Genomic DNA, 88,335 nt, shown 5'->3' with positions numbered 1-88,335 from the left:
CGTCCTGATTACAGAAAGACGTGAAGCATCGCGTGAAATCGGACGAAAAATGGGCTTGAACGGCTCGCCAGTGGACCATTCGGCACGCTGGCCTTGCCAGGAAAGCGAATAGATCAGCGCTTCCCTAACCCGCCCTACGCAACCTGAACATGTAGGGCGGGTTAGCGCAAAGCGCGTAACCCGCCAAGCGCCGCCAGGAAAAAAAAAAGAGACCACCATGAACATCAAAAAACTATTCACGCAGTACAAGATGCTGGCCCTGCTGATCGCCATCGCGCTGATCTGGGGCTTCTTCAGCATGAAGACCGACGGCGGCTTCATCTCGCCCCGCAACCTGTCCAACCTGATGCGCCAGATGGCCATTACCGGCATCGTCGCCTGCGGCATGTCGCTGGTGATCATCGCCGGCGAAATCGACCTCTCGGTCGGCTCCCTGCTCGGTCTGCTGGGCGGCGTGGCCGCCGTGCTGGACGTGACGCACCACTTGCCGCTGCCCCTCAACCTGCTGCTGGTGCTGGCCTTCGGCCTGCTGGTCGGCCTGTTCAACGGCTACCTCACGGCCTACCTGAGCATCCCCTCCTTCATCGTGGGCCTGGGCGGCATGCTGGCCTATCGCGGCATTGTGCTGGGCGTAACCGGCGGCACCACCGTGGCGCCGGTGTCGGACGACCTGGTCTACCTGGGCCAGGGCTATCTGCCGCCGCAGCTGGGCATATTGCTCGGCCTCGCGCTGTTCGCCATCGCCGTGGCGCTCACCTGGCAGCAGCGCCGCAGCCGCGCCGGGCACGGCATGGACACCGCGCCGCTGTGGCGCGATGGCGTGAAAGTGGCCGCCATCGGCGCCATCGTGGCCGCTTTCGTGGTCACGCTGAATTCTTACGAAGGGATCCCGCTGCCGGTGCTGCTGCTGCTCGCGCTGCTGGGCATCTTCACCTACATGACCACGCAGACAGTGTTCGGCCGCCGCATCTACGCCGTGGGCAGCAATATGGAGGCGACACGCCTGTCCGGCATCAACGTCAAGTCCATCAAGCTCTGGATCTTCGGCATCATGGGCCTGATGTGCGCGCTGGCCGGCGTGATCAACACGGCGCGCCTGGCGGCGGGCTCGCCTTCGGCCGGCACCTCGGGCGAACTGGATGCGATCGCGGCCTGCTTCATCGGCGGCACCTCCATGCGCGGCGGCTCCGGCACCGTGTACGGCGCGCTGATTGGCGCGCTGGTGATGGCCAGCCTCGATAACGGCATGTCCATGCTGGACGTGGACACCTACTGGCAGATGATCGTCAAAGGCTTCATCCTCACGCTGGCCGTGTGGATAGACGTCAGCACGCGCTCGGCCAAGCGTTAAAACTAAAAAACCATAACGGAGACAAAGGCAATGAGCAAAAACCGCAGGCAATTCCTGTCCACCGCAGGAGGCCTGGCGGGTCTGGCCGCCCTTCCCGCGCCCATGGCCTTCGCCGCAGCAGTACCGCCGTACAAAAACCCCGCCGCGCCGGTGGCCAAGCGCGTGCAAGACCTGCTGTCCCGCATGACGCTGGAAGAGAAAATCGAGCAGATGCAGTGCATCTGGCAGGACAAGAAAAACATCGAGGACGGCCAGGGCAATTTCTCCCCCGAGCAGGCCAGCCGCAACTACCCGAACGGCATCGGCATGCTGGGCCGTCCCTCGGATCGCGTGGGCCAGGCCAAGAAGGCCGTGGCTGCGGGCGACGACGGCCGCCGCATCAACCGCAACGCGCTGGAGACGGCCACCTATGTGAACGCCGCGCAGAAATGGGCGATGGAGCAGACCCGCCTCGGCATCCCCATGTTCACGCACGAGGAAGCGCTGCACGGCTACGCAGCGCGCGATGCCACCAGCTTCCCGCAGTCGATTGCGCTGGCTTCTTCTTTTGATCCGGACATGGTGCGCAAGGTGTTCTCCGTGGCGGCGCGCGAGATGCGCGCGCGCGGCGCCAACTTCGCGCTGGCGCCGGTGGTGGACGTGGCGCGCGAACCGCGCTGGGGCCGCATCGAGGAAACCTACGGCGAAGACCCGCACCTGTGCGGCGAAATGGGCAAGGCCGCCGTGCTGGGCTTCCAGGGCGAGGGCAAGCAGCTGGCCAGGGACAAGGTCTACACCACGCTCAAGCACATGACGGGCCACGGCCAGCCGGAAAGCGGCACCAATATCGGCCCGGCCGAAATCACCGAGCGCACGCTGCGCGAGGAATTCTTCCCGCCGTTTGAAAAGCTGGTGAAGGAAACCAATGTGGCGGCCATCATGCCGTCGTATAACGAGATCGGCGGCGTGCCCTCGCACGCCAACCGCTGGCTGCTGAACCAGGTGGCGCGCGTGGAATGGGGCTTCAAGGGCGTGATGGTGTCCGACTACCTGGGCATCAAGGAACTCATCACCCGCCACAAGCTGGCCGCCACGCCCAAGGAAGCGGCGCTGCGCGCCATCAAGGCCGGCGTGGACATCGAAACGCCTGACGGTTTCGGATACAAGGAACTGGCCGCGCTGGTGAAGGAGAAGCACGTGTCGGTGGCGGAAATCGACGCCATCGTGGCCCGTATCCTGGAACTGAAGTTCCAGGCCGGCCTGTTTGAAAACCCGTATGCGGACGTGAAAGCGGCCGACAGCCTGACCGCCACGCCGGACGCGGTGGCGCTGGCGCGCGAGACGGCCTGCCGCTCGGCCGTGCTGCTGAAGAACGACAAGGGCGTGCTGCCGCTGGACCCGAAGAAAGTGGGCAAGCTGCTGCTGCTCGGCACCCACGCCAAGGACACGCCCATCGGCGGCTACTCGGATGTGCCGCGCCACGTGGCCTCCATCTACGAGGGCCTGAAGGCGGAGAGCGAGAAGCACGGCTTCGAACTGGCCTACGCCGAGGCCGTGCGCATCACCGAAAGCCGCGTGTGGGGCGCGGACGAGATCGTGTTCACGCCCAGGGAAAAGAACGCGCGCCTGATCGCCGAAGCGCTGGAAGCGGCCAAGACGGCCGACACCATCGTGATGGTCCTGGGCGACAACGAGCAGACCAGCCGCGAGGCCTGGGCCGACACCCACCTGGGCGACCGCGAAACGCTGGACATGCTGGGCCAGCAGAACGAACTGGCGCAAGCCATCTTCGACCTGGGCAAGCCCACCGTGGTGTTCCTGCTGAACGGCCGCCCGCTGTCGGTCAACCTGCTGGCCGAGCGCGCGCCGGCGCTGATCGAGGGCTGGTACCTGGGCCAGGAAACCGGCCACGCTGCGGCCGACCTGCTGTTCGGCCGCGCCAATCCGGGCGGCAAGCTGCCGGTGTCGATCGCGCGCAGCGTGGGCCAGCTGCCCATCTTTTACAACCACAAGCCATCCGCGCGGCGCGGCTATATCGACGGCTCCACCAAGCCGCTGTATCCCTTCGGCTTTGGCCTCAGCTACACCACCTTTGCGATCTCCGAGCCGCGCTTGTCCAGGGCAAGCATCCGCGCGGGCGAGTCCACCCAGGTCTCGGTCGAGGTGCGCAACACCGGCGCCGTGCAGGGCGACGAAGTGGTGCAGATCTACATCCGCGACGACGTGAGTTCCGTCACGCGGCCGGTGCTGGAGCTGAAGGCCTTCAAGCGCGTGACGCTGGCGCCGGGCGAGGCGAAAACGCTGAGCTTCGACATCAAGCCGTCCGACCTGTGGTTCTTCAATATGGACATGAAGCGCGTGGTCGAGCCGGGATCGTTCACCATTCACGCGGGACCGAACAGCGTGGAGTTGAAGTCCGTGAAACTGATGGTGAGCTGAAGCAAGCCGCCCTTGTGTTCGCCAGCCCACAGACGGCGGCGGCGCAAGGGCGCATCCTCGCGGGACTGTCCCTGACATCCCGCAAGGTGAAGCCATGCTGCCCCCCATTTCCAACGCGGACAATACCGCCGCCACTTCCCCCGTCCTGCCCATCAGTTCCGCGCCTGAAGCCAGCGCGGCGGAAGCCGTCGCGGCGAATGTTCAGCCCCTGGCTGCCACCGTCGAGTTTTCCGACCTGGGGCAATTCCTGTCGACAGTGGCGCTGTCGCGCCGGCAATTGCTTGAGCTGCAAGGCGCGCGTGACGAAGCATTGCCCGGCGAGGCGCAACTGGCGCTGCTCAACGACGCGGCCGAGGCGATACGGCAGGCCTTCAACCAGTTGCCGCCGGTTTCCAGCAGCCTGACGCCCTTGCTGAAAGATGAAAACGGCGCCTCCACGCTGGCCCAACGCCTGGCGGACAGCCTGCGGCAGCAAGGCGCGGCAGCGCGCCCCACTACGCCTTTCAGCGCCACGACACTGGCATCCATCGGCGTGACGCTGGATCCGCTGGCGCCCGAGTCCATCAGCGAATCGCTGAACGTGAACAAACAGGTGCTGGAGGCAGCCTTCCAGCTGGACCGTGACGGCACCCTGAAGCTGCTGACGCAGACGAACGAGCAGTTCAACACGGTGGGTACCACGCTGGCGCGCCAGATTACGGCGGCGGCGCAGGCGGCCCAGCAAGCGGCGCAGGCCACGCAGAGCGCGCAAGCTGCGCTGGCCACTTCGGCGTCGGCAGCGCTCCAGGCGGAAACCGCCTTCTCCCAGCTCCAGATCAACGATCAGGCTTTGCGGGACGCCATCAGCGTCAGCGCTCCAGCACTCACGCCGGCCGAGCAGTTGCGCCAGCAGCAGCTTGAGGTGGCGCGGCGGGTAATCGGCGAGCAGGCCGGCAACGTCCTGCCGGCGACCCAGGCCGATCGCCTTGCCGCCAACCGCGCTGCCGAGGCGCGCCAACTGGCCAGCACCCGCGAGCAGGACCAGGCCGCCAGCGCACTGGCAGACCGTATGGAAGACGAACGGCTGGCGGCGCAGCGCCAGGATGCAGCGACCGCCCGCGCCATCCTCGCGGACCGGCTTGATACACAGCGCGTCCCGGCTCAGGAGCAGCCAGCCCAGTCGGAGGAGATTGACGCAATCCAGGCTGCGGAGGAACGCGCCGCCGACCTCCGTTCCGCGCAAGCCGCCGCCGAGCAACGCGCGGTGGAGCAACGCGCAGACGCCGCGCGCACTGCCGAGGCCCGGCGCCTTGCCGCCGCGCGCGAAGCCAGCGGCAACCCTGTCCCGAATGCCGCCGATCCCGCCCTCGCCGCAGCCATCGCAGCATACAATTCCGCCAACATCGCAGCCGCCGCCGGGGCCCGCGCGCCCATACCCGCACCAGCCGCCGACCGTGTCCGCCCCGCCGCGCCAGTGACGGCAGTCACTCCTGTACAGCCAGCCGACAGCGGTGGCGGCGACACCACAAGGACCACGCGCTGACCAGCCACTGCGCGCCGCAAAGCTGCACCTGCCCGCCGATTTCTGCAATAATCAGCCGTCGACGGAACACACGAGCGTCCCTGCATGGCGAATTTCAGCAAGCGTAATTTTCTGCTAACTGGCGCACTTGCTTGCATCATGCCAGCCAGGATGGCGGTGGCAGACCCCGCCGGGCGGCCGCCGCCGCAGACGGTGACGCTGCTGCTGGGCGACACGCTGGACCTGGCCGGCCGGCAGCAGCCCCTCAAGCCATGGCGCCGCAAGCTGTTCAGCTACCTCGAGCAGGAACTGAACATCAGCTTCGAGATCAAGGCCTATCCCTGGCCGCGCGCCGAGCGCCACGCGCGCGACGGCGACGGCCTGATCTTCGCTCTGCCCAAGAGCGCCGACCGCCTGCGCGAACTGCGCTATTCCGACGCGGCCTCCAGCAACACGCTATGGCTGGTGACGCGCAGCGACGCCACCTTCCCCTTCCGCAGCATGGCCGACCTGCGCGGCAAAACCGTAGGCGCGGTGCGTGGCTACAGCTACAGCGACGAATTCGAAATCGCCCGCAACAACAAGCTGTTCAAGGTGGACGAGGACATCGCCTCGCGCGCCACGCGCCTCCAGCGCCTGCTGCTGAAACGGGTGGACGCGCTGCTGCTCTACCAGCCCTCCGGCGAAAGCCCGGCCGACATCGAGGCGGCGCTGGCGCAGTTCATCCAGCCCTACCTGAAGGAACTGGCGCTGCCGCCCGGCGTGCGCCTGGCCGTGCTGCCCAAGCCTGTGCAGGTGGAAAACGGCATGCATTTCGCCATCGCCCGCAGCCGCGACGACGGCCTGATCGACCGCATCAACACCGCCCTGGCGCGCCAGCGCAGGCTCGCGCAGCGCTGAAACTGCACTAACACCGCGCCAAGTTTCAGTTGCCCTGCCCTGCCCACTTGGCGATAATGCACGCGCATATCGACCCACAAGGAGACACAATGAATTTGCAACTGACCACGGGCGCACTGGCCCTGCTGGGCGCCATCAGCGCCATCGGCACCATGAGCACCGCAGCGGCGCAAGACGCCATCGTCAAAATCGGCCACAGCGGCCCGCTGTCCGGCCCGCAGGCCTTTTCCGGCAAGGACAATGAAAACGGCGCCCGCCTGGCGGTGGAGGAGCTGAATGCCAAGCCCATCACCGTGGCCGGCAAGAAGATCAAGTTCGAGCTGCAGTCCGAGGACGACCAGGGCGACCCGAAAGCGGGCGTGCAGGTGGCGCAGAAATTCATCGACAGCGGCGTGAAATACGTGGTCGGCCCCTACAACTCCGGCGTGGCCATCCCCGCCTCGCGCGCCTACAACGACGCCGGCGTGATCTTCTCCACCGTGGCCACCAATCCGAAAATCACGCAGCAGGGCTACAAGGGCCTGTACCGCGTGAACGCCAGCGACACCCAGCTGGGCTCGAAAATGGCCATGTACGCCGCGCAGGAACTGAAGTTCAAGACCGTGGCCGTGATCGACGACCGCACCGCCTTCGGCCAGGGCGTGGCAGAAGAATTCAAGAAGCAGGCCAAGGCCTCCGGCATGACCGTAGCCGGCCACGAGTTCACCACCGACAAGGCCTTCGACTTCACCGCCATCCTGACCAAGCTGAAACCGAAGAAAGTGGACGCCATTTTCTTCGGCGGCTACGCGCCGCAGGGCGCCCCGATGGCGCGCCAGATGAAACAGCTGGGCATCACCGCCAAGCTGCTGGGCGGCGACACCATCTGCACCGCCGAAATGGGCAAACTGGGCGGCGACGCCGTGGCCGACAACGTGCTGTGCTCGCAGGGCGGCGCCATCCTGGACAAGGCCGCCAGCGGCCCGCAGTTCAAGGCCGCGTTCAAGAAGCGCTACAACCGCGACGCCGACGTCTACGCCGCCTCCTACTACGACGCCACCATGATGTACGCGCAGGCCATGCAGAAAGCGAATTCGCTCGACCCGGCCAAGGTGGGCGCGGTGATCTCGTCCGGTTCCTACAAGGGCGTGGCCGGCACCTATGCCTTCGACGCCAAGGGCGACATGAAGGAATCGCCGGTCACCATCTTCACCTTCAAGAACGGCCAGCCCACGCCGATCAGCAGCTACTGACCCGCATTTCAGCAACACCCGGCCTCCCGGCCGGGCTGCTTTACTTGTGTATTAAGACGATCTAGCCAACAATGGCAAAAATACATGGGGAGAGCAGATGAACACCAGGCTGAAAACCACCGCCCGCGCGGTCCGTGCAACCTTGCTGGCCGGCGCGGCGATCGCCGCCGCCGGCGCAGCCTGGCCCGCGCTGGCGCAGCAAGCGCCCATGGCCACGGTGGAAATCACCGGCTCGGCCATCAAGCGCGTGGAAGCGGAAACCTCGCTGCCGGTGCAGATCATTACGCGCGCCGAGATTGAAAAAGCCGGCGTCACCACCGCCGCCGAACTGATGACGCGCATCGCCGCCAACAGCGGCGGGCTGACCGACGGTGCCAGCATCAACGTGGGCGGCGACCAGCGCGGCTTCAACAGCGCCAACCTGCGCGGCATCGGCACCTCGTCCACCCTGGTGCTGCTGAACGGCCGCCGCATGGCCAATTTCGCCTCGCCCGGCGACGACAGCGGCGTGGACCTGAACAACATCCCCGCCGCCGCGCTGCAGCGCGTGGAAGTGCTGCTGGACGGCGCCTCCTCGCTGTACGGCACCGACGCCATCGGCGGCGTGATCAACTTCATCACCCGCAAGGACTTCCAGGGCCTGGAACTGAACGCCTACGTGCTCGGCACGCGCGAAGGCGGCGCCGGCAAGCGCACCGCCAGCATCGCCGCCGGCACCGGCGACATTGCGCGCGACGGCTACAACGTCTTCGCGGTGCTGGACTACCAGCGCACCAACTCGCTGAGCACCTCGCAGCGCAGCTTTATCCCGGAACTGCAGATCGAGCAGCGCCTGGGCCATTTGCTGTCCAGCTTCACCAGCCCTGCCAATATCCGCCTGACCTCCGCCCAGCGCGACCATCTGCAGGACATCGGCTTCAAGATCAACGGCAAGCCCATTACCAACCGCCAGATCAACCTGTCGGTGCCGGGCTGCGCGCCGCCCGCCAACGTCTACCTGCCGGCCGGCACTGGCGGCGTGGACGCCTGCACCTATAACTACATGGGCGACACCGAGCTGTTTCCCAAGTCCGAAAAAGCCAGTGTGCTGAGCCGGGGCGTGCTGCGCCTGGACGGCGGCCACCAGCTCTACGCGGAAGCGTCGCTGAGCCGCGCCAAGACGCACTACGTGGGCTCGTCCGCGCGCGTGACCGGCTATATCGACTACCGCAAGGTGCCGCAGCTGGCCAACACCGGCCTGGATCAGCTGGACGACGACATTCCCGGCGAGCTGGAAGTGCGCATGCGCCTGAACGAAGCCGGCCGCCGCACCAGCGAACTGACCAGCGACGGCGTGCGCTTCGTGGCCGGCGTTACCGGCGTGCTGGGCGGCTGGGACTACGACGTGGCGCTGAACCACAGCGTGAACACCGTGAAGGACAAGGACACGCACGGCTATGTGCTCTACAACGAGCTGCTGGAAGGCATAGCGGACGGCCGCATCAACCCCTTCGGGCCTTCCAGCCCGGCGGGCGTGGCGCTGCTCAACAGCATCCAGGTGAACGACGACGTGCGCCATGCGCGCGGCACCATGGACTCGGTGGACTTCAAGTTCTCGCGCGCGCTGATGCCCATGGCCGGCGGCGACCTGGCGCTGGCCATAGGCGGCGAGGCGCGGCGCGAACGCACCGACTTCACGCCCTCGGCCCTGCTCCTGAGCGACAACATCAACAACGACGCGGCGCCCGAAGGCGGCAAGCCCACCAGCGACAAGCGCAATATCGCCGGCGTGTACGGCGAACTGCTGATGCCGTTCGCCAAACAGTGGGAAGCCCAGCTCTCCGGCCGCTACGACCACTACCAGGTGGTGGGCGGGGCGGCCAGTCCCAAGGCCGGCGTGAGCTACCGCCCCACCTCCGAACTGCTGCTGCGCGCCTCGGCCGGACGCGGCTTCCGCGCGCCGTCCATGACGGACCTGTTCCGTCCCACCGTCTACAGCCAGACCGCCACGCTGCCCGACCCGGCCTACTGCGCCACGGTCGACAACAACTATTCCGACTGCGCGGACAACTGGGACACGCGCCGCTACAGCAACACCAAGCTGAAGCCCGAGCGCAGCCGCCAGCTCTCGCTGGGCGCCGCCTTCGCGCCCAGCCGCAACTTGAATCTGACGCTGGACTACTGGAACATCAAGCGCACGGATTTGATCAGCGAAATCGGCGACGACGTCATTCTCGGCAACCTGGAAAAGTACGGCAAGCTGGTGCACCGCGACGAGGACGGCCTGATCGACTATATCGAACTGCGCAAGGAGAACCGCGGCGCGCAGCTGGCCAAGGGGCTGGATCTGGCCATCAACCTGAGCGGCGTGAACACGGCGGTGGGCCGCTTCGGCGGGCGCCTGAACGGCACGTATGTGCTGACCTCCAAAATCCAGAACAGCCCGGGCGACGCCTATGTGAGCAATCTGAACAAGTTCGTGACCGACAGCGTGGTGCAGCGCTGGCGGCACACGGTGTCGTTCGACTGGGACCAGGGTCCGCTGTCGGCCAGCCTGTCCAACACCTTCTACAGCGGGTATGACGACCAGAACTCGGCCATCAATATCGACGACGGCAGCGTGGTGGCGGCCAACAAGGTGAAGGCGTATTCGCTGTGGGATATGTCGGCGGCGTATGCGGCGACGTCTTCGCTCAAGCTGCGCGTGGGCGTGCAGAACATGTTCGACAAGAGCCCGCCGTACTCCAACCAGGCCTACTTCTTCATCTCGGGCTACGACCCAAGCTACACCGACCCGCGCGGCCGGCGCTTCTACGCCAACGCGAGCTACGCCTTCCGCTGACGGTTTGGCGGGTTACGGACTGCGTCCTAACCCGCCCTACGCAATCGCCATCCGTCCTTACAGAGCGAAGATTGGCTTGCGCGTGCGCCACTGGCCGTTGGTAAAGTCCGGGAAGTCCAGCGTCTGGAAGTTTTGCGCGATGGACTGCTCGGACAGCGGCGTGATGGCGCTCCACGTCACCGCGTCGTAGATATCGATCGGCATCGGCGCCTCGGCCTTCAGCGCCTCGATGAAGGCGTGGATAACGAAGAAGTCCATGCCGCCGTGGCCCGCGCCTTCCGCGCGCGATGCGTATTTGCGCCACAGCGGATGGTCGTACTTGTCCTGGTAGGCCTGGAAGTCCTCCCACTGGTGCGGCTTGCTCTTGCCCTCGATATGGATGGAGTGGTTCACATCCATCCACAGCCCGTCCGTGCCCTGCACGCGGAAGCCCAGCGAGTAAGGGCGCGGCAGCGAAGTGTCGTGCTGCAGCAAAATGGTTTCGCCGTTCTCGCAGGCCAGCGTGGTGGTGACCACGTCGCCCAGCCTGAATTCCGTCTTCGCGCTCGGATGCTGCGCGCCGCCCGGCTGCTTGGTGATGTAGTCGTGCAGGCCGCGCGCCTTGGTGGCGAAGGCGTTGATGCGCGTGAAGCGGTTGCCCCGGTTGATATTGGTGTACATGGCGCAGGGGCCGATGCCGTGGCTGGGATACAGCTCGCCGTTGCGGCGCACCGAGTGCTCCGTGCGCCAGCGCGCCTCGGACCAGCCCTTGGCGCCGAATTCCAGGCCGCTGCCGTAAGGCTTGGCCGGATCGCCGTTGTTGAACTTCACGGCCCGCAGGTCGTGCTGGTAGCCGCCCTGCAGGTGCACCAGTTCGCCGAACAGGCCGGAACGCACCATCTGCAGCACCGCCATCACGTCGCGGCGGAAGCACACGTTCTCCAGCAGCATATAAGGCGTGCCGGACTTGAGCTGCGCGTTGAGCACGTCCCAGTGGTCCTGCAGCGTGACGCCGGCCACCACTTCGCAGCCAACCGGCACCTTGGCCTGCATGGCCTCGATGGACATCTGCGCGTGCCATTCCCACGGCGTGGCGATGATGACGGCGTCGAGCTTGCCGCCCTTGACCTTGGCGCCGTCCAGCAGGCGGCGGTAGGCGTGCTTGTCGCCGTCCTCGCCGAAGGTGGCGGGACGCGGCTTGCCGAATTTCTCCACCTGCGCCAGCGCCTTGCCCAGCATGATGGGTTCGATGTCGCACAGCGCGGCCACTTCCACGTCGTCGCGGCGCAGCAGTTCCTGCAGCAGCACCTGGCCGCGCATGCCGGTGCCTATCATGCCGACGCGCACGCGTTCACGGCTCGCGCCGAAAGCGCTTGGCGCCAGCAGCGCACTGCCCAGCAGCGCTGCGCCGGCGGTCAGGAAGTCTCGTCGTTTCATTTGATTCATGCTGTTCCTCTTAGAATGCGTATTCTGCGGTAAGGCGCACCGAGCGCGGTGCCGTGCGGCCGGTCACTTGCAGGTAGTTGCGCGCGATGGCGCCGCCGTCTTCACGGGTTTCGTTATAGCGGGTGATGCTCTGGCGGTCAAACACATTGAACACGTCGGCCTTCAGGCTCAGGCCCTTGGCAAAGCGTGGCAGGTAGACCATGTTCAGATCCAGCGTGGCCTGCCACGGCAGCCGGCCCTGGGTGCCGCGCGGCGTGGGCTTGCCGTTGCAGTAGAAGTAGGCCGCTCCGTAGTCGTGGTCGAAGCGCAGCGCGTCCGGCAGCTCTCCTATGCAATTGCGGGGCGCGCCCGACAGCAGCGTCAGATTGGCGCCCACGTTCAACTCAGGCAGCGCCTGCACGAAACCGTAGGCCTTGACGGCGTGGCGATGGTCGCCCGGCAGGTAGCCGTAGGCGTTGTACATCAGCTCCTTGTGGTCGTCGCTGACGGTCAGGCCCACGTCGCCGCCGCCGTTGGTGTCGGTCTGGCCTTCCATATTGCCCTTCAGCCTGGACAGCGTGTAGGTCACTTTGCCGTACCAGCCGCTGCTGAGCGGATGCTCCAGCGACAGGTGCAGCGCGCGGTAGCTGCGGTCCGGCCTCGGATTGCCCCACTCCGCCGCCGTGATGTCCACCCGGCGCAGCCCCTTGCCGTCGGCGAAGTCTATCATCAGGTTGCCGTCGCGGCCGGGGTTGATGATGGCGCACTGGAAGCCGCCCCAGTGCGAGGTGTCCACCTTGTTGCGCGCGGCCCAGGCGTCGATGGGACGCTGGTCGCAGGTATCGTCGTTGGTGTCGTTCAGGCGGCGGTACTGAACGCTGGCGCCGGCCACCCACTGCTGGCTGAAGGCGCGCTCAAAGCCCATGGTGATTTCGTCCTGCGACAGCGGCTTGAGGCCGATGGCCGTGACTTCGCGCGCGTCGCGGCTCTGGCCATAGGCGTTGTTGGCCGAATACGGCTTGCTGATGGCGTGCAGGCCTGTCGGCGCGCCGGTGGCCTGGTCCACGCCGGTGTAGGTGAAAAATTCGCTGGTGGACGTGAACGGCGCGGCCATATTCGACGACAGGTTGGACGGCACCGGCAAGTGGTAGCGGCCCGCGTTCAGCGAGAACTTGAGCGAGCTGTCGCCGTGGTAGTCCCAGGTGGCGCCCAGGCGCGGCGCTATCATGCTGCGCTGGGAGATGAAGGCGTCGCCCGTGCTGGTGTAGTTGGTGAATTGTTCGCGGCGCAGCCCCAGGTCCAGCAGCACCCGGTCGGTCACCTGGTAGTGGTCCTGGATGTATTGCGCCGACTGTTCGCTGGTGGGGCGCGCCAGGTTGCTGTAATAGTCGCGGCTCACGTAGTAGCCCTGCGTGCCGTAGCCACCGCCCTGCGCCGGGGTTTCGAAGGCGCCGTTGATGGCGCGCGTGGGATCGCTGGCTTTGCGGTAGGTCCAGCGGTAGCCGCCGGCCAGCATGAAGCCGACCACGGATTCCACGTCGATGCGGTCGATACCGCCGCGCAGCGAGTGCTTGCCCAGCTTGTATTCCACGTCCAGGCGCTTGGCAGTCTGGCGGTCGCCCGATGCCGGATCCACCAGGTTGCCGGTAACGGACTGCGGGTTCGGGTAGTTCAGGCCTGGGACCTGCACGGTGGTGCCGCCGGCGGTCTGCGCCAGCTTGGGATCGTAGCCGTTCGGCGTGCGGCCGTGGCTGGTGCGCGATTTGCCGTACAGCGCGGTGACGGTCAGGTCGTCGGTGAGGTAGCCGGTGTATTTGAAAATGTCGAGATTGGCGCCCGGCGCAGCCGAGGCGCCGCAGCAGTTGCGCGTGGATTCGCCCGCGTTGCCCGGCACGTTGTCGTGCTGCCCGGTGGCATAGCTGTAGCCGTAGGCGCGGCTGCTGCTGCGGGTGCGGTCGTACAGCTTGGTGTACTCGAAGTGATGGTCCTCGGTCAGGTTGTAATCGAGCTTGGCCAGGTAGCGGTCCACCTTGGATTCGCTGGTGTTCCAGCCGGTGAGCAGCGTTTTGGCGGTGGCGTCGCTGGAGGCCCCTACCGATTCAGAATCGGTCTTGGTGCGCTCCAGCGCGACGAAGGCAAACAGCTTGTTGCGGATCAGCGGACCGCTGCCGTACAGGCCCGCCACCTTGCTGGTGCTGCTGTTGTCGTGATTGCGGAACAGCAGCTTGCCGTCCGTGTCCGGATGGGCGCCGGTGCGGGGATAGTAGGTGTCCTCCGGCGAGCCTTTCAGGCGCCCAGGGACGGTGGCGACTTTGCCGCCGAACTCAAACTTGTTGCCGCCGCTCTTGCTGGTGATGTTGACCACGCCGCCCGTGGAGCGGCCGAACTCCGCGCCGTAGCCGCCGGACAGCACCTGCATATTCGAGATGGCGCCGAAGGGCAGTTCGGACGCGCCCACCTGCGTGAGGATGTTCGTAATCGGGAAGCCGTTCAGATAGAAGGCGTTTTCGGACTGGCCTGAGCCGCCGATCTGCGGCGCGCTTCCGTACTGGCTGTTGGTGCCGCGCGATACGCCGGGCGTGAGCTGCACCACGGCCGCCACGTCGCTGGCCACCGGCAGCGCTTTCAGCTCCTTGGCGGTGAAGACCACGCCGTTATTGGTGTTCGATACGTCGATAGGGTTGCGGCTGGCGCGCACCACCACGGTGGCGGCGTTCTCCACGGCGCCGAAGTTTGCTTCCGCGCCCGAGCCGATCACCGCCTCCACTTCCCGCGACGCCGCCACCGCGCCGCCACGCAGCACGCGGGCGGCATAGCGGCCCGGCGGCATGGAGTTGGCCACGTAGCGGCCGGCCGCGTCGGGAGTCAGCGTGCGCTTGACGCCGGTGTCCAGGTTTTCCAGCACCACGGTGGCGCCGGCGGGAGACGCCACCTCGCCGAAGATGGTGGTGGTGGCGTTGGACTGCGCCCAGGCCGGCGCCGCGCCGCCCACGGCCAGCGCCAGCAATACCGCTGCGGCGCCGTCCTTCAGCTCAAAGCGGTGCATTATGTCTCGTTGTGGATGCATGCTGTTCTCTCCCTTATATGACAGTTGTTGTATCAGCAAATCGAAAGACTTTTCTGTTTCTTGTGAAGCCACTCTAGGAATAAAAACAAACAAGGTCAACAAAAAGAAAGAATAAATGCGAATTTTTATTAAATTATCTTTCGTATTGCGATTTTCATTCGCCACAAACTTTCTATTTCGTAGTAAAAGATCCACATCCCGCTGCCTGATGGGCTGAGATATAGTCAAATTGCGCCACAGGAACTTTCTTTTTATCTTTCGAGTTTGACAGAACGAAAATTAAACCTTACCATTTCCATGACTTCAACCTGAAAAACTTTCGATGACTACCCTACTGCAGCGTGCCAGCCAAGACTGGCGTGACATCGGCGGCCTCGATACCGCCGAAGAAATCGTCCACCAGCCAGCCATGTGGCGCGAACTGGCCGCCGGCCTGGCAGCCGAACAGGCGCGCGTGGCGGCCTTCCTCGGCGCCTGCCTGGACGATCCGCGCCAGCGCGTGATCCTCACCGGCGCGGGCAGTTCGGCCTATGCGGGGGAAATCATTGCGGACGAACTGAACGCCGCCTGGCCTGCGCAAGTGCGCGCCGTGGCCACCACCACCCTGCTCACCCACCCCGAGCTGTATCTGGAAGCGGACGCGCCTACGCTGCTGGTCTCCTTCGCCCGCAGCGGCAACAGCCCTGAAAGCACGGCGGCCGTGAGCCTGCTGCGCGACCTGGTGCCGGGCGCGCGCTTCCTCAACATCACCTGCAATGCGGCCGGGCAGCTGGCGCAGCAAGGCGCGAACGACGCCGCCACCTGCAATCTGCTGATGCCCGCCTCCAGCTGCGACCGTGGTTTCGCCATGACCAGCAGCTTCACCTGCATGCTGCTGGCCGCCTTGTCCGTGCTGGGCCGCGAGCCGCAGCTGGACAAGCTGGAGCAATTGGCCGCGCTTGCCGAACAGGCGCTGCAAACATGGGTGGCGCCGCTGGCCGCGCTGGGTGCGCAGCCGGTGTCGCGCGTGGTCTACCTGGGCAGCGGCCCGCTGGAGGCGCTGGCGAAGGAAGCCGCGCTGAAGATACTGGAGCTGACCGGCGGCCGCGTGCTGGCCGTCGCCAACAGCCCGCTCGGCTTCCGCCACGGCCCGAAAGCCATGCTCGACGCGGAGACGCTGGTGGTGCTGTTCCGCAGCGCCAAGCCGCTGGCGCGCAAATACGAACACGACCTGCTTCTTGAGCTGCGCCGCGACCAGGTGGCGGGCCGCTGCCTGACCGTGGGCTTCGGCGTGGACGGGGGCGAGGCCACCGATATCGCCATCGCCGCGCCGGCATCCTCCGCTGCGGCCTTGACCGACGCCTGGCTGGCGCCACTGTGGCTGCTGATGGCGCAGCAGTACGCGCTGCACCAGTCCGCGCTGCTGCAGCTGCGGCCGGACAATCCATTCACCGGCGGCACGGTCAACCGTGTTGTGCAGGGCGTCACCATTTACCGCCATGATGAATTCTGAACCAGCGCACGAGGGCACAGGCATGGGCTTCCACGGCATCGACATCGGCGGCAGCAAGATAGAGCTGGTGGCGTACAAGGATGACGGCGGCCTGGCCGAAGTCCACCGTGAACGCATCGCCACGCCCGGCACCGACTTCGACGCCTTCGTGCAAGCCGTCGTGGCGCTGGTGCAGCGCGGCGATGCGGCGCTGGGCCGGCGCGCGCCCGCAGGCATAGGCCTGCCCGGCATTATCGACAGCGCCACCGGCCGCCAGCTCAGCTCCAATGTGCCCGCGCTGAACGGCCGCCTGGTGGTGTCCGCGCTGCAGGAGGCTTTGCAGCGCCCCGTCGCCATCGGCAACGACTGCCAGTGCTTCGCGCTGTCCGAAGCGCAAGGCGGCGCGGCGCAGGGTCTGCCCAGCATGTTCGGCGCCATTATCGGCACCGGCGCGGGGGGCGGCTACTGCGTGGAAGGCCGCCTGCTGCGCGGGCTGAACGGCATTGCGGGCGAATGGGGCCACTGGCCCGTGCCCGCAGCGCTGCTGATCCAGCACGCCGTGCCCATACTCGACTGCCCATGCGGCCGCAGCGGCTGCATGGAACGCTACGTGTCCGGCCCCGGCATGAGCAAGCTGCATGCACACTTCGGCGGAGCAGGGGACGCTCCGCTGGCCATCGCCGCGCGCGCGCAGGCCGGCGACAAGATCGCCGAGCAGACCCTGGCCGTGCATCTCGACCTGCTGGGCCATGCGCTCGCCACGCTGGTGATTACGCTGGACCCGCACGCCATCGTGCTGGGTGGCGGCCTGTCCCAGCTGGCCCACCTGTACGAAGGCCTGCCGGGCGCAATGCGCCGCCACCTGTTCGCCGGCGTGCAGGCGCCGCCCATCCTGCCGCCCCGCTTCGGCGACGCGGGCGGCGCGCGCGGCACGGCACTGCTGGCCAGGCAGCTGCTGGAAGACCAGGCACTCAACCAAACTAGGACAGCGTGAGCACCATGACCATATCTGCATCCCCCATCCAGAACGTTGTGGCAGCCCACAGGCGCGGCGAGGCCGCCGGCCTGTACAGCGTGTGCTGCAGCCACCCGCTGGTGCTGCGCGCAGCGATGAAGGTGGCGTCTTCCTACGGCACGCTGCTGCTGGTGGAGGCGACCTCCAACCAGGTGGACCAGTTCGGCGGCTACACCGGCATGACGCCCGCCGTCTTCCACCGCTACGTGATGGAGATGGCGCGCGAAGAAGATTTTCCGCAGGAGATGCTGGTGCTGGGCGGCGACCATCTCGGCCCCAACGCCTGGCAGCACCTGGACGCAAGCACCGCCATGCAGAACGCGGACACGCTGATCGCGGCCTACGCGGCGGCGGGCTTCCACAAGATCCACCTCGATTGCAGCATGCGCTGCGCCGACGACCCGGCAGTGCTCAGCGACGAAACCATCGCCGCGCGCTCGGTGCGCCTGGCCCTGGTGGCGGAAGCGGCCGCCGGACAGGCGGGCCTGCCGCCCCCGGTGTATGTGATCGGCACCGAAGTGCCGATTCCAGGCGGCGAAGCAGAACTCGCCAAGGCCGGCGCCGTCACCTCGCCCGCTGCGGCGGCGCGCACGCTGGAAGTGCACCGCAAAGCCTTCCTGGACGCCGGCCTGAACGCCGCCTGGCGCCGCGTGGTGGCCATGGTGGTGCAGCCCGGCGTGGACTTCGACCATAGCCATATCCAGCACTACGACGCCGCGCAGGCGGCCGCGCTGTCCGCTTTTGTGGCTGGCCAGCCCGGCCTGGTGTTCGAGGCCCACTCCACCGACTACCAGCGCGAAAGCGCGCTGCACGGCATGGTGCGCGACCACTTCGCCATCCTCAAGGTCGGCCCGGCCGCCACCTTCGCTCTGCGCGAGGCCATGCTCTCGCTGTGCCGCATCGAGGAGGAGCTGGTGCCCGCAGGGCAGTGCTCGCGCCTGATGCAGGTGCTGGACGAAGTGATGCTGGCGCAGCCTCGCCACTGGGCCAAGCACTATCCGGGCAGCAGCGCCGAGCAGCGCCTGCTGCGCCGCTACGGCCTGAGCGACCGTTGCCGCTACTACTGGGGCGAAGCGCCGGTGGTGGCCGCCGCCGCAACGCTGTTCGCCAACCTGGACGCGCGCGAGATTCCGCTGTCGCTGCTCAGCCAGCACCTGCCGGAGCAGTACCTGGAAGTGCTGCAAGGGCAGCTGGCCACCAGCGCCGGCGCGCTGGTGCAGCACAAGATCGGCCGCCTGCTGGCGCAATACGCGCGCGCCTGCAACCGCAACGCGGCGGATAACTCGGACTTCGCCGCCACCACCACGGCCGCATCGATCTGTTAAGCTCGACGTTTTTCAAAGTCGACCCAACGCCATCATGCGAAATACCAGCCAACGCCGCGCATCCATCCTGCAAATGCTCACCCAACAAGGCTCCGTCCAGGTGACGCCGCTGGTGGAGCAGTTCGGCGTATCGGCCGTGACCATCCGCAGCGACCTGACGGCGCTCGAGAACCAGGGCGTGGCCACGCGCAGCCACGGCGGCGCCATCCTCACCCGCACGCCGGTGGCCGAGCAAAGCATCCACCAGAAGGACGCGCTGAACCAGCAGCAGAAGGACCGCATCGGCGCGCTGGCCGCCACCCTGGTGCAGCCGGGCGAGAACATCATCATCGACTCCGGCACCACCACCATCTCGCTGGCGCGCCATCTGCGCGAGGCGCAGGAAGTGACCGTGCTGACCAATGGCCTGAACATCGCCTGGGAACTGGCGGACGCGCCGGGTGTGGACCTGATCATGACCGGCGGCCTGCTGCGCAAGCAGTCGCTGTCCATCCAGGGCGCGCAGGCCGAAGCCTGCTTGCAGGCCTACAGCTTCGACAAGCTCTTCCTCGGCGTGGACGGCTTCGACCTGCAGTTCGGCGTGACCACCCACCACGAAGCGGAAGCGAGCCTGAACCAGAAAATGGTGGAGCGCGCGAAAAAAGTCATCGTCCTCACGGACGCCTCCAAGTTTGGGCGCGTCAGCCTGCACCGCATCGTGCAGCTGAACCGCGTCCACACCGTCATCACCGACGCCAGCATCAGCCCGGAATACAGCCAGGGGCTGCGCGAGCTGGGCGTCGAATTACTCATAGCGGAATAGAGCGTGCTACACGGCAGAATACTTACCCCCACCGGTTGGATCACAGGCAGCATAGGCTACGGCCAGCGCATCCAGCAGATACAGGAAGATCCTGCCGCAAGCCATAGCGGCCTGACGATATTGCCCGGCTTCGTGGACCTGCACGTGCACGGCGCCGCCGGCGTCGACATCATGCAGGGCGGCGATGCCGGCGCCACCGTGGCGCGCACGCACGCGCGCCACGGCACCACCTCGCTGCTGGGCACCACCCTCACCGCCAAGGAACCGTCGATACGGCGCGCGCTGGCCGGCCTGGCCGGCGTGATCGCAGAGAGGCCCGCAGGCGGCGCGCGCATGCTGGGCGTGCATCTCGAAGGCCCCTTCCTCAACCTGAACCGCCTGGGCGCGCAGCCCCCGGACGTGATGGTGGCCAGCCTGGAACTGGTGCAAAGCCTGCACGCCGTCGCGCCCATCCGCGTGCTGACGCTGGCGCCGGAAGTGGACGGCCATCTCGCATTGGTCCCGCAGCTGAAGGCCATGGGCATCCGCGTGCAGATCGGCCACAGCGCCGGCAGCTATGAGGACGGCGTGGCCGCGCTTGAAGCGGGCGTGGCGGGCTTTACGCACCTGTTCAACGGCATGACCGGCATGGGCCACTACCAGCCCGGCATGGTGGGCGCCGCGCTGGCGCACGCGGAATATGCCGAAGTGATACCGGACCTGATGCACGTGAGCCCGGGCGCGCTGCAAAGCGCCCTGCGCTGCATTCCCCGCCTGTACGGCGTGACCGACGCCACCAGCGCCACCGGCATGCCGGACGGCGAATACGCGCTCGGCACGCAGCGCGTATTCAAATGCATGGGCTGCGTGCGCCTGGCCACCGGCTCGCTGGCCGGCAGCGTGCTGACCATGGACCAGGCGCTGCGCAACTTCGTCGGCCTGGGACTGGACCTGGCCGACGCATCCAACCGCCTTTCGCTTTACCCGGCCGACTACCTCGGCGAATCCGAACGCGGACGCCTGGCGCCCGGCGCCTGGGCCGACATGGTGGTGCTCAACGCCGAACTGCAGCCGGTCGCCGTCTACGTCGAAGGCGAAGCCATCGACCTTACTTCCAACTAGAACACGGAGCCACCATGTCCAGCATGACCGCCAGCACGCAGCCACACGTCCCCGCCCGCGCCAAGCGCTTCATGCTGTTCATTGCCGGCATGGGGGGCCTGCTGTACGGCATAGACGTGGGCATCATCGCCGGCGCGCTGCCCTACCTGGAATCGACCGCCTCGCTGGCGTGGAAGCTCAGCGCGCAGCAGCTCAGCTTTATCGTGGCGGCGGTGCTGCTGGGCTCCGTGCTGTCCTCGCTGTTCGCCGGCGCGCTGGCGGACCTGATCGGGCGGCGCTGGGCCATGGCCTTGTCCGGCGTGCTGTTCACGCTCAGCATCCCGCTGATCGCGCTGGCCGACGGCTACACGCCGCTGCTGCTCGGCCGCCTGCTGCAGGGCGTGAGCGGCGGCTTGATCGGCGTCGTGGTGCCGCTGTACCTGGCCGAATGCCTGCACGCCTCGCAGCGCGGACGCGGCGCGGCCCTGTTCCAGCTGCTGCTCACCATAGGCCTGGTGGCCGCCGCCGTCATCGGCCTGGCGCAGGCGCACGCGGTGGACGGCGTGACCGCCGCCGCGCAGGCGCTGCCCGAAGCCGAGCGCGCCGCCACCGTGTTCGCCGCCAAGGACCACGCCTGGCGCAGCATCTTCTGGATGTGCCTCACGCCCGGCCTGGTGTTCACCGCCGGCGCGCTGCTGCTGGCCGAATCGCCGCGCTGGCTGGCCCGCCGTGGCCGCGCCGAAGCCGCCCTCGCCTCCCTGCTGCGCACCCGCCCCGCCGACGAAGCGCAGGCCGAACTGCAGGACATCCTGCAAGCGCAATCGGCCACGGCCGCCGACAGCAATGCCTCCGCTGCGCCGTCCGGAGCCAGCGACCCGCTGCTCAGCCGCCGCTACATGCTGCCCTTCCTGCTGGCCTGCCTGGTGCTCGCCCTCACGCAAGCGACCGGTATCAACTCCATCCTGGCCTACGTGGTCAACATCCTGAACCAGGCCGGCCTGCCCGGCGCCACCGCCAACATGGCCGACGTGGGTTTGAAAGTGGTGAACGCGGTGATGACCATGGTGGCCGTGGTGCTGGTCGACCGCAAGGGCCGCAAATTCCTGCTCATGCTGGGCAGCGGCGGCATCGTCCTCGCCCTGCTGGCGGCGGGCCTGCTGTTCCGCAGCGCGGAGGCGGACCAGCGCGACGTGCGCCCCGCCGTTGAAGCCCGCATCCAGTCCAACACGCTGGCCCTGCGCCTCGACAGCGCCACCCTGCATGCGCTGGGCGCAGCGGAGACCGGCGGCGCCGCGCAGCAACTTGTGGTTGCCTACGCCTACGGCCCTTTCACCAACGTGCAGACCCGCCGCAGCGACGACGCCGCCCTGCCCGAGCTGCGCATGAGCCGTGAGGACACCGTGCAGCCGGACAGCGTGATCGGCGCCTTCTTCCGCCGCCTGCACCTGAATCCCTTCGCCGATCCGGCCGACGCCGTCAACGCGCCTCTGCGCATAGAAAAAGCCTACCTGGCGCAAGTGCCGCCCGCCGCGCACGGCTGGCAGGTGGCGCTGGCCATCTTCCTGTTCGTGGCCAGCTTCGCCGTCGGCCCCGGCGTGTGCGTGTGGCTGGCGCTGTCCGAGCTGATGCCCACGCGCATACGCTCGAACGGCATGAGCATCGCCCTGCTGATCAACCAGTTTGTATCGACGGTGATAGCGGCCGTGTTCCTGCCGACCGTGGCCCAGCACGGCTACGCCACCATGTTCTTCTACGGCGCCGGCTGCGCGGTGCTGTACTTCCTCACCGCCGCCTTCCTGCTGCCGGAAACCAAAGGGAAAACGCTGGAGGCGATCGAAGCCCACTTCGACCGCAGGCGCGCCGCCTGACCGCTCAGCGCTGCGCCGGCTGCCCTACGCCCTTGAACAGCAGCCACAGGCAAAACGCGCTTTCGCCGACCAGCGCGGGCAGCAGGATGGCGGGGAACAGCATGCTTGCCAGCGCAGGGCTGAGCACCATGCTGAAGCTGTTGATCAGGTAGCACACGCCCGCCAGCTGCATCAGCACGCCGATGGCCTTGGGGATATAGCCAGACTTCCAGATCACGTAGCCGACGATCAGGATTTCCACGCCGAAGAAAATCAGCGCCAGGCCGAACGCCTGCGCGTGCGACAGCACCGTCAGGTAAGCCATGACGTGCAGCTGCGGCAGGTCGTCCGGCTTCAGATACTTGGCCATGGCCAGCGTATCGAGCATGGACTGCAGCTGCAGCGCGCTCACGCTTTCCACAGCCAGCGAGGTGATCGCAAACAGCACCACCAGCAAGCTCAGATTTTTGCTCACGGGCCGCAGCAGCACGTAGAAGATCCATGTCAGCGCCACCGCGCACACCAGCAGCAGCATCTGCGCCGCCACGCCCAGGCGCCACAGCCATTCCGACTCCTGGATGCGGCGCACGGTGGCGGCAGGGTCGCCGCCCACCACCAGCGTTCCGCGTATCAGCGCCTCGCCCAGCAGGCCGATGACGATAATAATCAGGTACAGCACGCCGCCCAGCCGCGCATAGCTTTGCAGCGCTGCGCGCGGCGGTTGAATCAGACTGCTGCCGTCCATGCTTGCTCCCGGTGAGAGACTGCGGATTATTCGACTTGCTTGAGGATTTTTTCTACCGAGGCCACGCTGCCGGACAGCTTGGCAAGTTCCGCCTGCATGGCCGCCAGCGTGGCCTGGTGCGCAGCCTGCGCCTGCACGGCCTTCTCCGCCAGCGCACTGTAGGCCGCGTCGCTCTCGGCGCGGGCGCGGGCGGCAAAGGCCGCCGAGAAGTACTTCATGCCGAAAATGAGCACGGCCGCGCCGAGCGGCAGGCAGATCGTCAACAAATATATGCTTTCAGACATAACCACCTCTACTGTTCGTTGGGGACTTGAAGCGTCTTCGCCATCTCCGCGATGGAGGCGGGCGAGAGTTCGATTAAAAAGCTGCTGGGCTCAAAATAGTTGAGGGCTTTGCCGTCGTGCGACAGCTCCATCTGGCTGACCACCAGGCCCGCGTCCTCCAGCTTCTGCAAGTGCAGATGCAGCAAGGGACGGCTGATGCCCAGCTCGCGCGCCAGCTGGCTCACGTAATTGCGCCCGCCGCTCACCAGCGCCGCAATAATGCGCAGCCGGTGCGGATTGGCCAGCGCTGCCAGCACCGCCAGCAGTTGGTCGCCATTGAGGGATTGTTTTTTTGCGCTCACATGTCAACAATATCTGACACATGACAGAAGGTCAAGCACATCATGAATTCCGTGCACAACCATCTTGAACAATAGTCGCTTCTGCCCCGGGCGGGCGCGTGGCATGCTGCCGCATTGTCAGACCGCCGGGGAATAGCCATGCTGCGCCATATCTTCAATACCGTCACCACCGCCTTCCTGGCCATGGCCATCGCCATGCGGCTCGGACTCCCCGCGCCGCAGATCGCCATGGTGTGCGTGTTCATCGTGATGCAGCCGCAGGCGCGGCAGGTCTTCGCCAAGGGCTACCACCGGATGCTGGGCACCATCGGCGGCGCGCTCGCCGCGTGGGCAATGGCCGCGATGGCCCCCCAGTCGCCGGCGCACTTCCTGGCTGCGGTTGGCGTGTGGGTCGCACTGTTCACCGCCATCGCCGCCTTCCACAGCCAGCTGACCGCCTATTCCCTTCTGCTGACGGGTTATACGCCGATACTCATCGCCATTCCCATGGCCCTGGACGCGGGCCACATCGCCACCAGCGCCGCCAGCCGCCTGGCCGAGGTGGCGCTGGGCATCGTCTGCGCAAGCGCGGTGGCGTATGCAAGCAGCCGCTGGCCCGGCAAGGGCGCGCCCCAGGCAAGCGCGCCGGCCGTGCGGCCCGCCTCCCCCGCACTGCCCACAAAGGCAGCCAGCGCCTCGCTGGCAGGCCTGCATCCGGCCATCGCCATGGCGGCCATGGGCACGCTGTGGCTGGCCACCTCCTGGCGCGGCGGGCCGATGGCGACGCTGAACGCGACGGTCAATTGCGCGCTGGTGGCGCTGGCCGCGCAGCCGGTGCGTGCATCCCTGCAGATGACCTGGGGCACGCTGCTCGCCGTCGCGGCCGGCCTCGCGCTTCAGCTCAGCTACCCGTACTTGCCGCTGTCTCCTTATCTGCTCTATGCGCCCGCCCTTGCGCTGGGAGCATGGATGACAGGCCGGCCGGAATCGCTGGCGCAAGGCCTGGGCTACAGCATCACGCTGTGCATGCTCGGCTACCCCGGCGGCAGCCTGGTCGGCGGGGACGGCGGCGGTGCGCAATACCTGTACGACGCGGCAGGCCTCTCCCTCTCGGTGCTCGTACAGACCGCAGTCTGTGCGGTACTATGGCCACTACGCCAACGTACCGTGCCAACATGAATATCGATCGCCTCGATCTGAACCTGCTGCGCGTCTTCAACATCGTCTACGAAGAGCGTAACCTGCAGCGCGCGTCGCGGCGGCTGAACCTGAGCCACTCCGCCATCAGCCACGCGCTCGGGCGCCTGCGCGAAGCGCTGGGGGACGAACTGTTTGTGCGCACCGCCGGCGGCATGCAGCCCACGGCCCGCGCCCAGGCCATGGCCGCGCCGCTGCGCAATGCGCTGCTGCAGATCAGCGGCGCGTTGGGCAACGAGCCCTTTGCACCAGCCACCGCGCAACGCGACTTCGTCATTGCCGCCACCGACTACGTCACGCTCCTGCTGCTGGAGCGCCTGAGCGCGCAACTGCAGGAACTGGCCCCGTTGGCGAACCTGGTCATCCGCCCATCCACGCGCATCGACCTGGCGGGCCAGCTGGACCTGGGCCGCATCGACGTGGCCATAGGCGTGTTCGCCGACATCCCGCCCCGCTTCAGCGCCATGACGCTGTGGACCCAGACCGACACCCTGTCCATGCGCCCCGGCCACCCGCTGGCAGGCCGCAAAGTCACTGCCGAAGACCTGGCTACTTATCCGCTGATCGCCGTCTCGCTGGGCGGCGTCGAGGAAGGCGCGGTGGACGGCTTCCTGTCCGAACGCGGCCTGGCGCGCGAGTCCGACATGTTCGACCGCGCCGCGCTGCCCGAAACGGCGCGGCTGCGCATGCTGGTGCCGCACTCGCTGGCCGTGCCCTCCCTGCTGCGCTCCAGCGACATGCTGGCCGTGCTGCCCTCGTCCCTCAGCGAGCTGTTCGCCGAACGCGAAGGCCTGCCCGCCGCGCCGCTCCCCTACCCCGCGCGCAGCCGGCAGATGCAAGCCATCTGGCACAACCGCAGCGACAGCGACCCCGCCCTGACCTGGCTGCGCAGCCAAATAAGCCGATAGCCCGCATTCCGCCCTACCATGCTGTGCAACGCACCGGCCACCGCACGCATCATGGCCTCATTTGAATTTGCATTGTTTTTAATTCAACAAGTAAAATGGATCCATGCTAGTCATTGAAGAACCTCCCGATGCATCGATTCCTTGGCCTGTGCGCCGCCTTCTTGATGTTGTGTGCTGCTCCACTCGTGCATGCGGAGCAGCAGCCTGGGCTTGCCGCAGCAGTGGACGTGCGCCATGTGTCGAGAGACCTCTGGCGCGTGGATTACCGCTTCGCGCAAGCCGTGACGGCGGTCAAACTTCATTCCATCGGCGCGTTCCGCAAGCAGGAGTGGACGGTGCTCACGCCCGGCATGGGCATGACATCCGGACCGGACTTCGATGTCATTGCGTCCAAGGGCAAGCCGTTCAAGGCGGCCAGCGTGCAGATCAGGACTTTCGACGGCTGGTCGCCCAAGGACTATGTCTCGTTCAACCGTTTCAGCGATGGCGGGACATCGGTCTACCTCGGCCACCTGCAAGGCGACGTCGAACAAGGCGATAAGACGCTCGCCATGCGCACCGACTTCAAGTTGGCTGGCCTGGGGCAGGAAAACGTCATCGCGCCGCCAGCCAACCGGCTGCACCCCGGTGGTCCGCGTGGCTATGCCTACTTCGGACCGGCGCAGGCAGTCCTCGCTGGTGCGGTGAAAGTCGTGATCGATCCAAAAGCCCCGCAGTGGCTGCGCGAAACCATACTAGATGTCGGCGCGAAAACGTCCGGGTATTACGAGAAGGCCTATCAGCGCCAGTTAAAGGACGAACTGCTGATCATGGTTGCCGTTGGCAACGTCGAATCGCCGGGCTTTTCGATGAAAGGGGGCGCCATTCTGGGCGCGGGCCAGGTCTCGTATCTGCTGGAAGGCAAGCAAGTGCAGCTCGACCATCCGAAACTGCGCGAGCACGCGACCAAGACCGTGGCGCACGAGATGGCGCATATCTGGCAACTGGCGATTGCACGCGGCGGCGTGGGCGACGACCAGGGTCCGTGGATCCACGAGGGCGGCGCGGAGGCCATGGCACTCGACGCCCTGGCCCAGACTGGCCTGTACAGCGAAGAAGCAGTGAAGGCCTACCGCGCGAAGCAGGCCGCGACCTGCGAGAAGCTTGGCGGCGCCGTCGATACCTTTGACGGCATCTATGCCTGCGGCCTGATGCGCTTCGACAAGCTGGGCGTCGGCATCGTCCCGCTTTGGCGCGCCATGATGGAGGCGACCGAAGCGACGGGCGCTGCCTATTCCCAGCAAATGATCGACACTATCGTTTCTGCGAAATAGCCAAGATCAAAGCGCCCCTGAGATCGGGCGCGCCATCTTCGACCATCTTTGTACCCACTGTCAATTTCCTCAATTATGACGTGAGCAGGAATTCAACGGTTCGTTACAGTTTTCCAAGACATTCATGGCATGACCCTCGCGGTAAGAGTCCATGATACGCCGGCGCCCGGAAATGAAAAAAGGGCTGCATGCTCTCGCATACAACCCTTTTTCTTCCTACTGGTGCCGCTGACCGGAATCGAACTGGTGACCTTCGCATTACGAATGCGCTGCTCTACCGACTGAGCTACAGCGGCGAAACTGTACCTTGGAGCTGTAGCGATACGTGACCAGCTACAGCAAGGAGGCTCGCATTCTAACAATAAACCACCGGAATGCGCTAGTGCTTTTTAAGCACATTGCCAAAATATCATTCCGCGTGATAGCCGGTCACCACGGCCACCTCGTCGCGCGAGCCCAGGAACACCGGCACGCGCTGGTGCAGCTTGTGCGGCTGGATGTCCATGATGCGCTGCTTGCCGTCGGTGGCGGCGCCGCCGGCCTGTTCGACGATGAAGGCCATCGGGTTCGCTTCGTACATCAGGCGCAGCTTGCCGGGCATGGAGGTGTCGCGCGTGTCGGCCGGGTACATGAACACGCCGCCGCGGTTCAGGATGCGGTGCACGTCCGCCACCATGGAGGCGATCCAGCGCATATTGAAGTTCTTGCCGCGCGGGCCGGTGTCGCCGGCCAGCAGTTCGTTCACATAGCGCGTGACCGGCGCGTGCCAGTGGCGCGCGTTGGACATGTTGATGGCGAATTCCTTGGTCGTGGCCGGAATCTGCATGCCGCGCTGGGTCAGCACCCAGGAACCCATCTCGCGGTCCAGCGTGAAGCAGTTCACGCCGTGGCCGGTGGTCAGCACCAGCTGGGTTTGCGGGCCGTACACCGCGTAGCCCGCCGCTACCTGCTGTGCGCCCGGTTGCAGGAAGTCCTGCTCGGACGGCGTGACCATGCCGTCCGGCGCCTTCAGCACGGAGAAGATGGTGCCGATGGAGACGTTCACGTCGATGTTGGAGGAGCCGTCCAGCGGGTCGAACACCAGCAGATATTCGCCCATCGGGTAGCGGTTGGGGATCGGGTGGATGGTTTCCATTTCTTCCGACGCCATGGCCGCCAGGTGGCCGCCCCATTCGTTCGCTTCGAGCAGGATCTCGTTCGAGATGACGTCCAGCTTCTTCTGCACTTCGCCCTGCACGTTCTCGGTCTCCAGCGCGCCCAGCACGTCGCCCAGCGCGCCCTTGCCTACGCTGTGCGAAATGGTTTTGCAGGAGCGCGCCACAACTTCGATCAGCAGGCGCAGTTCGGCCGGGATGGTGTTGTGGAGGCGTTGTTCTTCCACCAGGTACTGGGTCAGGCTGATGCGTTTCATTGTTTTCCTTTGGTTTTACAGATTTCGAATTAGTTGGCCAGGGCTTTGCTGACGACTTCCATCACGTCGTTCGACAGCGGCGCGGCGCGCGCCACGCGCTCCAGCGCGGCGCGCATCTGATCCTGCAGCGCGGGCGCGTAGCGGCGCCAGCGGTCCATGCTGCGCGCCAGGCGCGCGGCCACTTGCGGGTTCAGCGCGTCCAGCGCGATCACATGCTCGGCCCAGAAGTCGTAGGCGCTGCCGTCCTTGGCGTGGAACTGCGATGGGTTGGCGTTGCAGAAGCTGAACAGCAGGCTGCGCGCGCGGTTCGGGTTCTTCAGCGTGAAGGCCGGGTGCTGCATCAGCTTGCGCACGGCAGCCACGTCGGTGTTGGGCGCGGCGCCCTGCATGGCGAACCACTTGTCGACCACCAGCGCTTCGCCGGCGAAGTCGTCGTAGAAGCTTTGCAGGGAGGCGCGCACGTCTTCGCCGCTGTGGATCAGCGCGGACAGCGCGGCGGCGCGGTCGGTCATATTGGTGGCCTGCTCGAACTGGCGCTGCGCCAGCTTCAGCTCCGCGCTGCCCGGGTCGATCAGCAGGTAGGCCAGCGCCAGGTTTTTCAGGCCGCGCTTGCCGGCCGACTGGGCGTCCGGGCTGTAGGGGCCGGGCGTCTGGTTGGCCTGGTATTGCGCCAGCAGCTCGGGCGCGAGTTCGCGCGCGATGGTGCGGCGCATGAACTGGCGCGCGGCGTGGATGGCGTGCGGGTCCACCACTTCCATCTGCTCGGCGATGATGGTTTCGGACGGCAGCACCAGCGCCAGCTCGCGGAAGGCCGCGTCCAGCGTTTCGTCCACCAGCACGGCGCGCTGGGCGGCGATGAAGGTGTCGTCCAGCGCCAGCGTGGCGCCCTGCGCGACGGCGGCGGTGAGCTTGAGCAGGCGCGCCATGGCCAGGCGCTGGCCGGCTTCCCAGCGGTTCACGGCGTCGCTGTCGTAGCGGAACAGGTGCAGCAGTTCGGCGTCCGTGTACGGGTATTCCAGCACCACCGGCGCGGAGAAGTCGCGCAGGATGGACGGCACCGGCTGCTCGCGCACGCTGGTGAAGCGGAAGGTCTGCTCGGCTTCTTTCAGCTCCAGCACGGCGGTGGTCGCACCCACTACCTCGCCGTCCAGCGCCAGCGCCATGTCCTTGCCGTCCGCGCCCAGCAGGCCCACGGCCACCGGAATGTGGAAGGGCAGCTTGCCGGTCTGGCCGGGCGTGTCCGGGCAGCGCTGGCTCAGGGTGATGTCATAGGTCTGCGCGGCGGCGTCGTAGCGCGTGCTGGCGGTGACGACGGGCGTGCCGGCCTGGCTGTACCAGCGCTCGAACTGGGCCAGGTCGCGGCCGTTGGCGTCGGCCATGGCGGCGCGGAAGTCGTCGCACTGCACGGCCTGCTCGTCGTGGCGCTGGAAGTACAGGTCCATGCCTTTGCGGAAGCCTTCGCGGCCCAGCAGGGTCTGGTACATGCGCACCACTTCGGCGCCTTTTTCGTACACGGTGACGGTGTAGAAGTTGTTGATCTCGACGAAGGAGTCGGGACGCACCGGGTGCGCCATCGGGCCGGCGTCTTCCGGGAACTGGGCCTGGCGCAAGGTGCGCACCTGGTCGATGCGCGTGACGGCGCGGCCGCTGGCCGTGCCTATCATGTCGGCGCTGAATTCCTGGTCGCGGAACACGGTCAGGCCTTCCTTCAGCGACAGCTGGAACCAGTCACGGCAGGTCACGCGGTTGCCGGTCCAGTTGTGGAAGTACTCGTGGCCCACCACCGCTTCAATGCCGGCGTAGTCGATGTCGGTCGCCACGCGCGGATTGGCCAGCACGAACTTGGTGTTGAAGATGTTCAGGCCCTTGTTCTCCATGGCGCCCATGTTGAAGTCGCCCACGGCGACGATCATGAAGCGGTCCAGGTCCAGCTCCAGGCCGAAGCGCTCCTCGTCCCAGCGGATGGAGTTTTTCAGCGACTGCATGGCGTAGTCGGTCTTGTCCAGGTTGCCCTCTTCCACCCACACCTGCAGCAGCACTTCGCGGCCGGACTTGAGCGTGTAGGTCTCCTCCTGGCACACCAGGCGCGCGGCCACCAGCGCGAACAGGTAGGACGGTTTCTTGAACGGGTCTTCCCACTTGGCGTAGTGGCGGCCGCCGTCCAGGTCGCCCTGCTCCAGCAGGTTGCCGTTCGACAGCAGCACCGGGTAGCGCTGCTTGTCGGCGCGCAGCATGACGGTGTACTTTGCCATCACGTCCGGCCGGTCCGGGAAGTAGGTGATGCGGCGGAAGCCTTCGGCCTCGCACTGGGTGTAGAAGCTGCCGTTGGACACGTACAGGCCGGACAGCGTGGTGTTCAGCTCGGGCGCGCACAGGGTCTCGATTTCCAGCGTCACCTCGGCCGGCGCCTTCGGGATGGTCAGCGTATGGCTGCCCAGCACGTATTGGCCCGGCGCCAGGGTCTTGCCGTTCATGCGCAGCGCCACCAGGTCGATTTCCTCGCCGTGCAGCACAAGATCCTTGCTCTTGCTGGCCGGGTTGCGGCTCAGCGTGACGCGGTTGGCCACGATGGTGCGGGCCGGGTCCAGGTCGAAGCCCAGTTCCACCGTGTGAACCAGGTAGCTGGGAGGGGTGTAGTCTTTACGGAAGATCGTCTGTGGGCTGTCAGTGCGCATGGGGTATTCGATCGGAACCTAGGGAAAGAGCTATTCTACCAACACCGGCCCCGGGGGAGCGCGGCTGCGTAACATTCTGTAATAGTTAAGCGCAACTTTCGCTGCCGCCGTACACTGTATCAAGCCACAACTGTTTTGTTATTATTGCAGGAGAGCAATATCATGAAATCACTAGCCATCCTGGTAGCCGCGGCCAGTTTGCTGCTGAGCGGTTGCGCCACCACCATCCGTAGCGACGTCACCACCTTCCAGGCCTGGCCCGCCAGCCTGCCGGAAAAATCCTATGTGTTCGACCAGCCGCGCAGCCCGGACGACACGCTGGAACTGCGCACCTACCAGGCCATGGTGGGCCAGGAGCTGGCCAAGCTGGGCTTCACCCCTGCCGCCGACGGCAACAGCGCCAAGCTGAAAGTGGGCGTCTTCGTCAGCACCATAGACCGCCCGGTGCGCGTGCTGGAAGCGTATGACCCGTTCTGGACCGGTCCCTACCTCACCAGCAGCTACTACTACGGCCGCGGATTCTATCGTCCGTACTACTCGCGCTGGGGCGGCTACAGCCCGTTCTACGACCCCTTCTTCTACGGCCCGAGCACGCTGCGGGAAACCATACGCCACAGCTACGAGCGCCAGCTGCGCGTGGCCATCAACACCGTGGCCGGCCAGAAGCTGTATGACGTGACAGTGCAGAACACCAGCCGCAAGCAGTCCACGCCGCAAATCATGCCGGCGCTGGTGCAAAGCGCCTTCACCGGCTTCCCGGCGCAAAACGGCCAGGTGCGGCAAGTGGAGCTGGAACTTAAATAAAAGCCATTTGTATCAGGCAGCTACAATTCTCCGCACGCTGCCGAAGGACACCTTGTTAGAATAAAGACAGCATGCGCGACGGCAACCCCGCTCGCGCATCTTTTTATTCAAAACTACAACAGGTGACCGATGAAGACCAAACTGGCGCTCGCGCTTGCACTCTGCTTTGCGCAGACCCTTCCCTCCACTGCCGCGGAAACGGCCAAGCCGGCCAAGGCCGCGCCAGCCATCGACCTCAAGCCCTACGCCCTGAACTACAAGAAGTTCGTGCTGCAGAACGGCCTCACGCTGATCGTGCATGAAGACCACAACGTGCCCGTGGTGGCCGTGAACATGTGGTACCACGTGGGTTCGCGCAACGAGAAGCGCGGCAAGACCGGCTTTGCCCACCTGTTCGAGCACTTCTTCTTCAACGGTTCCGAGAACTACCCGCACGGCTTCCGCGAAGCGATGGACGACCTGGGCGCCAGCAACCGCAACGGCACCACCAACACCGACCGCACCAACTTCTTTGAAGACGTGCCGGTATCCGCGCTGGAGCGCACGCTGTACCTGGAAGCGGACCGGATGGGCTTCCTGGCCAACTACATTTCCAAGGAAATGCTGGAGCGCGAGCGCGGCGTGGTGCAGAACGAAAAACGCCAGGGCGAGAACCAGCCCTACGGCCGCGTGCGCGTTGAGCAGCCGGCCAAGATGTACCCGTATTCCCACCCGTATTCCTGGACCACCATCGGCAGCATGGACGACCTGAACGCCGCCTCGCTGGACGACATCAAGGAATGGTACAAGACCTACTACGGCCCGAACAACGCCGTCATCTCGCTGGCCGGCGACATCACGCCCGAACGCGCGCTGGAGCTGGTGAAGAAGTACTTCGACGGCATCGCCCCCGGCCCTGCCCTGCCGCGCACCGAGACCTGGATCCCCGCGCTGGACCGCAACATCCGCGATGAGATGGAAGACCAGGTGCCGCAAGTGCGCATCTACCGCGCCTGGCACGCGCCGGCCTGGAAAGACCCGCAGCAGCAGCACCTGGACCTGCTGGCCGACGTGCTGGCCAGCGGCAAGAGCTCGCGCCTGGTGAAGCGCCTGGTGTACGACAAGGGCACGGCCACCGGCGTGAGCGCCTTTGCGCGCGGCGGCGAGATCGCCGGCACCTTCCAGATCGTCGCCACGCTCAAGCCGGGCGCCGACCAGGCCGAAGTGGAACGCGACATCGACGCGGCGGTGAAAGAGCTGCTTGAAAAAGGCCCGACCGCCGAAGAGCTGGCGCGCGTGCGCACCATCAAGCTGGCTTCCCTGTCGCGCGAGATGGAGCGCATCGGCAGCCGCGCCAACCAGCTGGCCGAGAACCAGACCTACGGCGGCACGCCGGACGCCCACATGGCCCAGCTGGACGTGATGACCAAGGCCACCCCGGCCGAAATCAAGGCCACCGCCAACCAGTGGCTGCGCGCCAACCACTACACCATGACGGTCAAGCCCTTCGCCAAGCTGGCCGCCGCCAAGTCCACGCTGAACCGCAAGCTGCTGCCCGCGCTGGGCGAGGCGCCGGACGTGAAGTTCCCCGCCATCGAACGCACCACGCTGTCCAACGGCGTGAACGTGATGCTGCTGGAACGCCACTCCGCGCCCATCGTCAGCGTGGCGCTGGCCATCGACGCCGGCGCCGCCTCGGACAGCAAGGACAAGGCCGGCCTGGCCTCGCTCACCATGGAGTTGCTGGACAAGGGCACGGCCAAGCACAATACCTTCCAGCTGTCCGAAGCGCTGGACTCGCTGGGCAGCCGCCTGCGCAGCGGCACCACGCAGGACCAGTCCATCACCCGCCTGCAAGCGACCACCGCCAACCTGGCGCCGTCGCTGCAGCTGATGGCCGAAGCCGCGCTCACGCCCACCTTCCCGGCCGACCAGTTCACGCTGGCCAAGGAGCGCCGCGTGCAGGAAATCGCACAGGAAAAAGCCCAGCCATCGGCGCTGGTGCAGCGCGTGATGCCGGTGGTGCTGTACGGCGCGGACAGCGCCTACGGCCGTCCGCAAAGCGGCTACGAGCAGACCGTGGCCGCTATCACCCGCGAAGACGTGGTGAAATGGCATGCCAACTGGTTCAAGCCGGGCAGCGCCACCATCGTGGTCGCGGGCGACACCACGCTGGCGCAGCTGAAACCCATGCTGGAAGCCTCGTTCGGCAAATGGAAAGCGGGCAAGGCGCCGGCCAAGGCGCTGGTCACCGCGCCGGTCACGCAAGGCAAGCGCATCTTCCTGATCGACAAGCCGGACGCGCCGCAATCGACCATCATGGCGGCCCATATCTCGCAGACGCAAGGCCAGCCGGAAGACCTGGCGCTGGAGCCGGTGATGACCAACTTCGGCGGCATGGCCACCGCGCGCCTGAACCGCAACCTGCGCCTGGACAAGCACTGGAGCTACGGCACCAGCAGCCAGATCGCGGCCACGCGCGGCCAGCGTCCCTTCTTCGTGGTGGCGCCGGTGCAGACCGACAAGACCAAGGAGTCGATGCAGGAGATCGCCAAGGAGATCAAGGACATCGCCGGCGCGCGTCCGATTACGGGTGAGGAATACACCAGCATCATGCGCACGGTGACGTCGCGCCTGAGCGGGCGTTTCGAGACCATCCAGTCGCTGGAAAGCGCGGCGCTGACCACCTTGAACCTGGGGCTGCCGGACGACCACTGGAGCAGCTACGCCGCCCGCACCCGCGCGCTCAGCGAGCAGCAGTTGGCCAATGCGGCGGCCAAGTTCATCAAGCCGGATGAAGTGGTGTGGATCGTGATTGGCGACCTGCGCAAGATCGAGGCGGGCGTGCGTTCGCTCAATTGGGGCGAAGTCAGCGTGCTCAGCGCCGACGGCGTGCCGGTAGGGCGATAAGCCGGCGTGCACGGCGGGTTACGGCGCTCCGCGCCTAACCCGCCCTACGATGGTCCGGCTTGCTGGATTGCTGCGTAGGGCGGGTTAGCGCGGAACGCGCGTAACCCGCCGGCTCAGCTGAAGTAAGCCTCGGAAGCGAAGGTAATCGCCACCACCAGCAGCACCGCGCTCACCAGCACGGCGAGCAGGCGCCCGAATTTGGGGTTGCCGTCGTCGTCGCTGGTGTGGTCTTCTGAATTCATATCGTTCATGGCAGCAAAATAGAGGAGCCTGTCGTCTTGCGCGACTCCAGGTCGATGTGGGCTTGCCCCACATCCGCCAGATTATAGCGCTGCATGACCGGCACCTTCACCGCGCCGCTGCTGACCACGCCGAACAGCGACTGGGCCATGGCCTCCAGGTCTTCGCGCTTGGCCGCGTACGACATCAGCGTGGGCCGCGTCACGAACAGCGAGCCGCGCGACTGCAGCTCGCTCAGGCTGAACGGCGGCACAGGGCCGGACGCGTTGCCGAAACTGACCATGGTGCCCAGCGGCGCCAGGCAGTCGAGCGAACCAAAGAACGTATCCTTGCCGATCGAATCGTAAACCACCGACACGCCCTGGCCGCCGGTAATCTCGCGCACACGCTCGGTGAAGTTTTCCTTGTTGTAGTTGATCACGTGCGCCGCGCCGTTCTCGATGGCCAGCGCCGCCTTCTCGTCCGAACCCACGGTGCCGATCAGGTTCACGCCCATCACCTTGGCCCACTGGCAGGCGATCAGGCCCACGCCGCCGGCCGCCGCGTGGAACAGCACGGTGTCGCCGGCCTTCAGGGCCACGGTGCGGTGCAGCAGGTACTGCACCGTCAGGCCTTGCAGCATCATGGCCGCGCCGGTTTCAAAATCGATCTTGTCCGGCAGCACCAGCAGTTGCGCCGACGGCATATTGCGCACCTGCGCGTAGGAGCCGTTGGGCCGGCCAGCGTAAGCCACGCGGTCGCCCACTTTCACTTCCGTCACGCCCTCGCCCACCGCCTCCACCACGCCCGCGCCTTCCATGCCCAGGCCGGCCGGCAGCGGCTGCGGATACAGGCCGGTGCGGAAATACACATCGATAAAGTTGACGCCGATGGCCTCGTGCCGCACGGTCGCCTCGCCGGGGGCGGGCGCGCCCACCTCAACGTCCACATACTCCATCACTTCCGGCCCGCCAGTGCGGGTCATGCGTATCGCTTTGCTCATGCCGGCTCCTTACTGTTGCGTCAGTTGCAGTTGGGACAGTACCAGGTGCGCCGTCGATAAATTGGTGGCGCAAGCCACATTGTGCACGTCGCAGGCGCGGACCAGCGCATTGATGTCCGGTTCGTGCGGCTGCGGGGTCATCGGGTCGCGCAGGAAGATCACCGCGTCGATGCCGCCCTCCACCAGCATGGAGCCTATCTGCAGGTCGCCGCCGAAGGGACCGGAGTGCTTGCGGTCCACCGCCAGCCCCAGCTCGTTGGCCAGGCGGCCGCCGGTGGTGCCGGTGGCCGTCAGGGTGCAGGTCTGGAGGAAGCCGAGGTATTCGGCGGCCAGCTTAATCATGTCGTCTTTTTTCTTGTCGTGCGCGATCAGGGCAATGCGGGGCTTCATAAGGCATCCATCGTAAAGGTTGAAGGGCTATTTTTTCGACAGCAAATATATCCCGGCCAGCACGAGCGCGGTGCCGCCCAGCTGCCAGTCGGTGACCGGCTCGCCGAGTATCAGCGCGCCGAGGAACAGGGTGGAGACCGGGCCTATCATGCCGGCCTGCGAGGCCGTGCCCGCGCCAATGCGCTGCACCGCGGTCATGGTCATGAACACCGGCAGCACGGTGCAGAAGATGCCGTTGGCCAGCGACAGCCAGTACACCGGCATGGGCTGGATCAGCAGCCCGGCCGGGCGCAGGACAAAGAACTGGGCGATGCAGGCCACGCTGGACACGCACATGGCGTAGGCCACCAGGCGCAGCGAGCCGAGACGCTTGACCATCTCGCCCGAGAACAGCAGATAGAGCGCATAGGAGCTGGCCGAGCCCAGCACCAGCAGCGAGCCCAGGCCGATGTCCGGCCCGCCGCCCTTCAGGTCGTGCAGGAACACCAGCACAATGCCCGCATAGGACAGGGCCAGCGCCAGCCACTGCTTGCGGCTGATGTGCTGCTTGAGGAACAGGGTGGAAATAATCAGCACGAAGGTGGGCGTGAGGAACAGGATCAGCCGCTCCAGGCCCACCGAGATGTACTGCAGGCCGAGAAAGTCGAGGAAGCTGGACAGGTAGTAGCCGATCAGCCCCAGGCCCACCAGGCGCCAGCGGTCTGCCGGGCTCAGCGGCGCTTCGGTGCGCATCTTCCACAGCGCCACGGCGGCGAACACCGGCAGCGAGAAGATCATGCGGAAGGCGATCAGGGTGACGGCGTCGATATGGTAGCGGTAGAGCAGCTTGGCCACCACGGCCTTGGTGGAGAACAGCACCGCGCCGCCTACGGCGATGGCGAGTCCGCCAAGATATTGCGGACGGGAGAGTGGCGATACATTTGTCATGCGTGGATTGTAAGGCCAAACAACGTATGGCGCTGAGCCCGGCGCTGGACTAAGCGTTAGCAATATGGTAACGTGTATCCTCGAGGAATTATTTCTACATTGCAATGACCATCCATACCTGGCAGCCCGGCGAAACCAAGACCATCACCTTCGCCGCGGGCGACAGCATAGACGCCAGCGGCATCGCCGCCAGCGCGCTGCGGGCACAGACGCTGAACGGCGCCCTGGTGCTGGACGCGGCCGCGCTCGGCGCGCTCACGCTGCGGGGACCGGGCGGCGCGGCGCTGCAGCTGGACCAGCTGAAAGTCACGCTGTCCGGCGGCGGCCGCCTGCTGTACACCGCCTCCGGTTCCGTCCAGGCCGGCAACGGCGGCGACTTCCTGCTGGGCGGCGCGCTGGACAACACCCTGTACGGCGGCGCCGGCAACGACACGCTGGACGGCGGCGACGGCAACGACAAGCTGTATGCCTACGGCGGCAACGACACCGTCTACGGCGGCGCCGGCAACGACACCCTGGACGGCGGCGGCGGCACCGACAAGCTCGACGGCGGCGACGGCGACGACTACCTGCAAAGCGGCCAGCTGTACGACAACGCCACCGGCACCTTCCTGCCCGACCTGCTGGGCGACATCCTGAACGGCGGCGCCGGCAAGGACACCATCTTCGGCAGCGAAGGCAACGACGTGATCGACGGCGGCAGCGGCAACGACAAGCTCTACGCGCGCGGCGGCAACGACACCGTGTCCGGCGGCGACGGCGACGATGAAGTCTTCGGCGAAGCCGGCGACGACGTGATGAGCGGCGGCGCCGGCAACGACAAGCTCTACGCCGGCGCCGGCAAGGACACCATCTACGGCGGCGACGGCGACGACGAGCTGTGGGGCGAGGACGGCGACGACACGCTGGACGGCGGCGCCGGCGCCAACCTGCTGCTGGGCGGCAGCGGCGACGACAGCTATATCATCCGCAGCCGCTTGGACCGCATCCAGGAAAGCAGCGGCCAGGACAAGGGCGTGATCTACGCCGACTGGTACAAGACCAACAGCGCCGTGGAGCAATGGACCTGGGCGCCCGGCGTGCAGAAGCTGCCCTACTGGATCGACGCGCTGACCTACGAATCGGCCTTCACCACGGCCAACACCGTGCAGCACGTGGTGTACTACAGCTTCGCCCAGGCTGCGGCCAGCTTCTTCACCACCACCGACCTGGACGGCTTCCATCCCTTCAACGCGGAACAGAAAAGCTACGCCCTGCAAGCGATGGCCTACGCCAGCTCGCTGCTCAATGTGCGCTTCGTGGAAACCGCCTCCGCCGACACGCCCTACAGCATCGTCTTCGGCTACAACCGCCAGCCCACCTCGGGCGGCTACGCGGCCAGCATCTACGGCGGGCACGCGTCGGTGCTGATGGTCGGCAGCACCAAGTGGACCGAGACGCCCAGCACCGACAACGGCAAGGAAATGTGGCGCATCCTGCTGCACGAACTGGGCCACTCGCTGGGCCTGAAACACCCCTTCGACCTGCCGCCCGCCGTGCTGCCGGCGGCGGAGGACAAGACCAGCGTCACCGTCATGAGCTACACAGAGGACCGCAGCGGCAGCGACAGCTACCACGTCTACGCGCCCTTCGACATCGCCGCCCTGCAGGCCCTGTACGGCGTGGCGCCGCAGGCCCATGCGGGCGACTCGGTGTACGCGCTCGACGCGGGCGCCTCCAGCATGATCTGGGACGGCGGCGGCAGCGACACCATAGATGGCAGCGCCCTGAAGCAGGACCTCACGCTCTACCTGGAAGCGGGCTACTGGAGCCACATCGGCGCCAAGGCCGCCACCATCACGGCGCCGGGCCAGGTCACCATCAATTTCGGCAGCGATATTGAAAACGGCTTCGGCGGCGCAGGCAACGACCGCCTGACCGGCAACGCGCTGGACAACCGCCTGGCCGGCGCGGCAGGCAACGACGTGCTGACCGGCGGCGCAGGCAACGACAGGATGGACGGCGGCGCCGGGCTGGACACCGCCAGCTACGCCGGCGCGCGCGCCGGCTACACGCTGCAGCGCCAGAACGGCGCGGTGGTGCTGAGCGACAAGACCGGCGCCGACGGCGTCGATACGCTGAGCACCATGGAACGGCTTAAATTCAGCGACACCATGGTGGCGCTGGACGTGGGCGCGGGCGAGACCGGCGGCCTGGTCTACCGCCTGTACCAGGCCGCGTTCGACCGCCAGCCCGACCTGGTGGGCCTGGGCTACTGGATCGCCATGGCCGACCAGGGCCTGGCCATGCGCGGCATCGCCTCCAGCTTTATCGGCAGCCAGGAATTCACGGACCGCTACGGCGCCAAGCTCAGCAACGAGACCTTTGTCGCCCAGCTCTACCAGAACGTGCTGCACCGCCCCTACGAACAGGCCGGCTTCGACTACTGGACCGGCGTGCTCAAGCTGGGCGTGACCCGCGAGGACGTGCTGCTGGGCTTCGCCGACAGCGGCGAAAACTACGCCCAGCTCGCCGTCACTATCGGCGACGGCTTCGCCTACACGCCTTACGGCTAGGCCGGCCCGCCAGGCGCGTTTTCAGGGGGGCCTTATGTTAAAATACCGGCCTCACTGGCATACCGTCGAAGGAAGATTGAACATGGCTGGACACAGCAAATGGGCCAATATCAAGCATAAAAAGGCCGCAACGGACGCGAAACGCGGCAAAATCTGGACCCGCCTGATCAAGGAGATCACCGTCGCGGCACGCATGGGCGGCGGCGACATCAACACCAATCCGCGCCTGCGCCTGGCGGTGGACAAGGCGGCCGACGCCAATATGCCCAAGGACAATGTTCAGCGCGCCATCACGCGCGGCACCGGCGGCGAGGACGGCGCCAACTACGAGGAAGTGCGCTACGAAGGCTACGGCATCGGCGGCGCGGCCATCATTGTCGACTGCATGACCGACAACCGCGTGCGCACCGTGGCCGAAGTACGCCACGCCTTCAACAAATACGGCGGCAACATGGGCACCGAAGGCTCGGTGGCCTTCATGTTCAAGCACTGCGGCCAGTTCCTGTTCGCGCCCGGCGCCGACGAGGACAAGCTGATGGAAGCGGCGCTGGAAGCCGGCGCCGAAGACGTGGTGGCCGACGAGGAAGGCGGCTTCGAGGTCATCTGCGGCCCGCACGACTTCTCCGCCGTCAAGGACGCGCTGGAAGCGGCCGGCTTCAAGGCCGAAGTGGCCGAGATCATCATGAAGCCCGCCACCGAAACCGTGTTCACCGGCGACGACGCGCTCAAGATGCAAAAGCTGCTCGACGCGCTGGAGAACCTGGACGACGTGCAGGAAGTCTACTCCAACGCCCTGATCGAAGACTGATCGCGGCCTGCAGCATTTCAAGCGGCCGCAGGGCCGCTTTCCCAGTTTTACATTCGGAAACGGTCTTATGAAAATTTTGGTAGTCGGCTCGGGCGGCCGCGAACACGCCCTGGCCTGGAAACTGGCCCAATCGGAACGCGTGCAGATGGTCTACGTTGCCCCCGGCAACGGCGGCACCGCGCTGGACGCGCGCCTGAAAAACATCAACATCACCGACCTGCACGAGCTGGCCGCCTTTGTTGAAAGCGAACACATCGCCCTGACCGTGGTCGGCCCGGAAACCCCGCTGGCCGGCGGCATCGTCAACCTGTTCCGCGCGCGCGGCCTGAAAGTCTTCGGCCCCACCCGCGAAGCGGCCCAGCTCGAATCGTCGAAGGACTTCGCCAAGGCCTTCATGCAGCGCCACGGCATCCCCACCGCCGAATACCAGACCTTCTCGGACGTGAAACTGGCCCACGCCTACGTGGACGCCAAGGGCGCGCCCATCGTCATCAAGGCCGACGGCCTGGCCGCCGGCAAGGGCGTGGTCGTGGCGCTGACGCTGGAAGAAGCGCACCAGGCGGTGGACCACATGCTGGCCGACAACCGCTTCGGCGACGCCGGCGCGCGCATCGTGATCGAAGAATTCCTGGCCGGCGAAGAAGCGTCCTTCATCGTCATGTGCGACGGCAAGAACATCCTGCCGCTGGCCACCTCGCAGGACCACAAGCGCCTGCAGGACGCCGACCAGGGACCGAACACCGGCGGCATGGGCGCCTACTCGCCGGCCCCCATCGTGACCCCGGCCATGCACGCGCGCGTGATGCGCGAAATCATCAACCCCACCATCGCGGGCATGCACAAGGACGGCATCCCCTTCACCGGCTTCCTGTACGCCGGCCTGATGATAGACGCGGCGGGCAACCCGAAGACGCTGGAATTCAACTGCCGCATGGGCGACCCTGAAACCCAGCCCATCATGGCGCGCCTGAAGACCGACCTGCTGACGGTGATGGAACACGCCGTCAACGGCACGCTGGACGCGGTGGAACTGGAATGGGACCGCCGCACCGCAGTGGGCGTGGTGCTGGCAGCCGCCGGCTACCCGGACAGCCCGGTCAAGGGCGACATCATCGACGGCATTCCGGCCGAGACGCCGGAATCGGTCACCTTCCACGCCGGCACCGCCGACGTGGAAGGCAAGCTGGTCACCAGCGGCGGCCGCGTGCTGTGCGTGGTCGGCCTGGGCGACAGCATCAAGATGGCGCAAAAGCAGGCCTACGAATCGGTCGACAAGATCCACTTCGACGGCATGCAGTACCGCAGCGACATCGGCTGGCGCGGCCTGAAACACTAAGCACCACCACCGGGGTCAGTTCTGTCATCGCGTCATGCTCCAGTGCATGACGCGATGACAGAACTGACCCCATGTTACAATCCCGTCCTTCAATTTCTTTTCCCGCCGCCGAATGTCGTCTTCGCCCTCCCCTGCCGCCGTCAAGGATTACCTGCTCGAGCTGCAGAACCGCATCGTGCAGGCGCTGGAGACGCTGGACGGCACGCCTTTCCTGCGCGACGCGTGGGAGCGTCCGGAAGGCGGCGGCGGTGTTTCGCGCCTGGTGGAAGAGGGCAATGTGCTGGAACGCGGCGGCTGCAATTTTTCCCACGTGATGGGCGCGGCGCTGCCGCCGTCCGCCGCGGCGGCCCGCCCGGAACTGGGCGGCCGCGCCTGGGAGGCGACCGGGGTGTCGCTGGTGCTGCATCCGCGCAATCCCTACGCGCCCACGGTGCATATGAATGTGCGCTTCTTCAGCACCACGGCGGCCGACGGCACGCCGGTGTGGTGGTTCGGCGGCGGCATGGACCTGACGCCCTACTACGGCTTCGAGGAAGATGCGCGCCATTTCCACCAGACCTGCGCCAACGCGCTGGCGCCCTTCGGCGATGATCTGCATCCGCGCTTCAAGCGCTGGTGCGACGACTATTTTTACCTGAAACACCGCAAGGAAGCGCGCGGCGTGGGCGGCATCTTCTTCGATGACTTCAACGCCGCCGGTTTCGAGCAAAGCTTCGCCATGGTGCGCAGCGTGGGCGACGCCTTCCTGGACGCCTACCTGCCTGTGCTGGCGCGCCGCAAGGACACCCCATACGGTGAACGCGAGCGCGACTTCCAGGCTTACCGGCGCGGCCGCTACGTCGAATTCAACCTGGTGTTCGACCGCGGCACCCTGTTCGGCCTGCAGTCGGGCGGACGCACCGAAGCCATCCTGATGTCGATGCCGCCGGTGGTGAAATGGCGCTACGACTGGCACCCCGAGCCCGGTTCGCCGGAAGCGGCGCTGTACACCGACTTCCTGCCGCACCGCGACTGGCTGGCGTAGTGCACACGGTGCCCGATGCCATGCAGCCCGCCCCGGCCCGCCGCATCGCCCTGCTGGGAGGCACATTCGATCCGGTCCACAACGGCCACGTTGCCCTCGGCGCGCATTTCATGCGCCTGCTGCAGGCCGACGAGCTGGTGGTATTGCCCGCCCTGCCCTGGCAGAAGGCGGCGCTGAAAGCCACGCCGGCCCAGCGCGCCGAGATGGTGGCGCTGGCCTTCGCGGGCCAGCCTTTCCCGGTGACGGTGGACCGGCGCGAGCTGGAACGCGGCCAGCCGACCTACACGGTCGACACGCTGCGCGAGCTGCGCGCCGAACTGGGGCCGCAGGCGTCCATCGCTTTCCTGATGGGGGCCGACCAGCTGCAGCGGCTCGACACCTGGCATGACTGGCAGGCGCTGTTCGGGCTGGCCCACCTGTGCGTGGCGGCCCGCCCCGGCTTCCGGCTGGACGCCCTGCCGCCGGCAGTGGCACAAGAATTCGCCCGGCGCGCGGCTGCGCCGGAGCAAATAGGAAAATCGCCGTCTGGACTGACGTGCATGGCGCCCGATCTGGCGCTGGACATCTCAGCCACCGGCATTCGTGCGGCATTACAACGCGGAACGCGGCCGGCTTTGCCAGCCTTACTTATTCCGCCGGTAGTGCTAGACTATATTGAACAACATAATCTTTACAAAGAATAATGGATATTAAAAAACTGCAAACCCTGGTCGTGGACGCCCTGGAAGACGTTAAAGGCCAGGAAATCGCCCTGTTCGACACCACCCACCTGACCAGCCTGTTCGACCGCATCGCGATCGTGTCCGGCACCTCCAACCGCCAGACCAAGGCGCTGGCCGCCTCGGTGCGCGACAAGGTGAAAGCCGCCGGCGGCGACGTCATCGGCATGGAAGGCGAGGACACCGGTGAATGGGTGCTGGTCGACCTGGGCGACATGATCGTCCACATCATGCAGGCGCCTATCCGCGCTTACTACCGCCTGGAAGAGATCTGGGGCGACAAGCCGGTGAAACTGGGCGCGGCCAAGCGCAAGTCCACCACCGAAGGCGCCGAAGCTGCCGCGCCGAAGAAAGTGTCGGGCCATCTGGCCGCCGGCAAGAAAGAGAAAGCCGCCGAGCCTGTCATCGAGAAGAAAGCCGTCCCTGCGCGCAAGCCTGGCGTGACCAAGGCCAAGCCGAAGGCCGCGCCGGTCGACACCGACGCCGTGGTGAAAAAGCCGCGCAAGAAAGCCGAGCCTATCGATCCGGCCATCCCGGAAGGCAAAAAAGTGAAAGTGGGCGCCACCAAGTCGCTGACCGCTTCCACCAAGGCCAACCGCGAAGAAAAAGCCAAGGTCGCCTCCAAGCTCAAGGCCGCTGCCGAAGCGCCGGCCAAGACCGTGATCAAGCGCCTGAAAAAAGCGGCAGCCGAATAAGGCCGGGGACGCAGTGCAGCTGATTATCGCCGCAGTCGGGCACAAGATGCCGGCCTGGATCGAGTCCGGCTACGCCGAATACACGAAGCGCATGCCGCCCGAGCTGCGCATCGTGCTCAAGGAAATCAAGCCGGTCGAGCGTTCCGGCAGCAAGACCGCCGCCACCGCCATGGCGCTCGAACGCGAGCGCATCGAGGCGGCGCTGCCCAAGTCGGTGCGCATCATTGCGCTCGACGAGCGCGGCAAGGACTTGACCAGCGTGGGCCTGTCCCAGCAGCTGGAGCTGTGGCAGCAGGACGGGCGCGACACGGCCTTCCTGATCGGCGGCGCCGACGGGCTGGACCCGGCCCTGAAAGCGCGCGCCGAAGGCTTGATACGCATTTCCAGCATGACGCTGCCGCATGGGATGGTGCGCGTGATGCTGGCCGAGCAGCTGTACCGGGCGTGGACCATTACGCAGAACCACCCTTATCATCGCGTTTAGAACGGTGAAAGCACGACATCATGAAACCGGTCGACAAGAAAATCTACCTGGCGTCTAAAAGCCCGAGGCGGCGCGAACTGCTGCGCCAGATCGGCGTTGATTTCGAGCTGCTGCTGCTGCGCAGCGACGGCCCGCGCGGCGCCGACGTCACCGAGGAGGTGCTGCCCGGCGAAAAGGCCTACGACTACGTGGGCCGCGTGGCGGCTGAAAAAGCGGCCTTCGCCTGGAACCTGGTGCAGCGCCGCCACCTGGTCTCGCGCCCGGTGCTGGCGGCCGACACCACGGTCACCGTGGACGGCGCCATCCTGGGCAAGCCGGCCAACAACGCGGAAGCGGTGGCCATGCTGGAGCAGCTGTCCGGCCGCACCCACCAGGTGATGACGGCCATCGCCGTGCACCACCACAATATCGCGCTGCAGGTCACGCAAGTGTCCGAAGTGCGCTTCGGCACCCTCTCCCCCACCTCCATCCAGGCCTATTGCGCCACCCAGGAGCCTTACGACAAGGCCGGCGGCTATGGCATCCAGGGCCTCGCTTCGCTGTTCGTCGAGCATATCGAAGGCAGCCATTCGGGCATCATGGGCCTGCCGCTGTACGAAACGGCGCAGCTGCTGCGCCAGGCCGGACTGCCGCTGCCCTAGGCGAGTGGGCAGATGAAGCGGCAGCAGCAGGCCAGTCACCGGGCGCGCAGGAAGGCGCTGCGGACACTAGCGGCGTTGCTGCCCATGCCGGCGCTCTGGAGCGCCGCCGCGCCGGCTGCGGCGCAATCCCCTGCCCCCACCATCCTGCTGATCGAAAGCTACCATGCCGGCTTTGAATGGGACGCCGGCTACAAGGCCGCCCTGCAAGCGCGCCTGGAACCGGCCTACCGCGTGGTCAGCGTGGAACTCGACACCAAGCGCCTGCCGCCGGCGCGCCACGCCGCCATGGCCGACAGCGCCTGGGCCAGCTACCTGAAACTGAAACCGGCGCTGGTGATCGTGGGCGACGACGCCGCGCTCAGCCTGCTGGCTGCCCGGCTGGGCGCCACCGCCACGCCGGTGGTCTACCTGGGCATCAACAACAATCCGCGCGCCTATTTCGACCCGGCCAAGGTGCGCAACATCACGGGCGTGCTGGAGCGGCCGCTGGTCAAGCGCAATGTCGCGCAGTTGCGCAAGATCCTGCCTGCGGCGCGGCGCGTGCTGTTCCTGTTCGACACCAGCATGACCTCCACCGTGCTGCTCAGCGAAGTCTTCCAGGGCCGCGCGCGGCAAACCATCGAGGGGCTGGAGGTCGACATCAAGCTGATCGCCGACTGGCCGCTGTGGCAGGCCGAAGTGCTGGCGGCGCGCAGCAAGGGCTACGACGCCATCTACCTCGGCACCTACCAGGCCGTGCGCGAAGAGACCGCCTTTCCGCGCACGGCCATGGCCATGCTGCGCTGGACCTCGGAACACGCCCAGGTGCCTGTGTTCGGGCTGTGGGACTTCTTCGTCGGCCCGGACCTGGCCGTGGGCGGCCTGGTGCTGGACGGCCGCGAGCAGGGCATGGCGGCGGCGGACATCGCGCTGCGCATCCTGTCCGGCGCCGCGCCGAGCAGCATTTACCCCGTGACCGCGCAGCGCGGCCGCTTCGTGTTCAGCCACGCGCAGCTGCTGCGCCACAATATTGTCCTGCCGCCCGAGATTGCCGCGCAAAGCACGCTGGTCGACTGAGTTTGCCGCTCCGCAGTGGCGCGTGTATGATCTTCGTTCAGAACAATAAGGCAACACTCCATGAACGAAGACATCCTCATCAACATCACCCCGCAAGAAACCCGGGTCGCCCTGATACTCCAGGGCGCGGTCCAGGAACTGCACATCGAGCGCACGCTCACGCGCGGCCTGGCGGGCAACGTCTATTCGGGCAAGGTGGTGCGGGTGCTGCCGGGCATGCAGTCGGCCTTTATCGACATCGGCCTGGAGCGGGCCGCCTTCCTGCACGTGGCCGACATCTGGGAAGCGCGCCCGCACGACGGCCAGAACGCCGCCCCCACGCCGATCGAGAAGATCCTGTTCGACGGCCAGGTGCTGACGGTGCAGGTGATCAAGGACCCGATCGGCACCAAGGGCGCGCGCCTGTCGACCCAGATTTCGATCGCCGGGCGCATGCTGGTCTATCTGCCGCAGGACAACCATATCGGCGTGTCGCAGAAGATCGAGAAGGAAAGCGAGCGCGAGTCGCTGCGCACGCGCCTGCAAGGGCTGCTGCCGGCCGAGGAAAAAGGCGGCTACATCGTGCGCACGCAGGCCGAGGACGCGTCGGACTCCGACCTGGCGGCCGACGTGGACTACCTGCGCAAGACCTGGGCCGCCATCACGCACGGCGCGCGCACCCGGCCCGCCACCAGCCTGCTGCACCAGGACTTGAGCCTGGCCCAGCGCGTGCTGCGCGACTTCGTGCACGACGAAACGGCCACCATCCAGGTGGACTCGCGCGAGAACTTTATCGCGCTGACCGAATTCGGCAAGACCTACACCCCCAGTGTGCTGCCGCGCCTGCAGCACTACACCGGCGAGCGGCCGCTGTTCGACCTGTACGGCGTGGAGGAGGAGATCCTGCGCGCGCTGGGCCGGCGCGTGGACCTGAAATCCGGCGGCTACCTGATCGTCGACCAGACCGAGGCCATGACCACCATCGACGTCAACACCGGCGGCTTCGTGGGCGGGCGCAACTTTGCCGACACCATCTTCAAGACCAACCTGGAGGCAGCGCACGCCATCGCGCGCCAGCTGCGGCTGCGTAATTTGGGCGGCATCATCATCCTCGACTTCATCGACATGGAGAACGCCGAGCACCGCAGCGCGGTGCTGCTGGAGCTGAAGAAGACTTTGGCGCGCGACCGCACCAAGGTGTCGGTGAGCGGCTTCTCGGCGCTGGGACTGGTGGAGATGACGCGCAAGCGCACGCGCGAATCGCTGGCCCACATCCTGTGCGAACCCTGCCCGGCCTGCGCCGGCAAGGGCCAGGTCAAGACCTCGCGCACCATCTGCTACGAGATCCTGCGCGAGCTGCTGCGCGAAGCCAAGCAATTCAACCCGCGCGAATTCCGCATCCTCGCCTCGCAGGAAGTGGTGGACCTGTTCCTGGAAGAGGAATCCCAGCACCTGGCCATGCTGGGCGATTTCATCGGCAAGAAGATCTCGCTGCAGGTGGAGAACTCCTACCACCAGGAACAGTACGACGTGATCCTGATGTAAGCCAGCCCGGATCGTTCTGACCAAGACATTCATATGCATTTCGGAATACGGCGGCATCGGACGGCATTCCAATAGGAAGATCACATGCTTAAGAAAGCAAAATTTCACAACCTCACCACCGTTCCCAACGAGGTCTGGACTTTCTCCAAAGGTCTGAATGTAATCGTCGGCGAGAATGCCATGGGCAAATCGCATGTGCTCAAGGCCATCTATGCAATGCTCAAAGTTCAATCCGGCAAAGACTTCGCCAAAACCAACTTCGAACGGGCATATGCGGACAAATTGCTTGGAGTAATGCGTCCAGAATCCATCGGTCGCCTCGTCAAGCGAAAACAGGGCCGTGATCGTTGTGAAATTACCTTGACGATGGACGCTCCCGGTAAAAATTCTTCCATTGCGTTTGCCACCAATGCCAAGTCGCAGGTGGAAGTCATCAAGGCTCCCAAGGAAAATCTGGCCCTGCCGCCGGTTTATCTGCCCACGCGTGAACTGGCTACTTTGTGCCCGTGGTTTGTTCCTCTGTACGACAACTACCATGTCGAATTCGAAGAAGCATGGCGCGATACCGTGTCGCTGCTCGGCGCCCCGTCGATCAAGGGTCCCCGCACCCGCGATGCAGCACGCCTTCTGAAACCGCTCGAAAAAGCAATGGGCGGCAAGGTCGTGGTCGATGCCGCCAGTGGCCGGTTCTACTTACACGTCGCGGGGGCGGGCCGTATGGAAATGCCCTTGGTTGCGGAAGGGCTGCGTAAGCTGGCCATGCTGGCACGCCTGATCAGTACCGGTGTGTTGCTGGAACAAGGCTACCTGTTTTGGGACGAACCCGAAACCAACCTGAATCCAAAACTTATCAAGGTTATTGCTGAAAGCATAGTCCATTTGGCAGCTGAAGGCATCCAGGTGTTCATTGCGACCCATTCACTATTCCTGCTCAGGGAGTTGGAAATGCTGACCGCAAGCGGCACTTACGCTGCGCTACCTACACGTTATTTTTCGCTGAAAGACGCTGTCGACGAAGTCGCGCTGGAACAAGGCGACAAGATCGATGATTTGCAAACGCTAGTGCTGCTGGATGAGGAACTGCATCAGTCTGACCGATTCCTCGCTGCCGAGGATCGATAATGCCCGTCATTGAACAGTCGATCACGGAAGGCGCGCTAACGTTCGACTTCCCGCCGGGCGCGAAGTCGAGCAAATACGATGACTGGTCCCACTATCGCAATCAATTTCAGAATACCTGCGGTGCAAGCAAAGCTGTTGATATCGTCGTCAAAGAGAACAACGCACTGTGGCTCATTGAGGTCAAAGACTTCCGCCAGCACGCCAGAACCAAGGCCATAGATTTGGCCGATGAAATCGCCGTCAAGGTACGGGATACGCTGGCAGGACTGGTGAGCGCGCAGTGCCATGCTGTAAATACTGATGAGCAGCGCATGGCGAAAGAACTGCTCAAGTCCAGAAAGCTGCGCGTCGTCTGCCACTTGGAGCAGCCTGCAAAGCACTCACGATTGCGGCCCCGCGCCTTTGAGCCTGACAAGCTGGAATTGAAACTGCGAACCTTGCTCAAAGCAATAGACCCTCATCCGGCCGTCGTGGACAAAAACTCATTGCATGACACCATGAACTGGACAGTCCGTTAATCGCGACTTCATCGACATGGAGAACGCCGAGCACCGCAGCGCGGTGCTGCTGGAGCTGAAGAAGACTTTGGCGCGCGACCGCACCAAGGTGTCGGTGAGCGGCTTCTCGGCGCTGGGGCTGGTCGAGATGACGCGCAAGCGCACGCGCGAATCGCTGGCCCACATCCTGCGCGAGCCCTGCCCGGCCTGCGCCGGCAAGGGCCAGGTCAAGACCTCGCGCACCATCTGCTACGAGATCCTGCGCGAGCTGCTGCGCGAAGCCAAGCAATTCAACCCGCGCGAGTTCCGCATCCTCGCCTCGCAGGAAGTGGTGGACCTGTTCCTGGAAGAGGAATCCCAGCACCTGGCCATGCTGGGCGATTTCATCGGCAAGAAGATCTCGCTGCAGGCGGAGAACTCCTACCACCAGGAACAGTACCACGTGATTTTGATGTGACAGAATAAAATCAACCCGGCAGCCAGACGTAAAAAAGCCCGCATGCAGCGGGCTTTTCTATTCAGTATGACACATGACTCAGCGATCACCCTGGCTATCTGCCAGGTGTCATCGGCACCGGTAACCCGCGCTATCTGCGCGGTGCAAGCGGTGACTGCAAGCCATTGTCCCGCTAAACCATTTTCTCCCGACCCTGGCTATCTGCCAGGTGTCCAAAGCCGGTTGGAGGGGGACGACGCAACAAGGCGCATGGCAATGCGGCCTTCATCTGGGTATCGCATGTCTTCAACCGCGAAGACTCGCCGCAGCCGGCTATGCCGGGCGCGGGTAGATCATCAATCAGGACAGAACCTGAATGTTGCCAGCTTTTTCGCCTTTAGGGCCAACGCTGCGCTCAAACGAGACGCGCTGGTTTTCGGACAGGCTCTTGAAGCCGGTCGACTGGATGTCGCCGAAGTGCGCGAACAGGTCTGCGCCGCCCGCGTCTGGCGTGATGAAGCCGAAGCCTTTAGCGTCGTTGAACCATTTGACAATACCGGTTTGTTGAATACTCATGTTTTTTTCCTTTGATTAAAACAATAGGCAACTTTGCCTTAAGGGCACTTGAAACCAAGAATTAAAACCGAAGGAAAAACTGAACGACCTGGGATAACAGCCATGCGGAATTGGGACCGACAAGATTACGACTTGATGCAAGTACGAGATGCAATATACGCGGCTTTGCGCGTATCACCTAACGTTATATTTATTTAATTTTGCGCCCTGCGTTGGCGGCAAACAGCACATCGAGCTGCGCGAACAGGTCCGCGAACTGGCGCGAGGCGACGCGGCAGGCGTCGCAGCCTTGCAGGTGGCGCGCGAGCTGGCTGTGCTGCGCGGCCGTCAGCGCTTCGTCGCGCGCGCCGCAGACCAGATAGGTGGTTTCGCGGCAGGTCAGCTTTTTCACTTCGTCGTTCATTGTTCTTCTCCCCAGGCCCGCACCGTGCATTCGCGCAGCCGCATGCGCGCACGGTACAGCACCACGCGCAGATTTCCGCCGCTGATGGCGGCGCCTTGCTCTATTTCGGCCAGCTCCAGGCCCAGGTATTCGCGCATCAGGAAGATGCGCGCGGTCTGCTCGGGCAGGCGCGCCATGCAGAGTTCCACTATGTCGAGCAGCTGCCGCTGCGAGGCCTGCGTTTCGGCGCATACCGTGTCGATGAACACCTCCGGGTGCCAGGCGTCTTCGGCCGTGAACAGGGCGTCGATGCTGAAGCCGTCGGCGTCTTCGGCGGCGGATGCGCCGTCCAGCGGCGCCATGCGGCGCGCGCGGATGATGTCGATGATCTTGAAGCGCAGGATGCCGGTCAGCCAGCTGCGCACACTGGCTTTGCCCGCATAGCCGTTCCAGCCTTTGAGCGCGCCGAGCAGGGTTTCCTGCACGGCGTCCTCCGCGTCGGCGTCCGAGGAAAGCTGCAGGCGCGCCAGGCGCAGCAGGAAGGAGCGCTCGCGCGTCACCGCCGCCCAGCCGTCTTTGCCGTCCTGCCCGTCCTTGCCGGTTCCATTCATGGCGCTGCGCTCCTTGCAGGGTTGCTTACTTGCCGCCGCTGCGCCGCGCCAGCGACACGGCGTATGCCGCCGCGCGTGAACGCAGGATGGGATCGTCGCTCATGGCGATGGAGGCAGGCAGATTGCCCGGCATGAAGACCACGCCGTCGCATGCGCCCGCGTCGTCCAGCGCCTGCACCGCCAGCGTGCCGAGCGCCACCTTGGCGCTGCCCTGCCACGGCTGGCTGGGGTCCAACAGGCTGTCGCCGGCGGCGGGCAACTGGGCGTAGATGGTGTAGGCCACGGCATCCTTGCCCAGGCGTTCGCGCAGCTCGGCCTGGAGGAACTGGTCCGGCAGGCTTTGTTCCTGATCCGCGCTCAGGTAGTGCGTGCCGGCCTGTGGCTCCACCACGATACGGGCATGCTGCCTGGCCTGCCCTTCGCCGCCGAACACGAATGCGTTGTTGGAGAAGTAGGCCGTGGTGGCGTAGGACTGCGGCGCGGCGTGCGCGGCCAGCAGCGCCGGCTGGCGCGTGCCGTCCGGGTAGGCCGCGTTGTGGACGGCGATTTTCTGCGGGTCCGGTTTCCTGGTGGCCGGGTCGGGCACGCGCGCTTCCAGGAAGCTGACGAAGGAGGCTGGCGTGGCGGCGAAGAACACCGGTTCCGAGAGCAGCAGCAGGTCGTAGACCTCGCCGCCGCCGCTCAGGCGCATGGTCAGCCCGCGCACGCTGCGGCTCTTGTCCGACACGCCGGGATTGCCGCCGCCAACCGAGAAGCGCACCTGGGCGGCCACGCTGGACTGGCGGAACAATGGGCTGCCGGCGAAACCGGCCGCGCCGGGGGCCGGGGTGAACACGCCGGTGGCGCAGAAGCCCTTGGCGTGCGAGGCGCGTTTGCCGGCGTGCTTGCCGAAGGCGTTGTTCAATGCGTCGACCAGGGCGGCGGGAGACGGTTCGGCCGGTGGCTGGGCTTGGGCGTGGGCGGCGAGCGAGAGGGTCATGGCGAGTAAGCTCCTGTAGATAAGCGTGGTATTCAAAACAGTTCTCCAAAAAAGTGGGGATATGCTGTTAAGTCGCCGCTCACTCGCCGATGTTACAACTATTTCTGCAATTATTTTCCGGGCGGGCCGCGCCTCACGGTATGCGTATCCAGAATGAGCCTCAGCATCAGAACGCCTCCCGCTCCTGCTGTGCGGGCTGGCCACGGTCGGCCATAAAGTCATCGCTCACGCCAGGGGCGTCAAACCAGCTATCCCAGCACTCCCCGGCGGGAGAAATGATTCTTGTCCTGCCCAGCACCACGACATCGACCCGCTTCACGTCTCCCGGCAACGCCACGGCTTTGGGCAGCCGTATTGCCTGACTACGATTGCTCTGAAAAACAGCACCTTGTTCCATATGGCCCCCTCGTATATACGTTTGGCATATACATTGTAGGCCTACATTAAAATCAATCGATAGGCGTCAGCATGGGCTGCAGGGTCTGCCACACTTGCTGCGGCGCGATCTTTTGCATGCAATCCTGGTGGCCCAGCGGGCATTCGCGCTGCTTGCACGGCGCGCACTCCAGGCGCAGCGAGATCGACGCGGCCACGTCGGAAAACGGCGGCGCGTGGCCGGGGTCCGTGGGGCCGTAGATGGCCACCACCGGTCGGTTCAGCGCCGAGGCGATGTGCAGCAGGCCGGAGTCGTTGCTGACCACGGCGCCGGCGCGGGCGATCAGCGCCACGGCTTCGGCCAGGCTGGTGGCGCCGGCCAGGTTGTACAGCGCCGCTGCCGCGGACCCGGCGCCGGCCACCACTTCGGCGCACACGTCCTTGTCCTTGGGTGACCCCAGCAGCGCAATCTGCACTTGCGGATGCGCCGCCACAATGGCTTGCGCCAGGCCGGCGAAATGGCTGGCGGGCCAGCGCTTGGCCGAGCCGAATTCGGCGCCGGGGGCGAACGCCACCAGCGGGCGCTGCGGGTCCAGCCCGGTGCGCGCGCAGGCGGCGGCGATCTGTTCGGCGCTCGCCTGCAGCGCCGGGCGCGGCACCGGCTGCAAGGGCGTTTGCGGCGCGCGCGCCAGCGCCGCGTAGAACGGCACCATGGGGCGCGGCGGCACGTCGTCATGGTGCATGACGTTGATCAGGCCATAGCGGCTCTCGCCTTTATAGCCCACCCGCTGCGGAATGCCGGCCAGCCAGGGGATCAGCGCGTACTTGAGGGTGTTGGGCAGCACATAGGCCGCCGCGTAGCCGCGCCGGCGCAGCTCGCGCGCATAGCGCCAGCGCTCGCGCAGCTGCAGCGGGCCATGGCGGAACGGGGTTTCCAGCACCTGGTCCACCTCGGCCATCTGCCGCCACACCGGCGCCACCTGGGGCGGCGCCAGCACGTCGATGGGCCGCTCCGGATGGGCCGCGCGCAGCAGCGCCAGCAGCGGCTGCGCCATCACGGCGTCGCCTATCCAGTTGGGAGAAATCACCAGCGTGCGCGGCGGCAGCGGCGGCGGTAGCTGGCTCATGGCGCTATCCTCTCGTCCTGCGCGTTCAGGCAAAAGCCCATCAGCAGGAACAGCATTTGTACGTAGAACATGGTGCTCAGGATGGACCAGAAGATGACCTCGGTCAGGCCGAAGCTGAAATAGCCGGTCACCAGCAGCATGCCCGCCAGCGCGGGCGCAATGACGGCGGGGCTGGCCGACTCGTGGGTTTTCAGGATGCGAAGGAAGAACAGGAAGGGCGCGAGCATGGTGAACAGATAGACCAGCAGGCCGGGGATGCCGCCGTACACCAGCACGTGCATCATGTCGTTATGGAAGTGCTCGGCCTCCAGCACGAAGGGCTGCAGCCGCCCGGCCGCCACTTCCTGCTCCAGCTCCGCGCGGATTTCCTTGTGGGTGGAGATGCGCCACGGGTGCCGGGCGGCCAGCGCCAGGCCGCCCTTCCACAGCTCCAGGCGCACGCCCACATTGGTCAGGCGCACCGTGCCGTCGAAATAGGCGGTCACGTCGTACACGCCCTGGCGCACACGGCCGCGGGTGCCGGTCCCATCAATGAAGTAAGTACTCACCAACAGCACCACCACCAGCAGCGCCAGCACCTTGGACACGCGGCTGCGCAGGAAGTGGCCGTATTTGATGAACAGCACGGCGGCAAACAGGATGGCGACCCAGCCGCCACGGGTACCGGAGGCCACCGAGCCGAGCAGGCCGGCCAGCGCGCCCAGCGCCGGCCACAGCACCTGCTTGCCCTTGAAATCGAGCACCGCCGCCAGGCACATCATGCCCATGCACAGCGCGATGTCGCCAAAGGTGATGGAGTTGATCAGGCCGCCGGGCCGGTCTATGCCCAGGCCCCAGCGCTGGTAGCAGATAAACACGGCGCCCCCCACGGTGCCGGCGATCAGGCCGGCCCACAGGGCCTTGCGGCTGGGCCGCAGCGCCAGCACGGCCAGCAGCACGGTGACGCTGAAAAAGATACGGCTGGGTTTCTCCAGTGCGCGCAATTGTATGTCGGGATGCAACAATAGACCCGCCAGCGCAAATGCGAAACTGATACCAAACGCTGTTAAAACCGTCCGAACCTCAGTAAGATGACGCAATAAGCCTGGTTTTGCTGCACGCCAGCAAAGCATGCCGGCGAGCAGAAACAGAAAGCCTACCGTGCTGACACTATTGCGCGTGATTAAGGCCAAGGCCGGCAGCAGGAAAATCAGACTGTGGATGAGATAAGATAGTGCGTTGTCTTGCAGAATGTTTTTTTTTGTAAAAGTATTATTCATTAATGTTTTGTGAGCTTATTCTTGCAAAATCAGCACAGGCAGCATCCACTTCATGCAACAAGCGTCAAAAATATCCGTCATCATCACGACCTACAACCGGCCCGACGCCCTGGCGGCAGTGCTGGAGGCCTGCTTCTGCCAGGACGATAATCAATTCGAAATCATTATCGCTGATGACGGCTCCACCCACAACACGCGCCAGTGCGTGGAAAACCTGAAGCGCCGCTCGCCGGTGCCGCTGCTGCACGTGTGGCAGCCGGATGAGGGCTTCCGCGCCGCGCGCGCGCGCAACCAGGGCATCCTGGCCGCCAGCGGCGACTACATTATCTTCCTGGACGGCGACTGCATGCCGCAGCCCAACTTCATCAGCCAGCACCGCAAGCTGGCCCGGCCGGGCTACCTGGTGACGGGCAGCCGCGTGCTGCTGAGCCCGGGCTACACGCTGCGCCTGCTGGCCGAGCGCCTCAGCCTGCGCGGCCTGACCGTGTGGGACAAGCTGAAGCTGCGCCTGACCGGCGACCTGAACAAATTCCTGCAGACCGTGCTGACGCTGCCCAACTTCGGCCGCGAAAGCCGCCGCTTCAGCTGGCGCCGCATCAAGAGCTGCAATCTGGGCGTGTGGCGCAGCGACCTGACCACGGTGAATGGCTTCGACGAGAGCTTCCAGGGCTGGGGCCATGAGGATTCCGACCTGGTGGTGCGCCTGTTCAATGCCGGCGTGATGCGCAAGGAAGGCGCGTTCGCCACCGAGGTCTACCACCTGTGGCACAAGGAGAATGAGCGCAGCCTGGAGGACCGCAACCGGCATATCGTGCTGCAGCGCGCCGCCGACAAGACCGTGCGCGCCGCGCAGGGGCTGCAGTCGCAGACGCCGGCCAACTCGGCGCCGGCGCCGCAAGCGGTGCCGCCGGGCGTGCGGCCGGCAGCGCAAGCCAGCCTGGCCGCCGCGAACGGCTCCTGACGGCGCTGGCGGCATTGGCGGGTACCGAAACACCGTAGGGCGGGTTAGGCGCAGCGCGCCGTAACCCGCCAAGCAGCGCCGCTACTCCTGGTCCAGCATGGCAATGCGCACCAGGTCGGCAACATTGCCCACCCCCAGCTTGGCCATCAGCCGCGCCTTGTGCACTTCCACCGTGCGCACGCTGATGCCCAGCTCCGGCGCGATTTCGCGGTTGTGCCGCCCCTCCACCACCAGTTGCATCACTTCCCGCTCGCGCGGCGTCAGTTCGCGCAGCAGGGCCAGGTGGTCGTCGCGCTCGCGGTTCTGGCGGCGCTGCCGCGCTTCCGACGAAAACGCTTCATCGATGGCGGCCACCAGCTTGGCGTCGTCGAAGGGTTTTTCCAGGAAGTCCAGCGCCTGCGCCTTGAAGGCGGCGCGCGCCAGCGCCACGTCGGCGTGGCCGGTGACGATGACGATGGGGATGCGGTTGCCCAGCTCGGCCAGGCGCTGCTGCACTTCCAGGCCGTCCATGCCGCTCATGCGGATGTCGATCAGCAGGCAGCCGGCCCATTCCGGACGCCAGGCCTGCAGCAGCGCTTCGCCGCTGGAGAACACGGCGGTGCGGTAGCCGCGCACGCCCAGCAGCAAGCCGAGCGCGTCGCGCACGGCAGGGTCGTCGTCGACGATAAATACGGTCAGGTCCAATGCCACGCTATTCTCCAGTTTCACCTTCCAGCGCCGGGAGTATAAAGCGGAATATGCCGTGTTCGGCCACCTCCGCCCACAATTTCCCGCCGTGCGCTTCAATAATCGCGCGGCTGAGCACCAGCCCCAGGCCCAGGCCGCTGGACTTGGTCGACACAAAGGGCTCGAACAGGCGCCGCGACAGCGCCTCGGACACGCCTGCGCCGCTGTCCTCGACCGTGATGCGCAGGCGCGCGCCGCCCAGCGCCTGCGCCGACAGCGTAATGCGGCGCTGGCCCGGCGGGCAGGCGGCCACCGAGTCGAGCGCGTTGGCCAGCAGGTTGCGCAGCACCAGCTCCACCTGCAGCCGGTCCGCCAGCACCGACACCGGCGGCGCCTGCGCCACCGCCAGTTCCACCCCCTGCTCGCGGCACTGGCTGAAGAACTGCTGCGTGATGGCGGCCAGCAGCGCGCTGGCCGGCACCGGCTCCAGGCGCAGCGCGCCGGTGCGGAAGAAGTCGCGCAGGCGCCGCACCACTTCGGCGGCGCGCACCGATTCGCTCACCATGCGCCCGATGGCGCCCTTCAGCAGCTCGCCGGTCTCGCCGCGCTCGAGCAGGTGCTCGCAGGCCTTGCCGTAGGCCGACAGCGCCGTCATCGGCTGGTTCAGCTCGTGCGCCAGCGCGGCCGCCATTTCGCCGGCCGCGGCCAGCCGCAGCGTGTGCTTGAGCTCGTCAGCCACCTGGCGCCGCTCGTCGACCACGATGCCGATAAAGAAGGCCACCAGCGCCAGCACCGCGTCCAGCAGCTGCAGCTCGGCCACCTCGATGTCGACCGCGTTGTTCCAGCGCACCAGGGTGACGATGGCCAGCTGCAGCGTGAACACGATCAGCGCGGCGCCGTACACGCCCTGGCGCGTGGCGGCCCAGATCACGGGCAGGAACAGGAAGTAGAAATGCTTGAACTCGGCCCGCGCAATGTGGCCGAACACGGCCGTGAGCATGCACACGGCCAGCACCAGGTAGCCCAGGGTTTCCCAGCGCCAGGCGGCGGCGCGCAGGCGCGCGCGGCTCTCCTCCCTGGCCAGCATCCAGATCAGCGGCATGGACACCATGATGCCCACCATGTCGCCGATGGCGAAGCGCCACACCGCCAGCGCGCCCTGCCCGGCCGGGATCTGCCCGGCCGAGGACAGCAGCGCCACATAGGCCACGCCGTTCAGCAGCGCGCCGGCCGCCACCGCCACCAGCCAGGTCAGCAGGCGGTCGCGGTTGTCGAACATGGCGCCGTTGCTGAAGTTGCGCCGCAGCCCTTCGCCGATCAGGCCGTAGCCCAAGGTCAGGCTGAGCGCGCCCAGCAAGGTGAACAGCGGCCCGGCCGACATGCCGCGAAACAATATGTCGCCAAGCAGCAACGCTGCAAACCACGGCAGCGCCGCTTTTTTTCCGTAGCGCAGCCAGTACACCAGGCCCAGCGCCGGATCCGGATTCCAGGGCGTGATATTGACGCCGTACAGCGGGTCGACATAGGTAAGCCAGTCGAGCAGCAGATATAGCAACAAGAATAATGGTCCGTGCAAATTTGACCATGCCAATGCCGAGAAGCGCCTCATAGGGCCAAGCTTTCTGCCATGTAAGTGTTTCCCTTAAGCTAATCCGCGAATTGCCAGCGCTTGCGCGCACCGATATATTTCTGATTGTAACGTAGTGTTTCCCCCGGCCCAGCCCATGCCGCCCGCATTTATCACTGAACATCGCACTCTGGAGTACCGAACAACATGCAGGCTATCACCCTCCGAGCCGGGCTGGAACGGAAATCGTTGCCCTCCATGGCCTGCGCGGCCGTCAAACTGCAAGTGCGCGCACTGGCCCATCCGCTGCTGACGCGCGGCTGGCTGCAGGCGCTCAATTCGCATGGCGCGCTGCGCGAACTGGCCCATATGCAGCCGCGCCTGCTGCACAAAATCTACCGTCCCTACCTGAGCAGCCGCCTGACCCAGCGCCAGCGCCTGGCGGCCCTGGTATCGCATTACCGTTTCGTGCTCCAGCACGGGCTGGCGCCGGTGGTGGCGCAAGCCACGAGCGGCCGGGTGGAGCTGGCCAGCTTTGCGGGCAAGTCCGGCGCGGTCTACCAGATCGACCTGCGCGCCATCGTGCCGATGGAGCGCGAAGGCGAACTGGTGCTCCAGCTGCGCTGCGGCGACACGCTGGTGTCCTCGGTGGCCTTCTCCTTCCTGGCGGACGGCCACCAGGCCTGCGTGGGCATAGGCTGCCTGCAGGGACCGCAATGCGGCGACGGCCTGGAGCTGGCGCGCGAAGCGACCCGCGACCTGCACGGCCTGCGCCCTAAAAACCTGCTGGTGCGCCTGGTGCAGCAGCTGGGCTACGCCTACGGCTGCGGCCAGTTGCTGCTGGTGGGCAACGACAACCGCGCCGTGCTGAAGCAGATCCGCAAAGGCCGCGTGCATGCGGACTACAACGCACTGTGGATGGAAATGGGCGCCCAGCCGCGCAGCGACGGCGACTACGCGCTCGCTTGCGGCCCTTTGATGGCGCCGGTGATGGAGGAGATCGCCTCCAAAAAGCGTTCGGAAGCGCGCAAGCGCCACGAACTGCTGGCGTCCGTGGCGGCCAGCGTGGTCGATGGTATTGCCGCGCGGCAGCCGCAAGCGGAGCAGCAGCCCCTGCGGGAGGCCGCACGCGAGCCGGTGCGGGAGCCGGTGCGCGATACCGAACTGGAGAGCACACTGGACGCGGCGCTGGCCGCAGCCTGAATCGGCGGGGTGCGGTAGAATCGCCGCACCACCACTACAACCTGGGAGCATGCAATGCGACTGGATATCTACCGCCGCGCCGAACACGACGGCCTGTTTTCCTACCTGGCCGTCCCCGAAGGCAAACCCATCCCGCAGGAAGCCATCAATACCGACTGGGAAGCGGCCAGCATGGCGCTGGAAGTGGACGATGGCGCCGAGGCGCTGCCCGACTTCCATATCTCCCAGCCCCACCAGCAGATCGGCGTGAAAGGCTACGCCATCACCGGCCTGAAAGACCTGTAAGGCTTAGACAAAGGGCGTGTACTCGAAGCCGTTCTGGATGGCGCCTATCACCTGGGCGTAATTCTCCGGGCTGTCGCTGAACGAGGCCAGCACGGCGGCCTGCGAGGCCAGCCCTTTATTGAGCACATCGAGCCAGTAGGCCGCGCCGTCCGCGTCCGGCGCGCGGTGCAGCACATTGCTGTACAGCAGGTTCACCAGCGTGGCGTTGCTCGGCGTGGCGCTGCCGTAAAGCTTGATGAACTCCGCGCTGGTCATGAAATTGGCGGCCACTTCGCCCAGCCCTACGCCGCGGTCCATCACCCCTATCCAGTAGCCCAGGCCGGGCAGGTCGGGCGCGCGGTTGAAGGCGGCCTGGTAGACGCGGTAAGCCTGCCCGCCCGCGCCGTCGATATCGATGGCGAGGATCTTGTCGGCAAACTTGATGCGCTCGCTCCCCACCAGCAGGTCGGTGCCGCCGGCGCCGGCCAGGTCGGCCACCGTGTAGCCATAGGCGGTTTTCGCCACCGTGTAGCTGCTGCGCGCGCCGGCGTACAGGACGGTGTCCGTGCCGGCCCCGCCATTGACGAAATTGTTGCCCGCCGTGGCGGCCAGCGTGTCCGCGCCCGCCGTGCCGCTCAGATTCAGGCTGCTCGCCACCGTAAACGCCTGCGCCGCCGACGCCGCCGACACATTGCCGTTCGCGTCGGTGGCCTTGGCGGTGACGCTGTAGCTGCCGTTGGCCAGCGCCACCGGCTGGATGCTCCAGCTGCCATTGGCGGCCGCCGTGCCCACGCCCAGGCTGACGGTGCCGTTGAACAGCTCCACCTTGGCTCCCGCTTCGGCGCTGCCGCTGAACAGCGGATGGTTGCCGCTGGCGGCCGCGCTGCCGTCCTTGCCGAACACCAGCACCGGCGCGGCCGGCGGCAGCGCGTCCAGGCTGGACAGCGCCAGCATGCCGTCGCCGAAGCGCAGCAGCTCGATATTGCGCAGCGTGTCGACGCCCTCGGCGCCGCTGACGCGCCAGTTCAGCGCGTCGAGCTGCACCACGCTGTAGGCCGCGCGCAGGCCGGCGTAGATGGCGGTGTCGGTCCCGGCGCCGCCGTCCAGCGTGTCGTTGCCGCCCACGCCTTCGAGCGCGTCGTCGGCCGCGCCGCCGGTCAGGATGTCGCCCGCGCTGGTGCCGGTGTAGTAGCGCCCGCCCCCGCTCGAGCCCACGCCCAGCAGGCCGCCCAGGCCGTCGCCGCCGTACAGCCATTTCAGCGCGGCCAGGTCGTACTGGCTGTAGCTGGCATAGGGACCGCCGGAATCGGTGTAGGACATCAAGGTGTTGGCCGTGGTGTCGCTGCCGGCCGGCAGCACGATATCGCCCTCGAAGGGGTGCTTGAGCCCCATCATGTGGCCCATCTCGTGCAGCAGCGTTTCCAGGCCCTGGCCGCCGCCCAGGAAGCTGTTCTGGCCGCCCCACTGCACGTTGTCCAGGTAGATATAGGCGTTGGCGTTATAGGCCGTGATCACCTCGCCGCTCTTGTAGGAATAGTTGATGCCCCAGCTGCACAGGCCCGAAGTATTGGCGCCGACGATGTCGGCGTAGGCGAAATGCACCTTGGCCGCCGTGCCGCTGGTGGTTTCCGTGAAGACGATGCCGGTAATGCTGCTCAGGTAGGCCAGCGCCGTGCGCGTGGCGGCCTGCTGCGCGGCCGTGAAGGCCTGCGGCGCGCTCTGGATGCTGCTGTTGCTGGACTGCAGGCCGCTGGCCGTGGAGAAAGTGTAGCTGATGGTGTTGCCGGTCGACGGCGCCAGGTAGTTCCAGGCCGGCCCGTCATCGAGCAAGGCGTCGATGTAGTTCAGGCCGGACAGCGGCGCGGTGGTGACCTCGGTAACGGTAGCCATGCTGTTCTCCTAGTATTCGACCGCCACTTCCCGCGCGCCCAGCACCTGCTCCAGCGACAGCTTGAGCGCATCCGACGGCGCCACGCGCCACTCCTCGCCCAGCTGCACCACGCAGTCCACGCCCTGGGGCTTGACCCGCATGGCCACCGGCAGGCCGTTGGCGTCGCGGTAGGGGGTGAGCACTTCCTGCAGCTTGGCCGCGCTCACCGTGGTGGGCATGGTCCAGCCGAACTGCTGGCCGAACTGGCTGCGCGCGGCGATGATGTCGTACACCTTCTCGGCCGAGATGCGCAGGCCGCCCGAGAAGCGGTCCTCGGACACCTTGCCCACTACGGCCAGGAACTCGTCGTCCTTGAACATGCGCTTGTTCTCGTCGAACACCTCGCTGTAGACGGTGACCTCGACCACGGCGCTCTTGTCGTCCAGCGTGACGATCCACAGCTTGCCGCGCTGCGTCATCTGCGGGCGCATGCCGGTGATCACGCCGCTCATCATGCGCGGCTCGCGCGACGGCTCCAGGTCGGCCAGCCTGGTGCGCGAGAAGCGGCGCGCTTCCGGCGCGTAGGAATCGAACATGTGGCCGGACAGGTAGAAGCCCAGCGCGATCTTTTCCTCGGCCAGCTTCTGGCGGTCGGTGAAGGGGGCGCACTTCACGTATTCGGGCGGCGCCACCAGGTCGGAATCGTCGCCGCCGAACAGGCTGACCTGGTTGGCCGCCTTGGCCTCCTGGTCCGCGCATTCCATGGCGAAGGTGACCGTGGCCAGCAGCACGGCGCGGTCCACCTCCAGGCAGTCGAAGGCGCCGCTGCGTATCAACGCTTCGATGGTGCGGCGGTTGATCTGCTTCTTGTCCACGCGCTTGCAGAAATCGAACAGGCTGACGAAGGGCCCGCCCGCTTCGCGCGCGGCGATAATCGCCTCGATCGCGTTCTGGCCGGCGCCCTTCACGCCGCCCAGGCCGTAGCGGATCTGCGTGACCTTCTTGCCGGTGACGGAAGGCGCTTCGCCGTCCGGACGGAAGCGGTAGGCCGACTTGTTGATGTCCGGCGGCAGCACGGTCAGGCCGCAGACGTCGATCGAGTCCTCGACCAGGATCTTCACCTTCTCGGTGTCGTCCATGGCCAGCGACATATTGGCTGCCATGAAGGCGGCGGGATGGTGCGCCTTCAGGTAGGCCGTGTGGTAGGACAGCAGCGCGTAGGCGGCGGCGTGCGACTTGTTGAAGCCGTAGCCGGCGAACTTTTCCATCAAGTCGAAGATCTCGTCGGCCTTCTCGGCGGACAGGCCGTCCTTGGCGGCGCCGGCGCGGAAGATCTCGCGGTGCTCGGCCATCTCTTCGGCTTTTTTCTTGCCCATCGCGCGGCGCAGCATGTCGGCGCCGCCCAGCGAGTAGCCGCCGACGATCTGCGCCATCTGCATCACCTGCTCCTGGTACACCATGATGCCGTAGGTTTCGGACAAAATGGATTCGGTGCGCGGATCGGGATAGTCGAAGCGTTCGCCGTGCTTGCGCTTGCAGAAGTCGGGAATCAGGTCCATCGGGCCGGGACGGTACAGCGCCACCAGCGCGATAATGTCCTCGAAGCGGTCGGGGCGCGCGTCCTTCAGCATGCCCTGCATGCCGCGCGACTCCAGCTGGAACACGGCCACGGTCTTGGCCTTGGTCAGCAGTTCGTAGGAGGCGCGGTCGTTCAGCGGCAGCTTGGCCAGGTCGAAGTCGGCCTCTTTCGGATCGAGGTCCTTGATGTAGTTGACGGCGCGGTCCAGGATGGTGAGCGTGGTCAGGCCCAAAAAGTCGAACTTGACCAGGCCCACGGCCTCCACGTCGTCCTTGTCGTACTGCGACACCACGCCGCCGTCGCCGCCCTGCGTGTACAGCGGGCAGAAGTCGGTCAGCTTGCCCGGCGCGATCAGCACGCCGCCGGCGTGCATGCCGATATTGCGGGTGATGCCCTCTACCTGCTGCGCCAGGTCCAGCAGCTGGCGCACCTCCTCCTCGTTCTGCTGGCGCTCCTTGAGCATAGGCTCCTCTTCGATCGCCTCGGCAATCGAGACCGGCTTGCCCGGCTTGAACGGGATCAGCTTGGACACGCCGTCGCAGAACATATAGCCGAAGTCCATCACGCGGCCCACGTCGCGGATCGCGCCCTTGGCCGCCATGGTGCCGAAGGTGGCGATCTGCGACACGGCGTGGTGGCCGTACAGGTCCTTCACGTGCTGGATCACGCGGTCGCGGCCTTCCTGGCAGAAGTCAATATCGAAGTCGGGCATCGATACGCGTTCGGGGTTCAGGAAGCGCTCGAACAGCAGATTGTATTTCAGCGGGTCCAGGTCGGTAATGAGCAGCGAGTACGCCACCAGCGAGCCCGCGCCCGAACCCCGGCCCGGTCCCACCGGCACGCCGTTTTCCTTGGCCCACTGGATAAACTCGGCCACGATCAGGAAGTAGCCGGGGAACTTCATGTTGCAGATGGTGTCCGTCTCGAACTTCAGGCGCGCCTCGTAGCGCGGGCGCTCGGCCTCGCGCTTGACCGGGTCGGGGAACAGATGCTCCAGGCGCGCTTCCAGGCCCTTCTTCGACTCGGCCACCAGGAACTCGTCGATGGTCATGCCGGGCGGGGTGGGGAAGTTCGGCAGCTGCGGCTTGCCCAGGGTGAGCGTGACGTTGCAGCGCTTGGCGATCTCCACCGAGTTTTGCAGCGCGGCCGGCAGGTCGGCGAACAGCTCGCCCATCTCGGCCTGCGTGAGGAAGCGCATCTGCTCGTTGTAGCGCTTGACGCGCTTGGCGTTGGCGATCATCTCGCCGTCGGCGATACAGATGCGCGCCTCGTGCGCGATGAATTCGTCCGGCGACATGAACTGCACCGGGTGGGTGGCCACCACCGGCAGGCCCAGCTTGGCCGCCAGCGCCACCGAATGGCGCACCTGGGCTTCCTGGTTGGCCTGGCCGGCGCGCTGGATCTCGACATAGAAATGGCCGGGGAAGATGGCGGCCCACTTCTGCGCCTGGCGCTCGGCCAGCTCCAGGTTGCCGTTGTCGATGGCGGCGCCGATGTCGCCGTACTGCGCGCCGGACAGGGCGATCAGGCCGTTGTCGGTGCGCTCGTTGGGCAGCAGCTCGTAGGTCTTGTTGGCGCGATCGGCCAGCCACTCGGTGCGGATCTCGGCCCGGCCCTTGTACTGGTTGGTGAGCCAGGCGGTCGACAGCAGTTCGCACAGCTGCAGATAGCCCATGCGGTTTTTCGCCAGCAGCAGCAGGCGCGAAGGCTTGTCGCGGTTGTCGTCGTTGGTGATCCACACCTCGCAGCCGATCACGGGCTTGATACCCTTGCCGCGCGCGGCCTTGTAGAACTTGACCATGCCGAACAGGTTGCCCAGGTCGGTGACCGCCAGCGCCGCCTGCTTGTCCTTGGCGACCGCGCCGATCAGGTCGTCGATGCGCACCAGGCCGTCGACAATCGAGTATTCCGAGTGCACCCGCAGGTGGACGAAAGCCGGGCCTTGCGGCGGATGCGCGGCGGCTGCGGCGCCGCCTTCTTGTTCGATTACCATCATGTTCATGCTGCTGCTCGCCAGTGTTCCAATGAGCTGCTATTCTACCGCGCCGCCCACTGCTTAGGCAGCATGGTCGATGGCTTATAATAGCGGCTGTTCCGCATTTTCCCGAAAAACGCACCATGCAAGCTCACACCTCCAGCGCGCCCGCAGCAGCGGCGACTCCGTATGTCAACATCGCTGCCTACAAATTCATCACGCTCGACAACCTGGAAGACCTGCGCCCGCAGTACCAGGCGCAGTGTGCCCAGCTCAAGCTGAAGGGCACCATCCTGCTGACGCCGGAAGGCATCAATATGTTCCTGTCCGGCCTGCGCGCCGACATCGACCAGTACCTGGCCTGGGTGCGCAGCGACGCCCGGCTGGCGGACCTGGAAGTGAAGGAAAGCTTGTCGAGCGAGCAATCGCACAAGCGCATGCTGGTGAAGATCAAGAAAGAGATCATCACCATGCGCATGCCGCTGATCAAGCCGGAAGAAGGCCGCGCGCCCTTCGTGGAAGCGCACACCCTCAAGCGCTGGCTGGACCAGGGCCACGACGACGCCGGCAAGCCGGTGGTCATGGTCGACACCCGCAACGACTTTGAAGTGGACGTGGGCACCTTCGACAACACGGTGGACTACCGCATCAAGAAGTTCACCGAGTTCCCGGAGCTAATCGAGGCGCACAAGGCCGACTTCGACGGCAAGACCGTGGTCACCTTCTGCACCGGCGGCATCCGCTGCGAAAAAGCCGCCATCCATATGCAGAACATCGGCTACGACAACGTCTACCAGCTCGAAGGCGGCATCCTGAAGTACTTCGAGGAAGTGGGCGGCGCGCACTACACGGGCGACTGCTTCGTGTTCGACTACCGCACCGCGCTCAATCCGCAGCTGGAGGCGGTGGAAACCACGCAATGCTTCGCCTGCCGCGCCGTGGTCACGCCGCGCGAGCAATTGTCCGAGCAGTACGTGTACGGCGTGTCGTGCCCGCACTGCCACGGCAAGCAGGCCGCAGCTTAAGCTGCCGCCCCCAGCAGTTCTACCGGGCGCTCGCCATCGATCGCCCGGTCCAGCCACTGCTGCAGCTGCTCCGGTCTGGCAATATCAATCCGGGCGATAACAGCGGGCGGCAAGGGGCCGGCGTCGCGCTCCAGCAGCCGACGCAGCGTCGCGCCGAGTGCCTGGCAGATTCCAATCTGCAATCCTTCCTGCCGGCCTTCCTGCCGGCCTTCCTGCCGGCCTTCTTGCCGGCCTTCCTGCCGGCCTTCCTGCCGGCCTTCCTGCCGGCCTTCCTGCCGACCTTCCATTAATCCCTGCTGCACCGCTTCAAATTTCAGCTGGTCGGCAAACGTTTTGAATATCGGAACGTAGTACATGGTGCGCACCTCCTCCAACGAGCATTTCCTGGGTATCTTAATCTCCTTGAAGCGCCGTCGCAAATAGCGCTTCACCCATAAGGTAATGGTGCGGCGCAAGGCCTCATTGTGTCGGCCGCGCAGCCAAGTTTCAATGCAAAGCAGCGCAGGCAGCAACGCTTCCGCCGTGCCAAACTGGGTACATTGGAAGAGCGCCTGCACCACGTTCGACGGCCTGGTCATTGGCTGCAACGCACACCGGGCTGTGTCCAGCAGTAAGTAGCGCTGCTGAGGTTGGTATTCATCCAGCTCGCCATCTTGATCCTGCAGATCCAGCATGGAGACAGCAGAGGTCCAGGGCCGCATACCGGTATACAGGACAACAGGCAACAGCTTGGGGAAGGGCCGCCCAGCTGGAAGCAGCCGCTGCTTATGCAAGTCCTCCAGCAGCAAACCGGTGTACACCTGCATCCGCAGCGCCATATAGCAATCCGGACGCGACTGGAATTCCAGCAGCACGTACAGCTCGCGGGGCCCACCAACAGACTGCACGCGCCACACCATATCGTCATGCCTCTGCTGGCCGTCATCGCTGGCGTAGCTGCCATTCACGCGCCGGCACCCTTCCGCATTCAAGTTGCGGGCCCATCCGAAAGGCAAGCAGACGGCCAGCAGCTCGCACACCAACTCGGGGTGCGCGAATAGTTGCCTGTAGCTGCTGTCATGGTCGGCGCGCATGGCGAAATTGTAGCGGCCGATGATAGCGTCAAGCACCGCAGTGAAACCGAAGTTTGAGCGGGCGCAAACCAGCGTACCCACCGGCGGCGGGAGTGGCGGGTTACGCGGCTGCGCCGCTAACCCGCCCTACGGCGCGGTCTTAAAAACACGCGTAGGGCGGGTTAGTGCGGCGCAGCCGCACGTAACCCGCCATGGCCACTACACTGCCGGCTTGTCGCCGTAGCTGCGGCGCAGGCGCAGGAAGGGCTGTTCGATCACGTGGTAGCTGAGCGCGGACATGGCCCAGGTGGCGCCGTAGGCCAGCGGGAAGGCCAGCAGCGCGTCCAGTACGCGGCTGCCGGTCCAGTGCGGCAGGCCGATAAAATTGGCCAGCACGGTCAGCGCCGCCATGTGCAGCAAATAGAACGAGAAGCTGATCTTGCCGCCATGTTCGAGCACGCGCTCCACCACGGCCGGCATGCGACGCTCCCAGCCCACCCAGCACATAATCAGGCAAGTCCAGCCGAACGCTTCCAGCATGGACCAGAAGATCCAGAATTTGTCATGCGAGGCCGGGTCGAAGCGCGACACCGAGGCTTGCAGCACGCAGTTGCCATACACCAGCGCCGCTGCCAGCGGCACCAGCCAGGCGCCGTGGCGGCGCAGCTGCGCCGCATGGCGGCTCACGGCGAACGCACCCAGCATGCCGATCAGGAACTGGTCGAAGCGCCCCACCAGGGTGCTGAAGAACATCAGCGTGCTCTTCTCATTGGCGGTGTAGGCGGCCAGCTTGAGGAAGAGCATGATGCCCAGCAGCTGCAGCAGATAGCTGGCGCCGCGCTCGAGCGCGAAGCGCGCCAGGAAGGGGAACACCAGATAGAAGGTGAACTCCACCGAAATACTCCACGCCGCGCCGGTGACCACCGTGTAAGACGTGGGCGCCAGCCCCAGGTTGGTGGCCAGCACATACAGCAAATCCTGCGGCGCGAACTTGTCGCGGCCGATGGAGGTGGCCAGCACAAACACCACCAGGAACAGCGGCACGATGCGCAGCAGGCGGTTGCGCAGGAAGTCGCGGTAGACGATGTGCTGCTGGCGCTGCGCGATCTGCATGAACAGGAAGCCGGACAGGGCGAAGAACAGGCCCACGCCGGTGTGACCTTCGGTGACCGGCGCCAGCAGCACGTTGTACTGCGGCACGCCGCCCTGGCGCATGTACTCGTGGTAGTAGTGGAACAGGAAGACGATGGTGACGGCCAGCCAGCGCAGCTGGTCCAGGCGCGGGTTGTAGGGGAGATTGAGAGATTTCATGGCCGCAATCTTACCCTACAACCAAGTGCCGCCACCAGCGGCGGCGGCCTTACTGTATCGATCGTGGCACAGCCAGGCGCAGCGCGTTTTCGTAGGCGATCCTGGCGGTGCTGCACAGCGCCAGCCGCGAGCGCAAGGCCGCCATCTCCTGGTCAACAAAGCGCAGATTGTTGACTTGCTCCTGCGCTTCCGCGCTCAGCTCCGACACCAGATAGCTGACGCCATCCACCGTTACTTGCAAAGGCTCGTCCATTGCACGCTCAACGGAAATACCCGGCCATCTCGCGGACATCGCTGGACGACAGCGTACCGGACGCGGCGCGCAGCTTGAGATAGGACAGGATGTAGGTGTAGCGCGCCTGGGCCAAGTCGCGCACGGTCGCGCTCAACTGGCGCTGGGCATCTAGCAGGTCCAGATTGATGCGCACGCCGCCCTTGATGCTTTGCTCGGTTGCCTGCACCAGCAGTTTGCCCGAATCAACCGCCTTCATCAGCGCTTCGATCTTCTTCACGCTGCTTACCAGCGAGTCGTAGTCTTTGTTCAGTTCCAGCATGGCCTTGTCGATCTCGGTCTGCAGATCGGCCTTGGCCTTTTCGCGGTTGGCCACGGCCTGGCGGGTGGAGGCGCTCACCGCGCCGCCGGCATAGATCGGCACAGTGAGCTGGAAGCCGATGCTGCGCGTGGTGGACGACTGGTTAATGGTATTGATGGTGTCCGAGTCGGACTTGCCATAGGAAGCCACCGCGTCCAGGCGCGGGAAGTGCCCGGAGCGCTGCTTGTTGATCTCCTGCTGGCCGATCTCGACGCCAAGCTTGCGCGCCCGCACTTCATTATTGCTTTCCATAACCAGACGCTGCCAGCCTTCCAGGCCCAGCTTGTCTTCGGGTGGACGGTGGAAGGCCGGCGTCAGCGGATCCAGTTCCCCCAGATTCACGTCCGCGCCGACGATGGCTTGCAAGCCGAGGCGGGTGGCAGCCAGGTTGTCCTCCGCCTCCAGCACGGCGGCTTCCGCCACGTCCAGGCGGGCGCGGGTTTCCAGCATATCGGTGCGGGTGCCCTCCCCCTTCTCGAGCATGCGGTCATTGACCTTCATGCGCTCAACATACGTGTCGCGTTCGCTTTTCGCCAGCGCCAACTGGTCCTGCTTGAACAGTACTTCGATATAGGCCCCCACCACGCGCATCGCAGCCTGCTGCGATTCACTCAGGAAGACCGCCTCGCTGTACTCGGTTTGCAGTACGCCCTGCTTGTAGCGCGCCAGCGCGTCGAAGTTGACCAGCGTCTGGCGCACTTGCACGCTGGAGGAGCGGCTGATGTAGTCCTGATTCACGGAGTGGCCGTTGCTGGTGATCTCGCTCTTGGCCTTGCTGCCGTTATAGCTAGCGGAAATACTGGGCAGCAAGCCGGAACGGCCCAGCACGCGGTTTTCCTTGCCGGCTTCCTTGGCATAGTAGGCCGCACGATAGACGCTGTCGTTTTTCAGCGCGGCCTCGTAGGCTTGCATCAAGCCCAGCGCGGAGGCGCCAGAGCTGTGGGCCAGCAACGCCGCCCCGACGGCCTGCACCAGCAGGCCACGTTTCGATCGCAGAAAGTGCCGCATTACTCCTCCGACATCGACGTTTTGGCGCGGTCCAGCACCGGTTTCAGCAGGTAGCTCATCATGGTGCGCTCGCCCATCTTCACGAACAGCTCCACCGGCATGCCGGGACGCACTTCCAGCTTATGCTGCTGCATCTCTTTCAGGCCGGCAGGGGTCACCCGGGCTTGCACCGTGTAGTAAGGCTGGCCGGTGTGATCGTCGATCAGGCGGTCCGGCGATACCTTGGTGACCACGCCGGGAATGTGCGGTGTGGTATTGCTGTTAAATGCGGAGAAAATCAGCTCGGTAGGCAAGCCGGCGTGGACTTTGTCGACCAGATTGACCGGCAGGCGGCCCTCGACGATCATGGTGTCGCCCAGCGGCACCACGTCCATCATGCGGAAGCCCGATTGCACCACGCCGCCCTTGGTAAACACCGCCATGCCGATCACGACGCCATCCACCGGCGACTTGACTTCGATATTGTCGACGGCATAGCTTTCCGCCTTCAGGCGGCTTTCCAGCGCTTGCGCCTCTTTCTGCACATCGGCCAGCTGCGAACCGATTTCGCGCTGGTATTCGTGGCTGCGCTGCGAGCGCTTGAGCATCATTTCAGCGATCTGGCGCTGGGTACGGCCTATGGCGCCGGCATTCTCGGCCAGTTCACCGTTCAGCTGCACATAGTTGCGCTCCAGATCCAGCAGCTTGCTGCGCGCCACATAGCCGTCCTTGGCCAGGTCGCGTACATTGTCCAGCTGCTCTTTCAGATACGCGCCCTGCTGCTGCTTGCTTTCCCGGACCGCCTGGAGCGAGTTCAGCTGGAACTTCAGGCCTGCGGCGGTTTCTTCCATCGCGGCGAGTTCGTTCTGCAGGCCAATCTGGCGCGCGCTCATCAGCTGCGACTGCAGCGCCATATTGGCCACCACGCGCGGGTCGTCCTTCAGGCTGGCCACCACTTCCGGCACGCTGAATGTAGACTTGCCGTCACGCTCGGCCATGAGGCGCGCCTGCGCGATCGAGGTGGAAATCAGCTGCACCTTGGTAATTTCCGCCTGCGCCTTCACCTGGACGCCGTTCATGCGCACCAGAACTTGACCCTGCTTGACGGTGTCGCCTTCTTTGACGAGGATGTCCTCGACGGTGCCGCCGTTCTGGTGCTGAATGGATTTGCGGTTGCCTTCCTTGGCCACGTTGCCCGGCATGGGCACGCCCTTGTCGAGCGGCGCAAAGGTAGCCCACAGCAGGAAACCAAGCACGCCCACCAGGACAATAATCCAGCCCAGCTTGCTATAAACGCGCGCATCCGTGTTGACGGTCAGCGGCGCCACATCATGGCTGATGACTTCGGTCGCAGTAGCTTTAGTATCGATCAGTTTCATATTCATTCCTGTTCCGTGGTCGCCTTGCCGCCATCCGCCGCTTGCGCCGCCTGGCTTGCCGCCTGCTCAACGGCGGCTTGTTGCATGGCCGCCTGCTGGGCCTTGGTTTGAGCTTGCTGCGCCTGTGCCTGTTGCTGCTGCGCCAGCGCTTTCTGGTTCTTCTGCAGCGCGGCCAGGACCTGGTCGCTTGGGCCAAACATGTCGACCGCGCCGTCGCGCAGCACCAGCAGCTTATTGGTCGCGGCGATCGCGCTGGTGCGGTGCGTGATCAGCACGATGGTTTTGCCGTGCTTGCGCAGGTCGGCAATGGCCTGTACCAGCGCTTGCTCGCCGACGTCGTCCAGGTTGGAGTTCGGTTCGTCCAGCACCACCAGGGACGGGTCGCCGTACATGGCGCGCGCCAGGCCCAGGCGCTGGCGCTGGCCGCCCGACAGGCCCGCGCCGCCGTCGCCCAGCAAGGTGTCGTAGCCGTCCGGCATATGCAGAATCATGTCGTGGACGCCGGCGCGTTTCGCCGCCAGGACCACTTTCTCAGCGTCGATCTCGCCGAAACGCGCGATGTTGTCCGCAATGGTGCCGCCGAACAGTTCAATATCCTGCGGCAGATAGCCGATATGCGGACCCAGTTCGGCCTTGTTCCATTGGTAGATGTCCGCGCCGTCCAGGCGCACCTTGCCGCTAGCCGACGGCCACACGCCGACCAGCAGGCGCGCCAGCGTCGACTTACCCGAACCGCTAGGGCCAATAATGCCCAGCACATCGCCCGGATGAATGCCGAAGTTCACGCCCTTCAGTAGCGCGGCCTTGGCGCCGGGAGGGGCGGCAATAACGGCTTCAACCGTCAGCGTGCCCTTGGGTTTCGGCAGTTCCATGCCGGCCGGCCGCGCCGGGTTTTTTTCCAGCAGAGTGTTCAAACGCTCATATGCGCTGCGGGTGCTGCTCAGGCTTTTCCATACGGCGATCAACTGCTGCACCGGCTGCGTCGCACGGCCCAACAGGATGGAGCCGGCAATCATCATGCCTGGCGTGATTTTATTTTCGAGCACCAGCAAGGCGCCCAGACCCAGGATCAGCGACTGCATCGACAATTGCACAAACTTGGTGAATCCGCCGATCAGGCCGGCCTTCTCGCTGGCTTCCGCCTGCAGATGGAGGAACTTGCCGTGCAGCTTGAACCAGCGGCCCATCAGGTTGGGCAGCATGCCCATGGACTCGATTACTTCCGCATTGCGCAAATTATTGGTGGCGAGGGAGCTGGATGCAATCGCCATCGAATTCGCCTCCGCAAGCGGTTTGCGGGTTGCGCGCTCATTCACATAGGCCAGAATCACCAGCACGACTACGCCAACCAGGGCAAACCAGCCCAGCGATGGCTCAAACAAAAACATCACGATCAAGTAGAACGGGAACCAGGGCGCATCGAAGAAGGCAAACAGCGCGTTGCCGGTCAAGAATTGGCGCAGGCTGGTCAGGTCGTTCAGGGACTGCCCGGCGTTGCCGCCGGCTTGCTTCAGGTTCTGCTCGAAGGCAGCCGTGTAGACACGCCGATTCAGCTCCATGTCGAATTTGGCGCCGACGCGGATCAGAATAAAGCTGCGTATCAACTCCAAACCACCCAACACCAGATAGGTACCCAGCAGCATCAGCGTAATCATCAGCAGCGTGATTTCGTTCTTGCTTTGCAGCACGCGGTCGTAGACCTGCAGCATGTACAGCGACGGTGCCAGCATCAGCAAGTTGGTGATGGCGCTGAAGACCCCTACCGTATAGAAGGTGCTCTTGAAGCGAAACAGGATCTGCTCGATTTCGCTCTTGGGATTGAGTAGTTTTTTCATGTGATTGACTTGCTAAGTACGGCAGAAAGGCACAGCAACGGCACGTTGCGCCCCTCCAGGAGGGCGGCGCCCGAACTGCGGCAGGCGCGGTGCACACGGCAGCGCGCTCGATTAAAGACGAGACATTATCGCCTAAAACCGCAAGAAAATGTGACGTAGATCACATTTTTGGGCATCCAAGAGCAAAAAAGCTTGTATCAATTCGTAACCCGCAGCGGCGCAGGGGCGCCTGCGCTGCCGACCGGTTTGACTAAAATTTCAGGATTTCATCCTGAACAGGCGCTTGCAGCGGCGCCAGCGCCTCGTTCAGCGCCCTGGCGTACGTGCTGCGCGCGGTGCGCAGCACGGCTATCTTGGCCTGCAGGCGGTCCAGTTCGCCATCCACGAATTGCAGGCTGCGCAGCTGTTCTTTGGCGGCCTCCGGCAGGGTGTCGAGGTCATAGACCTGATTGTCGATAGTGATAGTAGGCATAGTTGTCTCAATAAAAATAATGACGCTAAAAGCAGGAAGACCCCACTGCCTTGCGGGCAATGAGGTCTTGTTCGACTCTACTTACCACCCGTCGCCGAAGCTCGGGGTGGAAGTATGATCAATTACACCAGGGTCAGGGTCGAAGCACCAGCGCCGCCTTCAGCGAAGGTTGCACCGCTCAGGTCGATCAGACCAACCAGCTTGACTACGTTGTCGCCAGCTGCCAGGTCGGTACCGACGGTAGCGTGGTTGACGATGTAGGTGTTGCCGCCGTACTGGAACCAGGTGATCTGGTTGTTGGTGTCACCAGCAGCGCTAACTGCCAGATCCAGCGCGTTGATCGTACCGCCGAACAGCGCGGTAGCGGTGCTGACGTCGATCTTGGCTGCGGTCCAGGCGTTGGTGGTACCGATGGTGAAGGTGAACACGTCGCCGGTACCTGCATCGTTGATGGTCGTCTGCACTGGCGACGAAGCAGCAGTAGCAGTGGTCACGGTAGCGGACACGATGAAGCTATCCGCGCCAGCACCGCCGGTGATGGTGGAAGCACCGGTACCGGTGGTTACGCGGTCAGCGCCATCGCCCAGGTTCACGGTGTAGGAACCGGTGCCCAGGGTAACGATGTCGTTGCCAGCGCCCGTCGACACAGTCACGCCTGCGGCGTTTGCATTCGCCAGGGTCAGGGTGTCAGCGCCGGAGCCGGTGGTCACTGCCAGCGCAACGCCGGAACCCAGGGTCACGTTGGCGGTGTTCAGGGTGATGGCGCCGGTTGCTGCACCAGCGTTGATCGCGGTCACGCCAGCGGTCGACGAGCTGGAAGAACCGAAGCCAGCGGCGAAGGTCAGATCCAGGTTCGACGCGCCGGTCACGGTCACGGTCTTGGCGCTGGAGTCAGCACCCAGAACTACGCTGTTCCAGTTGTTGGCAGCGGAGGTACCACCCGAAGTGATGTTGAAGTTTTCGATGCCAGCGGCAGCAATCGTACCCATCTTCACGTTAGCAGCGCCGCCGTGAGCAGCAGCCGAGGTAGCGGCGAAGTTGATTGCGAATGCGTCGGCGGTACCGGAAACGCCCAGCAGCGACAGGGTGTTGACGCGAGCCGAGTTATCGCCAACGTAGGTGTCGGTGATGCCGGTTGCGGTCACGTTCTGGTAGGTCGCGGTGGTCGAAGCCGAGTCCATGGTCAGAGCGGTGATGGTGTTGCCGGTCAGCAGAGCCAGATCCAGGCCGGTGGTGCTGTTCAGCGACAGGTTTTCGAAGTTGATGAACTTCGAAGCGTTACCAACGGTAACCAGGTCAGCCGACAGGGTGTCGATGCCTGCGCCACCGTCGATAACGGTGCCGGTAACAGCAACTGGAGCCTGAGCAGCTACGCCCAGCAGTTTGTCGTCGCCAGCGCCCAGCTGAACTTGCGAACCAGCAGCCAGAACCGAGCTCAGGGTCACGGTGTCGTTGCCTGCGCCTGCGTCAACGGTCACAGCAGCGGTAGCCGAGATAGCGAAGCTGTCGTTGCCCGAACCGGTTTTCACGTTCACTGCAGCAGCGTTCAGCGTGCCCAGGGTCAGCGCGCCCGTCGCAGCGGAGCCGTCGATCTTGGTGGTAGCCCCACCCATTGGAGCCAGGGTCAGTGCACCGGCGCCGGTCAGGGTCAGCGATGCTGCCAGGGTCGAGCCCGACAGATCGATGTTGCTTGCAGCGCTGTTGTTCAGGGTGATCGAGGTAGCATTCGCGTCGGTGATGACAGCGGTAGCGGCCGCACCAGCCGAGGTCAGGCCAGCACCGGTGCTGTTCACGGTCAGCGCGTGGCCAGCGGTCAGATTGGTGATGGTGGTGGTGCGGGTAGCAGTAACTGCGCCGCCGATGTTCAGCGTAGCGATACCGTTACCGATGATGTCGGCAGCGGTGTCAACGGTGTCCAGGGTGACGGTGGTCAGCGTGGTTTTGGTGTTGTTGCTGATCGAACCAGCAGCAGCCAGGCTACCGCCGGTGACTTTAACGGACGTCAGAACGTCGCCAGTTACCGAAACTGCGCCGGTGCCAGCCTTAACGGTGGCGGTGGTCAGTGCGGTACCAGCCAGGGTCACGGTGTTAGCGCCGGTGGTGGTTGCGGTGATCGATTTACCGCCGGTCACGCCGATGTTGCCAGCAGCAGCGTTCACAGCTGCGGTTACGCCAGCGCCCAGAACGATGCCGGTCGAAGCAGCGGTGCCCGAAGCGGACAGGCTAACGTCGGTCAGCGCGGTTTGGCCGGACAGATCCAGGCCGGTCAGGCCGCCGCTGGTAGCAACGTTCAGTTTCTCAACGTTGGTTACGGTCATGCCGCCCAGGGTGAACGCAGCGCCGGTCAGGGTCAGCGAATCAGCGATGCTCAGGGTGTCAACGCCGGCGCCGCCGTCGATGGTGTCCAGGCCGCCCAGAACGGTTGCGGTGTTGTAGGAGGCGGTGAAGCTGTCTTCGCCGTTTGCGCCAACGAAGTTGTCGATGCCGGTGGTCAGCACGAACGATTTCGCGGTGTAGTTTGCTGGCAGAGCGGCAGCAGCGGTTTGCTGAAGAGCAGCAGCGGCCACAGCAGCAGCAGCAGCGGCAGCGGCGGTGTTAGCAGCGGTCAGAGCAGCAGCAGCAGCAGCGTCGTCGGTGGTCGACACGGTGATTTTGGCAGCAGCGTCGTACTTGGCAGCTTCAGCAACAGCAGCGTCAGCCGATGCTTTTGCTTTTGCAGCAGCGGTAGCTTCAGCAGCGGCAGCAGCGATAGCGGCGTTAGCGGTTGCAGCCGAGTTGGTTGCAGCGATAGCAGCTTTGGTCGCAGCGGAAGCAGCGGTAGCAGCAGCAGCGTCAGCAGCGGCGGTAGCGATAGCAGCCGAGTAGGTCGATGCAGTCTGAACTACAACTACGTTTGCAGCAGCGGTTTTTGCGCTGGCAACAGCAGCAGCAGCAGCAGCAGCAGCAGCGGTAGCAGCAGCGTCGTCCGACACTTGGGTCGAAGCGGCAGCAGCTTTGGTGAAGTCAGCAGCGGCTTTAGCAGCAGCGTCAGCAGCAGCGGTGGCAGCAGCCGAAGCGGTCACAGCAGCGGTCAGCGCGCTGGTCACAGCGGTGCCAGCGGTGGTAGCGGCAGCGTCGTCAGCAGCAGCAGCGGTAGCGGCGGCAGCAGCAGCGGTAGCAGCAGCGGCAGCAGCGGTAGCAGCGGTAGCAGCTTTAGCAGCAACGTCTTGAGCGATGATCAGTTTGCCGTTAGCCAGCGAAACAGCAGCGCCGTCGCCGCTAGCGATAGCAGTGGTCAGTGCGGTTTGAGCGGTAACAACAGCTGCGTCAGCAGTGGTCTTGGCGGTAGCAGCAGCGGTCGAAGCGGCAGCAGCGGTCACCGAATCAGCAGCCAGCTTGACTGCGTCGGTTGCAGCAGCTTTGGTGTCGGCAGCGATTTTAGCGGTGTTCGCGGTAGTCACGGCGGTAGCAGCGGCGGTAGCAGCGGCGGCTTTGGTGGCGGCAGCGGTATTAGCAGCGTCAACAACAGCTTGTGCAGCAACCGAAGCGGCGTACAGTGGGTCAGCAGCAACGGTCACGTTGGTCAGCGCGGTTTTCAGGCCAGCGTCCGAGGTGGCGTTTGCCAGGGTTGCTTCGTCGGTAACACCCGACAGGTAGGTCTTGGCAGCCAGGTTAGCAGCGGCGCCGTTGTAGGCAGCAACACCACCTGGTTGACCTTGGATGTAATCGGTGAACGACGCAGCAGCGGCGGTCTTGGATTGGAAAGCGATCAGGTCGGTGCCTTGTGCGCCTTGGGAGATCTGACGAACAGCAATGTCGATGCCCATGGTGCCGTTGGTTACCAGGTTAGCCCAGTACAGCAGACCTGGGGTATCGGCGTTGTGGCCGAACAGGTTGATGTAGATCTTGTTGATGATTTGAGCAACGGTTTGGTTAGCGTATTCAGCTTTGTACTCAGCCGAGTCGCCGAACGATTTTGCCACCGCGTCCAGAGTAGCGGATTTGGCTTCCAGTACGCCTTCCCAATACTGCAGACCAACTGGATCTGCAGGACGGTTGAAGTAAGCAACGTACAGCTTTTGCAGATCAGCAGCGTAAATACCCATTTAAAACTCCTAGTAAGGATTGATTGAAGTTAATTGCATGACTCGCGGTGGCCAAAACAATCTAACGTACCGAATAATCTCAGAAGGTATTGCCCAAGCATGTGACAGCCATCACAAAAATAAGCAATATCCTCCGATAGTTAGTAAATTAACCAATGAAAACTATGCGGCGGGTCATTATCAGAGAAGATTGCGCCCAACGCAAGGATTGGCACGGTTTACGGCGCTTTGCCCGCCGCCATAGGGAATCTGCGGTGTTGACGGGGCTTGCCGGGCAGGCAAAACCGTGACAGTACGACACAAAAGATTGCAAATTGGCATCGCAAAAAATCCACCGCAGATGAAATGGTAAGTAAATGTAAAAATTTTGTCGCACGAAGAACTGTTGTACGCGCGCATCACACACTCGACAGGCGAAAAAAAACAGCCCGCCAAAGGCGGGCTGTTGGTGCAAGCAAAGGCAGCAGGGGTTATTTCGTGGCGGTGGCCGGCTGGGCAGTCCAGCTGGTGCCGCCGTAGATCGTGCGCCCGGTCATGCGGCGCTGGAACAGGTACGCTGCGGTGCCGCCGTTTTCCGTGCTGAGCAAGCCGCTGACGGACATATTATTCGGCTGGATGTACAAGGCATCGCCCACAAAACGTCCGTCGTCGGCCACCTTGCCCGTGGACTGCATCAGCAGCCGCTCCTCCCCGTTGACCAGGTCGAAGTTGGTAGCGAAGGTGCGCTTGTCGAAATTAAAACTCAACGCGCCGTTCTCCAGCGTCGCCGCCAGAGTAGGCAAGGCCGCGTTGTCATGATGAATAAACGCCTCGCCCTGCTTGAGCGCAAAACTGACCCCGCCGCGCTCGGGCACCGGGTAAGCCTGCCCCTCGGTGCGCAACAGAACGAAGTCCGGATTCTGCGCAATCAGGGTCTTCCCCTTCTTGAGTTCGGCCACCAGGTCCACCTGGCGCTCCTTTTCCAGCAGCGGTTGCCAGCGCCCCCAGACGATCTGGCGCTCCTGCACCACGGGCGGGGTTACCACCGGCGGCTCGACCACCGGCGGCGTCACCACCGGCGGCGTCACGACCGGCGGTTCCACTACCACCGGCGGCGTCACCACCGGCGGGGTGACCACGGGTGGCGTGACCACCGGCACTTCGGTGGCCGGCGGGGTGATTTCCGTCACCGGCGGCACAATCACCGCAGGCGGCGGATCGTTCTTGGTGCCGGTGCCATTGGTGGCAATCTGCTGCTGCAGGCTGGCGCTTTTTTGCACGTCCAGATTGGGCTGCGGCGGCAGGCTCGCGCCGCTGGACGGACCAGCATGCTTGCCCGGCTCGTCCTGGCGCGGCGGCGCCACGGCGTCCGGCGCCAGGGTATTGGTTTCCGGCAGCAATTGCGGCGCGGCCTGGCCGCGGCGGATCTGCAGCAGATTGCCTTTTTGCGCGGCGAACAGGTCGCGCGTGGCCTGGCCTTCGCACGGGCCCAGGCCTTCAGGACTGCAGGCGCCGCCAAAACCGCTCAGCGCGATGCCGCCGGAGTTGACGGTCACGCGCGTGGTGTCGTGATCGGTAAAGACGGTAAAGTCCGTGCCGCGCACGCCGATGGCGGCCACCGGCGTGTTGAAGCGGAAATTCTGGCGCGCCTTCTTGACCGCGTCGCCGGAGCGGCTGCGCGCCACCCCGTTCAGCAGTTCCAGCTTGATGCGGTTGTTGGAAGGCTGTTTCTCGTCTATATAATAGGCGACGATGCGGGCCTGGCTGGACGGGCGCAGGATGAACAGGCCGTTGTCCACCGTGGTGATATAGAGATAGCCGTCGGCGCCGGTGGTCAGCATATCGCCTTCCTGCACCGCGCCGTCCAGCACGGCAGGCTGCTGCGCCACCTGCGCGCTGCCCGTCACATAGACGATTTTGCCCGCGACTGCCGCGTAGGCGCCGTGGGAGAGTAGTGCAAGGCCGGCAGCGGCCACGAGATGACGTAACATGATATTCCCCTTTTCCATCTTATTATCCAGCACGGCACGTAAGCTGCCGTGATAGCCATCACATTCTCATGGAAAAGCCCGCTAACTGCGCGAAACGTTACACTTTGTAGCATCGGCCGCCCCACTCGCCTTTCCACAGGGCTAGGCGTTATACTAACGGATTGACCTTCACCCCACCGCAGCCCCTTTTGACATCTTCGACGACATCCTGGTCACGGCGCCTGCCGCCCTTGCCGGCCTGGCTGCCGCGCGCGCTGATAGCCGCTGCCGGACTCATGCTGGCGCTGGGCACGCAATGGCTGGCGCCGCCCGGCGCCTCGCTGTTCGCCGACGAGTGGCTGCGCGACCGCTATCTGCGCTGGCAAAGCACGGACACGCCCGAACCGCGCGTGCTGGTGGTCGACATCGACGAGGCCAGCATGGCCGAGCTGGGCCCGTGGCCCTGGCCGCGCGCGCGCCTGGCCGACCTGGTGGAAATCCTGCTGACCACCTACGGCGCGCGCGGCGTCGCGCTCGACATCGTGCTGCCCAATCCGGCCGACGCCGACGGCGACCTGCGTCTCGGCATGCTGGCCCGGCACGCGCGACTGGTGCTGGCGCAGGCTTTCGACTATTCACAGAGCCGCCCGTATGCGCTGCGCGAAGGCCGGCTGAGCGGCGCCACCGCGCGCGCCGGCGACGCCACGGCGGCCACCGGCTATATCGCCAACCAGGCCGCCTGGGCCGGCGCGCCCAACGTCGGCAATATCGGCTTCATTCCGGACCCGGACGGCGCCCTGCGCCGCCTGCCCCTGCTCACCAGCTACCAGGGGGCGCGCTATCCCGCGCTGAGTTTGGCGCTGATCGACTGCTGCGGCGGCGGCCTGGCCACGCTGCCGCCCAGCCCGCAGCGCATCGCCTACAAGCGCGACTGGAGCGCCTACACCCTGGTGCAGGCCAGCGACGTGCTGGCCCAGCGCATCGAACCGGCCAGCGCGGCCGGCCGCCTGGTGCTGGTCGGTTCGTCCTCGCTGGGCCTGAGCGACCGTGTGGCCACGCCGCTGGCGGCCAACCGCCCCGGCCTGGGGGTGCAGGCCGCCATGCTGTCCACCCTGCTCGACCTGCAGCAAGGCACGGCGCCCGCGCCGTGGCCGGGACGCTGGATCGGCAGCCTGTACGGCGCGGCCTGCGTGCTGCTGGCGCTGTGGGCGCTGCCGCGCGTGCCGGCCGCGCTGGGCGTGGGCGTGCTCGCCGCGCTGAGCGCCGCCTGGCTGGCGCTGGCCTATGCCATGAGCCCGCACGACCCGTATTTCTCCACCACCGGCCCGCTGGCCTGCACCCTGTTCCTGCTGGCCGTGGCCGTGCCCTACCACTGGCAGCTCACGCAGCGCAAATCGCGCCACCTGCTCGACACGCTGCGCCAGTACGTGGCGCCGGAAGTGGTGACCGAGCTGCTGCGCAGCGACATCAAGGATCCGCTGGCGCCGGCCCAGCGCGAAGTGACCACGCTGATCGCCGACATGGAGGGCTACACCACCCACGTCGAGGCGCTGCCGGTGGCAGCCGCCGCCCAGCTCACGCGCGAATTCCTGGAATGCCTGACCGGCCCGGTCATGGCCCAGGGCGGCACGCTGGACAAATACACCGGCGACGGCCTGGTGGCGTTCTGGGGCGCGCCGCTCCCCAATCCCGACCACGCCGACCTGGCGCTGGACGCGGCGGCCGACATTGTGGAGCGCGTGCGCCAGTACAACCGGCAGCGCGCGCGCAACGGCTTTGCGCCGCTGCGGGTGCGCATCGGCATCGACAGCGGCACCGCCTTCGCGGGCGACTTCGGCACCGGCTCGCGCAGCATCTATACCGCCGTGGGCGACAGCGTGAACACCGCCTCGCGCCTGGAGCAGGCCGCGCGCGACCTGCCGCACGACATCATCATCGGCGCCGGCACCGTGGCGCAGGCGCGCCGCCACCGCTTCCTGCTGCTGGGAGAACGCGTACTGCGCGGGAAAGAAAAAACCACCACCTTGTACACCCTTGAACCCGCCATGACCCAAGCCGCCCTGCCGGCCGCCGAGGAGCAGCCCGCATGAGGCGCCCGGCTTCCCCCTTGGCCGCGCTGGCGCTGCTGCTGGCCTGCGGCGCCAGCGCGGCGCAGCAGCAGGAGCAGCAGCAAGACCGGCCCGGCGCCGAATCCGCCGCGCCGGCCGCCACGTCCGCCACTGCGGCGGACACGCCGCCCATCCCGGCCCCGGCTCCGGAGCAACTGCCGCCGGTGCAGGCCGTGACCAAACAGCTGTACGAGGACGCGCTGCAATCCATCGCCGAGGGCCGCAAGCAGGACGCCAACCAGGCGCTGCGGCGCGTGATCGAGCAGGAGCCGCAGCATGCCGGCGCCTGGCTGGACCTGGCGCTGATCCAGTGCAGCCTGGGCCGCCCGGACGAGGCCGAGCGCATGTTCCGCACCATCGAGGAGCGCTTTGCGCCGCCGCCCGGCATCGTCGAGCTGATACGCGAAGCGCGCGCCGTCGGCTGCGAGCAGTGGACGCCGCTCAGCCAGTACAGCCTGTCCATCTCGCGCGGCATCGACCAGAACGTCAACCAGGGCTCGACCCGGGTGCTGAACCCGGAATACACGCTGTCGCCCGAGTTCCAGCCGCAGCACGACCAGTACACCATGCTGTCGGGCGACTATATGCGCGACCTGACGCCGAACGGCACCGTCGGCTTCGTCCAGTTCCAGCAGCGCCGCAACGACACCTTGCGCCAGTACGACAGCGGCGCCCTGTTCGCCGGCGCCGAAACGCTGTGGCGCTGGGACGGCTGGACCCTGCGCGGCACCGTGCTGGCCGGCCTGATCTCGCTGGGCGGCGAGTTCTACCAGCGCCAGTACCAGCTGCTGGCGCGCGTGGGCCCGCCGCTCAAGCTGCCCTACGGCTTCACCTTCCACCTGCAGGGCAGCGTGGGGCGCAACAGCTATGTGACGCTGGACACCTTCGACGCCAACACCGGCGAGCTGCGCGCCCAGTTCAGCCGGCGCAAGAACGACAGCGTGGTCAGCGCCAGCATCGGCGTGGCCACCGACCGCGCCACCGGCGCGCGCCCCGGCGGCGACCGCCACGGCGCCAACGCCGCGCTGAGCTGGCAGCGCAAATACGGCACCGGCCTGACCGCCGAAGTGGGCTACACGCTGCAGCACTGGCGCGGCAGCGAGCCCTATGCGCCGCCCGTGGTCGACCAGGTGCGCGAGCAGGACACGCACACGCTGCGCGCCGCGCTGACCTATCCGGTCGCGCGCCAGCAAAACCTGATCCTGGAAGTGCGGCAGGTCATCAACAGGGAAAATATTCCCATCTTTCAGTACAATAACCGCCAATTGCAATTGAGCTGGCAGTGGCAGGGTCTGTGAATGGTTCACCGGCGCGCGCGCAGCGCGTAGTGAAACGGATAAGCGCATGATGTGGGAAATGGCGGTTTTTATCGGCTTCAGCCTGGCCCTGGTGGCAGGCTGCCTGGTGCCCAACCAGTGGCTGCCGTCGCGCTTGCCGAACGACAAGCTGATGCATTTCGGCGCCTACGCCGGACTGGCCCTGCTGGCCATGCGCATCGCGCCGGCCGCCAGCGCCGCGCTGTGGCTGGCCGGCCTGCTGCTGGCCGGCTGGCTGATCGAATGCCTGCAGCAGCTGGTGCCGGGACGCGGCTTCTCCTGGCGCGACATGGCCGCCAACGCGGCCGGCGTGGCCGCCGGGGCCTTGTGCGCGGCGGCACTCGCCTCCATCTAAGCTAGAATGACGCTGTCACCCACTGAACCCAACGCATGAATACCACCACCCAGCCAGCCAGCCCGCCGCCGCCCGACACGGGCACGGAAGCGTCGCCGGCCGAGCGCAATTTGCAGATCCACCTGCGCAAGATTCCGCTGCTGGCCGAACTGTCGGACGAGGAAATCATCCGTGTGAAGGCGGATCTGCGCGTACGCCAGTACGCCAAGCGCGACGTGGTGCTGCACAAGGGCGGCCATGGCGACGGGCTGATGTTCCTGCTGGCAGGCCAGCTGCAGGTGGTCGACATTACCGAAGACGGGCGCGCCATCGGCCTGCGGATACTTGCGCCGGGCGATTTCTTCGGCGAGATCGCCCTGATCAACAACACCACCCGCTCGGCTTCGGTGGTGGCCATGACGGACGCCCTGGTGGCCTTCCTGCCGGCCCCCACCGCCATGCACCTGTTTTCGCATTCGCCGTCGGTGGCGCGCCAGATGCTGCAGCACCTGGCGCAGAAAATCCAGCGCGACTCCGAATTCCGCGCCCTGCTCAGCATCAACAACACGGCCAAGCGCATCTACACCTACCTGGTGCTGATGCAGAAGAAGCAGCCCGACGGCACAGTGGTGGAAAACCTGCCCACCCACCAGGATATTGCCAATATGATCAACACCAGCCGCGAGACCGTCACCCGGGCGCTGCTCACGCTGGTGCAGCAGGGCATCGTCCAGAAGGAACCGCACCGGCTGGTGATCAAAAACCCCGAGGCGCTGCAAAAGCTGGTGCAGAGCTAGCTCCTTTCTTTGTGACAACGTGTTACAACTGTAGCAAGGGGCGTGGGACGGTAGGCTATAATGCCGCTCTTGACCAATCCCCGCCGTCCTGCCGTCCGCGCAGCGCGGCCCAATTCACGATGATGCTAATTATTGCCCGTCCCGGCCGGAGGGCGGCATGAGTTTGATGTTGCGCGCCCTGTGGTCCTACCGCGGCTTTGTGCTGGGCAGTGTCCGGCGCGAGTTCCAGTCCAAATACCGCAACACCATGCTGGGCGCGGCCTGGACCGTGCTGAGCCCGCTGGCCATGATACTGGTGTACACGCTGATCTTCTCGCAAGTGATGCAGAGCAAGCTGCCGGGCAACAGCACCGAGTACGGCTACAGCATCTACCTGTGCGCCGGCGTGCTGGCCTGGGGCCTGTTCTCGGAAATCGTCACGCGCGCCCAGAACATGTTCCTCGAGCAGGCCAACCTGCTCAAGAAGATCAGCTTCCCGCGCACCAGCCTGCCCGTCATCGTGGTGCTCAACGCGCTGGTCAACTTCGGCATCATCTTCGGCCTGTTTACCGCCTTCCTGCTGCTGTCGGGCCAGTTCCCGGGCGCCGTCTTCCTGCTGCTGATACCGGTGCTGGCGCTGCTGGTGATGCTGGCCATCGGCCTGGGCCTGGTGCTGGGCGTGCTCAATGTGTTCTTCCGCGACGTGGGCCAGTTCTTCACCATCTTTATCCAGTTCTGGTTCTGGTTCACGCCCATCGTCTACCCGGCCAGCATTTTGCCGGCCGAGGTGCGCGGCCTGCTGGCCTGGAACCCGATGGCGGCCGTGATCCAGGCCTGCCAGACCATCCTGGTGGCGGGCCAGGCGCCGGACTGGGCCAGCATGCTGCCGGCGCTGGCGCTGGCGCTGGCGCTGTGCCTGCTCGGCATGAAATTGTTCCGCAAGCGCGCGGGTGAAATGGTGGATGAACTCTGATGGGCTCGATAACAGTCAGCAACCTGGGCAAGGCCTACAAACAATATCCCACGCGCTGGTCGCGCCTGGGCGAATGGCTGTTGCCCTTCCGCGGCGCGCGCCACAAGCTCAAGTGGATTTTGCAGGACATTAATTTCCACGTCGCGCCCGGCGAGGCCGTGGGCCTGATCGGCATCAACGGCGCCGGCAAGAGCACGCTGCTCAAGCTGATCACCGGCACCACCCAGCCCACCACGGGCGGCGTGGCCATGCAGGGCCGCGTGGCCGCGCTGCTGGAGCTGGGCATGGGCTTCCATCCCGACTTCACCGGCCGCCAGAACGTCTACATGGCCGGCCAGCTGATCGGCATGACGGTGGCCGAGATCACGGCGCTGATGCCCGACATCGAGGCCTTCGCCGAGATCGGCGACTATATGGACCAGCCGGTGCGGGTGTACTCCAGCGGCATGCAGATGCGCGTGGCCTTTTCCGTGGCCACCGCGCGCCGGCCCGACATCCTCATCGTCGACGAGGCGCTGTCGGTGGGCGACACCTATTTCCAGCACAAGAGCTTCGAGCGCATCCGCGCATACCGCCGCCAGGGCACCACGCTGCTGCTGGTGTCGCACGACAAGCAGGCCATCCAGTCGGTGTGCGACCGCGCCATCCTGCTCGACGCCGGCCGCCTGGCGCGCAGCGGGCCGCCGGAGGAAATCATGGATTACTACAACGCCATGATCGCCGAGCGCGAGAACCAGAAGCTGGAAGTGAAAACCCTGGACAGCGGCAAGGTGCAGATCATTTCCGGCAGCGGCGAGGCGAGCGTGGCGCAGATCGCGCTGCTCGACGAGCACGGCGCGCCGGTCGAGGTGGTGGACGTGGGCGCGGCGGTGACGCTGGAGGTCACGGTGCAGGCGCACGCGCCGATCCCGCGCATGGTGCTGGGCTATATGATCAAGGACCGGCTCGGGCAGGCCATGTACGGCACCAATACCCACCTGAAGGAGATGCCGCTGGCCGCCGTGGCCGCCGGCAGCCTGGTGCGCTACCGCTTCGCCTTCCCGATGAACCTCGGCCCCGGCACCTATTCGGTGTCGACCGCCATCGTCAGCACCGACACCCACCTGGTCAACAACTACGAGTGGCGCGACCTGGCGCTGGTGTTTACCGTGATCAATATGCGCCGCCCGCACTTCGAGGGCACGGCCTTTATCGACCCCACTATCGAGATCGTCCAATTATGAGTTTCGTCAGCTACGCGCAAAACTGCGAGGACGTGCTGCTGTGGCGCGCCCTGGGCCATGTGCGCAACGGGTTTTATATCGACGTCGGCGCCAACGATCCGGTGCTGCACTCGGTGAGCAAGGCGTTTTACGACAGCGGCTGGAGCGGCATCAATATCGAGCCGATGCCGTCCTACCACGCCCAGTTCCAGGCCCAGCGCCCGCGCGACCTGAACCTGGCCGTGGCCTGCGGCGCGCGCGACGGCGAGATCACGCTGTATGAAGTGCCGGCCATGAACGGCTGGGCCTCCACCGACGCGGCCGTGGCCGACGGCCACCGCGCCGACGGCTATGCGCTGCAGGAAGTGACGGTGCCGCTGCGCACGCTCAACGACATCTGCGCCGCCCATGTGCAGGGCCCGATCCACTTCCTGAAGATCGACGTCGAGGGCGCCGAGGGCGAGGTGCTGCGCGGCCTGGACCTGCAGCGCTGGCGGCCGTGGATACTGGTGATCGAAGCGACGCTGCCCGGCCAGCGCGACAGCGCGCACCAGGCCTGGGAAGCGCTGGTGACGGCGCACGACTACCAATTCGCCTGGTTCGACGGCCTGAACCGCTACTACACGGCCGGCGAGCACGCCGCGCTGCGCGAGGTGCTGGCGCTGCAGCCGAATGTCTTTGACGACTTCATCAGCCACCACCTGGCGCACGCCTGGCAAGCCAAGGCAACCCTGGCCGGCCAGCTGCAGGATGCGCTGGAGCAGGCCGCCGCCGCCCAGGGCCGCGCCGCCGACGCGCAGGCCGAGCGCACGGCCCTGGCCGAACAGGCCCTGCACGACGGCCGCGAAGCCAACCGCCAGGTCAGCCAGGCGCTGGCCGGCGCGGCAGCGGCCCAGCAGCGCCTGCAGGAGACGCTGGCGGTGCAGGCCGAGCAGGTGCGGCAGCTGGCCGCCTGCGAAGCGCAGCTGATACTGCGCGACGGCGACCTGGCGCGCCGCGCCGAGCAGGTCGCCGCGCTGCAGGACGGACTGGCCGCGCTGCAGGACCAGCTGGTGCAGCGCGAAACGGCGCTGCAGGACGAACTGGCGCGGCGCGAAACGGCGCTGCGGGACGAACTGGCGCGGCGCGAAGCGCAGCTGCAGGGCGCGCTGGGCGAGCTGCAGGCGGCGCTGGCGCACAGCGAGCACGCGCGCCACCAGGCCGGCGCCTGGGGCAGCGACATGCAGCAGCGCCTGCTGGCCATGGAACACAGCCGCTGGTGGCGCCTGCGCGGCAGCCTGCTCGGCGTGGGCCGCGCGCCGCAGGCGCTGCTGGCGCGCAGCCGCGAC

71 protein-coding genes, 1 tRNA gene and 1 pseudogene are annotated in these 88,335 nt (G+C 65.4%); 41 read left to right on the top strand and 32 right to left on the bottom strand.

Features of this window, described 5'->3' with window-relative positions; all coding sequences use genetic code 11:
- Positions 1–217: 217 nt before the first annotated feature.
- The 6 genes from GTP77_RS21015 to GTP77_RS20990 all read left to right on the top strand — a co-directional run bounded on the left by GTP77_RS21015 (position 218) and on the right by GTP77_RS20990 (position 10,223).
- A complete protein-coding gene (locus tag GTP77_RS21015) occupies positions 218–1,351 on the top strand; it encodes a sugar ABC transporter permease (RefSeq protein ID WP_161074105.1) in 1,134 nt (377 codons plus the stop codon).
- A gap of 30 nt (positions 1,352–1,381) precedes the next feature.
- Complete coding sequence (locus GTP77_RS21010) at positions 1,382–3,769, top strand: glycoside hydrolase family 3 N-terminal domain-containing protein (protein ID WP_161074104.1); 2,388 nt, start codon at positions 1,382–1,384, stop codon at positions 3,767–3,769.
- Positions 3,770–3,863: 94 nt separating this feature from the next.
- The gene (locus tag GTP77_RS21005) at positions 3,864–5,291 is read left to right on the top strand and encodes a hypothetical protein (protein WP_161074103.1); all 1,428 of its coding nucleotides are present in this window, start codon (positions 3,864–3,866) and stop codon (positions 5,289–5,291) included.
- A gap of 138 nt (positions 5,292–5,429) precedes the next feature.
- Positions 5,430–6,170: a substrate-binding periplasmic protein gene (locus GTP77_RS21000; protein ID WP_161074102.1), complete on the top strand. Its 741-nt coding sequence runs from the start codon at positions 5,430–5,432 to the stop codon at positions 6,168–6,170.
- Between the two features lie 89 nt (positions 6,171–6,259).
- Complete coding sequence (locus GTP77_RS20995; protein ID WP_161074101.1) at positions 6,260–7,402, top strand: branched-chain amino acid ABC transporter substrate-binding protein; 1,143 nt, start codon at positions 6,260–6,262, stop codon at positions 7,400–7,402.
- A 97-nt stretch (positions 7,403–7,499) separates the two neighbouring features.
- Positions 7,500–10,223, top strand: a complete 2,724-nt coding sequence (locus GTP77_RS20990) for a TonB-dependent receptor (RefSeq protein WP_161074100.1) — start codon at positions 7,500–7,502, stop codon at positions 10,221–10,223.
- Between the two features lie 57 nt (positions 10,224–10,280).
- Here GTP77_RS20990 and GTP77_RS20985 read toward each other — a convergent pair whose 3' ends face one another.
- On the bottom strand, positions 10,281–11,639 hold the full coding sequence (locus GTP77_RS20985) for a Gfo/Idh/MocA family protein (RefSeq protein WP_161074099.1): 1,359 nt from the start codon (positions 11,637–11,639) through the stop codon (positions 10,281–10,283).
- A gap of 19 nt (positions 11,640–11,658) precedes the next feature.
- Positions 11,659–14,673 carry a TonB-dependent receptor gene (locus GTP77_RS20980; protein WP_161074098.1) on the bottom strand — a complete coding sequence of 1,005 codons (3,015 nt, stop codon included), beginning with the start codon at positions 14,671–14,673 and terminating at the stop codon, positions 11,659–11,661.
- A 343-nt stretch (positions 14,674–15,016) separates the two neighbouring features.
- Between GTP77_RS20980 and GTP77_RS20975 the strand changes: the two genes are divergently transcribed.
- From GTP77_RS20975 to GTP77_RS20950, 6 genes are read left to right on the top strand one after another with little or no spacing between them, the layout of a single operon-like run.
- Entirely contained in the window at positions 15,017–16,186 is a 1,170-nt protein-coding gene (locus tag GTP77_RS20975; RefSeq protein ID WP_161074097.1) for an SIS domain-containing protein, read from the top strand.
- The gene (locus tag GTP77_RS20970) at positions 16,173–17,159 is read left to right on the top strand and encodes an ROK family protein (protein ID WP_229202278.1); all 987 of its coding nucleotides are present in this window, start codon (positions 16,173–16,175) and stop codon (positions 17,157–17,159) included. Before GTP77_RS20975 ends, GTP77_RS20970 begins: the two co-directional genes overlap by 14 nt.
- Positions 17,160–17,164: 5 nt before the next feature.
- Entirely contained in the window at positions 17,165–18,505 is a 1,341-nt protein-coding gene (locus GTP77_RS20965; protein ID WP_161074096.1) for a D-tagatose-bisphosphate aldolase, class II, non-catalytic subunit, read from the top strand.
- A gap of 34 nt (positions 18,506–18,539) precedes the next feature.
- A complete protein-coding gene (locus tag GTP77_RS20960; RefSeq protein WP_161074095.1) occupies positions 18,540–19,307 on the top strand; it encodes a DeoR family transcriptional regulator in 768 nt (255 codons plus the stop codon).
- Between the two features lie 3 nt (positions 19,308–19,310).
- Positions 19,311–20,408 (top strand): N-acetylglucosamine-6-phosphate deacetylase, encoded by a 1,098-nt coding sequence (locus GTP77_RS20955; RefSeq protein ID WP_161074094.1) that lies wholly within the window; start codon positions 19,311–19,313, stop codon positions 20,406–20,408.
- A gap of 14 nt (positions 20,409–20,422) precedes the next feature.
- Positions 20,423–22,255, top strand: coding sequence for an MFS transporter (locus GTP77_RS20950; protein WP_229202277.1), 1,833 nt, complete (start codon positions 20,423–20,425; stop codon positions 22,253–22,255).
- Between the two features lie 4 nt (positions 22,256–22,259).
- On the opposite strand, the gene GTP77_RS20945 is transcribed toward GTP77_RS20950, so the two are convergent.
- The 3 genes from GTP77_RS20945 to GTP77_RS20935 are packed head-to-tail and all read right to left on the bottom strand — an operon-like array spanning position 22,260 to position 23,604.
- The gene (locus GTP77_RS20945) at positions 22,260–22,979 is read right to left on the bottom strand and encodes a DUF4386 domain-containing protein (protein WP_161074093.1); all 720 of its coding nucleotides are present in this window, start codon (positions 22,977–22,979) and stop codon (positions 22,260–22,262) included.
- A gap of 26 nt (positions 22,980–23,005) precedes the next feature.
- Positions 23,006–23,263: a hypothetical protein gene (locus tag GTP77_RS20940; RefSeq protein ID WP_161074092.1), complete on the bottom strand. Its 258-nt coding sequence runs from the start codon at positions 23,261–23,263 to the stop codon at positions 23,006–23,008.
- 8 nt (positions 23,264–23,271) lie between these two features.
- Positions 23,272–23,604 (bottom strand): ArsR/SmtB family transcription factor, encoded by a 333-nt coding sequence (locus GTP77_RS20935; RefSeq protein ID WP_161074091.1) that lies wholly within the window; start codon positions 23,602–23,604, stop codon positions 23,272–23,274.
- Between the two features lie 138 nt (positions 23,605–23,742).
- On the opposite strand from GTP77_RS20935, the gene GTP77_RS20930 reads away from it, so the two are divergent.
- From GTP77_RS20930 to GTP77_RS20920, 3 genes are all read left to right on the top strand, one after another.
- Positions 23,743–24,762: an FUSC family protein gene (locus GTP77_RS20930; protein ID WP_161074090.1), complete on the top strand. Its 1,020-nt coding sequence runs from the start codon at positions 23,743–23,745 to the stop codon at positions 24,760–24,762.
- On the top strand, positions 24,759–25,688 hold the full coding sequence (locus GTP77_RS20925; RefSeq protein WP_161074089.1) for a LysR family transcriptional regulator: 930 nt from the start codon (positions 24,759–24,761) through the stop codon (positions 25,686–25,688). Before GTP77_RS20930 ends, GTP77_RS20925 begins: the two co-directional genes overlap by 4 nt.
- A 113-nt stretch (positions 25,689–25,801) precedes the next feature.
- Positions 25,802–27,001 carry a hypothetical protein gene (locus GTP77_RS20920; protein ID WP_161074088.1) on the top strand — a complete coding sequence of 400 codons (1,200 nt, stop codon included), beginning with the start codon at positions 25,802–25,804 and terminating at the stop codon, positions 26,999–27,001.
- 220 nt (positions 27,002–27,221) lie between these two features.
- Here the strand turns inward: GTP77_RS20920 and GTP77_RS20915 are convergent.
- The 3 genes from GTP77_RS20915 to pepN all read right to left on the bottom strand — a co-directional run bounded on the left by GTP77_RS20915 (position 27,222) and on the right by pepN (position 31,087).
- Positions 27,222–27,297: transfer RNA gene (locus tag GTP77_RS20915), tRNA-Thr, on the bottom strand.
- Positions 27,298–27,410: 113 nt separating this feature from the next.
- Entirely contained in the window at positions 27,411–28,412 is a 1,002-nt protein-coding gene (locus tag GTP77_RS20910) for a class 1 fructose-bisphosphatase (protein ID WP_161074087.1), read from the bottom strand.
- A 29-nt stretch (positions 28,413–28,441) separates the two neighbouring features.
- A complete protein-coding gene (gene pepN, locus GTP77_RS20905) occupies positions 28,442–31,087 on the bottom strand; it encodes an aminopeptidase N (RefSeq protein WP_161074086.1) in 2,646 nt (881 codons plus the stop codon).
- 162 nt (positions 31,088–31,249) lie between these two features.
- Here pepN and GTP77_RS20900 point away from each other — a divergent pair, with 162 nt between their 5' ends.
- Positions 31,250–31,891 (top strand): DUF4136 domain-containing protein, encoded by a 642-nt coding sequence (locus GTP77_RS20900; RefSeq protein WP_161074085.1) that lies wholly within the window; start codon positions 31,250–31,252, stop codon positions 31,889–31,891.
- 129 nt (positions 31,892–32,020) lie between these two features.
- A complete protein-coding gene (locus GTP77_RS20895) occupies positions 32,021–34,780 on the top strand; it encodes a M16 family metallopeptidase (RefSeq protein WP_161074084.1) in 2,760 nt (919 codons plus the stop codon).
- Positions 34,781–34,893: 113 nt separating this feature from the next.
- On the opposite strand, the gene GTP77_RS30900 is transcribed toward GTP77_RS20895, so the two are convergent.
- Genes GTP77_RS30900 through GTP77_RS20880 form a run of 4 tightly spaced genes read right to left on the bottom strand, consistent with a single transcriptional unit; the run spans position 34,894 to position 37,319 of the window.
- Positions 34,894–35,022 carry a hypothetical protein gene (locus GTP77_RS30900; protein ID WP_260048874.1) on the bottom strand — a complete coding sequence of 43 codons (129 nt, stop codon included), beginning with the start codon at positions 35,020–35,022 and terminating at the stop codon, positions 34,894–34,896.
- Between the two features lie 5 nt (positions 35,023–35,027).
- The gene (locus GTP77_RS20890) at positions 35,028–36,002 is read right to left on the bottom strand and encodes a quinone oxidoreductase family protein (RefSeq protein WP_161074083.1); all 975 of its coding nucleotides are present in this window, start codon (positions 36,000–36,002) and stop codon (positions 35,028–35,030) included.
- A 9-nt stretch (positions 36,003–36,011) separates the two neighbouring features.
- The gene (locus tag GTP77_RS20885) at positions 36,012–36,392 is read right to left on the bottom strand and encodes a methylglyoxal synthase (protein ID WP_161074082.1); all 381 of its coding nucleotides are present in this window, start codon (positions 36,390–36,392) and stop codon (positions 36,012–36,014) included.
- A 27-nt stretch (positions 36,393–36,419) separates the two neighbouring features.
- Positions 36,420–37,319 (bottom strand): DMT family transporter, encoded by a 900-nt coding sequence (locus tag GTP77_RS20880; RefSeq protein WP_161074081.1) that lies wholly within the window; start codon positions 37,317–37,319, stop codon positions 36,420–36,422.
- A 104-nt stretch (positions 37,320–37,423) separates the two neighbouring features.
- On the opposite strand from GTP77_RS20880, the gene GTP77_RS20875 reads away from it, so the two are divergent.
- The 13 genes and pseudogenes from GTP77_RS20875 to GTP77_RS20815 form a co-directional block, all read left to right on the top strand.
- Positions 37,424–39,874 (top strand): DUF4214 domain-containing protein, encoded by a 2,451-nt coding sequence (locus GTP77_RS20875; RefSeq protein WP_161074080.1) that lies wholly within the window; start codon positions 37,424–37,426, stop codon positions 39,872–39,874.
- 82 nt (positions 39,875–39,956) lie between these two features.
- Positions 39,957–40,682 (top strand): YebC/PmpR family DNA-binding transcriptional regulator, encoded by a 726-nt coding sequence (locus tag GTP77_RS20870; RefSeq protein ID WP_161074079.1) that lies wholly within the window; start codon positions 39,957–39,959, stop codon positions 40,680–40,682.
- Positions 40,683–40,749: 67 nt separating this feature from the next.
- The gene (gene purD, locus GTP77_RS20865; RefSeq protein ID WP_161074078.1) at positions 40,750–42,018 is read left to right on the top strand and encodes a phosphoribosylamine--glycine ligase; all 1,269 of its coding nucleotides are present in this window, start codon (positions 40,750–40,752) and stop codon (positions 42,016–42,018) included.
- Between the two features lie 112 nt (positions 42,019–42,130).
- Positions 42,131–43,042 (top strand): oxygen-dependent coproporphyrinogen oxidase, encoded by a 912-nt coding sequence (gene hemF, locus GTP77_RS20860; RefSeq protein WP_161074077.1) that lies wholly within the window; start codon positions 42,131–42,133, stop codon positions 43,040–43,042.
- A 20-nt stretch (positions 43,043–43,062) separates the two neighbouring features.
- On the top strand, positions 43,063–43,725 hold the full coding sequence (locus GTP77_RS20855) for a nicotinate-nucleotide adenylyltransferase (RefSeq protein WP_161074076.1): 663 nt from the start codon (positions 43,063–43,065) through the stop codon (positions 43,723–43,725).
- Positions 43,725–44,456 (top strand): ribosome silencing factor, encoded by a 732-nt coding sequence (gene rsfS, locus GTP77_RS20850; protein ID WP_161074075.1) that lies wholly within the window; start codon positions 43,725–43,727, stop codon positions 44,454–44,456. The genes GTP77_RS20855 and rsfS overlap by 1 nt, the downstream gene beginning before the upstream one ends.
- A 13-nt stretch (positions 44,457–44,469) precedes the next feature.
- Positions 44,470–44,940, top strand: a complete 471-nt coding sequence (gene rlmH, locus GTP77_RS20845; protein ID WP_161074074.1) for a 23S rRNA (pseudouridine(1915)-N(3))-methyltransferase RlmH — start codon at positions 44,470–44,472, stop codon at positions 44,938–44,940.
- 20 nt (positions 44,941–44,960) lie between these two features.
- The gene (locus GTP77_RS20840; protein ID WP_161074073.1) at positions 44,961–45,581 is read left to right on the top strand and encodes a Maf family protein; all 621 of its coding nucleotides are present in this window, start codon (positions 44,961–44,963) and stop codon (positions 45,579–45,581) included.
- Positions 45,582–45,665: 84 nt separating this feature from the next.
- On the top strand, positions 45,666–46,637 hold the full coding sequence (locus GTP77_RS20835) for an ABC transporter substrate-binding protein (protein WP_161074072.1): 972 nt from the start codon (positions 45,666–45,668) through the stop codon (positions 46,635–46,637).
- A 60-nt stretch (positions 46,638–46,697) separates the two neighbouring features.
- Positions 46,698–48,161 carry a ribonuclease G gene (rng, locus tag GTP77_RS20830; RefSeq protein WP_161074071.1) on the top strand — a complete coding sequence of 488 codons (1,464 nt, stop codon included), beginning with the start codon at positions 46,698–46,700 and terminating at the stop codon, positions 48,159–48,161.
- Positions 48,162–48,245: 84 nt separating this feature from the next.
- The gene (locus GTP77_RS20825; protein ID WP_161074070.1) at positions 48,246–49,283 is read left to right on the top strand and encodes an AAA family ATPase; all 1,038 of its coding nucleotides are present in this window, start codon (positions 48,246–48,248) and stop codon (positions 49,281–49,283) included.
- Positions 49,283–49,801 carry a hypothetical protein gene (locus GTP77_RS20820; protein ID WP_187358785.1) on the top strand — a complete coding sequence of 173 codons (519 nt, stop codon included), beginning with the start codon at positions 49,283–49,285 and terminating at the stop codon, positions 49,799–49,801. Before GTP77_RS20825 ends, GTP77_RS20820 begins: the two co-directional genes overlap by 1 nt.
- Before the next feature lie 4 nt (positions 49,802–49,805).
- A pseudogene (locus GTP77_RS20815) lies at positions 49,806–50,237 on the top strand (ribonuclease E/G); the annotation flags it as partial.
- Between the two features lie 339 nt (positions 50,238–50,576).
- Here the strand turns inward: GTP77_RS20815 and GTP77_RS20810 are convergent.
- From GTP77_RS20810 to GTP77_RS20780, 7 genes are all read right to left on the bottom strand, one after another.
- Positions 50,577–50,792, bottom strand: coding sequence for a cold-shock protein (locus GTP77_RS20810; protein ID WP_161074069.1), 216 nt, complete (start codon positions 50,790–50,792; stop codon positions 50,577–50,579).
- Between the two features lie 190 nt (positions 50,793–50,982).
- The gene (locus tag GTP77_RS20805; RefSeq protein WP_161074068.1) at positions 50,983–51,195 is read right to left on the bottom strand and encodes an anti-sigma factor; all 213 of its coding nucleotides are present in this window, start codon (positions 51,193–51,195) and stop codon (positions 50,983–50,985) included.
- Complete coding sequence (locus GTP77_RS20800) at positions 51,192–51,785, bottom strand: sigma-70 family RNA polymerase sigma factor (protein ID WP_161074067.1); 594 nt, start codon at positions 51,783–51,785, stop codon at positions 51,192–51,194. Before GTP77_RS20800 ends, GTP77_RS20805 begins: the two co-directional genes overlap by 4 nt.
- Before the next feature lie 25 nt (positions 51,786–51,810).
- The gene (locus GTP77_RS20795) at positions 51,811–52,764 is read right to left on the bottom strand and encodes a catalase (RefSeq protein WP_161074066.1); all 954 of its coding nucleotides are present in this window, start codon (positions 52,762–52,764) and stop codon (positions 51,811–51,813) included.
- Positions 52,765–52,930: 166 nt separating this feature from the next.
- The gene (gene vapB / locus GTP77_RS20790) at positions 52,931–53,161 is read right to left on the bottom strand and encodes a type II toxin-antitoxin system VapB family antitoxin (RefSeq protein WP_161074065.1); all 231 of its coding nucleotides are present in this window, start codon (positions 53,159–53,161) and stop codon (positions 52,931–52,933) included.
- A 52-nt stretch (positions 53,162–53,213) separates the two neighbouring features.
- Positions 53,214–54,266 carry a lipopolysaccharide heptosyltransferase II gene (waaF, locus tag GTP77_RS20785; protein WP_161074064.1) on the bottom strand — a complete coding sequence of 351 codons (1,053 nt, stop codon included), beginning with the start codon at positions 54,264–54,266 and terminating at the stop codon, positions 53,214–53,216.
- Positions 54,263–55,249, bottom strand: coding sequence for an O-antigen ligase family protein (locus GTP77_RS20780; RefSeq protein ID WP_161074063.1), 987 nt, complete (start codon positions 55,247–55,249; stop codon positions 54,263–54,265). Before GTP77_RS20780 ends, waaF begins: the two co-directional genes overlap by 4 nt.
- A gap of 328 nt (positions 55,250–55,577) precedes the next feature.
- On the opposite strand from GTP77_RS20780, the gene GTP77_RS20775 reads away from it, so the two are divergent.
- Positions 55,578–56,486, top strand: a complete 909-nt coding sequence (locus tag GTP77_RS20775; RefSeq protein ID WP_161074062.1) for a glycosyltransferase family 2 protein — start codon at positions 55,578–55,580, stop codon at positions 56,484–56,486.
- An 81-nt stretch (positions 56,487–56,567) separates the two neighbouring features.
- Here GTP77_RS20775 and GTP77_RS20770 read toward each other — a convergent pair whose 3' ends face one another.
- Together GTP77_RS20770 and GTP77_RS20765 are read right to left on the bottom strand one after the other, a co-directional pair.
- Complete coding sequence (locus GTP77_RS20770) at positions 56,568–57,176, bottom strand: response regulator transcription factor (protein WP_161074061.1); 609 nt, start codon at positions 57,174–57,176, stop codon at positions 56,568–56,570.
- Position 57,177: 1 nt separating this feature from the next.
- On the bottom strand, positions 57,178–58,710 hold the full coding sequence (locus GTP77_RS20765) for a sensor histidine kinase (protein ID WP_228893737.1): 1,533 nt from the start codon (positions 58,708–58,710) through the stop codon (positions 57,178–57,180).
- A 216-nt stretch (positions 58,711–58,926) separates the two neighbouring features.
- On the opposite strand from GTP77_RS20765, the gene GTP77_RS20760 reads away from it, so the two are divergent.
- Positions 58,927–59,922 (top strand): VirK/YbjX family protein, encoded by a 996-nt coding sequence (locus GTP77_RS20760; protein WP_161074059.1) that lies wholly within the window; start codon positions 58,927–58,929, stop codon positions 59,920–59,922.
- 54 nt (positions 59,923–59,976) lie between these two features.
- Entirely contained in the window at positions 59,977–60,207 is a 231-nt protein-coding gene (locus tag GTP77_RS20755; protein ID WP_161074058.1) for a DUF6139 family protein, read from the top strand.
- 3 nt (positions 60,208–60,210) lie between these two features.
- Here the strand turns inward: GTP77_RS20755 and GTP77_RS20750 are convergent, their stop codons facing one another.
- Positions 60,211–62,076, bottom strand: a complete 1,866-nt coding sequence (locus tag GTP77_RS20750) for a DUF4214 domain-containing protein (protein ID WP_161074057.1) — start codon at positions 62,074–62,076, stop codon at positions 60,211–60,213.
- A 9-nt stretch (positions 62,077–62,085) separates the two neighbouring features.
- Positions 62,086–65,631, bottom strand: coding sequence for a DNA polymerase III subunit alpha (gene dnaE / locus GTP77_RS20745; protein WP_371869381.1), 3,546 nt, complete (start codon positions 65,629–65,631; stop codon positions 62,086–62,088).
- A gap of 122 nt (positions 65,632–65,753) precedes the next feature.
- On the opposite strand from dnaE, the gene GTP77_RS20740 reads away from it, so the two are divergent.
- Positions 65,754–66,635, top strand: coding sequence for a sulfurtransferase (locus GTP77_RS20740; RefSeq protein WP_161074055.1), 882 nt, complete (start codon positions 65,754–65,756; stop codon positions 66,633–66,635).
- Here the strand turns inward: GTP77_RS20740 and GTP77_RS20735 are convergent.
- The 9 genes from GTP77_RS20735 to GTP77_RS20695 all read right to left on the bottom strand — a co-directional run bounded on the left by GTP77_RS20735 (position 66,632) and on the right by GTP77_RS20695 (position 80,319).
- Positions 66,632–67,708: an Rpn family recombination-promoting nuclease/putative transposase gene (locus GTP77_RS20735; RefSeq protein WP_161074054.1), complete on the bottom strand. Its 1,077-nt coding sequence runs from the start codon at positions 67,706–67,708 to the stop codon at positions 66,632–66,634. The genes GTP77_RS20740 and GTP77_RS20735 overlap by 4 nt on opposite strands.
- 198 nt (positions 67,709–67,906) lie before the next feature.
- Positions 67,907–68,998, bottom strand: coding sequence for an acyltransferase family protein (locus GTP77_RS20730; protein WP_161074053.1), 1,092 nt, complete (start codon positions 68,996–68,998; stop codon positions 67,907–67,909).
- Positions 68,999–69,047: 49 nt separating this feature from the next.
- Complete coding sequence (locus GTP77_RS20725; RefSeq protein ID WP_161074052.1) at positions 69,048–69,251, bottom strand: DUF6447 family protein; 204 nt, start codon at positions 69,249–69,251, stop codon at positions 69,048–69,050.
- A 7-nt stretch (positions 69,252–69,258) separates the two neighbouring features.
- Positions 69,259–70,599: a TolC family outer membrane protein gene (locus GTP77_RS20720; RefSeq protein ID WP_161074051.1), complete on the bottom strand. Its 1,341-nt coding sequence runs from the start codon at positions 70,597–70,599 to the stop codon at positions 69,259–69,261.
- Positions 70,599–71,957 (bottom strand): HlyD family type I secretion periplasmic adaptor subunit, encoded by a 1,359-nt coding sequence (locus GTP77_RS20715; protein ID WP_161074050.1) that lies wholly within the window; start codon positions 71,955–71,957, stop codon positions 70,599–70,601. The genes GTP77_RS20720 and GTP77_RS20715 overlap by 1 nt, the downstream gene beginning before the upstream one ends.
- Positions 71,958–71,959: 2 nt before the next feature.
- Entirely contained in the window at positions 71,960–73,792 is a 1,833-nt protein-coding gene (locus GTP77_RS20710; RefSeq protein WP_161074049.1) for a type I secretion system permease/ATPase, read from the bottom strand.
- Positions 73,793–74,042: 250 nt separating this feature from the next.
- A complete protein-coding gene (locus tag GTP77_RS20705; protein ID WP_161074048.1) occupies positions 74,043–74,264 on the bottom strand; it encodes a DUF6447 family protein in 222 nt (73 codons plus the stop codon).
- Between the two features lie 122 nt (positions 74,265–74,386).
- Positions 74,387–78,349, bottom strand: coding sequence for a DUF4214 domain-containing protein (locus GTP77_RS20700; RefSeq protein ID WP_161074047.1), 3,963 nt, complete (start codon positions 78,347–78,349; stop codon positions 74,387–74,389).
- Positions 78,350–78,819: 470 nt separating this feature from the next.
- A complete protein-coding gene (locus GTP77_RS20695) occupies positions 78,820–80,319 on the bottom strand; it encodes a FecR family protein (protein WP_161074046.1) in 1,500 nt (499 codons plus the stop codon).
- A gap of 188 nt (positions 80,320–80,507) precedes the next feature.
- On the opposite strand from GTP77_RS20695, the gene GTP77_RS20690 reads away from it, so the two are divergent.
- The 7 genes from GTP77_RS20690 to GTP77_RS20660 form a co-directional block, all read left to right on the top strand.
- Positions 80,508–82,388, top strand: coding sequence for a CHASE2 domain-containing protein (locus GTP77_RS20690; RefSeq protein WP_228893749.1), 1,881 nt, complete (start codon positions 80,508–80,510; stop codon positions 82,386–82,388).
- Positions 82,385–83,704 carry a tetratricopeptide repeat protein gene (locus GTP77_RS20685; protein ID WP_161074045.1) on the top strand — a complete coding sequence of 440 codons (1,320 nt, stop codon included), beginning with the start codon at positions 82,385–82,387 and terminating at the stop codon, positions 83,702–83,704. Before GTP77_RS20690 ends, GTP77_RS20685 begins: the two co-directional genes overlap by 4 nt.
- Before the next feature lie 46 nt (positions 83,705–83,750).
- Positions 83,751–84,077 (top strand): VanZ family protein, encoded by a 327-nt coding sequence (locus tag GTP77_RS20680; protein WP_161074044.1) that lies wholly within the window; start codon positions 83,751–83,753, stop codon positions 84,075–84,077.
- A gap of 35 nt (positions 84,078–84,112) precedes the next feature.
- A complete protein-coding gene (locus GTP77_RS20675; RefSeq protein WP_161074043.1) occupies positions 84,113–84,853 on the top strand; it encodes a Crp/Fnr family transcriptional regulator in 741 nt (246 codons plus the stop codon).
- A gap of 157 nt (positions 84,854–85,010) precedes the next feature.
- A complete protein-coding gene (locus GTP77_RS20670) occupies positions 85,011–85,805 on the top strand; it encodes an ABC transporter permease (protein WP_161074042.1) in 795 nt (264 codons plus the stop codon).
- On the top strand, positions 85,805–87,028 hold the full coding sequence (locus GTP77_RS20665; protein WP_161074041.1) for an ABC transporter ATP-binding protein: 1,224 nt from the start codon (positions 85,805–85,807) through the stop codon (positions 87,026–87,028). Before GTP77_RS20670 ends, GTP77_RS20665 begins: the two co-directional genes overlap by 1 nt.
- Positions 87,025–88,335: FkbM family methyltransferase (locus tag GTP77_RS20660; protein ID WP_161074040.1), on the top strand; the 1,311-nt coding region annotated here is incomplete at its 3' end. The genes GTP77_RS20665 and GTP77_RS20660, both read left to right, overlap by 4 nt.

The sequence above is a fragment of the Pseudoduganella aquatica genome, assembly GCF_009857595.1.
In the GTDB taxonomy this organism is placed as follows: Bacteria; Pseudomonadota; Gammaproteobacteria; order Burkholderiales; family Burkholderiaceae_D; genus Rugamonas; species Rugamonas aquatica_A.
Note: the sequence above shows the minus strand (reverse complement) of the source record. Positions and strands in the feature narration are given on the sequence as shown.

Coding starts and splice junctions, on each gene's coding strand:
- GTP77_RS21015 (WP_161074105.1), top strand. CDS start 218: ATGAACATCAAAAAACTATTCACGCAGTACAAGATGCTGGCCCTGCTG.
- GTP77_RS21010 (WP_161074104.1), top strand. CDS start 1,382: ATGAGCAAAAACCGCAGGCAATTCCTGTCCACCGCAGGAGGCCTGGCG.
- GTP77_RS21005 (WP_161074103.1), top strand. CDS start 3,864: ATGCTGCCCCCCATTTCCAACGCGGACAATACCGCCGCCACTTCCCCC.
- GTP77_RS21000 (WP_161074102.1), top strand. CDS start 5,430: ATGCCAGCCAGGATGGCGGTGGCAGACCCCGCCGGGCGGCCGCCGCCG.
- GTP77_RS20995 (WP_161074101.1), top strand. CDS start 6,260: ATGAATTTGCAACTGACCACGGGCGCACTGGCCCTGCTGGGCGCCATC.
- GTP77_RS20990 (WP_161074100.1), top strand. CDS start 7,500: ATGAACACCAGGCTGAAAACCACCGCCCGCGCGGTCCGTGCAACCTTG.
- GTP77_RS20985 (WP_161074099.1), bottom strand. CDS start 11,639: ATGAAACGACGAGACTTCCTGACCGCCGGCGCAGCGCTGCTGGGCAGT.
- GTP77_RS20980 (WP_161074098.1), bottom strand. CDS start 14,673: ATGCACCGCTTTGAGCTGAAGGACGGCGCCGCAGCGGTATTGCTGGCG.
- GTP77_RS20975 (WP_161074097.1), top strand. CDS start 15,017: ATGACTACCCTACTGCAGCGTGCCAGCCAAGACTGGCGTGACATCGGC.
- GTP77_RS20970 (WP_229202278.1), top strand. CDS start 16,173: ATGATGAATTCTGAACCAGCGCACGAGGGCACAGGCATGGGCTTCCAC.
- GTP77_RS20965 (WP_161074096.1), top strand. CDS start 17,165: ATGACCATATCTGCATCCCCCATCCAGAACGTTGTGGCAGCCCACAGG.
- GTP77_RS20960 (WP_161074095.1), top strand. CDS start 18,540: ATGCGAAATACCAGCCAACGCCGCGCATCCATCCTGCAAATGCTCACC.
- GTP77_RS20950 (WP_229202277.1), top strand. CDS start 20,423: ATGTCCAGCATGACCGCCAGCACGCAGCCACACGTCCCCGCCCGCGCC.
- GTP77_RS20945 (WP_161074093.1), bottom strand. CDS start 22,979: ATGGACGGCAGCAGTCTGATTCAACCGCCGCGCGCAGCGCTGCAAAGC.
- GTP77_RS20940 (WP_161074092.1), bottom strand. CDS start 23,263: ATGTCTGAAAGCATATATTTGTTGACGATCTGCCTGCCGCTCGGCGCG.
- GTP77_RS20930 (WP_161074090.1), top strand. CDS start 23,743: ATGCTGCGCCATATCTTCAATACCGTCACCACCGCCTTCCTGGCCATG.
- GTP77_RS20925 (WP_161074089.1), top strand. CDS start 24,759: ATGAATATCGATCGCCTCGATCTGAACCTGCTGCGCGTCTTCAACATC.
- GTP77_RS20910 (WP_161074087.1), bottom strand. CDS start 28,412: ATGAAACGCATCAGCCTGACCCAGTACCTGGTGGAAGAACAACGCCTC.
- pepN (WP_161074086.1), bottom strand. CDS start 31,087: ATGCGCACTGACAGCCCACAGACGATCTTCCGTAAAGACTACACCCCT.
- GTP77_RS20900 (WP_161074085.1), top strand. CDS start 31,250: ATGAAATCACTAGCCATCCTGGTAGCCGCGGCCAGTTTGCTGCTGAGC.
- GTP77_RS20895 (WP_161074084.1), top strand. CDS start 32,021: ATGAAGACCAAACTGGCGCTCGCGCTTGCACTCTGCTTTGCGCAGACC.
- GTP77_RS30900 (WP_260048874.1), bottom strand. CDS start 35,022: ATGAATTCAGAAGACCACACCAGCGACGACGACGGCAACCCCAAATTC.
- GTP77_RS20890 (WP_161074083.1), bottom strand. CDS start 36,002: ATGAGCAAAGCGATACGCATGACCCGCACTGGCGGGCCGGAAGTGATG.
- GTP77_RS20885 (WP_161074082.1), bottom strand. CDS start 36,392: ATGAAGCCCCGCATTGCCCTGATCGCGCACGACAAGAAAAAAGACGAC.
- GTP77_RS20880 (WP_161074081.1), bottom strand. CDS start 37,319: ATGACAAATGTATCGCCACTCTCCCGTCCGCAATATCTTGGCGGACTC.
- GTP77_RS20875 (WP_161074080.1), top strand. CDS start 37,424: ATGACCATCCATACCTGGCAGCCCGGCGAAACCAAGACCATCACCTTC.
- GTP77_RS20870 (WP_161074079.1), top strand. CDS start 39,957: ATGGCTGGACACAGCAAATGGGCCAATATCAAGCATAAAAAGGCCGCA.
- purD (WP_161074078.1), top strand. CDS start 40,750: ATGAAAATTTTGGTAGTCGGCTCGGGCGGCCGCGAACACGCCCTGGCC.
- hemF (WP_161074077.1), top strand. CDS start 42,131: ATGTCGTCTTCGCCCTCCCCTGCCGCCGTCAAGGATTACCTGCTCGAG.
- GTP77_RS20855 (WP_161074076.1), top strand. CDS start 43,063: ATGCAGCCCGCCCCGGCCCGCCGCATCGCCCTGCTGGGAGGCACATTC.
- rsfS (WP_161074075.1), top strand. CDS start 43,725: ATGGATATTAAAAAACTGCAAACCCTGGTCGTGGACGCCCTGGAAGAC.
- GTP77_RS20840 (WP_161074073.1), top strand. CDS start 44,961: ATGAAACCGGTCGACAAGAAAATCTACCTGGCGTCTAAAAGCCCGAGG.
- GTP77_RS20835 (WP_161074072.1), top strand. CDS start 45,666: ATGCCGGCGCTCTGGAGCGCCGCCGCGCCGGCTGCGGCGCAATCCCCT.
- rng (WP_161074071.1), top strand. CDS start 46,698: ATGAACGAAGACATCCTCATCAACATCACCCCGCAAGAAACCCGGGTC.
- GTP77_RS20825 (WP_161074070.1), top strand. CDS start 48,246: ATGCTTAAGAAAGCAAAATTTCACAACCTCACCACCGTTCCCAACGAG.
- GTP77_RS20820 (WP_187358785.1), top strand. CDS start 49,283: ATGCCCGTCATTGAACAGTCGATCACGGAAGGCGCGCTAACGTTCGAC.
- GTP77_RS20810 (WP_161074069.1), bottom strand. CDS start 50,792: ATGAGTATTCAACAAACCGGTATTGTCAAATGGTTCAACGACGCTAAA.
- GTP77_RS20805 (WP_161074068.1), bottom strand. CDS start 51,195: ATGAACGACGAAGTGAAAAAGCTGACCTGCCGCGAAACCACCTATCTG.
- GTP77_RS20800 (WP_161074067.1), bottom strand. CDS start 51,785: ATGAATGGAACCGGCAAGGACGGGCAGGACGGCAAAGACGGCTGGGCG.
- GTP77_RS20795 (WP_161074066.1), bottom strand. CDS start 52,764: ATGACCCTCTCGCTCGCCGCCCACGCCCAAGCCCAGCCACCGGCCGAA.
- vapB (WP_161074065.1), bottom strand. CDS start 53,161: ATGGAACAAGGTGCTGTTTTTCAGAGCAATCGTAGTCAGGCAATACGG.
- waaF (WP_161074064.1), bottom strand. CDS start 54,266: ATGAGCCAGCTACCGCCGCCGCTGCCGCCGCGCACGCTGGTGATTTCT.
- GTP77_RS20775 (WP_161074062.1), top strand. CDS start 55,578: ATGCAACAAGCGTCAAAAATATCCGTCATCATCACGACCTACAACCGG.
- GTP77_RS20760 (WP_161074059.1), top strand. CDS start 58,927: ATGCAGGCTATCACCCTCCGAGCCGGGCTGGAACGGAAATCGTTGCCC.
- GTP77_RS20755 (WP_161074058.1), top strand. CDS start 59,977: ATGCGACTGGATATCTACCGCCGCGCCGAACACGACGGCCTGTTTTCC.
- GTP77_RS20750 (WP_161074057.1), bottom strand. CDS start 62,076: ATGGCTACCGTTACCGAGGTCACCACCGCGCCGCTGTCCGGCCTGAAC.
- dnaE (WP_371869381.1), bottom strand. CDS start 65,631: ATGATGGTAATCGAACAAGAAGGCGGCGCCGCAGCCGCCGCGCATCCG.
- GTP77_RS20740 (WP_161074055.1), top strand. CDS start 65,754: ATGCAAGCTCACACCTCCAGCGCGCCCGCAGCAGCGGCGACTCCGTAT.
- GTP77_RS20735 (WP_161074054.1), bottom strand. CDS start 67,708: ATGCGCGCCGACCATGACAGCAGCTACAGGCAACTATTCGCGCACCCC.
- GTP77_RS20730 (WP_161074053.1), bottom strand. CDS start 68,998: ATGAAATCTCTCAATCTCCCCTACAACCCGCGCCTGGACCAGCTGCGC.
- GTP77_RS20725 (WP_161074052.1), bottom strand. CDS start 69,251: ATGGACGAGCCTTTGCAAGTAACGGTGGATGGCGTCAGCTATCTGGTG.
- GTP77_RS20720 (WP_161074051.1), bottom strand. CDS start 70,599: ATGCGGCACTTTCTGCGATCGAAACGTGGCCTGCTGGTGCAGGCCGTC.
- GTP77_RS20715 (WP_161074050.1), bottom strand. CDS start 71,957: ATGAAACTGATCGATACTAAAGCTACTGCGACCGAAGTCATCAGCCAT.
- GTP77_RS20710 (WP_161074049.1), bottom strand. CDS start 73,792: ATGAAAAAACTACTCAATCCCAAGAGCGAAATCGAGCAGATCCTGTTT.
- GTP77_RS20705 (WP_161074048.1), bottom strand. CDS start 74,264: ATGCCTACTATCACTATCGACAATCAGGTCTATGACCTCGACACCCTG.
- GTP77_RS20700 (WP_161074047.1), bottom strand. CDS start 78,349: ATGGGTATTTACGCTGCTGATCTGCAAAAGCTGTACGTTGCTTACTTC.
- GTP77_RS20695 (WP_161074046.1), bottom strand. CDS start 80,319: ATGTTACGTCATCTCGTGGCCGCTGCCGGCCTTGCACTACTCTCCCAC.
- GTP77_RS20685 (WP_161074045.1), top strand. CDS start 82,385: ATGAGGCGCCCGGCTTCCCCCTTGGCCGCGCTGGCGCTGCTGCTGGCC.
- GTP77_RS20680 (WP_161074044.1), top strand. CDS start 83,751: ATGATGTGGGAAATGGCGGTTTTTATCGGCTTCAGCCTGGCCCTGGTG.
- GTP77_RS20675 (WP_161074043.1), top strand. CDS start 84,113: ATGAATACCACCACCCAGCCAGCCAGCCCGCCGCCGCCCGACACGGGC.
- GTP77_RS20670 (WP_161074042.1), top strand. CDS start 85,011: ATGAGTTTGATGTTGCGCGCCCTGTGGTCCTACCGCGGCTTTGTGCTG.
- GTP77_RS20665 (WP_161074041.1), top strand. CDS start 85,805: ATGGGCTCGATAACAGTCAGCAACCTGGGCAAGGCCTACAAACAATAT.